At 38.5% G+C, this 115,343-nt stretch carries 111 protein-coding genes and 1 riboswitch (2 of these 112 running past the window's edge); of the genes, 68 read left to right on the forward strand and 43 right to left on the reverse strand.

What is annotated here, in order from left to right; genetic code table 11:
- From rplO to rplQ, 10 genes are all read left to right on the forward strand, one after another.
- A protein-coding gene (gene rplO / locus C1A06_RS01170) for a 50S ribosomal protein L15 (protein ID WP_101688385.1) crosses the window boundary here: on the forward strand, window positions 1-20 show its final stretch. The gene continues 430 nt to the left of window position 1, outside the view; only the last 20 of its 450 coding nucleotides appear in the window; the start codon falls outside the window, past its left edge; the stop codon is at window positions 18-20.
- 1 nt (window position 21) lies between these two features.
- Complete coding sequence (gene secY / locus C1A06_RS01175; protein ID WP_101688386.1) at window positions 22-1,356, forward strand: preprotein translocase subunit SecY; 1,335 nt, start codon at window positions 22-24, stop codon at window positions 1,354-1,356.
- Between the two features lie 9 nt (window positions 1,357-1,365).
- Window positions 1,366-2,148, forward strand: coding sequence for a type I methionyl aminopeptidase (map, locus tag C1A06_RS01180; RefSeq protein WP_101688387.1), 783 nt, complete (start codon window positions 1,366-1,368; stop codon window positions 2,146-2,148).
- Window positions 2,149-2,169: 21 nt separating this feature from the next.
- Complete coding sequence (gene infA / locus C1A06_RS01185; RefSeq protein ID WP_101688388.1) at window positions 2,170-2,388, forward strand: translation initiation factor IF-1; 219 nt, start codon at window positions 2,170-2,172, stop codon at window positions 2,386-2,388.
- A gap of 14 nt (window positions 2,389-2,402) precedes the next feature.
- Window positions 2,403-2,519: a type B 50S ribosomal protein L36 gene (ykgO, locus tag C1A06_RS01190; RefSeq protein ID WP_009779203.1), complete on the forward strand. Its 117-nt coding sequence runs from the start codon at window positions 2,403-2,405 to the stop codon at window positions 2,517-2,519.
- 34 nt (window positions 2,520-2,553) lie between these two features.
- Window positions 2,554-2,934, forward strand: coding sequence for a 30S ribosomal protein S13 (gene rpsM / locus C1A06_RS01195; RefSeq protein ID WP_101688389.1), 381 nt, complete (start codon window positions 2,554-2,556; stop codon window positions 2,932-2,934).
- Between the two features lie 10 nt (window positions 2,935-2,944).
- Entirely contained in the window at window positions 2,945-3,334 is a 390-nt protein-coding gene (rpsK, locus tag C1A06_RS01200; RefSeq protein ID WP_101688390.1) for a 30S ribosomal protein S11, read from the forward strand.
- Window positions 3,335-3,449: 115 nt separating this feature from the next.
- Window positions 3,450-4,058, forward strand: coding sequence for a 30S ribosomal protein S4 (gene rpsD, locus C1A06_RS01205; protein WP_101688391.1), 609 nt, complete (start codon window positions 3,450-3,452; stop codon window positions 4,056-4,058).
- A gap of 8 nt (window positions 4,059-4,066) precedes the next feature.
- On the forward strand, window positions 4,067-5,059 hold the full coding sequence (locus C1A06_RS01210) for a DNA-directed RNA polymerase subunit alpha (RefSeq protein WP_101688392.1): 993 nt from the start codon (window positions 4,067-4,069) through the stop codon (window positions 5,057-5,059).
- 9 nt (window positions 5,060-5,068) lie between these two features.
- The gene (gene rplQ / locus C1A06_RS01215; protein ID WP_101688393.1) at window positions 5,069-5,554 is read left to right on the forward strand and encodes a 50S ribosomal protein L17; all 486 of its coding nucleotides are present in this window, start codon (window positions 5,069-5,071) and stop codon (window positions 5,552-5,554) included.
- Window positions 5,555-5,732: 178 nt separating this feature from the next.
- Here the strand turns inward: rplQ and ahcY are convergent, their stop codons facing one another.
- Window positions 5,733-7,154, reverse strand: coding sequence for an adenosylhomocysteinase (gene ahcY / locus C1A06_RS01220; protein WP_101688394.1), 1,422 nt, complete (start codon window positions 7,152-7,154; stop codon window positions 5,733-5,735).
- Between the two features lie 288 nt (window positions 7,155-7,442).
- Between ahcY and C1A06_RS01225 the strand changes: the two genes are divergently transcribed.
- The 10 genes from C1A06_RS01225 (at window position 7,443) to C1A06_RS01270 (ending at window position 19,010) form a co-directional block, all read left to right on the forward strand.
- Window positions 7,443-8,348: a hypothetical protein gene (locus C1A06_RS01225; protein ID WP_145996314.1), complete on the forward strand. Its 906-nt coding sequence runs from the start codon at window positions 7,443-7,445 to the stop codon at window positions 8,346-8,348.
- A gap of 208 nt (window positions 8,349-8,556) precedes the next feature.
- Complete coding sequence (locus tag C1A06_RS01230; protein ID WP_101688396.1) at window positions 8,557-11,103, forward strand: FtsK/SpoIIIE family DNA translocase; 2,547 nt, start codon at window positions 8,557-8,559, stop codon at window positions 11,101-11,103.
- Between the two features lie 9 nt (window positions 11,104-11,112).
- Window positions 11,113-11,823, forward strand: a complete 711-nt coding sequence (locus C1A06_RS01235; RefSeq protein ID WP_101688397.1) for a hypothetical protein — start codon at window positions 11,113-11,115, stop codon at window positions 11,821-11,823.
- Window positions 11,824-11,845: 22 nt separating this feature from the next.
- Complete coding sequence (locus tag C1A06_RS01240; RefSeq protein WP_101688398.1) at window positions 11,846-12,052, forward strand: hypothetical protein; 207 nt, start codon at window positions 11,846-11,848, stop codon at window positions 12,050-12,052.
- A gap of 53 nt (window positions 12,053-12,105) precedes the next feature.
- Window positions 12,106-12,747: an outer membrane lipoprotein periplasmic chaperone LolA1 gene (gene lolA1, locus C1A06_RS01245; protein ID WP_101688399.1), complete on the forward strand. Its 642-nt coding sequence runs from the start codon at window positions 12,106-12,108 to the stop codon at window positions 12,745-12,747.
- A gap of 117 nt (window positions 12,748-12,864) precedes the next feature.
- Window positions 12,865-13,806 carry a thioredoxin-disulfide reductase gene (gene trxB / locus C1A06_RS01250; protein ID WP_101688400.1) on the forward strand — a complete coding sequence of 314 codons (942 nt, stop codon included), beginning with the start codon at window positions 12,865-12,867 and terminating at the stop codon, window positions 13,804-13,806.
- Between the two features lie 411 nt (window positions 13,807-14,217).
- Window positions 14,218-15,624, forward strand: a complete 1,407-nt coding sequence (gene uxaC / locus C1A06_RS01255) for a glucuronate isomerase (RefSeq protein ID WP_101688401.1) — start codon at window positions 14,218-14,220, stop codon at window positions 15,622-15,624.
- A gap of 15 nt (window positions 15,625-15,639) precedes the next feature.
- Window positions 15,640-17,082, forward strand: a complete 1,443-nt coding sequence (locus tag C1A06_RS01260) for a tagaturonate reductase (protein WP_101688402.1) — start codon at window positions 15,640-15,642, stop codon at window positions 17,080-17,082.
- 12 nt (window positions 17,083-17,094) lie between these two features.
- Window positions 17,095-17,526 (forward strand): HIT family protein, encoded by a 432-nt coding sequence (locus C1A06_RS01265; protein WP_370738357.1) that lies wholly within the window; start codon window positions 17,095-17,097, stop codon window positions 17,524-17,526.
- Window positions 17,523-19,010 (forward strand): UxaA family hydrolase, encoded by a 1,488-nt coding sequence (locus C1A06_RS01270; RefSeq protein WP_101688404.1) that lies wholly within the window; start codon window positions 17,523-17,525, stop codon window positions 19,008-19,010. The genes C1A06_RS01265 and C1A06_RS01270 overlap by 4 nt, the downstream gene beginning before the upstream one ends.
- A gap of 79 nt (window positions 19,011-19,089) precedes the next feature.
- On the opposite strand, the gene C1A06_RS01275 is transcribed toward C1A06_RS01270, so the two are convergent.
- Entirely contained in the window at window positions 19,090-20,676 is a 1,587-nt protein-coding gene (locus C1A06_RS01275) for a phage tail-like protein (protein ID WP_101688405.1), read from the reverse strand.
- 407 nt (window positions 20,677-21,083) lie between these two features.
- Between C1A06_RS01275 and C1A06_RS01280 the strand changes: the two genes are divergently transcribed.
- From C1A06_RS01280 to C1A06_RS01290, 3 genes are read left to right on the forward strand one after another with little or no spacing between them, the layout of a single operon-like run.
- Window positions 21,084-21,833: an MlaE family ABC transporter permease gene (locus tag C1A06_RS01280; RefSeq protein WP_101688406.1), complete on the forward strand. Its 750-nt coding sequence runs from the start codon at window positions 21,084-21,086 to the stop codon at window positions 21,831-21,833.
- The gene (locus tag C1A06_RS01285; protein WP_101688407.1) at window positions 21,830-22,606 is read left to right on the forward strand and encodes an ABC transporter ATP-binding protein; all 777 of its coding nucleotides are present in this window, start codon (window positions 21,830-21,832) and stop codon (window positions 22,604-22,606) included. Before C1A06_RS01280 ends, C1A06_RS01285 begins: the two co-directional genes overlap by 4 nt.
- A 13-nt stretch (window positions 22,607-22,619) precedes the next feature.
- Entirely contained in the window at window positions 22,620-23,384 is a 765-nt protein-coding gene (locus C1A06_RS01290; RefSeq protein WP_101688408.1) for an exodeoxyribonuclease III, read from the forward strand.
- 67 nt (window positions 23,385-23,451) lie between these two features.
- Here the strand turns inward: C1A06_RS01290 and C1A06_RS01295 are convergent, their stop codons facing one another.
- Window positions 23,452-24,489, reverse strand: a complete 1,038-nt coding sequence (locus C1A06_RS01295) for a hypothetical protein (RefSeq protein WP_101688409.1) — start codon at window positions 24,487-24,489, stop codon at window positions 23,452-23,454.
- Between the two features lie 358 nt (window positions 24,490-24,847).
- On the opposite strand from C1A06_RS01295, the gene sufC reads away from it, so the two are divergent.
- The 6 genes from sufC to C1A06_RS01325 all read left to right on the forward strand — a co-directional run bounded on the left by sufC (window position 24,848) and on the right by C1A06_RS01325 (window position 29,930).
- Window positions 24,848-25,606 carry a Fe-S cluster assembly ATPase SufC gene (sufC, locus tag C1A06_RS01300; RefSeq protein ID WP_101688410.1) on the forward strand — a complete coding sequence of 253 codons (759 nt, stop codon included), beginning with the start codon at window positions 24,848-24,850 and terminating at the stop codon, window positions 25,604-25,606.
- A gap of 1 nt (window position 25,607) precedes the next feature.
- On the forward strand, window positions 25,608-26,951 hold the full coding sequence (gene sufD, locus C1A06_RS01305; protein WP_101688411.1) for a Fe-S cluster assembly protein SufD: 1,344 nt from the start codon (window positions 25,608-25,610) through the stop codon (window positions 26,949-26,951).
- 3 nt (window positions 26,952-26,954) lie between these two features.
- A complete protein-coding gene (locus C1A06_RS01310; RefSeq protein WP_101688412.1) occupies window positions 26,955-28,169 on the forward strand; it encodes an aminotransferase class V-fold PLP-dependent enzyme in 1,215 nt (404 codons plus the stop codon).
- A gap of 88 nt (window positions 28,170-28,257) precedes the next feature.
- A complete protein-coding gene (locus tag C1A06_RS01315) occupies window positions 28,258-29,103 on the forward strand; it encodes an outer membrane protein assembly factor BamD (RefSeq protein WP_101688413.1) in 846 nt (281 codons plus the stop codon).
- Window positions 29,104-29,141: 38 nt separating this feature from the next.
- Complete coding sequence (locus C1A06_RS01320) at window positions 29,142-29,474, forward strand: DNA-directed RNA polymerase subunit omega (protein WP_101688414.1); 333 nt, start codon at window positions 29,142-29,144, stop codon at window positions 29,472-29,474.
- The gene (locus tag C1A06_RS01325; RefSeq protein WP_101688415.1) at window positions 29,475-29,930 is read left to right on the forward strand and encodes a DUF4293 domain-containing protein; all 456 of its coding nucleotides are present in this window, start codon (window positions 29,475-29,477) and stop codon (window positions 29,928-29,930) included. It begins immediately after the preceding gene.
- Between the two features lie 79 nt (window positions 29,931-30,009).
- Here the strand turns inward: C1A06_RS01325 and C1A06_RS01330 are convergent, their stop codons facing one another.
- The 6 genes from C1A06_RS01330 to C1A06_RS01355 form a co-directional block, all read right to left on the reverse strand.
- Window positions 30,010-30,564 carry a 2-oxoacid:ferredoxin oxidoreductase subunit gamma family protein gene (locus tag C1A06_RS01330; RefSeq protein WP_101688416.1) on the reverse strand — a complete coding sequence of 185 codons (555 nt, stop codon included), beginning with the start codon at window positions 30,562-30,564 and terminating at the stop codon, window positions 30,010-30,012.
- 14 nt (window positions 30,565-30,578) lie between these two features.
- Window positions 30,579-31,340, reverse strand: coding sequence for a thiamine pyrophosphate-dependent enzyme (locus tag C1A06_RS01335; protein WP_101688417.1), 762 nt, complete (start codon window positions 31,338-31,340; stop codon window positions 30,579-30,581).
- Window positions 31,341-31,373: 33 nt separating this feature from the next.
- Window positions 31,374-32,456 carry a 3-methyl-2-oxobutanoate dehydrogenase subunit VorB gene (locus C1A06_RS01340; protein ID WP_101688418.1) on the reverse strand — a complete coding sequence of 361 codons (1,083 nt, stop codon included), beginning with the start codon at window positions 32,454-32,456 and terminating at the stop codon, window positions 31,374-31,376.
- Between the two features lie 92 nt (window positions 32,457-32,548).
- Complete coding sequence (locus tag C1A06_RS01345) at window positions 32,549-32,776, reverse strand: 4Fe-4S binding protein (protein WP_101688419.1); 228 nt, start codon at window positions 32,774-32,776, stop codon at window positions 32,549-32,551.
- Window positions 32,777-32,986: 210 nt separating this feature from the next.
- Complete coding sequence (ybaK, locus tag C1A06_RS01350) at window positions 32,987-33,460, reverse strand: Cys-tRNA(Pro) deacylase (protein WP_101688420.1); 474 nt, start codon at window positions 33,458-33,460, stop codon at window positions 32,987-32,989.
- Window positions 33,461-33,518: 58 nt separating this feature from the next.
- On the reverse strand, window positions 33,519-35,933 hold the full coding sequence (locus tag C1A06_RS01355) for a S9 family peptidase (protein ID WP_101688421.1): 2,415 nt from the start codon (window positions 35,931-35,933) through the stop codon (window positions 33,519-33,521).
- Window positions 35,934-36,077: 144 nt separating this feature from the next.
- On the opposite strand from C1A06_RS01355, the gene C1A06_RS01360 reads away from it, so the two are divergent.
- The 5 genes from C1A06_RS01360 to C1A06_RS01380 all read left to right on the forward strand — a co-directional run bounded on the left by C1A06_RS01360 (window position 36,078) and on the right by C1A06_RS01380 (window position 42,537).
- Window positions 36,078-37,058 (forward strand): DUF4349 domain-containing protein, encoded by a 981-nt coding sequence (locus C1A06_RS01360; RefSeq protein WP_101688422.1) that lies wholly within the window; start codon window positions 36,078-36,080, stop codon window positions 37,056-37,058.
- Between the two features lie 302 nt (window positions 37,059-37,360).
- On the forward strand, window positions 37,361-38,512 hold the full coding sequence (locus C1A06_RS01365; RefSeq protein ID WP_101688423.1) for a BamA/TamA family outer membrane protein: 1,152 nt from the start codon (window positions 37,361-37,363) through the stop codon (window positions 38,510-38,512).
- A 6-nt stretch (window positions 38,513-38,518) separates the two neighbouring features.
- Entirely contained in the window at window positions 38,519-40,222 is a 1,704-nt protein-coding gene (locus tag C1A06_RS01370; protein WP_101688424.1) for a phosphoethanolamine transferase family protein, read from the forward strand.
- A 26-nt stretch (window positions 40,223-40,248) separates the two neighbouring features.
- The gene (locus C1A06_RS01375; RefSeq protein ID WP_101688425.1) at window positions 40,249-41,211 is read left to right on the forward strand and encodes a PCMD domain-containing protein; all 963 of its coding nucleotides are present in this window, start codon (window positions 40,249-40,251) and stop codon (window positions 41,209-41,211) included.
- Between the two features lie 57 nt (window positions 41,212-41,268).
- Entirely contained in the window at window positions 41,269-42,537 is a 1,269-nt protein-coding gene (locus C1A06_RS01380; protein WP_101688426.1) for a DUF2851 family protein, read from the forward strand.
- A 7-nt stretch (window positions 42,538-42,544) separates the two neighbouring features.
- On the opposite strand, the gene C1A06_RS01385 is transcribed toward C1A06_RS01380, so the two are convergent.
- The 6 genes from C1A06_RS01385 to C1A06_RS01410 all read right to left on the reverse strand — a co-directional run bounded on the left by C1A06_RS01385 (window position 42,545) and on the right by C1A06_RS01410 (window position 47,151).
- Complete coding sequence (locus C1A06_RS01385) at window positions 42,545-42,871, reverse strand: hypothetical protein (RefSeq protein WP_101688427.1); 327 nt, start codon at window positions 42,869-42,871, stop codon at window positions 42,545-42,547.
- Window positions 42,872-42,886: 15 nt separating this feature from the next.
- Window positions 42,887-44,023: a lipid-A-disaccharide synthase gene (gene lpxB / locus C1A06_RS01390; protein WP_101688428.1), complete on the reverse strand. Its 1,137-nt coding sequence runs from the start codon at window positions 44,021-44,023 to the stop codon at window positions 42,887-42,889.
- Window positions 44,024-44,043: 20 nt separating this feature from the next.
- Window positions 44,044-44,814 (reverse strand): 5'/3'-nucleotidase SurE, encoded by a 771-nt coding sequence (surE, locus tag C1A06_RS01395; RefSeq protein WP_101688429.1) that lies wholly within the window; start codon window positions 44,812-44,814, stop codon window positions 44,044-44,046.
- 365 nt (window positions 44,815-45,179) lie between these two features.
- Window positions 45,180-45,548 (reverse strand): GntR family transcriptional regulator, encoded by a 369-nt coding sequence (locus C1A06_RS01400; protein ID WP_101688430.1) that lies wholly within the window; start codon window positions 45,546-45,548, stop codon window positions 45,180-45,182.
- A 6-nt stretch (window positions 45,549-45,554) separates the two neighbouring features.
- Window positions 45,555-46,310, reverse strand: a complete 756-nt coding sequence (locus C1A06_RS01405; RefSeq protein WP_101688431.1) for a hypothetical protein — start codon at window positions 46,308-46,310, stop codon at window positions 45,555-45,557.
- A gap of 13 nt (window positions 46,311-46,323) precedes the next feature.
- The gene (locus C1A06_RS01410) at window positions 46,324-47,151 is read right to left on the reverse strand and encodes an ABC transporter ATP-binding protein (RefSeq protein WP_101688432.1); all 828 of its coding nucleotides are present in this window, start codon (window positions 47,149-47,151) and stop codon (window positions 46,324-46,326) included.
- Window positions 47,152-47,381: 230 nt separating this feature from the next.
- On the opposite strand from C1A06_RS01410, the gene C1A06_RS01415 reads away from it, so the two are divergent.
- The 6 genes from C1A06_RS01415 to rimM all read left to right on the forward strand — a co-directional run bounded on the left by C1A06_RS01415 (window position 47,382) and on the right by rimM (window position 54,059).
- Complete coding sequence (locus C1A06_RS01415; protein WP_101688433.1) at window positions 47,382-48,785, forward strand: DHA2 family efflux MFS transporter permease subunit; 1,404 nt, start codon at window positions 47,382-47,384, stop codon at window positions 48,783-48,785.
- A 50-nt stretch (window positions 48,786-48,835) separates the two neighbouring features.
- Window positions 48,836-49,408, forward strand: coding sequence for a porin family protein (locus tag C1A06_RS01420; protein ID WP_145996315.1), 573 nt, complete (start codon window positions 48,836-48,838; stop codon window positions 49,406-49,408).
- Between the two features lie 40 nt (window positions 49,409-49,448).
- Window positions 49,449-51,014 (forward strand): NAD(P)/FAD-dependent oxidoreductase, encoded by a 1,566-nt coding sequence (locus C1A06_RS01425; RefSeq protein ID WP_101688435.1) that lies wholly within the window; start codon window positions 49,449-49,451, stop codon window positions 51,012-51,014.
- A gap of 121 nt (window positions 51,015-51,135) precedes the next feature.
- Entirely contained in the window at window positions 51,136-52,899 is a 1,764-nt protein-coding gene (locus C1A06_RS01430) for a S41 family peptidase (RefSeq protein WP_101688436.1), read from the forward strand.
- Between the two features lie 23 nt (window positions 52,900-52,922).
- The gene (locus tag C1A06_RS01435; protein WP_101688577.1) at window positions 52,923-53,519 is read left to right on the forward strand and encodes a DUF4290 domain-containing protein; all 597 of its coding nucleotides are present in this window, start codon (window positions 52,923-52,925) and stop codon (window positions 53,517-53,519) included.
- A gap of 12 nt (window positions 53,520-53,531) precedes the next feature.
- A complete protein-coding gene (gene rimM / locus C1A06_RS01440) occupies window positions 53,532-54,059 on the forward strand; it encodes a ribosome maturation factor RimM (protein ID WP_101688437.1) in 528 nt (175 codons plus the stop codon).
- Between the two features lie 63 nt (window positions 54,060-54,122).
- Here rimM and C1A06_RS01445 read toward each other — a convergent pair whose 3' ends face one another.
- Window positions 54,123-55,019 carry a hypothetical protein gene (locus tag C1A06_RS01445; RefSeq protein WP_101688438.1) on the reverse strand — a complete coding sequence of 299 codons (897 nt, stop codon included), beginning with the start codon at window positions 55,017-55,019 and terminating at the stop codon, window positions 54,123-54,125.
- A gap of 275 nt (window positions 55,020-55,294) precedes the next feature.
- Here C1A06_RS01445 and proB point away from each other — a divergent pair, with 275 nt between their 5' ends.
- From proB to C1A06_RS01470, 5 genes are all read left to right on the forward strand, one after another.
- Window positions 55,295-56,371, forward strand: a complete 1,077-nt coding sequence (proB, locus tag C1A06_RS01450; RefSeq protein WP_101688439.1) for a glutamate 5-kinase — start codon at window positions 55,295-55,297, stop codon at window positions 56,369-56,371.
- Between the two features lie 9 nt (window positions 56,372-56,380).
- A complete protein-coding gene (locus C1A06_RS01455; protein ID WP_101688440.1) occupies window positions 56,381-57,634 on the forward strand; it encodes a glutamate-5-semialdehyde dehydrogenase in 1,254 nt (417 codons plus the stop codon).
- Window positions 57,631-57,819 carry a hypothetical protein gene (locus C1A06_RS01460; protein ID WP_101688441.1) on the forward strand — a complete coding sequence of 63 codons (189 nt, stop codon included), beginning with the start codon at window positions 57,631-57,633 and terminating at the stop codon, window positions 57,817-57,819. The genes C1A06_RS01455 and C1A06_RS01460 overlap by 4 nt, the downstream gene beginning before the upstream one ends.
- A gap of 115 nt (window positions 57,820-57,934) precedes the next feature.
- Window positions 57,935-58,888 carry an N-acetylornithine carbamoyltransferase gene (locus C1A06_RS01465; protein ID WP_101688442.1) on the forward strand — a complete coding sequence of 318 codons (954 nt, stop codon included), beginning with the start codon at window positions 57,935-57,937 and terminating at the stop codon, window positions 58,886-58,888.
- A gap of 179 nt (window positions 58,889-59,067) precedes the next feature.
- The gene (locus C1A06_RS01470; RefSeq protein WP_101688578.1) at window positions 59,068-60,141 is read left to right on the forward strand and encodes a DUF2891 domain-containing protein; all 1,074 of its coding nucleotides are present in this window, start codon (window positions 59,068-59,070) and stop codon (window positions 60,139-60,141) included.
- A gap of 77 nt (window positions 60,142-60,218) precedes the next feature.
- Here the strand turns inward: C1A06_RS01470 and C1A06_RS01475 are convergent, their stop codons facing one another.
- The 7 genes from C1A06_RS01475 to C1A06_RS01505 all read right to left on the reverse strand — a co-directional run bounded on the left by C1A06_RS01475 (window position 60,219) and on the right by C1A06_RS01505 (window position 71,263).
- On the reverse strand, window positions 60,219-61,820 hold the full coding sequence (locus C1A06_RS01475) for an OmpP1/FadL family transporter (protein ID WP_101688443.1): 1,602 nt from the start codon (window positions 61,818-61,820) through the stop codon (window positions 60,219-60,221).
- Between the two features lie 123 nt (window positions 61,821-61,943).
- Entirely contained in the window at window positions 61,944-63,491 is a 1,548-nt protein-coding gene (locus tag C1A06_RS01480; protein ID WP_101688444.1) for a hypothetical protein, read from the reverse strand.
- A 192-nt stretch (window positions 63,492-63,683) separates the two neighbouring features.
- Window positions 63,684-66,044 carry an ATP-dependent helicase gene (locus C1A06_RS01485; RefSeq protein ID WP_101688445.1) on the reverse strand — a complete coding sequence of 787 codons (2,361 nt, stop codon included), beginning with the start codon at window positions 66,042-66,044 and terminating at the stop codon, window positions 63,684-63,686.
- A gap of 255 nt (window positions 66,045-66,299) precedes the next feature.
- The gene (locus tag C1A06_RS01490) at window positions 66,300-67,142 is read right to left on the reverse strand and encodes a helix-turn-helix transcriptional regulator (RefSeq protein ID WP_101688446.1); all 843 of its coding nucleotides are present in this window, start codon (window positions 67,140-67,142) and stop codon (window positions 66,300-66,302) included.
- 175 nt (window positions 67,143-67,317) lie between these two features.
- Window positions 67,318-69,072: an aspartate--tRNA ligase gene (gene aspS / locus C1A06_RS01495; protein WP_101688447.1), complete on the reverse strand. Its 1,755-nt coding sequence runs from the start codon at window positions 69,070-69,072 to the stop codon at window positions 67,318-67,320.
- Window positions 69,073-69,445: 373 nt separating this feature from the next.
- Window positions 69,446-70,702: a peptidase U32 family protein gene (locus tag C1A06_RS01500; protein WP_101688448.1), complete on the reverse strand. Its 1,257-nt coding sequence runs from the start codon at window positions 70,700-70,702 to the stop codon at window positions 69,446-69,448.
- A 15-nt stretch (window positions 70,703-70,717) separates the two neighbouring features.
- Window positions 70,718-71,263, reverse strand: a complete 546-nt coding sequence (locus C1A06_RS01505) for a DUF4924 family protein (RefSeq protein WP_101688449.1) — start codon at window positions 71,261-71,263, stop codon at window positions 70,718-70,720.
- 354 nt (window positions 71,264-71,617) lie between these two features.
- Between C1A06_RS01505 and C1A06_RS01510 the strand changes: the two genes are divergently transcribed.
- Both C1A06_RS01510 and C1A06_RS01515 read left to right on the forward strand, forming a co-directional pair.
- Entirely contained in the window at window positions 71,618-72,454 is an 837-nt protein-coding gene (locus C1A06_RS01510; RefSeq protein WP_101688450.1) for an MBL fold metallo-hydrolase, read from the forward strand.
- Window positions 72,455-72,464: 10 nt separating this feature from the next.
- Entirely contained in the window at window positions 72,465-72,935 is a 471-nt protein-coding gene (locus C1A06_RS01515; RefSeq protein ID WP_101688451.1) for a hypothetical protein, read from the forward strand.
- 19 nt (window positions 72,936-72,954) lie between these two features.
- Here C1A06_RS01515 and kdsR read toward each other — a convergent pair whose 3' ends face one another.
- The 4 genes from kdsR to C1A06_RS01535 all read right to left on the reverse strand — a co-directional run bounded on the left by kdsR (window position 72,955) and on the right by C1A06_RS01535 (window position 75,385).
- Window positions 72,955-73,764, reverse strand: a complete 810-nt coding sequence (kdsR, locus tag C1A06_RS01520; protein ID WP_101688452.1) for a 3-ketodihydrosphingosine reductase — start codon at window positions 73,762-73,764, stop codon at window positions 72,955-72,957.
- A 55-nt stretch (window positions 73,765-73,819) separates the two neighbouring features.
- On the reverse strand, window positions 73,820-74,194 hold the full coding sequence (locus C1A06_RS01525; RefSeq protein WP_101688453.1) for a DMT family protein: 375 nt from the start codon (window positions 74,192-74,194) through the stop codon (window positions 73,820-73,822).
- A 93-nt stretch (window positions 74,195-74,287) separates the two neighbouring features.
- Complete coding sequence (locus tag C1A06_RS01530; RefSeq protein ID WP_245871978.1) at window positions 74,288-74,716, reverse strand: DoxX family protein; 429 nt, start codon at window positions 74,714-74,716, stop codon at window positions 74,288-74,290.
- A gap of 165 nt (window positions 74,717-74,881) precedes the next feature.
- Window positions 74,882-75,385 carry a YcxB family protein gene (locus tag C1A06_RS01535; RefSeq protein ID WP_101688454.1) on the reverse strand — a complete coding sequence of 168 codons (504 nt, stop codon included), beginning with the start codon at window positions 75,383-75,385 and terminating at the stop codon, window positions 74,882-74,884.
- 270 nt (window positions 75,386-75,655) lie between these two features.
- On the opposite strand from C1A06_RS01535, the gene C1A06_RS01540 reads away from it, so the two are divergent.
- Window positions 75,656-76,729, forward strand: coding sequence for a hypothetical protein (locus tag C1A06_RS01540; RefSeq protein ID WP_101688455.1), 1,074 nt, complete (start codon window positions 75,656-75,658; stop codon window positions 76,727-76,729).
- A 61-nt stretch (window positions 76,730-76,790) separates the two neighbouring features.
- On the opposite strand, the gene C1A06_RS01545 is transcribed toward C1A06_RS01540, so the two are convergent.
- Complete coding sequence (locus tag C1A06_RS01545; protein ID WP_101688456.1) at window positions 76,791-77,339, reverse strand: hypothetical protein; 549 nt, start codon at window positions 77,337-77,339, stop codon at window positions 76,791-76,793.
- A gap of 315 nt (window positions 77,340-77,654) precedes the next feature.
- Here C1A06_RS01545 and C1A06_RS01550 point away from each other — a divergent pair, with 315 nt between their 5' ends.
- Window positions 77,655-78,827, forward strand: coding sequence for a M20 aminoacylase family protein (locus C1A06_RS01550; RefSeq protein WP_101688457.1), 1,173 nt, complete (start codon window positions 77,655-77,657; stop codon window positions 78,825-78,827).
- 83 nt (window positions 78,828-78,910) lie between these two features.
- On the opposite strand, the gene C1A06_RS01555 is transcribed toward C1A06_RS01550, so the two are convergent.
- The 3 genes from C1A06_RS01555 to C1A06_RS01565 form a co-directional block, all read right to left on the reverse strand.
- Window positions 78,911-79,477, reverse strand: coding sequence for a tetratricopeptide repeat protein (locus C1A06_RS01555; protein WP_101688458.1), 567 nt, complete (start codon window positions 79,475-79,477; stop codon window positions 78,911-78,913).
- A gap of 86 nt (window positions 79,478-79,563) precedes the next feature.
- On the reverse strand, window positions 79,564-80,880 hold the full coding sequence (locus C1A06_RS01560; protein WP_101688459.1) for a tetratricopeptide repeat protein: 1,317 nt from the start codon (window positions 80,878-80,880) through the stop codon (window positions 79,564-79,566).
- A gap of 212 nt (window positions 80,881-81,092) precedes the next feature.
- Window positions 81,093-81,683 carry an RNA polymerase sigma factor gene (locus C1A06_RS01565; protein WP_101688460.1) on the reverse strand — a complete coding sequence of 197 codons (591 nt, stop codon included), beginning with the start codon at window positions 81,681-81,683 and terminating at the stop codon, window positions 81,093-81,095.
- Between the two features lie 247 nt (window positions 81,684-81,930).
- Here C1A06_RS01565 and C1A06_RS01570 point away from each other — a divergent pair, with 247 nt between their 5' ends.
- From C1A06_RS01570 to dgt, 3 genes are all read left to right on the forward strand, one after another.
- Complete coding sequence (locus C1A06_RS01570; protein ID WP_101688461.1) at window positions 81,931-82,491, forward strand: IS1096 element passenger TnpR family protein; 561 nt, start codon at window positions 81,931-81,933, stop codon at window positions 82,489-82,491.
- On the forward strand, window positions 82,488-83,399 hold the full coding sequence (gene miaA / locus C1A06_RS01575; protein ID WP_101688462.1) for a tRNA (adenosine(37)-N6)-dimethylallyltransferase MiaA: 912 nt from the start codon (window positions 82,488-82,490) through the stop codon (window positions 83,397-83,399). The genes C1A06_RS01570 and miaA overlap by 4 nt, the downstream gene beginning before the upstream one ends.
- Window positions 83,400-83,535: 136 nt before the next feature.
- Window positions 83,536-84,858 (forward strand): dGTP triphosphohydrolase, encoded by a 1,323-nt coding sequence (gene dgt, locus C1A06_RS01580; RefSeq protein WP_101688580.1) that lies wholly within the window; start codon window positions 83,536-83,538, stop codon window positions 84,856-84,858.
- A 79-nt stretch (window positions 84,859-84,937) separates the two neighbouring features.
- Here the strand turns inward: dgt and mgtE are convergent, their stop codons facing one another.
- Window positions 84,938-86,323, reverse strand: coding sequence for a magnesium transporter (gene mgtE / locus C1A06_RS01585; protein ID WP_101688463.1), 1,386 nt, complete (start codon window positions 86,321-86,323; stop codon window positions 84,938-84,940).
- 208 nt (window positions 86,324-86,531) lie between these two features.
- Window positions 86,532-86,733: riboswitch (cobalamin riboswitch) on the forward strand.
- A gap of 302 nt (window positions 86,734-87,035) precedes the next feature.
- Between mgtE and C1A06_RS01590 the strand changes: the two genes are divergently transcribed.
- From C1A06_RS01590 to C1A06_RS01610, 5 genes are all read left to right on the forward strand, one after another.
- Entirely contained in the window at window positions 87,036-87,695 is a 660-nt protein-coding gene (locus C1A06_RS01590; RefSeq protein WP_145996316.1) for a hypothetical protein, read from the forward strand.
- A 64-nt stretch (window positions 87,696-87,759) separates the two neighbouring features.
- Window positions 87,760-89,796: a TonB-dependent receptor gene (locus tag C1A06_RS01595; RefSeq protein ID WP_101688465.1), complete on the forward strand. Its 2,037-nt coding sequence runs from the start codon at window positions 87,760-87,762 to the stop codon at window positions 89,794-89,796.
- A 211-nt stretch (window positions 89,797-90,007) separates the two neighbouring features.
- Window positions 90,008-91,330, forward strand: coding sequence for a solute carrier family 23 protein (locus tag C1A06_RS01600; protein ID WP_101688466.1), 1,323 nt, complete (start codon window positions 90,008-90,010; stop codon window positions 91,328-91,330).
- Between the two features lie 260 nt (window positions 91,331-91,590).
- Window positions 91,591-93,663 (forward strand): FISUMP domain-containing protein, encoded by a 2,073-nt coding sequence (locus C1A06_RS01605; RefSeq protein ID WP_101688467.1) that lies wholly within the window; start codon window positions 91,591-91,593, stop codon window positions 93,661-93,663.
- A gap of 168 nt (window positions 93,664-93,831) precedes the next feature.
- Window positions 93,832-94,509 carry a TIGR02117 family protein gene (locus C1A06_RS01610; protein ID WP_185116801.1) on the forward strand — a complete coding sequence of 226 codons (678 nt, stop codon included), beginning with the start codon at window positions 93,832-93,834 and terminating at the stop codon, window positions 94,507-94,509.
- A gap of 54 nt (window positions 94,510-94,563) precedes the next feature.
- Here the strand turns inward: C1A06_RS01610 and C1A06_RS01615 are convergent, their stop codons facing one another.
- Complete coding sequence (locus C1A06_RS01615) at window positions 94,564-95,106, reverse strand: RNA polymerase sigma-70 factor (RefSeq protein ID WP_281253914.1); 543 nt, start codon at window positions 95,104-95,106, stop codon at window positions 94,564-94,566.
- Window positions 95,107-95,537: 431 nt separating this feature from the next.
- Here C1A06_RS01615 and C1A06_RS01620 point away from each other — a divergent pair, with 431 nt between their 5' ends.
- A complete protein-coding gene (locus tag C1A06_RS01620) occupies window positions 95,538-98,300 on the forward strand; it encodes a SusC/RagA family TonB-linked outer membrane protein (protein WP_101688468.1) in 2,763 nt (920 codons plus the stop codon).
- 11 nt (window positions 98,301-98,311) lie between these two features.
- Entirely contained in the window at window positions 98,312-99,955 is a 1,644-nt protein-coding gene (locus tag C1A06_RS01625) for a RagB/SusD family nutrient uptake outer membrane protein (protein WP_101688469.1), read from the forward strand.
- Window positions 99,956-100,131: 176 nt separating this feature from the next.
- Here C1A06_RS01625 and spxB read toward each other — a convergent pair whose 3' ends face one another.
- Window positions 100,132-101,853 carry a pyruvate oxidase gene (gene spxB, locus C1A06_RS01630; RefSeq protein ID WP_101688470.1) on the reverse strand — a complete coding sequence of 574 codons (1,722 nt, stop codon included), beginning with the start codon at window positions 101,851-101,853 and terminating at the stop codon, window positions 100,132-100,134.
- Window positions 101,854-102,139: 286 nt separating this feature from the next.
- Between spxB and C1A06_RS01635 the strand changes: the two genes are divergently transcribed.
- From C1A06_RS01635 to C1A06_RS01655, 5 genes are read left to right on the forward strand one after another with little or no spacing between them, the layout of a single operon-like run.
- The gene (locus C1A06_RS01635; protein WP_101688471.1) at window positions 102,140-104,146 is read left to right on the forward strand and encodes a thioredoxin domain-containing protein; all 2,007 of its coding nucleotides are present in this window, start codon (window positions 102,140-102,142) and stop codon (window positions 104,144-104,146) included.
- Between the two features lie 25 nt (window positions 104,147-104,171).
- Window positions 104,172-104,453 carry a GNAT family N-acetyltransferase gene (locus tag C1A06_RS01640; protein ID WP_101688472.1) on the forward strand — a complete coding sequence of 94 codons (282 nt, stop codon included), beginning with the start codon at window positions 104,172-104,174 and terminating at the stop codon, window positions 104,451-104,453.
- A 37-nt stretch (window positions 104,454-104,490) separates the two neighbouring features.
- The gene (locus tag C1A06_RS01645) at window positions 104,491-104,709 is read left to right on the forward strand and encodes a (4Fe-4S)-binding protein (RefSeq protein ID WP_101688473.1); all 219 of its coding nucleotides are present in this window, start codon (window positions 104,491-104,493) and stop codon (window positions 104,707-104,709) included.
- 8 nt (window positions 104,710-104,717) lie between these two features.
- Window positions 104,718-105,683, forward strand: coding sequence for an NADP-dependent oxidoreductase (locus C1A06_RS01650; RefSeq protein WP_101688474.1), 966 nt, complete (start codon window positions 104,718-104,720; stop codon window positions 105,681-105,683).
- A gap of 22 nt (window positions 105,684-105,705) precedes the next feature.
- Window positions 105,706-106,554: a pirin family protein gene (locus C1A06_RS01655; RefSeq protein ID WP_101688475.1), complete on the forward strand. Its 849-nt coding sequence runs from the start codon at window positions 105,706-105,708 to the stop codon at window positions 106,552-106,554.
- A 382-nt stretch (window positions 106,555-106,936) separates the two neighbouring features.
- Here C1A06_RS01655 and C1A06_RS01665 read toward each other — a convergent pair whose 3' ends face one another.
- From C1A06_RS01665 to C1A06_RS01705, 9 genes are all read right to left on the reverse strand, one after another.
- Complete coding sequence (locus tag C1A06_RS01665) at window positions 106,937-107,431, reverse strand: GNAT family N-acetyltransferase (RefSeq protein WP_101688476.1); 495 nt, start codon at window positions 107,429-107,431, stop codon at window positions 106,937-106,939.
- Between the two features lie 16 nt (window positions 107,432-107,447).
- A complete protein-coding gene (locus tag C1A06_RS01670) occupies window positions 107,448-108,203 on the reverse strand; it encodes a nuclear transport factor 2 family protein (RefSeq protein ID WP_101688477.1) in 756 nt (251 codons plus the stop codon).
- A 107-nt stretch (window positions 108,204-108,310) separates the two neighbouring features.
- The gene (locus tag C1A06_RS01675; protein ID WP_101688478.1) at window positions 108,311-108,751 is read right to left on the reverse strand and encodes a hypothetical protein; all 441 of its coding nucleotides are present in this window, start codon (window positions 108,749-108,751) and stop codon (window positions 108,311-108,313) included.
- Between the two features lie 54 nt (window positions 108,752-108,805).
- The gene (locus C1A06_RS01680) at window positions 108,806-109,264 is read right to left on the reverse strand and encodes a SecDF P1 head subdomain-containing protein (RefSeq protein ID WP_101688479.1); all 459 of its coding nucleotides are present in this window, start codon (window positions 109,262-109,264) and stop codon (window positions 108,806-108,808) included.
- A 308-nt stretch (window positions 109,265-109,572) separates the two neighbouring features.
- The gene (locus C1A06_RS01685) at window positions 109,573-110,004 is read right to left on the reverse strand and encodes a GNAT family N-acetyltransferase (protein ID WP_101688480.1); all 432 of its coding nucleotides are present in this window, start codon (window positions 110,002-110,004) and stop codon (window positions 109,573-109,575) included.
- Window positions 109,997-110,581, reverse strand: a complete 585-nt coding sequence (locus C1A06_RS01690; protein WP_101688481.1) for a HEAT-like fold family protein — start codon at window positions 110,579-110,581, stop codon at window positions 109,997-109,999. Before C1A06_RS01690 ends, C1A06_RS01685 begins: the two co-directional genes overlap by 8 nt.
- Window positions 110,581-111,975, reverse strand: a complete 1,395-nt coding sequence (gene mnmE / locus C1A06_RS01695) for a tRNA uridine-5-carboxymethylaminomethyl(34) synthesis GTPase MnmE (protein ID WP_101688482.1) — start codon at window positions 111,973-111,975, stop codon at window positions 110,581-110,583. Before mnmE ends, C1A06_RS01690 begins: the two co-directional genes overlap by 1 nt.
- A gap of 150 nt (window positions 111,976-112,125) precedes the next feature.
- Window positions 112,126-112,365, reverse strand: a complete 240-nt coding sequence (locus tag C1A06_RS01700; protein ID WP_101688483.1) for a hypothetical protein — start codon at window positions 112,363-112,365, stop codon at window positions 112,126-112,128.
- An 18-nt stretch (window positions 112,366-112,383) separates the two neighbouring features.
- A complete protein-coding gene (locus C1A06_RS01705) occupies window positions 112,384-112,647 on the reverse strand; it encodes a phBC6A51 family helix-turn-helix protein (RefSeq protein WP_101688484.1) in 264 nt (87 codons plus the stop codon).
- A 133-nt stretch (window positions 112,648-112,780) separates the two neighbouring features.
- Here C1A06_RS01705 and C1A06_RS01710 point away from each other — a divergent pair, with 133 nt between their 5' ends.
- The 4 genes from C1A06_RS01710 to C1A06_RS01720 all read left to right on the forward strand — a co-directional run.
- Window positions 112,781-113,557: an energy transducer TonB family protein gene (locus C1A06_RS01710; RefSeq protein ID WP_101688485.1), complete on the forward strand. Its 777-nt coding sequence runs from the start codon at window positions 112,781-112,783 to the stop codon at window positions 113,555-113,557.
- Between the two features lie 235 nt (window positions 113,558-113,792).
- Complete coding sequence (locus C1A06_RS01715) at window positions 113,793-114,194, forward strand: hypothetical protein (protein ID WP_145996318.1); 402 nt, start codon at window positions 113,793-113,795, stop codon at window positions 114,192-114,194.
- Between the two features lie 604 nt (window positions 114,195-114,798).
- Window positions 114,799-114,876 (forward strand): GH-E family nuclease, encoded by a 78-nt coding sequence (locus tag C1A06_RS15335; protein ID WP_370738358.1) that lies wholly within the window; start codon window positions 114,799-114,801, stop codon window positions 114,874-114,876.
- On the forward strand, window positions 114,860-115,343 hold the 5' portion of the coding sequence (locus C1A06_RS01720) for an ankyrin repeat domain-containing protein (protein ID WP_159461368.1). It continues 11 nt past the right edge of the window; the window shows 484 of its 495 coding nt (coding positions 1-484); it begins with the start codon at window positions 114,860-114,862; the stop codon falls past the right edge of the window. Before C1A06_RS15335 ends, C1A06_RS01720 begins: the two co-directional genes overlap by 17 nt.

Genomic DNA, 115,343 nt, shown 5'->3' on the forward strand with positions numbered 1-115,343 from the left:
CCGTAACAAAACTTCAATAAAATGGGATTTGTTAAAACTATAGAAAATATATGGAAGATTGAGGATCTTCGCAAGAGACTCCTCATTACTTTCTTTTTCGTAGTGATCTATCGCTTCGGAGCACATGTAATTCTTCCGGGAGTAGATCCAGCAGCACTTGACAGCCTTCAACAAAAGGCTTCAGGTGGTTTGTTGGGATTACTTGATATGTTCTCGGGAGGAGCTTTCGCCAATGCTTCAATTTTTGCGTTAGGTATCATGCCGTACATCTCAGCATCCATCGTGATTCAGCTGTTGGGTATGGCTATTCCTTATTTCCAAAAATTGCAACGCGAAGGAGAAAGTGGTCGTACGAAGATGAACCAATATACCCGTTACCTTACAATTGCGATACTATTAGTACAAGGACCAGCATACCTTATGGGTGCTGTAGGCGGTGCAACTGCCGAAGGATCTAACTTCTGGAACTTCTATCTTCCGTCAGCCGTAATATTGGCTGCAGGTAGTATGTTTGTTCTGTGGTTAGGAGAACGTATCACAGATAAAGGTATCGGAAATGGTGTATCTTTCATCATCTTGGTGGGTATTATTGCCCGATTGCCACATGCCCTGATAGGAGAGTTCGTAGCACGTCTAGGAAGCCAAGCCGGAGGTTTGGTTATGTTCCTACTCGAACTACTATTCTTACTATTGGTTATCTGCGGAGGTATCCTTCTAGTACAAGGAACACGCCGCATACCAGTACAGTATGCAAAACGTGTAGTAGGTAATAAACAATATGGCGGAGCACGTCAGTACATTCCTTTGAAAGTGAATGCAGCTAACGTGATGCCGATCATCTTTGCGCAAGCAATTATGTTTATTCCTATCACTCTAGCTAGTTTCAATACAGAAGGCAAAGGTGGATTCTTAACAGCATTCACTGATCACACTAGCTTCTGGTACAACTTTGTATTTGCGTTATTGATTATCGTATTTACTTGGTTCTATACAGCAGTTACGATCAACCCTGTGCAAATGGCAGACGAACTGAAAAGAAACAACGGATTCATACCGGGTATTAAACCAGGTAAAAAGACAGCAGAATACATCGACGGAATCATGTCGCGTATCACGCTTCCAGGATCATTGTTCCTTGCACTAGTTGCTATTATGCCAGCATTTGCCGAAGTATTTAATATTACAGCTACTTCTGCATTCGCCCAATTCTTTGGAGGAACATCACTGTTAATCCTTGTTGGGGTTGTGCTAGACACATTGCAGCAAATAGAAAGTCATTTGTTGATGAGACATTATGACGGTTTGTTAAAAACAGGTAGAATCAAAGGTCGCTCAGGATCTATTGCAGCATATTAAAGAGCTAAAATGATATTTCTGAAAACAGACGAAGAAATCGAATTGATGCGTATCGCAAACCGCCTCGTGGGTATGACTCTCGGGGAGGTTGCGAAGCATGTCAAACCAGGTGTAACAACACTTCATTTAAATACTATTGCCGAAGACTTCATCCGCAGTCATGGAGCCAAACCATCCTTTTTGGGATATAACGGCTTTCCTTACTCGTTGTGCATCTCGGTTAATGAAAATGTAGTGCATGGCTTCCCTTCTGAATACGTAATGAAAGAAGGAGATGTTATATCTGTAGATTGCGGAACAGAAATTAACGGCTTTTGTGGCGACTCGGCATATACATTTTGTGTAGGCGAAGTTGACGAACAAGTGAAAGCTTTGTTGCGTACAACTAAAGAAGCGCTTTATGAAGGAATTGCTAAGGCAACAGCAGGAAACCGTATAGGTGACATTGGTGATGCAGTGCAGACATATTGTGAAAAGAGAGGTTACTCGGTAGTTCGCGAACTTGTAGGACATGGAATTGGCCGCAAGATGCACGAATCGCCAGAAGTACCAAACTATGGTAAACGAGGAACAGGACCATTGCTTAAAAAAGGAATGTGTATTGCTATCGAGCCAATGATCAATATGGGAAGTAAAAATGTAGTATTCGAAAGTGATGGGTGGACAGTGCGTACTAAAGACCACAAACCATCGGCACACTTCGAACATACAGTAGCAATTCGTGATGGCAAAGCCGATATTCTTTCTACATTCGAATTTGTAGAAGAAGTATTAGGTAAAAATGCAATTTAATAAAAGAGTTATAAGAAATTTATGGCAAAACAAGCAGCAATTGAACAAGACGGAGTGATCATCGAAGCTCTTTCGAATGCTATGTTTCGCGTCGAGTTGGAAAACGGACACGAAATAACAGCACACATCTCGGGAAAAATGCGTATGCATTACATCAAAATACTTCCTGGAGACAGAGTAAGAGTAGAAATGTCGCCGTATGATTTGACCAAAGGTAGAATCTCATTTAGATATAAATAAAAACAAACAAACATATGAAAGTTAGAGCATCAGTAAAAAAACGTAGTGCAGACTGTAAAATCGTAAGAAGAAAAGGACGTTTGTACGTAATTAACAAAAAAAATCCTAAGTTTAAACAACGTCAGGGATAATTTATTAATTTTGCAAAAAAAATAATTAAGATATATGGCAATAAGAATAGTCGGTGTCGATTTACCGCAAAATAAAAGAGGCGAAGTTGCTCTTACTTACATTTTCGGAATCGGCCGTAGTACAGCGAACAAGATCTTAGAAGAAGCCGGAGTAGACCGCAATATCAAAGTAAAAGACTGGAACGACGAACAAGCAGGTAAAATCCGTGAAATCATCGCAGCAAATGTGAAAGTTGAAGGAGACTTGCGTTCAGAAATTCAATTAAATATCAAACGATTGATGGATATCGGTTGCTACCGTGGAATCCGTCACCGTATTGGATTGCCTGTGAGAGGACAATCAACTAAGAATAATGCCCGCACTAGAAAGGGAAGAAAGAAAACAGTTGCTAACAAGAAAAAAGCTACAAAATAATTAATTGACTATGGCAAAGAAAACAGTCGCAGCTAAAAAGAGAAAAGTAAAAGTAGATGCTATGGGACAAGCACATATCCATTCATCTTTCAATAACATTATTGTCTCGCTAGCAAATAGCGAAGGAGAGATTATCAGTTGGTCATCAGCTGGTAAAATGGGATTCAGAAGCTCAAAAAAGAACACTCCATATGCTGCTCAAATGGCAGCTTCAGATTGTGCAAAAGTTGCATATGATCTTGGATTGAGAAAGGTTAAAGTGTATGTTAAAGGACCAGGTAACGGACGTGAGTCTGCTATACGTACAATCCACGGTGCTGGAATCGAAGTAACTGAAATCGTAGACGTTACTCCATTACCACACAACGGATGTCGTCCTCCAAAACATCGTCGCGTTTAATCAATATTTATTTTGATAGAAATCTGAAAATTGTGAATAGATTACAAATACCCTCTCTGTAATCGCGGCTGCACAAAATTTAGCTTTCACTTAATTATTTAACTAGTAAAAAAAAATGGCAAGATATACTGGACCAAAATCAAGAATCGCCCGTAAATTCGGAGAGCCAATCTTTGGACCTGATAAAGTTCTTTCACGTAAGAACTACCCTCCGGGACAACACGGAAATGGTCGTAAGAAAAAATCGTCTGAGTACGGAATCCAATTGCGCGAAAAGCAAAAAGCAAAATATACATACGGAGTACTAGAAAAACAATTCCGTATTATGTTCGACAAAGCGCTTAGCTCTCGTGGTATTACCGGTGAGGTACTACTTCAATTACTTGAGTCAAGACTAGACAACGTAGTTTATCGTTTAGGTATTGCACCTACAAGAGCAGCAGCACGTCAGTTGGTTTCTCACCGTCACATCACAGTTGATGGACAGGTAGTAAACATCGCATCTTACTCGGTAAAACCAGGTCAGATCGTTGGAGTACGCGAGAAATCAAAATCGCTAGAAGTAGTGACTGATGCATTAGCTGGATTCAATCACAGCAAATACCCTTGGATCGAGTGGGATCAAGCAGCAGTAGCTGGTAAATTCCTACACCTCCCTGAAAGAGCAGATATTCCTGAGAATATCAAAGAACAGTTGATCGTCGAGTTGTACTCTAAAAACTAATTAAATTCATGGCTATATTAGCATTTCAAAAACCGGATAAAGTATTGATGTTGGAAGCGGACGATTTCTTCGGGAAATTCGAGTTTCGTCCATTAGAACCAGGCTATGGTATTACCGTAGGTAATGCTCTTCGCCGAATTCTACTTTCATCACTCGAAGGTTTTGCAATCACATCTATTAAGATCGATGGCGTTGAGCACGAATTTGCCACAGTGCCGGGAGTAGTAGAAGATGTTTCTAACATTATTCTAAATCTTAAGCAAGTGCGATTCAAGCAAATCGTCGAAGAAATTGAAACAGAAAAAGTAACCATTGCAGTGTCGGGTCGCGAGGTGTTCAAAGCTGGTGACATAGGCAAACAACTATCAGGTTTCGAAGTATTGAATCCTGAATTAGTTATCTGCCATTTGGATTCAAATGCAAGTTTCCAAATCGAATTGAACATTAATAAAGGTCGTGGATACGTTCCTGCCGATGAAAATCGTAACTTGTCCGACGAAATCAACGTTATAGCTATCGATTCGATTTATACACCAATTCGTAACGTGAAATACATGATAGAAAACTATCGTGTAGAACAAAAAACCGACTACGAAAAATTGGTATTAGAGATTGCTACTGATGGATCTATTCATCCGAAAGATGCATTGAAAGAGGCTGCTAAAATTCTTATTCATCACTTCATGCTATTCTCTGACGAGAAGATTCTTCTTGAACAAAGCGAAATGGATGGAAATGAGGAGTTTGACGAAGAAGTTTTACACATGCGTCAGTTGCTTAAGAGCAAGTTGAGCGATTTGAACCTATCGGTTCGCGCGTTGAACTGCTTGAAGTCGGCAGAAGTAGAATCATTGGGCGAACTTGTTCAGTTCAACAAAAACGATTTGCTTAAATTCAGAAACTTCGGTAAGAAATCTCTTTCCGAGCTTGATGAACTATTGGAAAATCTAAACCTATCTTTCGGTATGGATATTTCTAAGTATAAACTAGACAAAGAGTAATAAGCGAAAATGAGACATAATAAAAAAAATAATCATTTAGGTCGTACCGCGGCGCACAGAAACGCAATGCTTTCTAACATGTGTGTATCTTTGATCATGCACAAGCGCATCTTCACGACTGTGGCTAAGGCAAAAGCTTTGAGAAAAGTATTTGAGCCGTTAATCACAAAATCGAAAAACGATACAACTCACTCAAGACGTTTGGTATTCCAAGACCTACAGAGCAAAGAAGCTGTGACAGAATTGTTCCAGAATATTTCTCAAAAAGTAGGTGACCGTCCAGGTGGTTACACACGTATCATCAAAACAGGAAACCGTTTAGGAGACAACGCTTCAATGTGTTTTATCGAACTTGTTGATTACAACGAGAACATGTTGAAAGAAACTAAAGCTGCTCCTAAGAAAAGAACTCGTCGTTCTTCTGCAGCTAAAGCTACAGAAGCAGCAGCTCCGGCAGCACCAGCTGTTGAAGAAGCTCCTAAGACTGAAGAGTAATCTTGTTTATTCATACCGATCGGTCAAATGATTGGTTATAGATAATAAGAGAAAAAAAGCAGTGAGAATTATCTCACTGCTTTTTTGTTTTCTAAGCGATTCGAAATTTTAATACCCCTTACTACATAAAAAAAGACCGACTATTGTAGTCGATCTTTTCTGTTATATTATCAGATGATTAATATCTGTAATGTTCTGGCTTGAATGGACCATCAACATCTACTCCTATATAATCGGCCTGAGTTTTTGTTAACTTAGTCAACTTAACACCAATACGCTCAAGGTGCAAGCGTGCAACCTCTTCGTCAAGGTGTTTAGGCAGACGATATACTCCAACTTCATAATCTCTTTGCCACAATTCTATCTGAGCAAGAGTTTGGTTTGTGAACGAGTTGCTCATCACAAACGATGGATGGCCTGTTGCACATCCCAGATTTACCAGACGACCATCGGCTAGAAGGAAAATTGAACTTCCTGTAGGGAACGTATATTTGTCCACCTGAGGTTTTATGTTCAAATGTTGGATTCCTGGGAAGTTGACAAGTTTATCAACTTGGATTTCATTGTCGAAGTGACCGATGTTACATACGATAGCTTGATCTTTCATTGCAGCCATATGCTCGATAGTGATGATATCGCGGTTACCGGTTGTGGTAACGAAGATATTACCTTCTTTCACAGCTTCTTCCATTGTTGTAACTTCGAAACCTTCCATTGCTGCCTGCAATGCGCAGATTGGATCAATCTCAGTTACAATAACACGAGCACCGTACGAACGCATTGAGTGCGCACAGCCTTTACCCACATCACCGTATCCGGCAACTACTACAACTTTTCCTGCAATCATAACGTCAGTAGCACGCTTGATTCCGTCAGCCAATGATTCGCGGCAACCATAAAGGTTATCGAATTTCGATTTCGTTACCGAGTCGTTTACGTTGATAGCTGGGATAAGCAATTCGCCACGCTCCATCATTTGATACAAACGGTGAACACCAGTCGTTGTTTCTTCGGAAACACCTTTCCAGTCTTTCACTGTGTTGTGCCAACGTTGGTTGTCTTCTGCCAAGATACGATTCAGCGTGTCAAGTATAACTTGTTCTTCGTGACTCGAAGCAGTTTTATTTTTCAAGAAGTTCGGATCTTCTTCAGCTTTGTATCCCCAGTGGATAAGCAATGTTGCATCGCCACCATCGTCAACGATCAGGTTCGGACCTTTACCGCCAGGGAATTTCAATGCTTGTTCGGTGCACCACCAGTATTCTTCAAGCGTTTCGCCTTTCCATGCGAAGACCGGAATACCTGCAGCAGCAATAGCAGCAGCAGCATGGTCTTGAGTCGAGAATATATTACAGCTTACCCAACGGATATCAGCTCCTAGTTCTTTCAAAGTTTCGATCAATACGGCTGTTTGAACAGTCATGTGTAATGATCCCATGATGCGAGCACCTTTTAGTGGTTTAGATGCACCATATTTAGCGCGAAGAGCCATCAACCCTGGCATTTCGTGCTCTGCAATTTCTATTTCTTTACGACCAAAATCTGCCAGACTGATGTCGGCTACCAGATATGGAAGATCAGGTAATAGTTGTTTTGACATATTTTTCTTTGTGTTGTGTGATAAAATAAATTTGACTGCAAAGATAGCATGAATATCGGGAATAAGATAGTTTTATCAGCCTGTCTTTTAATTCAGTAATATGATTTAACCTCTTTGATATGAGAAAAATGTCAGCAATGTTTCTACATACAGTGGCAGGAGACTCGATTTTGGGATGAAAAAATAGTTTTATTTACAATTATTTATTTACTTTGACCAAGACCAAAGAATACATACGTACACAACTTTAACTAATATATTAATACTTAAAGAACTAAGATTATGAAAATGCAAAAATTATTATTGATGTGTGTTGTCCTTTTAGGAACAATATCGTTTATATCGTGTAGTGATGATGAACCAAACGATAATACTGGTGGTAACGGCAATGGAAGTGATGTCCTAATGTTGCCAGTTAAACTTTATAATACAGATAAGAGTGCTAATTCTGTTATCGAATTCGAGTATGATAGCGAAAACAGAGTGAAAGGAATTATTGAAAAAAGATTGATCAATAATGAGTTTTTTAAGTCTGAAACTAGTCAGAACATAACAATAACTTATGGAAATTCAGCTAACAGGGATGAAGCTATAACAGATATTTATTGCAAAAGAGTTATTAGTGGAACGAATGTCGTAGGTAAAATTACACAAGAGGAATTCTATGAAGTTGATTACGAAGGCAGTTCTGTTGGGATAAGATTAGTAAGAAGTACTAATGATAATAATACAGACGGAACAGGAACAGCATTAGGTATTATTGTTCTTGAATTGGATAAGAATAAACGAGTAATAGAACGAAAAGAAAGCTGGGAAGACGGATTAGTAGCCCTTCACAAATATACTTACGACACGAAAGGTAATATAACAGAGGATAGACATGGAAACAGTGCAAATGGAGGTGAAATTACAACAATGGTGAGAATCATGGAGTATGATGATAAATACAATATCTATCATGCAGTGAATGCACCAAGATGGATCGGTGATTTGCCACTTGGAGGGACAGTAAGCAAAGAAGTCAATAATGTTACAAAGCTAATAGCAAGTGATGCTAACATGGAAAATATTAATACAACGACTTCTGTATATGAGTATAATTCGGATGGTTATCCTGTGAAATATATAAATAAATCGAGTGATATAAATACTGTTGACTCAGAATGGATAATTGAATATAGGAAAATAAATTGAGATTTTTTTAATAACACGACAGGCCAGAATTTTTTTTCTGGCCTGTCGTGTTATTTGGATTAAGATGTGCTTGTTCTCGAATTCCAGATAACGAAAGCTGGAAGACAAAAAAGCTTTAGGTAATTGTAATTATTATTAAGGATATCAGAGAAAAAAAAGAAGTATATTTGTAAGTTAAATTCAAACGAAAAAGAGTACAACCCTATATATGGCAAAAAAAACTACAAAAAAGAAGAAAAATCAAGAAAGTGCAGTCAACCGCCTGCTCGAAATGTTTAAAAAAGATAGATCTCATTTCCTGGTTGGAGTGTGTATTGCTTTTTTAGGAGCATATACATTTTTGGCGCAGATATCTTTTTTCTTCACTGGTGCAGCAGATCAAAGTAAGGTAATTAATCGTTCGTTCTTCGAACTGATTTCTACTAAACAAGCAATTAGCAACTGGACTGGTGTTACCGGTGCTTTTCTGGCGCAGAAATTTATCAATGATTGGTTCGGAATCTTTTCGTTGGCTATCCCGATTTTCTTGGTATTCGCAGGACTTCGACTGATGAAGGTAATCCGTGTTTCTGTTTTGCGGGCATTTTTAGTATCGGCTTTCGTGATGATCTGGGGATCGATATTCAGTTCGTTCCTTATCTCGCGTATTCTTCCCGATACCCATATAATATGGGGTGGGGCGCACGGACAACAAATCGAAGGGATATTGGAAACTGCAATCGGAATACCCGGTCTGATTTTAGCATTGTTGCTATTGCTGATCATATTTATTGTTGTTGTAAAGAAAACTTCGGTAGATTATATGCGTGGTAAATTGGAAAAACCTTTCAACCGCAAGCATGATGATATCGAAGAATATGAAGATACATACGAACCCGAAGAAGAGGTTGTAGAAGAAGAACTTAAACCCGAAAAAGTTTCATGGCTGCAACGCTTTAAAGCTATGTTTAGCAAGAAAGCTGAAGAAGAGGCTGATAGCATAGAATCTGCAGATGATGATAAGGAAACTACTTCAGAAGCTGTGCAAAGTGAATATGAAATGGGAAATGTTCACGAATTTGAATTGGATCCAATCACTCCGCGCGAAACTCGAAAACAATCTCATGTCGTGGATGACAGTTTCGAAGTGGTAGTTGCAGAGGATGAAGAATATATTCCTCAAACAAAAAATACTCAACCGCAAGCCGAAATCGTAACACAAACTCAGGAGGGAGATGATAACTTCATCGAGGGAGAAGAAATGGAGGAATATGATCCAACGTTAGATTTATCTAATTTCTCATTTCCGTCAACCGAATTGCTGAAAGTTTACGATTCGACAGGAAAGGGTGTTGATATGGAAGAACAGAATGCTAATAAGAATAAGATTATCAATACACTATTGAATTATGGTATTGAGATTACTTCGATTCGAGCAACTGTAGGACCAACAATTACACTATACGAGATAGTACCGAAAGCAGGTGTTCGTATCTCTAAAATTCGTAATCTGGAAGATGATATTGCTCTCAGCTTATCGGCTTTGGGAATTCGTATCATTGCTCCGATGCCGGGTAAAGGTACGGTTGGTATTGAGGTTCCGAATAAAGACCCTCAGATAGTATCGATGCAATCGGTTATCATGTCTAAGAAGTTTCAGGAATGTACATACGATTTGCCCGTTGCGCTAGGTAAAACCATTACGAATGATGTATTTATATTCGACCTTTGCAAGATGCCTCACTTGCTTGTAGCAGGTGCTACGGGACAAGGTAAATCGGTAGGTTTGAATGCGATAATTACATCTTTGCTTTATAAAAAACATCCGGCTGAAATGAAGATGGTATTGGTTGACCCTAAAATGGTCGAGTTCAATATCTATTCGCGCATCGAGAAACATTATCTGGCTAAACTGCCAGATGCAGACAAAGCAATTATTACAGATGTATCGAAAGTTACTCAGACATTGAATTCGTTGACCAAAGAAATGGACGACCGTTACGAGTTACTGATGAATGCAGGAGTAAGAAATATTAAAGAATATAACGAAAAATTCCGCAAACGTCGTCTTAATCCCTTGAAAGGACATAAGTTCCTGCCATACATTGTGGTTGTAATTGACGAGTTTGGTGACCTGATAATGACTGCCGGAAAAGAAATCGAAATGCCGATTGCACGTATCGCTCAGAAAGCACGTGCCGTGGGGATGCATATGATTATTGCAACGCAACGTCCGACGACGAATATCATCACGGGTACTATCAAGGCCAACTTCCCCGCACGTATGGCATTCCGTGTGACCTCGCAGATCGACTCGCGTACGATTCTCGATATGTCGGGAGCCAATCAGTTGATTGGTCGTGGAGATATGCTTTTCTCGCAAGGTAGCGACTTAATTCGTATTCAGTGTGCATTTGTTGATACTCCCGAAGTGGAAGGAATTGCTCAATATATTGGTAATCAGCAAGGATATAGCAACGCATTCGAGCTACCTGAATATGTGCCCGAAGGTGGTGGCGACGATAGAGTAGGAGGTGTCGATCTGAGCGATCGCGATCCACTATTCGAAGAAGCTGCACGCCTGATCGTAGTACATCAACAAGGATCGACATCGTTGATTCAGCGTAAATTTGCAATCGGATACAACCGTGCCGGCCGTCTGATGGATCAGCTTGAAGCTGCCGGAATTGTCGGACAATCTCAAGGAAGCAAACCTCGCGAGGTGCTTATTATGGACGAATACAGTTTGGAACAGAAATTGAACCAATTGAATTAAACGACTGAAATGAAATTATTGGTATTTATAACAGAACTCATACTTTTTTGCGGGACGTCTTGTACTCAGAGTATAGAAGAACAAACAGCAAAAATACAAAGTGAAAAATGGATAATTAAAAATGTATTCCCATATTTCGAAGGAGCACGTTTTTTGACTCAAGAAGAATCTGATAAGCTTAAAATTCATGAGGAGAATAATTTGACTATCTTTGAGAAAATAGGAAATGATCCTATGTATTCTGAAGAATATTATTGCTATCACATAAAGAAAAATGATACTCTCTTGTTCGAACACAATATTTGTCAAGATGAGTTGTATGACTATGTGATGTCTGAATTTAGAGAAACAGGTATGTATGCAGATACTATTGTTGAGCAAATAGCTGAATATCTGGGACCTCTTAAAAATACAATACATTTTGGATCTCCACTAGAGAAAGTGCCAACTGAAGTTGAGCAAAAAATGAAAAGTCAGAAAAAGGCACTTTGTCTTATATCAAATCTAGGACAATTACCTTATTTAAGTGCTGAGTGCTTTTCTTCTAAAATTAGGAATAAAGATGTGTTGATGTTTTATGTATATCGTTCTTATTTTACTTTTGATAATGTATATACAACTGATTTATCACGAAAAAATATTTTAGCTGTAACAGTATTTCTTGATGAAAATTTGAAAATCCTGAATGACTCTAGAACGACGTTGACTATATGTGACTAGAAAAATTGAGTAAATAAATTTAATGAATGATAGAGGAGTGGTAACACCCAATAGTAAATTTGAAGTTTACGAAGCCGACCATCAGATACGCAAGCAGTGGTGGGGTGGCTATACTAGACATAATAAGATGTGGAAAAGGAAAATAAACCTTGTTGATGATAGTCAAGGGAATCAGTGTATTGCAGAGAATCATGCAATAATGATGTACAACCCATTATTGGAAAATTAAACCAAACCGGATTAAACGAGTCAAATATTATTATTGAAAATATTCAAATAAAAATGAAACTAAAACTTAAATTAATAATTTGTCTTTTCTGTGCATCGCTGTCTGTTGCTATTGCTCAGGATGCACGAAGTATATTAGATAAAGCAGCCGACAATTTCTACAAGTCGGGAGGCCTCACAGCGGGATTCATCATGAACAGCAAAGAGCTTAAGAGCAATACGATCTATAGCTACGATGGTCATGTATGGATGAAAGGCGAGAAGTTTAAGATCGATATGCCCGAAATGACTAACTGGTTCGATGGAAAAACTCAGTGGGTTTATATAAAGGAAACTGAAGAAGTAAATATTACGATACCATCCGACGACGAACTACAAAGCATGAGTCCTTCGGTATTGTTCAGTGTTTATAAAAAAGGATTTACACTGAGCTATAAAGGACAGGAAGCCGTAGATGGCAAGACAGCAATGGTTGTTGAATTGACGCCGCAATCGAAGAAAAGCAGCGTTAAAAAACTGGTTGTATATATTGATAAAACAACTAATTTTCCTTCAAAATTAGTAATGTATGACGACAATGGATACGAGAATACAATTATAATTCGTAATCTCAAGTCGCAACAAAACTTGGCTGATTCGCTGTTTGTATTCGATGCAAAGCAGTATCCAGAGGTGGAAATTATTGACTTACGCTAATTATAGATTCCGTTTATTAACTATAAAAAATAAGAAATGCTTATTCTTTGTTATCAGGAATCGAATGGCTAATTTTGTTGTAGAAAATACGAAGAAAACTAAACCTAAAAAATATATATGAACGAAAGAGTACGTTGCCTTATAATAGGCTCAGGACCTGCAGGATATACAGCTGCAATTTATGCATCGCGCGCAAACTTAAATCCAGTTCTTTACGAAGGAATACAACCAGGAGGACAGTTGACAACAACAACCGAAGTTGAAAACTTTCCCGGATATCCAGAAGGAATTACTGGTCCGGAGTTGATGATCGACCTAAACAAACAAGCAACACGTTTCGGCGCTGATATCCGTCAAGGAAATGTAACTAGCGTTGATCTGAATTCAAATCCAAAGAAAGTAACAATCGATGGAGATAAAGTAATTGAAGCTGATTCTGTGATCATCTCGACAGGAGCTAGCGCAAAATACCTAGGTCTTCCGGATGAAAATAAATATGCAGGTATGGGAGTTTCGGCATGTGCTACATGCGACGGATTCTTCTATCGCAAGAAAGTGGTAGCAGTTGTAGGTGGTGGAGATACTGCATGCGAAGAAGCTATCTATCTATCAGCTTTGGCTAGCAAAGTTTATCTGATCGTTCGTAAACCTTTCCTACGTGCATCAAAAGTAGTACAAGATCGTGTTATGGCAAACGAGAAAATCGAAATCTTGTTTGAATGTAATACAGTAGGTCTATTTGGAGATAATGGAGTAGAAGGAGCTCACCTTGTAAGACGTATGGGCGAAGCTGACGAAGAAAAATTCGATATAGCAATCGATGGATTCTTCTTGGCAATCGGTCACAAACCAAATACAGATATCTTCAAAGGACAATTGGAACTTGACGAAGTAGGTTACATCGTGAAGAAAGAAGGTCGTCCGATGACAAATATCGAAGGTGTATTTGCTGCAGGAGACGTAGCCGATCCACACTATCGCCAGGCTATTACAGCGGCCGGAAGCGGATGCCAGGCAGCTATAGAAGCAGAACGCTATCTATCTGAAAAAGGACTTTAATTTGAACTTTTAATTATATTATAAGAGGTATTTCCGCTATGGGGAATACCTCTTTTCTTTTGATATTACCTATCCTTCGAGTTTCATTTTATGATATTTAAATGTTAATTCGGTTACAAATTAAGTCTAAATATTCCTTTGATTGTTGCAAGAATTGAATATATTTGTTGTCGTGTAATATCCCGGATGATAACCAACTTGAAAATCACAATAAATATGCAATTCAAATCAAATTTTTCTACAAACTATCTGATGGCTTAACTTATTTATATGCGTTTGTGTGCGCAAACACGGCTTGTTCTGGATATGTGCAAAAAGAGATTATTACGATATAGATAAATCCGGTATCATAGCAGTGGATATTCATTTTACAGAAGAAATTTAAATATACAACAAAATAAAATATAGATTATGAGAAAATTTATGGGTAAAAACTTCGTGTTGGAGAATGCCACAGCAGAACGTCTTTATCACGAACATAGTGCAAAACTTCCTATTATCGATTATCACTGTCATCTTGATCCGAAACTGATTGCAGAAGATTATCAGTTCGACAATCTTGGCGAAATCTGGTTGGCAGGCGACCACTACAAATGGCGTGCAATGCGTACTAACGGCATTGACGAACGTTATTGTACGGGAAAAGATACTACCGACTGGGAAAAATTTGAAAAATGGGCTGAGACTGTTCCTTATACAATGCGCAACCCGCTTTATCACTGGACGCACTTGGAACTTCGTACAGCATTCGGTGTTGAAAAAATATTGAAACCCGAAACAGCCCGCGAAATTTATGACGAGTGTACAGCAAAACTTCGTACGAAAGAGTTTTCGGCTCGAGGATTGATGAAACATTACAATGTCGAAGCAGTTTGTACAACAGATGATCCTGCTGATTCATTGGAATATCATATTGCCCTGAAAAACGAAGGATTCGAAATAAAAGTGCTTCCTACATGGCGACCTGATAAAGCTATGGCTATTGAAGATGCTGCCAGCTATCGCAAATATGTTGAAAAACTATCAGAAGTTTCAGGAGTAACGATATCTAAATTCTCAGACCTATTGGCTGCATTGCGTAAACGTCACGATTTCTTTGCAGAAGTTGGATGTCGTTTGTCAGACCACGGAATCGAAGAATTCTATGCTGAAGATTATAGTGATGCCGAGATTGAAGCAATTTTCAACAAAGTGTATGGCGGAACAGAATTGAACAGAGAAGAAATCGTGAAATTCAAATCGGCAATGCTTTATGAAGGTGCTTTGATGGACTGGGAAAAAGGTTGGACACAACAATTCCATTATGGTGTAATCCGCAACAATAATACTCGTCTATTCAACAAGGTAGGAGCAGATACTGGCTTCGATTCGATAGGAGACTTTACAGTAGCAAAAGCTATGTCTAAATTCTTCAATCGCTTGGATCTGAACAACCAGCTGGCTAAAACAGTCATCTACAACTTGAATCCTCGCGACAATGATATGTTGGCAACTATGATTGGTAATTTCCAAGATGGATCAGTTGCAGGTAAAATGCAATTCGGATCGGGATGGTGGTTCCTTGATCAGAGAACAGGTATGGAAGCACAGATGAACTCGTTGTCGAATCTTGGCCTTTTGAGCCGATTTGTAGGTATGTTGACCGATTCGCGCAGCTTCTTGTCATATCCTCGTCACGAATATTTCCGTCGTATTCTTTGTAATCTGATTGGTAAAGATGTTGAAGGAGGATTGCTTCCTGCTTCAGAAATCGAATTTATCGAGAAGATTGTAGAGAATGTGTCGTATTACAATGCTAAGAATTTCTTCAAATTCTAATCTCTTGACGAGTAAATGCAAGAACTAAATAAAACAACAGCCAACAGACCCGAATTGCCGATCAAGATTCTGCAGTTCGGGACTGGCAATTTTCTGAGAGCTTTCTTCGATTGGATGATCGAAAAATCGAACGAAGCAGGATTGACGAATCATGGTATAGCTATTGTACAGTCGACTAGTCGCAACAATGAAGCTCAGAAGTTGTACGAGAAACAAGATTACATGTTTCATGTTTATCTTGAAGGAATAAAAGATAAGAAGCCTATTAAAGAAGTTACGCTTGTGAAAAACGTAATGACTTTGGTGAATGCGGCTAAAGAATATCAGAAATGTCAGGAACTCTTTTTGAGTGAAGAGCTTGAGATTATCGTTTCGAATACCACCGAAGCGGGTATCCGTTACGAAGAAGGCGACGATATTTTTGCCGAACCGCCTGCGTCGTTTCCTGCTAAAATTACAGCATTGCTATATCAGCGATTCCAGAAATTCGCAGGAGCATCGGATAAAGGTTTGTTGATCGTCTGTACCGAGTTGATCGAAAATAACGGCTCGACGCTCAAAGAATATGTATTGAAGCATGCAGCTCATTTCAAGCTCGAACAAGCTTTCGTAGATTGGGTGAATACATCATGCTCGTTCTACGATACTTTGGTCGATCGCATTGTTCCGGGATTCCCGAAAGAAAATATCGCTGAGGTTCAGGCCGAAATCGGTTTCAATGACAATTTAGTTGTCAAAGGCGAATTCTTCCACGTGTGGGCAATCGGTGGCGATGACAAAATAAAATCGAAACTTCCATTAGATAAAGTTCCGGGACTGAATGTACAGTTCATGGACGATATTACGGAATTCCGTGCTAAGAAAGTACGTGTTCTGAATGGCGCACATACGGCAATGGTTCCCGTAAGTTTGCAATTGGGATGCGTTACGGTAATGGATGCATTCAATACACCGGAGGTAGAAACTTTCATCAATCGCATGGTGGATACCGAAGTATTACCGGTGATAGACGGCGATCGTACCGAATTGAGCAGCTTTGCTGCTTCTATTGTCGAAAGATTTTATAATCCTTTCCTGAAACATTATCTGAAAGATATATCGCTCAACTCGTTGGCTAAATGGGAAGCACGCGACTATCCGACAGTGCTGGATAATTATGAAAAACTGGGGAAAAAAGCACATTTGGCAATTTTCTCGTTCGCAGCTCTTATGGTGCTGTATAGCGGACAATCGGAAGTTGAATTTACTCCGACCGATACGCCCGAGTTTGTCGAATTCATTCAAACGACATTCTGCCGTGCCGATATCAAAGGCTGGATAGAAGGCATAGTAAGTCATCCTACGATGTGGAACGTAAACATGAAAGCAATCCCTTTCTTTGCCGATGAGGTAGCAAAAGGTGTTGATTTGATTCTCCGAAATGGTATGCGTGAAGCATTACAACAAGTAATCAAATAATAAAACATACGAATCAAAGTTATGAATAACGATTGTCTGTATTGTAATAAAAACCAGACTCAGAAAGATCTGATGATCGAAGTCTGTGATCTGAACGTGTCGACTGTATTTTTGTTTAAAGAACAGTCATATCGCGGACGCTGCATCGTGGCATATAAAGATCATGCAGTTGAACTATACGAATTGCAGGGAGCTGAACTTTTGGCCTTCATGGAAGATGTAAACAAAGTAGCTCGTGCAATGAAAGAATTGTTTAATCCCATAAAGATCAATTACGGAGCATATTCCGATAAATTGCCGCACTTGCATATGCATTTGGCTCCGAAATATGTTGATGGTCCAGATTATGGTTCAACTTTCACGATGAATCCGCAAAAAACGTATCTTTCAGAGAGTGAATATGCCGATATGGTAGATCAGTTGAAGAAGAAGCTAGCGCAATGAATAAATATATCATCCTCAGTCCGGCCGACAATGTTGGCGTGGCTGTTGTCGATCTGAAAACGGGTGATCAGCTCGTAATAGAAGGTCAACCTGTAACAATAAAGTCGGATATCCCGACCGGACATAAGTTTGCATTGACAGATATAGCCGTGGACGAGAATATCGTCAAATACGGCTATCCTATAGGGCATGCCATTCAGTCAATCAGCCGGGGCGAGCATGTGCATACGCAGAATGTAAAAACAAATTTGCACGATAATCTAAAATATTCGTACGAACCGAAAAAGGTTTCGTTGGAAATTGCCAAAAGTGATAAGACTGTAAAAGGATATCTTCGTTATGACGGACAGATGGGTATCCGCAACGAATTGTGGATTGTGCCCACCGTAGGATGTGTCAACGGATTGGCTCAGGCGGTTATCGAGCGTGCTAAACGTGAGCTGGATTTATCGCATGTGGATGATATTCGTGTCTATACGCATAATTTCGGTTGCTCGCAGTTGGGCGATGATCATGTCAATACGCAGGAAGCATTGGCGGCTTTAGCGCGCCATCCCAATGCAGGCGGTGTGCTGGTTATGAGTCTGGGCTGTGAGAACAATCAGATCGAAGATTTCAAAAAAGTAATGGGCAAATGGGACGAAAAGCGCACTCGGTTTATTGTCTGTCAAATGGTTCGTGACGAGATTGAAGAAGGTTTCAATCTGGTGAAAGAGTTGGCAGAGAATATGAAGAACGATTGTCGCGAAGATCTACCATTATCGTTGCTGAAAGTAGGATTGAAGTGTGGCGGAAGCGATGGCTTTTCGGGTATCACGGCAAATCCGCTTGTAGGACGTTTTTCCGATTGGTTGATTGCTCAAGGTGGAACAACTATTCTGACCGAAGTTCCTGAAATGTTCGGAGCCGAAACTATTCTTATGAATCGTGCTAAAAACGAAAAGGTATTCAATGATACAGTATTGTTAGTAAATAATTTCAAGAACTATTTCCGCAAATATGATCAGCCCATTTACGAGAATCCGTCGCCGGGAAATAAAGCCGGAGGTATTACTACGCTCGAAGACAAGTCTTTGGGATGTACCCAGAAAGGTGGTCATGCCGAGGTTGTAGGCGTGTTGGATTATGCCGAACCGGTAAAAGAGCATGGTTTGAATCTGCTGAATGCTCCGGGTAATGACCTTGTTGCTGCATCGGCATTGGCTATGTCGGGCTGTCAGATTGTACTGTTCACTACCGGACGCGGAACGCCATTCGGATCGTTTGTACCCACGATGAAAATATCGACCAATACTCGTCTTTACGAATTTAAGCCTAATTGGATTGACTTCAATGCAGGTCAGTTGCTCGAAGGGCAATCGATGGATGAAGTGTTGGATAAATTTATAAACTTCACACTCGATGTATGCGATGGTAAACAATTGAATCACGAGAAAACGGGATTCAAAGAATTGGCCATCTTCAAAACGGGTGTGACCTTGTAATTTATTTAGAATTTTGGTTTTAAAAGAAAAGCAACCGTCTGTGAAGATGGTTGCTTTTGCTTTATAGATCTTTATGGTTTTATTCTGTCGGAGTATTGATTCCGTGGAATTCTGCTTGTTGGAATGCCCAACAGAATAGATTAGCTACGAGACGTGCATTTTTAACATATTGGCGATTGCTACTTTTTGCTCCATATAACTTATCAATAGGCCTGAATTCTGAATCGAGTGCTACCGGATAACTAGTATAGCTACTTCCTCCATCTCCAGAACCTATACCACCGTCTCCGCACCAGAACAAGTTGAAGTTTTTTGCTTTGAATCCAGAAATTTGATCTTCTCTACCTCCTTTTCCGGCTCCACCATGGTCGAATGATGAGAATGACCATTCAATCTCGGATGCAGGCAGATAGTCGAATCCATCACCACAACAACCATCTTCTCCAATATACATTCCTCTAACATCACCGAATGGGCCATTCAATATGATATCATCGTAATTAGGTAGTTTGTACAGACAACCTCCGTCTGTTATGTTTTCTTTACCCCATACGTTAGTGTCTCCTCCAAACAAGTCTTGTATGAATTTTCCAGGTGCACCACTATTGTGGCTGAACATATGTTCGTTGTTATAGATTACGACACCTCCTTTTCTGACGTATTCGGCCAATAGTTTACCAGCTGCATTGTTATCATCTTTTTCCAAGTCGGCATTATATGTTATAAATACAATGTCAACGGGCTTAGATCCATCAGTAGGAGCAATATATGGTTGGAGTGTATTGACCCTTACGTGAGATTCGTCGAATCCATATATAATAGGTGTTTCTACACGGAAAGTGCTTTCTTCTAAAGTTCCAAAGTTTAGAATATTATTAAAGATAGTTCCAGTACCACCTCCATTATCTTGATGTAAAGCTCTGTTTCCTGTTCCTAAGCTTAAAATTCGTTTTTGAGGAATAACTATGTATAATATAAAACTACAAGTAGGGTTGGCTGTACTATTGGTTGTGATAGTAAAGTATTTGTTTCTAGTATTTGTTGGAGTTCCTTCGGCTGGTATATAGACAGTTTGTTTACCGCTTTGGGTGATCAGTCCTTTTCCTTCAAAAGAGATACCGTCAACTGCATCTGTCTTGATGTGATAAAATTTGCCTACATCGTCGTCCTTTGTGATTAAATCCATTATGAGATAATGTTGATTTGGGTTGACAGTTTGTTCATTCCAGTATACACCTTTTGGCTTCACAGAGTTACAATCTATTGTGTAGCTACTCTTATTATTCAAACATTGCCATTCTGTACCATTCCATACGTTCATTCCTTTGCAAAGTATTTCTTCTGCATTGGCTTGCGTATTGTATACTAATAATCCAGTATGTTCTTTGTCGATAAGAGGCTTGTTAGTATTGTAATTTTCCAGATCGTCAGAAAACATAGGTAAAAGCTCGTACTTCTTGGTAAGAAGAACTCGGGGCATCATCAGCCCTTTTGTCGCATTTGTAAGGTTGTTGTCATCTGTTTGAGGTAGATTCTTGAGTTGAAGTAAAGCTCCTTCAATAGGTTTTTCTGTAGTGCCTAAAGTCACTTGTGCACTGATACTCGAGTTTATGGCAAATAAATAAAATGCCAATAAAGTGAAAATGGTAATAAATTTGGATTGCATAAGTCAGTTTTCTTGTGTTCGTATTTTATCTATAAAGATGCTTGTGTGAGTTTTGAAAGTTTTAACAAAGATACAAAATGATTCGAATTTTCATAGTTTAAGATCACATTTATAGTGATTTAATGTTTATTATCAGATGAAGATGTTTAACGTGTTATGAATTATTTCTAATAAAGTGTTTATACATATGTTTTTTCAGCCTTTACTATATTAAGTAGTATATATTCAGAATATATCCATTTTATACTGTGTGAAAGTGGACTGAATCAATAAATTGCCTTTAAAGAAGTATGATCGATTAATGTTTTCTGATTTTTATCGTATCTTTGCAGATTCAATAGGTAATAGAGCTTGATACAAATTTTATAATTAGTTCCGGGCTTCTTTTTTTAATTAAGTAGGAAAATATGTTCTTAACATCTATTCTCGAAAAAATAGGTAGATATGTTTTGCTGATGAGAAAGGTTTTTGCCAAACCTCAGAGGTGGAATGTATTCTTTCGGCAGTTCTTTGCCGAGATGAGTAAGTTAGGAGTGAACTCGATATGGATTGTGCTTATTATTTCGTTCTTTATCGGAGCAGTTATAGTAGTGCAGATCAAATTAAATATTGATTCACCTTTTATGCCTCGCTTTACGGTAGGTTATGTATCGCGCGAAATTATGTTGCTCGAGTTCTCATCCACCATTATGTGTCTGATACTGGCCGGTAAGATCGGTTCGAATATCGCATCCGAAATTGGCACAATGCAGATCACCGAGCAGATTGATGCAATGGAAATTATGGGAGTAAACTCTGCAAACTATATTATCCTTCCTAAGATTACTGCATTCATGACATTCGTTCCAGTATTGGTAGTTCTGAGTATCTTTTTCGGAATCATCGGAGGATACGCCGTCTGTGTTATTGGAGATATTATGCCAGTAGTTGACTATGAATATGGTATTCAGACTGATTTCAAACCATTCTACATTTGGTATGCCATCATGAAAAGTGTAATATTCGGATTCATCATAGCTTCCATAGCTGCATTTTACGGCTACTTTGTTCGCGGAGGATCGTTGGATGTTGGTAAAGCCAGTACCGATTCGGTAGTGATGAGTAGTATTCTTATCCTTGTTACCGACTTGTTATTCACTCAATTGTTGATGGGATGATAGAAGTAATTGATTTAAGAAAAAGCTTCGAGGAGCGCGAGATATTGAAAGGAATAAATATTCTTTTCGAAGAAGGTAAGACCAATCTGATTATCGGACGAAGCGGATCGGGTAAAACCGTTCTGCTGAAAAATCTGGTGGGATTGTTGCAACCTACTTCAGGATCGATACTTTACGATAAACGCGACTTACCTAAGATGTCGAAGCAGGAGCTGAATCTTCTTCGTCAGGAAATGGGTATGATTTTTCAGGGTTCAGCTTTATTTGACTCTATGACGGTTGCCGAAAATGTAGGTTTCCCGTTATTGATGTTTTCAAGTATGACAAAGATCGAGCAGGAAAAACGTGTTAAGTTTTGTCTCGATCGTGTGAAACTGAGCGATGCCGGGCATCTATACCCATCCGAGATAAGTGGAGGTATGATGAAGCGTGCAGCTATTGCACGTGCTATTGCATTGAATCCTAAATATTTGTTTTGTGATGAACCAAACTCGGGACTCGATCCTCAGACATCGCTTGTTATTGATGAGTTGATTCATTCCATTACCGAAGAGTATAAGATGACAACTGTAATCAATACGCACGATATGAACTCAGTAATGAATATCGGTGAGCGTATTTTCTTCATCAAAGAAGGAAATCTGGAATGGAGCGGATCGAAAGATAATATTATATTCTCGGAAAATGAGGCTCTGAACGAATTTGTATTTGCTTCCGACTTATTTAAGAAAGTGAAGAAGATTGAAATGTCGGGTCAAAACATCCTAAAATAATAAAAACGGTTTTATGAAAGTTATATCATATAATGTCAACGGTATTCGTGCTGCTGTGAGCAAAGGTCTGCACGATTGGCTCGAAAAAGAGTCGCCGGATGTACTTTGTTTGCAAGAAATAAAAGCGCAAGAAGACCAGATAGATCTCTTGTCTCTTCAGTCTTTGGGTTATCATTATTACTTCTATCCTGCAGTGAAAAAAGGATATAGCGGAGTAGGGATCTTATCGAAAGAAAAGCCCGACTTGGTTGTCAAAGGGATGAAAAATGAAACTTATGACAATGAAGGTCGTTTTATTCGTGCCGATTATGGCGATTTTTCGATTGCATCGGTTTATATACCATCGGGAACGATGGGAGATATCCGTCAGGATTTCAAAATGGAATTCTTGGATTATTTCACACAATTTATAAACGAACTTCGCGAAGAAAGACCACAACTCCTAGTGTGTGGCGATTACAATATTTGTCATAAACCGATTGATATCAATCATCCAGAACGTCATACCAAATCGTCGGGATTCTTACCCGAAGAACGTCAGTGGTTCGACGAGTTTGTAGCAACGGGTATGGTAGACACTTTTCGTGAATTTGATCAGAGCCCTGAGAAATACAGTTGGTGGAGTTACCGTGCCGGAGCCAAAGCGAAAAACCTTGGCTGGCGTATCGACTATCATATGCTGACCGAGGCTGCTAAGAATCGATTAAAAGGGGCTGCTATTCAGCCAGAAATATTATTCTCGGATCATTGCCCGATAGAGGTAAATCTGGATATCTAAGATATAAAAATAGGCTGTTCAACGAACAGCCTATTTTGTTTTTGTGCAATACCTCAAAAAAGGTAATTTATTCGATATCGTGTAAATCACTATCGTTGTGAATATAGCGCCATTTTATAAATATTGGTTGTCCAAAAGGTGTTCTTTTGGGATAATTAGTAGATAGTTGTTTTCCTAATTCGTCAATTGTAACTTCTTGGCAAAAGAGTTTATCAGAATTTCCCAAGGACATAACTGTAATAGCTGTTCGTTCAAATATTTTTGATAGGTAAGAATCTGCTTCGATTTTGATTGGATCAAAATTGTATTCTTCAGCTTTACTCATTGCGAAATTAAGTTCTTGGTTAGAATATTCGCTTTCGAGAATAGCCCAGACAAGTCTACCATAAGTAATATATTTAGCGTGTAGGGGAGATTCTCCTTTCTCGTAGTATTCCGGATGATTGTATTTGTCTTCTTTGAAGAGGGCTTCAGGAGTTGAGGTGTATATATTATAGAACTCTCTGATGCTACGTAAGAATTTACGTCCCTTTATTTTTCCTAGTTTACTTGTATTGTTATATGCTGTTTTAATGAACAATTTTCCGATGTCGCTTCTTCCGAAAAATTCATCTTTAATTTGTTCGTATTTTTCGATATGGTATGATCCGAATATATTTTTTATCCCTTTATTTTTTAATATAGGATCAAAATTATCTGATACAAGAAGTTTTTGATATTCGCTATTGTATTCGTTTATCCCAGCACCTTCCGGAAGAGTAGCTATATAGGGGATAGGAGTTGAGGCGATAAAATCGATAGGATTTTTTGTATATCTAAGTTCGTTCTCGAATTGAGCTGTGCGAATGTTAGATTCCGGGTAGACAGCACTAAGATGTACATTTTCTGGGTTGGTTACTAAAATTCCAAGAGAAAAAATTCCTCCTTCTGCATTGTATACTCCCCAATTGGAAGAAACTATATCTTCGTCTTCTTCCAGAAATTTGATCTGTCCTTTTAGATTACTACTGTTGTCGTTGTCATTGCTTTCGCATGATGCGAAAATAGTTAGGGTAGCTAAGACTAAAAATAAAATTTTTGTTTGATTAAATAAACTTTGTGTCATTAGGTTTTTTTCTTTATGTTATATAACGAACGCAAAAGTACTTAAATAGATTCTTGTATGTTCTGTGTATTGTGTTAAAAATGACACTTTGCATATCTTTTTGATTTTCCGAGTCGCTTGTCCCATTCTAATTTGGTATTGTTCTTTGCTGGTAGGAGTTGTTGTAATACAGAGATTCAGAGTGAAGCTGTATTGGTGTTTGGGGTAAAAATAACGTCACAAATAAATTATAGATTTAATTAATAGCTGATAGCTGGTGGCGGACTGCCTATTTTCTTTTTTATTTATTAAATTTGTATGCTAAAATAAATATACCTCACTTTGGAGAGGAGTTTGAAGAATAAAATAAACTATAAAAATGGCGAATTTATTAAATATAGAAAATCTACATGCGAATGTAGAAGGAAAAGAAATCCTGAAAGGTTTGAATCTGGTAGTAAATCCAGGCGAAATACATGCAATAATGGGTCCTAACGGTGCCGGTAAAAGTACTTTAGCTTCGGTGTTGGTAGGAAATCCTAACTACGAAGTGACAGACGGACAAGTCTTGTTCAATGGCAAAGATCTATTAGATATGGATCCTGAAGTACGTGCAAACGAAGGTCTGTTCCTAAGCTTCCAATATCCGGTAGAAATTCCGGGAGTGAGCATGACAAACTTCATGCGTGCAGCATTGAACGAAAAACGCAAATACCAAGGATTAGATCCTATCCCTGCTTCGGATTTCTTGAAATTGATGAAAGAAAAACGTGAGTTAGTTGAACTAGACAAAGATTTAGCAAGCCGTTCGGTAAACGAAGGATTCTCGGGAGGTGAGAAAAAACGTAACGAAATTTTCCAAATGGGTATGCTCGAGCCGAAATTGGCTATCCTTGATGAGACAGACTCAGGTCTGGATATCGACGCTTTGCGTATCGTTGCAGCAGGAGTAAACAAGCTTCGCACAAAAGAAAATGCAACGATTGTGATCACTCACTATCAACGCTTGTTGGATTATATCAAACCTGATTTCGTACACGTATTGTACAAAGGACGTATCGTGAAAAGCGGAGGAGCAGAATTGGCACTCGAACTGGAAGAAAAAGGATACGATTGGATTATAAAAGATTTTCAATAAAATGGTAGAACAACAATACAAAGAAATATTCGTTGAACACAGAGGATTGATCGATTCGAAATCGGCTCCCGTGTTGAACGCAATGCGCGATAAGGCTTTTGAGGTGTTCTCCGCAAAAGGCTTTCCGACAAAAAGAGAGGAAGACTATCTTTATACCGATATATCGGCTGCTTTCGAGCCCGATTATGGTATGAATATTAATAGATTGCCACTGAAAGGTAATCCTTATTTTGCATTCAAATGTAATGTGCCTAATCTAGGTACTAACCTATATTATATGCTGAACGATGTGTTCAGTGCAGACTATCTTCCGCAGATGGAATATCCGAAAGGAGTCTTCGTAGGAAGCTTGAAAGAGTTTGCTGAAAAACATCCTGAGGTATGTGCTAAATATTATGGTAAGGTAGCCAATTTGGATGACGATCACAGCATAGCAGCATTCAATACAATGTATGCTCAGGACGGATTTGTTGTATACGTTCCGAAAAATGTTGTAGTTGAAACACCTATTCAGGTAATGAATGTGCTAAAAAGCACCATGAACTCGATCGTTACAAGACGTTATCTTGTAATAGTTGAGGAGAATGCGCAAGCAAGAATACTCACTTGCGACCATGCTATGGATGATATGGAATATCTGGTAACACAGGTAAATGAAATATATGCAGGACGCAATGCTGTGGTTGACTTCTACGAATTGGAAGAGAACTCGGCATCAGTAACGCGCTTTGCATCTACATTTATCGATCAGGAAGAATCGTCGAACGTACTGGTTAATAATCTGACTTTGAAATCGGGAGTAACTCGCAATAACTATCGTGTGACGCTGAATGGCGAAAATGCTGAAGCTTATGTCTGCGGGTTGGTGATTTCAGATGAACAACAAAAAGTTGACAACTTCGTATACATGGATCATGCTAAACCGCATTGCCAAAGTACACAGTTGTTTAAATATGTGCTGCAAGAAGAATCAGTAGGAGCATTCTGCGGACGTATTGTTGTCGAAAAAGATGCTCAGAAAACAATGGCATATCAGACAAACAACAACCTTTGTACTTCGCCAAATGCACGTATGTATTCAAAACCACAGTTGGAGATTTATGCCGATGATGTGAAATGTTCGCATGGATTGACAACCGGTCAGCTGGATGAGGATGCGCTGTTCTATATGCGTTCGCGCGGTATAGCCGAAGAAGAAGCTAAATTGATGCTTACTCAGGCATTTACGGCAGATGTTTTGGATCATGTTCGTATTCCGGCACTGAAAGATAAATTGGAAGATTTAGTAGATAAAAGATTTAGAGGAGAAAAAGCTCGCTGCGGTAATTGTGCAGTTTGCAAATAGACAATGAACATAAAAACGATAAGAAACGAGTTTCCCATTCTTTCGACCGAAATATATGGGAAACCACTAGTTTACCTCGATAATGGCGCGACTTCTCAGAAGCCGCGCTGCGTCGTTGAAGCGATGGACGATGTGTATTACAAAACGAATGCAAATGTTCATCGGGGAGTGCATACACTGAGCCAGCGTGCTACCGATCTGATGGAAGCTGGGCGTGTGACAGTTAAAGAGTTTATAAACGCAGCATCGATCGAAGAAGTGATCTTCACGAAAGGTACTACCGAATCGATGAACCTTGTGGCTCACAGTTTTTGTCAGCAGTTTTGCAATGAAGGAGATGAGATTATCATTTCTGCTATGGAACATCATGCAAATATTGTTTCGTGGCAATTGCAGGAAGCCATTCGCGGTATTGTACTGAAAGTAGTTCCTATCAACGAACGCGGCGAATTGATGATCGATGAACTGGAGCGAATGATCACACCAAAGACACGTCTGGTATCGATAACTCATGTCTCGAACGTGCTGGGAACAATCAATCCGATAGAGAAAATTATCGAGATAGCGCATCAACACGATGTACCCGTATTGGTAGATGCTGCACAATCTGTTCAGCATATCGAAATTGATGTGCAAAAGATGGATTGCGATTTTCTTGTTTTTTCGGGACATAAAGTATATGGTCCGACCGGAATAGGTGTTCTATATGGCAAGAAAAAGTGGTTGGATGCTATGCCGCCATATCAGGGTGGGGGTGAGATGATTGGACATGTTTCGTTCAAAAAGACGACTTTCAACGAACTTCCGTTCAAATTCGAAGCAGGTACGCCCGATTATGTAGGAATCGTAGGATTGGCTGAGGCTTTGAAATATGTAAAATCGATAGGACTTCAGAAAATAAAAGAATACGAAGACGAACTTTTGCAATACTGCACCGAAGAATTGATGAAAATCGATGGTATGAAAATATACGGAACAGCTTTGCATAAATCGTCGGTTGTATCGTTTCTAGTGAAAAATATTCATCATTACGATATGGGCATGTTGCTAGATAAGATGGGCATTGCCGTTCGTACGGGACATCATTGTGCACAGCCTTTGATGGAAGAGATGGGTGTCGAAGGAACAGTGCGTGCATCGTTTGCTTTTTACAACACGAAGGAAGAAATCGATATACTCGTAGCCGGAATTAAGAGAGTTGTAACAATGTTTAGCTAATGTTTACATCTTGAGAATGAGATTAGAGGCAAGTTTATTTTCAAAATATAAAAGCTTTGTGTAAATTTGCAACCTAATTTGGTAAAGAATGAAGATAAAAATTCTGTGCATTTTTGTAGTAGCTATTCTTTTTGCCTCGTGCGGAGAGTACAATCGAGTACTTAAAAACCCTGATAGAGAGGTACGTTACGAGTACGCAAAGAGATATTTCGAAGAGAAGAAATACGGTAGAACAATTACACTTCTCGAAAGTGTGATGACTAGTTATGTTGGTTATGCACAGGAACAAGAAATATTGTTCCTTTTGGCTCAATCTTATCTCTACGATAAAGATTACGAGACTGCAACAGCATACTTCCGCCAATACTACAATAAATTTCCGAGAGGAGAATATGCCGAATTAGCGCGATTTAATGCACCTTACGCATTATATCTTGATTCGCCTGATGTGCGTTTAGATCAAACTAACACAATAAAAGCAATACAAGGATTTCAGGAATTTCTTGAAAACTTCCCTCAAAGCGATAAAGTACCTCAAGCTCAAGACTTGATGTTTGCCTTGCAGGAGAAACTAGCAGAAAAGGAGCTTTTAGCTGCTCGCTTGTATTACAATCTGGGAATGTATGCCGGAAATAATTACGAGGCTTGTGTAGTAACATCGCGTGAAGCATTGAAAAACTACTCATTCTCATCATTTGCCGAGGAATTTCAGATTCTGATTGTTCGTGCTAAAGCCGAAGAAGCCAATTATAGTGTGGCCGAGAAAAAACCGACTCGCTGGCGTGAGGTGATTGACGAACATTTCAACTATATGAATATGTTTCCCGAAGGTAAATATGTTTCAGAGAGTACAAAATTATACAATAAAGCTACAAAAGCTTTAGGACTAGATACTACAAATAGTACTGAAGAAACAGTAGAAGAGGTTAAATAAAATAGAAATAAATACTATAAATCAATTCAAAATAAAGTATGGATTACAGAAAATCGAATGCGCCTAGCAACACAGTAACACGCGATATTATGACCTTATCGGAAGATACTGGCAATATCTACGAAACTGTTCGCATCATTTCAAAACGTGCAAACCAAATCTCGGTTGAGATGAAACACGATTTGGATAAAAAATTACAAGAGTTTGCATCGTACTCAGACAATCTTGAAGAAGTATTCGAAAACAGAGAACAAATCGAAATCTCTCGTTATTACGAAAAACTTCCAAAACCGTCACTTATTGCCGTACAAGAGTACGAAGAAAGAAAGCTTTACTACAGAAATCCGAACAAAGACAAAGACAATTTCTAAATGTTACAACGCATACAAACAGTTTATTTACTACTCGTAGTATTATTGATGACTGCAGCGGCTTTCACGCCTCTGATAGTTCTATCAAATGCCGAGGGTAGTGTATTCGATATGTGCTCGAAAGGTATATTCGAAGGCGGTAAATTGCTGAAAGCTACATGGGGAATCCTATCGATGGCAGGCTTGGGTGCGTTAGTGGCTTTGATCGATATTTTCTTATTCAAGAAACGCAAACTTCAGGTTCGTGTAGCGATGTTCACAACATTTCTGATTCTCTTCTTTTATGTAACATTGTTTACATACTACTATGTATATAGCAATGGTCTGGGATTGAGTCTTGAAGGAGTGAATTACGGAGTATTTCTGCCTTTGGTTGCACTTGTATTAAATTTGTTGGCAATACAAAAAATTAAGGCCGACGAGAAGCTTGTAAAATCATTGGATCGTATCAGATAAGAAAGATCGATTTTAGAATCAGATATAAAAAAAGTTGCTGAAATTTCAGCAACTTTTTTTGTTGTACACCTATGCTTATTTATGCCGGGGCACTTATTTGTTCTACTATTTCTATTCCTGTCAAGATAGCCTTTTCGTTCATAGGTAATAGTTTATGATGACGTTCAGGTAGCGATTTTTTCAATCCTTCCATTACACCTTTTACTTCTACTATCGGATCAGCTTTCAGTAATCCTCCAAGAACGATCATATTGAATATCTTCGAATTCTGCATTTCGGTAGCTTTATTCATTGCGTCAACACGATATACGTAGATATCTTTACGTGTAGGCGGATGATTTACTCCATTCGGATCGTATAGTAAAATTCCTCCGGGTTTTACCATAGGTTCGAATTTATCTAATGATTGCTGATTCAAAATGATAGCTATATCATATTCGCTCACAATTGGCGAACTGATTGGTTTGTCGCTCAATATAACGGTTACGTTGGCTGTACCGCCGCGTTGCTCAGGACCATAAGACGGGAACCAAGATACTTCTCTACCTTCCATCAATCCCGAATATGCAAGGATTTTACCCATCGATAATACGCCTTGCCCTCCGAATCCGGCTATAATAATTTCTTTTATCATATCTTCTTCCTTTTTTAAATGTTTTTGAGATCACCTAGCGGATATGCAGGGAACATATTTTCTACCATCCAATCGTTAGATTGAGCAGGAGTCATTTTCCAGCCCGAGCTACAAGTAGATACTACTTCGACGATAGATGTTCCTTTGTTTTCCATCGAGTTTTCGAATGCTTTTTTGATCATGCGTTTTGTCTTTTTCACTGCAGCTGCTGTGTGCACGCTCTGACGTGTAGCAAGACAAACGCCCGGAAGTTGAGCAAGAAGATCGGTAATCTTCAACGGATACCCGTTCAAGTGTATATCACGTCCGTTAGGAGTGGTAGCCGTAACCATATGGTTGAGGGTTGTAGGAGCCATTTGTCCTCCGGTCATACCATAGATACCGTTGTTGATAAATACGATTGTGATATTTTCTCCACGATTGGCAGCATGTATTGTCTCGGCAGTACCGATTGCAGCCAAGTCGCCATCACCTTGGTATGTGAATACCAAATGATCGGGAAGTAAACGTTTCGTAGCCGTTGCTAACGCCGGAGCACGTCCGTGAGCAGCTTCCTGCCAGTCGATATCCAGATAGTTGTATGCAAATACGGCACATCCTACGGGTGCAATACCGATTGTCTTTTCGCGTAGACCCATCTCTTCGATCAGTTCGGCAATGATTTTATGAACCACACCGTGCGAACATCCCGGACAATAGTGCATTGTATTGTCGTTCATCAATTCTGGTTTAGCATAAATCAGATTTGCGGGATCAATTATATTTTTTGTACTCATTGTTGTTCTAGTTTTTAATGTGACTGATTGTTGTTAAGCGTTGAATTTTTCTTTCAATGCTGCTACAATTTCGTTTGGTGCAGGAACTATACCTCCCAAACGACCATAGTGTTCTACACGTACTTTTCCGTTCACAGCCAAACGAACATCTTCTACCATTTGTCCTGCGTTCATTTCTACGGTAAGAATACCTTTTACTTTATCAGAGTATTTGTCTATTTGCTTGTAAGGAAACGGCCAAAGTGTGATAGGGCGTATAATACCTACTTTGATACCTTGATTGCGTGCAATTTCCATTGCTTTCTGACAAATACGTGCTGCCGATCCGAATGCTACTAAGATGTAATCTGCATCCTCGCAGTTGATTTCTTCGTACATGCAAAGATCTTTTTCTATCTGTGCATATTTTGCTTGGAAACGAAGATTGTTCTGTTCCATGATATGCGAATCCAGCTCGAGAGAAGTTATTATGTTTGGTTTACGATTGGCTGGTTTGCCTAGCGTAGCCCAAGGACATTGCTGTGCAATCTCTTCGTTCGTACGTCTGCGTTTATACGGAGGAAGTACTACTTTTTCCATCATCTGACCGATAACACCATCGGTAAGAATCATAGCCGGATTACGGTATTTGAATGCTAAGTCGAAACCTAGCGATACGAAATCTACCATTTCTTGTACCGATGCCGGTGCCAGTGTAATCAGACGATAGTCGCCATGTCCGCCGCCTTTTACGGTTTGGAAATAGTCGGCTTGCGATGGTTGGATTGTTCCCAAGCCGGGACCTCCACGCATCACATTGACCAATAGTGCCGGTAGTTCTGCTCCGGCAAGGTATGAAATACCTTCGAGCATAAGGCTCACACCGGGGCTTGATGATGATGTCATCACAGCTTTTCCGCACGATGCTCCGCCATATACCATATTTATAGATGCTGTTTCACTCTCGGCCTGCAATACAACCATGCCTGTTGTAGTCCAAGGTGCTTCATCCATCAATGTCTCCATGATTTCGGACTGAGGGGTAATAGGATAACCAAAATATCCGTCGCAACCATAGCGGATGGCAGCGTGAGATATTGCCTCATTACCTTTCATTAGATATATTTCTTCTGACATAATTTTTGTGAATTTTAGATTTTTACTTGCTTAACGTGTTTTTCTTTGGGTATTTCGATGATAGGCTTATTTAATTTAAATATTTTATTTACTTAGCTTTTCATCCTGTAGACAGTCAGACATGCGTCGGGGCATACATATCCACAGTTTGCACATCCTATACAGTCGTCAGGATTTTTCATGTAGACATAGTGGTAGCCTTTTTGATTCATCATTTGAGGCTGTAATTCAAGAACATCTGCGGGGCATGATACTACGCACAGATTGCAACCTTTGCAGCGTTCTTCGTTTACAACTACTGCTCCTTTTACTTTAGCCATACTTATAACATTGTTTTATTAATAGTTATTAATCGATCATTCAATTGATGATTTCAGGCAGATTCGCTAACCTGCCTCTATGGTAAAGATAAAGAGTATTTATTTAAAAAGCCACAATTTGATACGAGTTTTTTTACTTAAAAGTATCTAAATGATAGTTGTTTGTGGGTTAATTATTGTTTGGGCAATTAATTTGGCTAACACTTTTGCTTAAATAATACTTGTTTGTGCAATATTTGTCACTCGAATTAAATCTGCGGGTGCAATTTGTATCTGAAGTCCTCGTTTTCCGGCACTTATGTATATTTTGTCGAAATTAAGACACGAATTGTCAATATAACTAGGAAAAACTTTTTTCATCCCTATAGGCGAGCAAGCTCCACGTATATAGCCTGTTACGGATAAAAGATCTTTCATTGGTATCATTTCGCATTTTTTGTTGCCCGATATTGCGGCAGCACGTTTCAGGTCTAATTCCTTTGCTCCGGGAATGATGCAGACGAAGTATCCGGTTTTGTCGCCATGAAGTACAAGAGTCTTGAAAACCTGATCGACGCATTCGTTCAGTTGTTCGGCAACATGCACTGCGCTGAGGTCGGACTCGTCAACCTCGTAAGCTATCAATTCGTATTGCACGCCGGCTTTATCCAGTAGCCGTGCGGCATTTGTCTTAGCGGTTTTCATAGTTCGAATATACAAAAAAGGGGAGTGCCAAAAGACTCCCCTAATAGATAAATATTATTTATTTTTTGTTTTTTACATATTTTTCTAGCCATTGATCTTGTTCCCACAATAAGTGTAGTACCGATTCTTTAGCTTGATAGCTATGACTTTCTTTTGGCAGAAGTACCAAACGTGCTGGAGCTCCAAACCCTTTCAGTGCATTGAAGTAGCGTTCGCTTTGCATTGTATGCGTGCCGGCATTGTTGTCATCAGCCCCGTGTATCAATAGTAACGGATGTTTCATTTGGTCGGCATGCATAAATGGCGACATGGAATTATATACTTGTGGTGCTTCCCAGTAATTTCTTTCTTCGGCCTGAAATCCGAATGGAGTCAAGGTGCGGTTGTATGCTCCACTGCGAGCAATTCCTGCAGCAAACAGATCGGAATGCGTCAGTAGGTTTGCTGTCATAAATGCTCCGTATGAATGCCCTCCGACAGCTACTCGGTTTCGGTCGATATAACCCATCGAGTCTACAGCATCAATGGCAGCTTTGGCATTGGCTACCAACTGTTCGATAAATGTATCATTCGGTTCTGTTTTACCTTCGCCCACGATAGGGAAGGCTGCATCGTCCAGAATGGCATATCCACGTGTTACCCAGTAGATAGGTGATCCGTAGGATGGATAAATAAATTCGTTCGGATTGGTTGTGTTTTGTCCGGCACTACTTTTGTCTTTATACTCGGTAGGGTATGCCCACATCACCATCGGTAGTTTTTCTTTTTTATCGTAACCTGCAGGCAGATAAAGTGTACCCGTAAGTTCTACTCCATCGGCACGCTTATATTTGATAACCTCTTTGTGAATATTAGCTATACTTTTGAATGGATTTTCGAAATGAGTTACTGCTATTGGCGCAATTCTTTTTTTTGTATTCAAAATATAATAGTTCGGATATTCTGTCGGCGACTGCAGTCTTATCAGTAATTCGCCTTTTTTGAGATCAATAATAGATGATATATTCAGTGCTTTGTCTGTATAGGCTGATTGGTAGATACGATTTTTCTTTTTCGTTTTCAGATCCAATTCGTCGATGAATGGAAACTGGCCATCTTTAGTAAAACCTTCACCAATTAAATAGGCTTTATTGCCCGATAGATTTAAAACGCTTCTACCATATTCATTTCGTTTCGAATCGAAGTATCCTGGATCGCTATATACATCTTGAAAGTTGCGATCCCACAAGATTTCCGGAGCTTGCTCCGGATTGGATGGATTGAACAGATAGGCTTTTGTGTTACGCGTGTTCCACCAATTATCATATATAATGGCTGTATTATCATTTCCCCATTCGATGCCTGCAAATCTATTTATGGTTTGGGTAAGGAACTGTGCTTCTCCGTTGAATGGTGCATCTAGTTGATATATTTTGTCGCGGAAAGGAACGTCTTTTTCCGGATCTCCACCATCCTGAGCTTCGACCCAATAAAGTGTAGCCGGCTTGTCCGATCGCCATGATATGTATCGTTTACCGGCATAAGTTGCCATAAAGCCTTTTGGCATAACTTCAAGCAGCGGTTTTTCGTTGAATTTGTTGACAAGGTTTCCGTCTTTGTCGTATATTGTTGTTGTTGAAGGAAATCTGTTCAATGTTACGGCGTAAGAATACGGTCTTCTAAGTGTTGTAATTATTATGTATTGGCCATCAGGCGAAAACGATTTTCCGGTATAAATATCCTTTTCTTTCCATAGCTTCATATTGCCCGATGGATCAACTTGATATAGTTCGGAAGTTACAAGAGCATCAAAGTTAGCTTCGTCAGTAGCATTTTGCAGTAAATCTTGATATGTTCTGTTTTGTGCTTTTACTCCCACTTCGCTCGTCGTAACTGTTGGTCCGGTAGGTATGGCACTTTTCGAATCTATTAGCTTAGGCTTACCCTGAGGCAAAACATTTACCAATATTGATTTGCTGTCTCTGAACCATGTATATGGGTTACCTACATTTGCGTTCAGTACGGCTTCGGTAAGACGTGTTGCATGACCACTTGCCCAATCGATGCACCATAATTCTACTCCCGTTTCGGTAATATTGACGAATGCTATTTTAGTCTCATCGGGAGACCAAGATAGATAAGTCATTTTTGCATTTTGGGGAAGTCCCGTAATTTGTTTGGCTTCGTTATCGTATAGGTTTTTATATTTCAGATTGTTGAAATATCTGGTATTGCTTGCGATATTGGTTACCGGATTGATGCGTAATCCGGCTAAGCGCATTTCTTGTTCGGAGAGATCTGCAAGTGTTTTATATGTATTTCTGAATTGAAATATCATTTTTGTGCGCTTACTATCCATCATAAGTGTTGGGGCACGTTCGAAGTCGGCTAATTCCAGAATTTCTTTTGGCGGTTTCTGATATACTAAATTTTCTTGAGGATAAATACTCAGCGAAAATAACAAGGCTAAGATTACGAATAACTGTTTCTTCATATTAGAGGTCTTTTTAGTTTTAACATATCAAATGTACACTTTTGTCTGTGTTTTTCCTAAGTGTGCAGTTAGATTCTTTTACATTTTTTATGGAGTTTGTGCTAAGAATACATCTATTATAATAAATCGATAAACGAAACTATTATGAAAAGATTATTAAGCGCACTCATTTTTGCAGTATTCGCTATTCTTCTCATCTATGCTTGTGGTAACAAAAACGAGTATAGTCATGAGGATAGTATGGTGATGGATAGCTATATTCCACAAGAAGAGGTGATTGGTGAAGATTGGGAGAAAAGTAAAAAGATGGTTGCTTTTGGGACTCCTATAGTTGACAATTTTCTTGTTACTCAGGCTGCGGCGCAAGATGTTACAGCCTTGAAACGACCTTTGATTAAAACAGCTAAACTCAAATTTAAGGTCCGTGATGTCGTGAATAGTAGCTATGCTATTGAGAAAAGTACACTTCAGAATAGTGGTTTTATACTTGAATCTAAAATTTCGAGTTCAGAATATTTTTCCACCGTTATGCGTACCTCGGCAGATTCGTCATTGATTATTCGTAAATACGATATTACTGGCGATTTGGTGGTACGTGTTCCACAAGAAAATCTTCACATATTTCTCGAAGAAATAGCTAAAGAAGCTACTTTGGTAGATTATCGTTTGCTGAATGCTAAAGATCTGACAATAGATTTGTTTGCGAATGGTCTGGATCAAGAGCGTTTGACGAAGAAATCGAAGCGTATGGGATCAGCAATTTCCAGCCGATCGGGCAAGTTGGAGGAAGCAATGGATGCTGAAGAAGCTTTAGATGCTGCCGAAAAGTATGCTAATGAAGTGAAGGTTTCAGAGTATAGGATGCAAGATGATATGAAGCTTAGTACTGTGACGATCGAAATTTATCAGGATAAAGTAGAATCTCGCGAAACTATAAAATATGTTGAGCAAATCGAAAGCTATGAGCCAGGTGTAGGTAGTCGTCTGATTGATGCATTGGTGTCGGGATGGAATGGATTATGTTCTTTTTTTGTATCCTTGATCAATATCTGGCCATTATTGTTGGTATTTGTTTTTGTTGGATATCTTATTTATAGAAAGTTCAGATCAAATAATAAGGAATGATTACCTCGAGGTAAGTGATATAATTGGTTCTGACTCTATGTCTATAATTTGTTATAAGCCATGGCTATCGGTGTATATTCGACTGGTAGCTATGGCTCTATTTTATATCGAATCTTTCTATCAGGATGTGACGTTTGGCCATATTTTGCATTTATTTTATTAATTTTGCAACGTAGACTCAAGTTAAAAATATTGCGAGAGCAATTATTTTAGATAAATAGTTAATAAGTGTACGTATATTATGAGTGCTTATTAAATTATGTCTATATTTGTATTAACATAAATTTTTAGAACCAAGACCTATGAATAAACTACGCACATTACCGTTGTTTATTTTCTTTTTTATAGCAGTATCCAGTTTGGCTCAGACCGAAGAAAATACTGGAGATACGACCATCGTGAAAAAAAGAAACATTATAGATAAAATAATTCAGTACTTTGACGATTCGAACAAGGTAAAGGAAGAAAAAGCATTCGATATCAGTTTTATCGGAGGACCTCACTATTCGAGTGAAACTCAGCTGGGATTAGGCCTTTTGGCTTCAGGGCTATATCGACTTGATAAATCTGACAAAACATTACCCCCATCTAATGTGGCTATATATGGCGATATTACTACTTCGGGTTTCTATAAAATAGGTATCGAAGGGAATACAATTTTTCCTGAGGATAAATTCCGACTTAATGCAGATATATCATTTTCGTCTTTTCCAAGCAAATATTGGGGGATAGGTTACGATGCCGGAAAACAAAAAGAATATTCGAAATATACAAGTCAGGAAATTAAAGTTTATGCCGATTTTTTAGTTCGTACAGCTGATAATTTTTATGTAGGATTGGGCGGGCGATTTAGAAATATACATGGCTATAAATTCAAAAAAGAAGGCTGGGGCGACGGACTGAAGCCCACAGTTACATCGGTTGGTATGGCCGGAATAATTTCTTATGATTCGCGCGATTTTATCCCCAATCCGAATAAAGGGATATATGTCAAATTCGATTATAGCTTTATGCCCGAATTTGCAGGGAGTACCGCTACGGTTCATCGTTACGAGATAGATGCCCGTTATTACAAATCGGTGTGGAAAGGCGGGAAACTGGCTTTCAATATTGGTGGAATATTCAACAGCGGAGATGTTCCATGGTCGTTGCTGGCTCAGATGGGAGGATCACAACAGATGCGAGGCTATTTCGAAGGGCGTTATCGCGATAAGAAATATGTGCAGACTCAAATCGAATTGCGCCAGCATATCTACGGACGAAGCGGAATTGTATTGTGGGCCGGAGCCGGAAATGTATTTCCGCATTTCGATGACTTCAAACTCAGCCAGACTTTGCCCAATTTCGGACTTGGTTATCGTTGGGAATTCAAGAAAGGCGTAAATGTCCGTCTGGATTACGGTATTGGACGTCGCGACTCCGGATTCTATTTTAGTATGAACGAAGCATTTTAAAGATATATGTTTAAGAAACTAACAGCAGGAATAGAAGCTTTATTGGAAAGACCAAAGCTGATATTTGTTATCTACATCATAGTAAACTTGGTTCCTAGCATTTTGCTTGTGACTAGCGAACCTTTGAACTTTGCAGGCAAACTTGTACTGCTTTTTGCGCCATTGGGGCTTTATCTGTGTATCTACTCCTTGTCACAAAAAACGGGTTTGATACAAGTTTTGCTAATCCCACTTCTTGTGTTGCACGCTTTTCAGCTTGTGCTGTTTTATATGTATGGAGAGAATGTGATTGCTGCCGATATGTTTCTGAACGTGGTGACAACCAATCCTAGCGAAGCCGGAGAACTGCTGGTTAGTATCTGGCCTTCGGTATTGGGTGTATGCGTGCTGTATATCCCTATTATTATATTGTCGATCATGCAGCTGAGACGGAAGATTTGCCTGAGCCGTAATTTCAGACGTTGTACGTTTATCATGGGCTTAGGAATATTCATTGCAGCTTATGGTATTTCGATATTTGCACACAATAAGAATACTCAGGTTTTTTCGTATCATCAGAATATCTATCCCAATAATGTACTTTACAATCTTGACTTTGCTATCAACAAGTGGAAACGTATCGATAGATATCACGCAACATCGAAAGATTTTACTTTCGAAGCTACTCGCACACCCAATACCGACAAACGCGAAATATATGTAATGGTTGTAGGTGAAACGGGTAGGGCAGACAACTGGAGCCTATACGGATATGAGCGTCAGACGAATCCGCGTCTCGAAAAAGATTCGAATCTGGTGTTTTATCGCGATGCTATAACGCAATCGAATACTACACACAAGAGCGTGCCGATTATTCTATCGGCAGCATCAGCCGAGAATTTCGATATCATTTACGAACAGAAAAGTATTATCCAGGCATTCAAGGAATGCGGATTTACGACTGTTTTCATATCCAATCAGTCGCCTAATCGCTCTTTTACAGAACTATTTTCGGAAGAGGCTGACATATACAAGACCTTCCGTGACGAATTGGCTACCAACAATGCACCCGATGGGGTAATGTTGCCGTATCTGAAAAACTGTATCGATTCGATAGATGGAAATCTGTTTATTGTACTGCATAGCTATGGTTCGCATTTCAATTACAGAGAACGTTACACTGATGAATTTTCGGTATTCAAGCCCGATGCCGTAAAAGGCATGACTCTGAAAGAACGTGATGTGCTGATCAATGCATACGATAATTCGATTCTTTACGCTGATTATTTCTTGGATGGAGTCATCCAATTACTTCGCGATGAAGATGCAAGTTCGGGTATGTTCTATTGTGCCGATCATGGCGAAGATATATTTGACGACGATCGTCATCGTTTCCTTCATGCATCTCCTATACCTACCTACTATCAGTTGAGGATTCCGATGCTGATGTGGTTTTCGGATTCGTATATTGATGCCAATCCACGAAAATTCGGTATGGCCAAGCGTAATATGACAATGCCTGTTTCTACAAACTCAGCATTTCATACAATGCTGGATATGGCTAATATAAAAACAAATTATTTCGAAGTCGATCTGTCATTGCTTCGAGCTGCATTCCGTCCTCAGGAAAGGATGTATCTGGACGATCACGATGATCCGGTATCTTTTTACGAGCTCAACTTGAAAGACGAGGACCGTGAGATGATAGAAAAGAACAATATTTATCATTAGTCGGAATTAGATAAAGGAAAATAAACATGAAAAGAATACTACACATATATATACTTACCTTTATATCGTTGATTATGACCATTGATGTATCGGCTCAGGCCGAACGTAAAGAGATGATCAGCTATGGTAATATGAATACATGGATGGTACGCGAAGTAAAAGAATCGGGTGTCATCGGTGGAAATACAAAGTATATCTATACCTTGGCTAAAGGCGATACGCTGAAAGATAATACGCCTTACAAGAAGAAGGATTCGCCTTGGGCTACATCATCGGTTTTGGCCAAAGTGAGCGGTGTAACGAAAGCTAGCGTAACTGTATTTCCCGAAAGACGGGGAAATGGTTTTGCAGCCCGATTGGAAACTCGTATCGAGAAAGTAAAAGTCTTGGGATTGATAAACATTAATGTATTGGCAAGCGGCACAATATTTCTTGGCGAAATGCTTGAGCCGATAACCGGAACAAGCGATCCGCAAAGTCGTTTAATTACCGGAGTGCCATTTAAGGGAAAGCCAAAAGCTCTGGAGTTTGACTATAAAGTAACTACCGGAGGACAAAGCATCAGATCGACGGGTTTCGGTAAACAGAAAACTTTGGATCAGAGAGATAATGCTCAAGCTTTTTTGCTTTTGCAACGTCGTTGGGAAGATAGTGAAGGAAATATTTATGCTCATCGTGTGGCTACGGGATGGGAGTATTTCTCGAAAACCGTATCGGCTTGGCAAAATGCACATCGTATTCCTTTGTGGTATGGGGATATAAGTGGCCAATCTTATTACAAATCGTATATGAAGCTGATTGATGGCGAAGAAGCTGTTTATGCCCGAAACAGTAAAGGCAAAATGGTGCCAGTGCACGAAGTGGGGTGGGCAAAGGCCGGTGAAGAAGCTACGCATATGATTCTACAATTCTCGTCGAGCAATGGCGGAGCATATATAGGTAGTACGGATAGTAAGTTTTGGGTAGATAATGTGACTCTGGTTTATTGATCTTTGTCGAACTTCATTATCTTTGATACCTTAACCTCTTGATCGAACAAACTACACATGGAAAGTATATTGCACTATGTTTGGCAAAATCGCCTTTTCGACGAAAATCTGACTACAGCCGACGGACTCAGTATCGAAGTAATTGATGTCGGCAGGCTTAATTCGGATGCTGGTCCCGATTTTTTCAATGCAAAAGTGAAGATCGACGGCAAGCTTTGGGCAGGAAATGTAGAGATACATACGGCTGCTTCAGACTGGGAACGACATCGCCATGCCGAAGACAGAGCCTACGACTCTACAATCTTGCATATTGTTGGTCGTGCCGATCGTAAGGATGTAACCAATAGTCAAGGTCGTCAGATACCACAGTGTGCAATCACTTATCCCGATTATATCGACAAAAATTACGAATATTTATTCCGATCGCAATCAGATATTCCATGCGGAAGTTTTATCTCGACTTTATCTCCTATACATATCACATCGTGGATGCAGAATCTGCTATTCGAGCGATTGCAGACCAAAACAGAACGTATTGAACATTTGCTAGAACTATTCAATAATTCGTGGGAAGACGTGTTTTATGTTCTGCTGACTCGCAATTTTGGTTTTGGCTTGAATTCCGATTCATTCGAACGTTTAGCACTAAGTTTACCTTATGCTTATCTACGTAAACATGGCGATAATCTGTTTCAGATCGAAGCTCTGCTTTTCGGACAAGCCGGATTGCTAGATGAGGTAAAACAATCGGACGAATATTTCAGCAGATTGAAACAAGAATACGACTTCTTCAAATCGAAGTTTACGCTTCGACCACTCGAATCGTCAATTTTCAAGACTATGCGATCGCGCCCGTCAGCATTTCCACAAATACGTGTTGCTCAGTTGGCTGCTTTGTTACACTTTACACAAGGTTTGTTCTCGAAAGTAATCAATTGTGAAGATATGGGTCGAATTCGTTTGATGTTTCATGTCAACGCTTCTGAGTATTGGCAAACGCATTATACCTTTGGCCAAGTGTCGGATAAAAAATCAAAGTATTTAGGCGATGCTTCGCTGGATATAATTCTGATCAATACGGTTGCACCGATTCTGTTCGCTTATGGTAAAAGTATCAACGACGATACGTATTGCGAACGAGCTATGCGTTTCTTGGAAACGATAAAAGCAGAGCGAAATACGATTACTCGTCAGTTTGCAGGATATGGCATCCCGATGAATACGGCTTTCGATTCGCAAGCGACCATTCAGCTGAAGAAAGAATATTGTATTCCTCGTAAATGTTTTCAATGCCGTATCGGACACCAGTTGTTGAAAAAGAAGTGAGATCGGATTAATGTCGTTTTCTAATATGTTTCAAAGTATCATTCTCAAATTTGATAGAAATAGAATATAGAGATATTGAGTCTGGATAATATTTGAAGAACTTATATTCATCGTACTCTTTAGTTAAGCTATCTATTCTATGTTTACTTAAATCCGTTCCTTTAAATATATCTGTAACTATATTTAGTTCTTTCTTTAAGAAAACAATTTGATCGTTAGTATAGCTTGCTTCAATGTTTCTCTTGACCTGAAATAGAATAATAAAAACAAGTAAAGCAGTTATAGTTATAGATATAGTAAGACAAATCCAAAATGCTATTTTCCAATTTTTCATATCAGGTATTATGTTTTATTCTCTCAATTTATCCAACATAATCCGTGCAGCCTTTGACGAAGCCCCCGGACTTCCCAGAATATCAATTATACAATCGTATTCAGCGAGCATCTGATTGCGATAAGCTGTATCATTCACTAGCTTGTCAGTTTCCTGAGCAATGGCTTCGACCGAAAAATATTTTGCAAACAGTTCTTGTACAACAGTCTTTCCAGCTATCAGATTAACCAACGAAATATATGGCGAGTTCATCATATTAGCGAAGTACCACGATACAATTTTTGGAATCGGAGTCTCGTAACAAACAACTTGCGGAACGCGAAATAAAGCCGTTTCGAGCGTAGCTGTTCCCGAAGTAACTAGTGCCACATCTGCAAAGGAAAGCAGGCGATATGTTTGTCCGAAGATAATTTTACAATCGTTCGAACCGATGTATTGTTTGTAATAATCAGGCTCGATACCCGGAGCACCGGCAATTACGGGTTGATAGTCTGTAAATCCTTTGATGGCATCAAGCATGTAAGGCAGATTATCTTTAATCTCTTGCTGGCGGCTACCGCATAGAATGGCCATGATTGGACGATCATCAAGATTATTTTCGGCGATCAGTTTCTCGCGTGTATCGCAGCTGTTGTCTTCGCGGAATTTGGCAACGGCGTCCACAGTCGGATTACCAACGTAGTGTACCTTGTATTTGTGTTTTTCGAAGAAAGGGACTTCGAAAGGCAGGATACAGAACATCTCGTCTACATATTTCTTGAACTGTTTGACGCGATATTCTTTCCAAGCCCACACTTTTGGCGAAATATAGTAGTAGACAGGTATCTCAGTTTTCTGATGAACATATTTGGCAATTTTCAGATTGAAGCCGGGATAGTCGATCAGAATGACTACATCGGGCTGATAGGCTACAATTTCTTCCTGACACATCTTCATGTTACGAAGAATTGTACGCAGATTGAGCAGTACGGGAACGAATCCCATGAAAGCCAGCTCGCGGTAATGTTTAATCAGTCTTCCGCCCTGAGCCTGCATCAGATCGCCTCCAAAGAATGCAAATTCTGCATTCGAATCTTCTTTCTTCAAAGCTGCCATCAAGTTCGATCCGTGTAGGTCGCCCGAAGCTTCACCTGCTACCAAAAAATATTTCATTCAATTATTATTGTCGTTGTTTATTTTTCTAGACTTTTCAGTCCATCTAGTGTACAATATGCCGTAGCATCCACATTGATAGGAACTACAGATATATAACCCTGAGCCAATGCATATTCGTCGGTTTTGGTATTATCTGGTTCGTCGTTACGGAAACGGCCGGTCAGCCAGTATATTTTCTGATCGTAACCATCGATTCCTTCTCTGAATTCTTCTACCCATTGGCCCATTGCTTGTTGACATACGCGAATACCTTTTAGGTCGTTCCCCATGGGAATATTCACGTTGAGGCAAACTCCGGCAGGAAGTTTCGTTTCATATACTTGTTTGCAGATGTCAAGAATGAATGGTTTTGCTGGATCGAAATCAGCATCGCTGTGATGATCGAGAAGCGAAAATCCGACAGACGGAATCTTGAAGATACAACCTTCGATTGCAGCTCCCATAGTTCCCGAGTAGTGTACGCAAATCGAAGCATTTGATCCGTGATTGATTCCCGTAACTACCATATCGGGCTGACGATCTTTCAGAATTTGGCTCAATCCCAATTTTACACAATCGACGGGAGTTCCCGTACACGAATATATTTTCAGTAATTCAGTATCTTTTACCTGACGCACTCTGATGGGATGCAATGATGTGATTGCGCTCGACATGCCCGAACGAGGTCCGTCGGGAGCCACTACTATAAGTTCTGCAAAATCCTTAAGGGCATCAATTAATTCATTGATACCCTTAGCCTGATAGCCATCATCGTTAGTGATGAATATTAGAGGTCTGTTTTCTGTCATTTTCTCAGTTTGTATGTTGAATGACAAAGATACATTTTTTTTAGCATTTCTGCAGCCTGCACATACCAACGATGATGAGCTGATTTACTTAGTGGGTACTAATATCAAAATATAATCAGAGGCTTCAGTTCTTGTCAAAAAAGGCTGTATATTGCATAAGCTAACAGTGCAATTACCGGTATTATAAAACCGCATAGCATGGGTGATACGAATCTTTCCATTCTTTAAGTGTTTTTTTGTTGTTGATTAAAACCCAAGAGTATTATATCTTTCTGCAATGCTGTATAATGAGAGGTATACCATTGATAGAATACAAACTAATGCAATTGTAAAAATAGATGCTAGCACTATGTTGGCATATTTTTTCATTTTTCTGTTTTTTTGAAGTTATTGTATTTTTCGGTTATCTCTTCGATAGATATTTCTAATGAATCCATCGTATGGAATGTTACGGGTAATATTTCTTCAAAGAACTCTTTCTTACGAATACTGCGGATTCGTTTCGATGCTAGTTCTTCAACGTAATAACCCATTCCGCGCTTAGGGTAAATAATCTCCTCGGTCTGCATATACTCATATGCGCGCATTACCGTATTAGGATTCACTTGAAGTTGTACTCCCAGTTCTCTTACCGAAGGTATTCGTTCGGCAGGCTTCCATTCATTCTCCAACACTCGATCGAAGCAAAAATCGACTATCTGCATGTATATTGGTTTGTTCGATTTGAAGTCCATAATTTGTTAAATTTCGGTTTCACGCATTTTTAACATGCATACTATCCATGGTCCCAGAGGGAAAAGAAGTGCTAGAATATATTGAGGTATTGTAGTAGCGTAGTCTAGATTACTAGCTGTAATATCTACACTCACATCCACAGCCTTGTAGGTGTCAAAATCTCCGAAAGTAAGAACTGATACAAGCAACGAAAGAGCAGTAACCACTAACATGCAGCCAATGATTGTTGCTGTCGATTTAATGAGTGTGTAACGTCTGAAATAGTAATAGCCAACCCAATAGAATGATTGGAATATTGCCACCATTAACAGTTCTTTGTATGTAAATATTTTTGTAACATCAAAAGCATTTATAATTGCATCTGCATTATTACTAGATAATAAAGCTGCGGTTTGTGATAGGATATATACTGTACCTAGTATCAATAAAGGAATGATCAATGTATAATTTAGGAGCCTGACTAGAAATTTTTCGAAATACGATACAGGTAAAATAAAGTCGAAAATACTATTATTCTTGCTGATTGTTTTCTCAAAAAAGCAAGGTGCTAACACAATTACTACAGTGCTTAAAGGAATAGCACCATAGATTATTGGAATAGTAATGTAAGGTATAAGCATTGGTACAAAAATAAATAATAACAGCCCTACCACTGTGTAACCGCCTACAATGAGCAAAGAATACAAGTATTGCTTTGAGTGTGTTGTTGCAAACGTTTTCGCATATTTCAAGAAACGATTTATATTGAATATTGAGTTCATGATATGTAGATTATTAGATGTTAAATAATTCTTTGAACTGGGCCTTGTCACGGACAGCTGCATTGAATAAAGCTTCGATATTAATCGTGCTTTCTTCGTTGTCGAAATTTGGTGTAACACTTATGTGTCCCTGCATTGTAGGCTCGCTGTACAAGGCGTTTGGTAGTGGCGCCGATGTGCAATTGAATTTGAGTTTAGCCGTAATCTCTTCGACCGAATTATTTACAAGTACTTCGTTGCGATCGAGAATAATGATCGGATCGATGATATTTTCGAGGTCGCGAACCTGATGTGTTGAAACGATAATACATTTTTCCTTGTCTGCAACCGAAGCCAGCAAGCGGCGGAAAATTGCTTTCGACGGAATATCCAATCCATTTGTAGGTTCGTCGAGTAGTGTAAGTGGCGTGTTTACTGCAAGCGTAAACGATATCATCGATTTTTTGCGCTGTCCGAGCGACATTTCAGTCATCTTTTGATTCGGATCTACGTTGAATTCTTTCAGATACGACTGAAATTGCTCGTCGCTAAAATTCGGATAGAAAACCGAATTTACTTTTGCGAATTTGTTTGGAGACATAGCTGGTGCGTCAAATTCTTCGGGTAAGAAGAATAGCTTTTCCAGCATTTGTGGTTGTCTTTTATACGAATCGTATTCGTGAACCTTGCAAGTTCCACTAGTTGCAAATCGCAGTCCGCTGATAATATGTAGTAGTGTAGATTTTCCTACGCCATTTTCGCCAAGAAGACCATATATTCCACTTTTCATCTCGAAAGAAACATTGTCGAAGATGAGGTTTTTTTTCTTGTAAGCAAAGCTTAGATTTTCAATTTTTACCATAATATATATGTTTATGTTTGGTGTATTAGTATTCTAGTACACCGCAAATGTAGCGTATGTTTTTTGATTACCAAATTTTTTGGGGAATAATTTTATCAATTTCTGATAAATATGACCTAAATAGTCTCAAACTAAAGAAATACAGATCTGATTATCGTAAAAATAGCTATGCAACATAAAATTTGTGCTAAATGTTGTACCTTTGTACTATTGGAAAAGGGTATAGGTAGATGAAGTTAAAACGTTCGACGACAATTGCTTTGACGGTGGCAGTTGCATTTTTTATGCAAAATCTGGATACGACAGCCGTCAATACGGCTATTCCGGCAATGGCACGTTCGTTCGATACCGATGTCATACACCTCAGTGCAGGTATAACTTCCTATATGATAGCTCTGGCTATATTCATTCCCGTCAGCGGATGGATTGCCGATCGCTTCGGGACACGTAAAGTATTTTGTACGGCCGTAGCTTTATTTATCATAGCATCCATTCTTTGTGGATCGTCGCAAACACTTCCTCAATTTGTATTGTTCCGTGTCTTTCAAGGGATAGCGGGAGCCATGATGACCCCCGTTGGTCGATTGGCCGTATTGAAGGCTACACCTAAAAGCGAATTGGTATCGGCTATGAATTATATAACGATGCCTGCTTTGGTAGCACCAATACTTGGTCCTTTGGTGGGTGGATATCTGGCTACTTACTGGACTTGGCATTGGATATTTTTGTTGAATGTACCGATCAGTATTATCTGTATCATTCTGGCTTGGCGATTGATGCCCAAAGACGATGAGGCGCACGAAGGTAAGAAGCATTTCGATATGGTTGGCTTTGTGCTGAGCGGATTGGGATTGGCAGGATTCATGATGGGAGTGCAGATGTTTAGTCAGGAAGGAGTAGCCTATTATGTTCCAGTTATTGTTATTCTGATCAGTGTATCGCTCATTTTGTTCAATATGCGATATGCACGTCATACATCGAACCCGATGATCGATTATTCGATCTTGAAAATATTGACTTATCGCATGACTGTAACAGTAGGAACTATCACACGTATGATGATTGGCGTAACGCCTTATCTCGTACCACTGATGTTTCAGATCGGCTTTGGTCTGTCGCCTTTCGAGTCGGGATTGTTGTTTGCGGCTACCATGTTGGGCAATTTGTCGATGAAGACGCTGACTGTTCAGACTATACGTCGTTTCCCGTTTAAGCGTATTCTTATCGTAAACGGCATTTTAATTGGTATCTTTACTGGCTGTATTGCTTTTCTGCAAGCCGATACGCCCGTTTGGATTATCGTAACGGTAATGTTTCTGACCGGAGCTGTCCGTTCTATGCAGTTTACAAGTATCACGACATTGGCTTTTGCCGATATTCCCGAAAAGAAAATGACTTCGGCCAATTCGTTTTACAGTACCATTCAGCAAATGTCGGCCGGAATGGGTATCGCCATGGGAGCGGTAGTACTTCGATTTTCTCATCAGATAAATGGAGGGCTTCCCGGTAATTATAATATGCCGGATTTTAAACTGGCTTTTATCGCAATAGCTATACTAAGTATTGTTCATTTAGTGGGATATCGAAAATTGCCGTCCGATGCAGGAGATATTCTTCGTCAAAAGACGAAATAACAAATAAGTGTCTTATTCGATAAGTACTCATTTAAAAAAAGAAGAAGATTATGAAGAAATGTCTGTTTTTATTTTTGCTTTTGGCAATGATAGTTCCTACTATGAATGCTCAATTTACAGTTGTAAGAAAGCAGAAAACCGGATTTGATCCTGATAAATTGATTTTTGGAGGTGGTATTAGTGCCGGTTTTTCGAGTGATTACTGGACTCTTGGTGTATCACCTCAGGTGGGATACCGATTGACCGACAGATTTGATGTCGGTGTAGGGCTAGGTTATAATTATGCTAAATGGGATAATAAGGTTTATCTTGCTGATGGTGATGGCTCGTGGACAACAGCGTCGAATAAATACTCGGAGAGCAGTGTGAGTCTGAATCTATTTGCACATTATTACCCATGGAAAGCTCTTGTACTGAGTGTGAAGCCCGAACTGATGCGTACGTGGTACAATCAGAAATTGAACGGAGTAAAATTTTCTACTGAAAAACTTGTACCTGCAGTGGTCGTAGGTGCCGGTGTATACTTAAGACCGATGATGCTGCTACTGAATTATGAACTTATACAAAATGATTATTCGCCATATAATGATAATGTGTTTTTTAGTGTTGGATTTTTTATCTAAGCTAAAGTGTGCGAATTACGATGGATTACAAAAATAATAAATGATAAAAGATATAGATTTCCGAGTAAGCCCCAAGCTGGCTTCTGATATGCAGTATCTGCATACATTATTCGCTAAAACAGCAGGCGTTTCTGTTGAAGATTTACACGCGATACGCATCATCCGCAGATCGATAGATGCTCGTCAGCGCAATATCATAATTAATCTGAAGTTGCGTGGCTATATCAATGAAGATCAGACCGAACCCGAGTTCGACGAGATTGTATATCCCAATGTTGCCGATTCCAAACATCAGGCTATCGTGGTGGGAGCAGGCCCTGCGGGATTGTTCGCCGCACTGAAGCTGATTGAGGAGGGTATTCGCCCGATAATCGTAGAACGTGGAAAAAATGTACGCGATCGGAAAAAAGATACAGCGATCTTGAATCGTACGCATGTGGTAGATCCCGAATCGAATTATTGTTTCGGCGAAGGAGGTGCAGGAGCGTATTCGGACGGAAAACTATATACTCGCAGTAAGAAACGTGGTAACGTAAACAAGATACTGAATGTATTTTGCCAATACGGAGCGAATACCGAAATTTTGATTGATGCACATCCGCATATAGGGACAGATAAATTGCCCGGAATCATCGAGCGTATGCGCGAACAGATTATCGAGTCGGGTGGGGAAGTGTATTTCCAGACCAAGATGACCCGATTGATAATAGAAGGAGATGAAGTGCGAGGAATAGAAACTAATACGGGACAGACTTTCATGGGACAAGTGATTCTGGCAACCGGACACTCGGCGCGTGATGTGTATTATATGTTGCATGATCAGAAAGTGAAGATCGAGGCAAAAGGTTTGGCAGTAGGTTTCCGTATCGAACACCGTGCCGAACTGATTGATCAGATTCAGTATCATTCGACCGAAGGACGTGGAAAATACTTGCCGGCTGCCGAATACAGTTTTGTAGCTCAGGCAGGGAATCGTGGCGTTTATTCGTTTTGTATGTGTCCCGGAGGTGTTATCGTTCCAGCGGCAAGTGGTCCTGAACAATTAGTTGTGAATGGTATGTCGGCTTCGGTACGAGGATCAAGCTGGTCAAACTCGGGTCTTGTGGTTGAGGTGCATCCCGTAGATTTTCCCGAGTATGCCAAATTTGGTGATCTGGCAATGCTCAAATTTCAGGAAGATTTGGAAAAACGCGCTTGGATAGAAGGTGGTCAAACACAAGTTGCACCTGCTCAGCGTGTTTATGACTTTATAAATAACCGAAAAAGCGCAACATTACCGAAAACTTCGTATCAACCGGGAGTTGTATCGTCGCCTATGCACGAATGGATGCCACGCTTTGTGACTGTTCGTATTCAAGAAGGGCTTCAAAAAGTAGGGAAACAAAGCAAAGGATACTTGACGAATGAGGCTATGTTGTTGGGTGTGGAAAGTCGTACATCGTCGCCAATACGCGTTTTACGCGATTCGGAAACTATGCAGCACGTTGTCTTGAAAGGATTGTATCCTTGTGGCGAAGGAGCCGGATATGCAGGAGGTATCGTTTCGGCCGGTATAGATGGTGAACGTTGTGCCGAAGCCGTTGCAAAATCGCTTAAAACTGTGTAATAATAGTTGCAATTTGTAATTTTAAACAATCAAAAGACTGTATATCACGATAAAAAATAGTTTCTTTGCTATTCGTAAAAAACTTGTTATATTATAATAGTTGAAACAACGATTTGACTAAATGAAAAATAAATTAATACTCGCCGTAACTCTACTCATTGCATCGACAAGCATATTTGCTCAGAACGATGCTAAAAAAGCTCAGGAACGTTATTTCGAAATCAACAAGAATATCGAAATATTCAATTCGTTGCTTCGTGAACTTGACTTGTTCTATGTCGATTCGCTCGATGTGAAAAAGACAGTCAAAACAGGTATAGTAAGCATGCTGAACAGCTTGGATCCGTATACCGAATATTATGACGAAGAAGAACTGAAAGAGTTTAAAACGATGACTACGGGCGAATATGCCGGAGTAGGTTCTACTATTGTACATAAAGACAGTATGGTTGTATTTTCTGAACCATTCGAAGGCAAACCTGCAGCTAAAGCAGGAATCAAAGCCGGAGATATTATTCTGGAAATTGATGGTGTGGATATGACCAAAACAGCAAAGAAAGAAGGCGAGCCCTATGCGCAGACTCTTAACTCGTTTGTAAGTGCTTCGCTAAAAGGTCAACCGGGAACTACTGCCGAAGTAAAAATTCAACGCCCTGGCGAGAAGAAACCTCGTGTGATAAAAATTACACGTGAAAAAATAGTAATGGATGCCGTATCATATTATGGAATGCTGAATTCTGAAATAGGATACATCAATCTGAATAGTTTTACGGATAAGAGTGCTGCTGAAACGAAAGAAGCTTTCTTGGCTCTGAAAAGCCAAGGCATGAAATCGTTGATTTTCGATCTTCGTGGAAATGGTGGAGGTATCTTGGAAGACGCTGTTCAGATAGTGAATATGTTTGTTCCGAAAGGAAAAGTTATCGTTTCCACAAAAGGAAAGTTGAAGCAATGGGATCGTACATATCGTACAACGCTGGAACCAATCGATACAGAGATGCCTATAGTTGTACTTGTCGATAAAGGATCTGCTTCGGCATCGGAGATTGTTGCCGGATCGTTGCAAGACCTCGATAGAGGTGTATTGGTAGGTGAACGTACTTTCGGTAAAGGATTGGTGCAATCGCCACGCGAATTGCCTTATGGAAGCAGTTTCAAGGTAACAACATCGAAATATTATATTCCTAGCGGACGTTGCGTGCAAGCAATCGACTATTCGCATCGCAATGCTGATGGAAGTGTGGGTGCAATTCCCGATAGCTTGACTACGGTATTTAAAACCGAAAAAGGACGCTTGGTTCGCGATGGAGGAGGCGTTTCGCCCGATGTGGTTCTTCCTGAAGAAAAAGTAGTTACCATTTCGTTTTATCTCGAACGTCAGTTTATCGTATTCGACTGGGTATCGGACTGGGTAAGTAAACATAAAAAAATAGCTCCGGCTAAAGAATTCTCGATCTCTGATGTAGATTATGAGAATTTCAAGGAGTTTGTGAAATCGAAAGACTTCGAATACGATCGTATGAGCGAAAAGAGTATGAAATCGTTGAAAGAAGTAATGGAATTCGAAGGTTATATGAAGACTGCTTCGGAAGAATTCAAAGCTTTGGAAGCTAAGTTAGTTCCAAATTTGGATCGTGACCTCGAAACGTTCAAAGACGAAATAATGGAACAAATCAATGCCGAAATTGCGAAGCGTTACTATTATCAGAAAGGAAGCTTCGAAGTGGTATTGAAGAATGATAAAGGAATAGAAAAAGCTGTCGGAATACTAAAAGACAGTAATACGTACAATGATCTTTTGACTGTGAAAGCGGATGAAGTGATCGGCGACAAAAAGGATAAAGATCAAAATACTGAAGATAATAATACAGAGGACAAAGAATGATAAACAGAGTAGAAACCATTGATATGGAATACAATACACAGTTAAAAAAACTCGCACTTCCCGAATACGGAAGAAACATACAAAATATGGTAGACTATTGTCTAACCATACAAGACAGAGATGAGCGTACACGCTGTGCTTATGCAATTATCGGTACAATGGGAAACCTTTTTCCTCATTTGCGTGACGTGAGTGATTTCAAACATATGCTGTGGGATCATCTGGCTATTATGGCCGATTTCCAGTTGGATATTGATTATCCATACGAAGTAGTAACGAAAGAAGAACTACACTCGAAACCGGGAAAGGTTGAATATAATCAGCATAAGATGCATTACCGTCATTATGGTAAAAATCTGGAAACACTGATCGATATTTTGGCAGAGGAAACATTTGATAATCCAGAAGAAAAAGAACAACTTACATGGCTTGTACTGACACATATGAAAAAGTCGTATATGCAGTGGAACAAAGAAGTTGACGATCAGAAAATCGTATTCGATCTTTATGAACTATCGAAAGGGAAAATCGATCTTCGCGAAGCAAATATAAAATTGCCCGATATGAAAGATGTGGTTAATCAGCCACAACGTAATCAGGGTAAAAAGAAGAAAAAATAAGCATATATACCGATGATCAAAGAAAGCGAAGTTTTCAAGATAGGTAAGTTTGTTAAGCCTCACGGTATCAAAGGGGAAATATCATTTGCATTCGATAATGATATTTTCGATCGTGTAGATTGCCCTTATTTGGTATGCAAAATAGATGGGATTTTTGTTCCATTTTTCATCGAAGAATACCGTTTTAAAGGATCGGAGACAGCTCTGATCATATTCGAAGACGTGGATGACGAGAAAAAAGCGCAGCGTTTTTCGGGTTTGGATGTCTATTTCCCGCGTACTTATCTGGAAGAAGCTCAGGAAGATGAAGATTTGGAGTATTCATGGCAGTTCTTTATGGGTTTCAAAGTAATCGATAAGAAATACGGCGAACTGGGTACAATAGAAGCGATTGATGAATCGACTATCAATACACTATTCGTGGTGGTAAATGGGGACAAAGAGCATCTTATCCCCGCAGTAGAAGAATTTATCGAAGAAATTGATGCTAAAAATAAAGTATTACGAACAAAACTGATCGAAGGATTGATAGAAGAATAAGAAAAGCCCCGAGTAAAGGGGCTTTTCTTATCATATTTTATGTCTAGATTAGGATAAAACCTCCTAATCTTTTATATCGATAGTTACCAGATCGGGTTCGAATGCCGACATATATGCTTCGATAGTACAAGTAGCCTCGCCCAGAAGTGGATAGCTGGGTTTATAGACATCCAAAAGATCCTCCTTAAAAATGGCTTTACCTATCTCAAACTCATAACAGATACCATTTCTAATTTCACCTTTCAGGAAATCAATAGCCTTGGAAAAAGTAGTTGTAGAGCTATTTCTCATTGTATATTTGTGAGTAACTGTTTTATCATCTTCTACTATGTTAAGACTGATGGAATAAATATCGTCCTCCTTTTCAATCTTATAAGTGCCTCGATGTAGAGTATTCCCTTCATCGGCATCCTGATACGACTCGAAAATATACATTTTATCATTTTCTTCCGATCCGACGTTCCCCATCAAGGCAAGGTAATAACCTGGCTGCAAAAGTGCATTGTCTAAAATATCTTTCATTATTTTAGAATCTGCATTCGGATCATCGTTAGATTCTACTATAATGACGTTTGAAAACATATTACTCATTTGAAGAAGCAGATATCTTGCTGTAACACGTATTTCCAGTTCTTTCGATTCTTTGCTTACATTGTCTACTACAGTCAATGCCGTAGTCCCCTTTTTAAGGCCATATAATCGGATTCCTCCGAAGCGATGATACTCAGTAGCATTTTCGTATTTCACATCCAAAATGCTTTTATCTTCAACAATAAAGGAGTAGTCCTTATTGCCACTTTCAATTTGAATATATCTATCCGCATCAATAGGAACATTGAAACGGTTTTCGGAGATGGATAATGGGAGTGAATCGGATTCTTTGTCATCATCACTACAAGATACCATTACGGTCATGATTAATGACAACAATAAAAGAAGTGTTTTAATCTTAGTTTTCATATTTATATTATTTAGGGTCTTATGTCTGCAAATATACTGATTAAAATTGTACGGTTTATGGTTTTCTATATAAACTATGGGCAGTAGTTAATTGGTTTTATTGTGTAAATTGTGGAAAATTACTATTTTAAAAATAGTTCGATTATCTCTTCGAAATAATTATTGTAACAGAAGTAATGAACTTGTAGCTCCTTATTACTGTTAGTTTAATATGTTTAAGTAGTATTGATTTGAAATAAATTATAACTTTGTTAGTCTACATATATAAATGCAAGATGAAAGAACGTTTAGTTATCAAAATAGGTAGCAATTTGCTTACCCGTAAAGACGGGATGCTGGATGTTACTCAAATGTCGGCACTGGTAGATCAGATTGCCGATCTTCACAAGCGTGGATACGAAATCATCGTTGTGTCGTCAGGAGCAGTTGCTGCAGGGCGCGCACAATTGAAAAATACGTCGAAGCTAGATACAGTATCGGCTCGCCAGTTATATTCGGCAGTTGGGCAAGCTAAGCTCATAAATCGCTATTATGACTTATTTAGCCAGCATCAGATTACCTGCGGGCAGGTGTTGACTACGAAAGAAGATTTTGCAACACGCCGTCATTATCTGAATCAGCGCAGCTGCATGGAGACGATGATCGAAAACGGAGTGATTCCTATCGTAAACGAAAACGATACAATTTCGGTCAATGAACTGATGTTTACCGATAACGATGAACTCTCGGGCTTGGTAGCCGCTATGACCGATAGCAGGAAATTAATTATCCTGAGTAATATTGACGGAATCTATAATGGAAATCCGAGCAATCCCGAATCGAAAGTAATTACCCGAATAGATGTTCGTAAAGATAATATCGAAGACTTTATACAAAGCTCGAAATCGTCGGTAGGACGGGGCGGAATGCAAACAAAGTATAACATTGCACGTAAAGTTGCCGAAGAAGGAATAGAAGTTGTTATAGCTAATGGAAGACGTACAAATATACTTGCTGATATTATTTCGAACTCGGAAACCGTATGTACGCGATTCCTCCCTTCGCCAAAGGATGTATCGAGTATCAAGAAATGGATTGCTCATTCGGATGGTTTTGCCAAAGGCGAAGTGCATATCAATGAAGGAGCGAAAGAAGCTTTGCTTGGCGAGAAAGCGGTCAGCCTTTTACCAATTGGAGTGACTCGTATAGAAGGTGCTTTCGAAGAAGACGATATCGTGCGCATTATCGATCCAGAAGGTCGATTTATGGGAGTAGGGCGCAGCTCGTACGATAACCAGACAGCGCAGCAAATGATAGGAAAAAGTAACCAAAGACCAATCGTACACTACGATTATTTATATATTGAATATTAACTAAATATTATGGACGACTATTTAAAGTGTAACTTTCAGACTGTAGCCGATGCGGCACGATCGCTGAGTTTACTTGACGACAAAACAATCAACACTGTTTTGGAGGCAATAGCCAAAGAAACCGAATCGAGCATGTTTCATATCCTATCAGAGAACGAGAAAGATCTGAAATTAATGGATATCAGTAACCCAAAATACGATCGCTTACTTCTGAATGGAGAACGGATTCGAAATATAGTAAGTGATATCAGAAACGTAATTTTATTAGAATCACCCGTTGGACGTACACTTGAGAAACGTACACTCGAAAATGGACTGAGATTATCTAAGGTGACAGTTCCTTTCGGTGTGGTAGGTATTATATACGAGGCGCGCCCGAATGTTACTTTCGACGTATTTTCTTTATGCTTTAAATCGCGAAATGCTTGTATTTTGAAAGGTGGTAGCGACGCTAAATATTCGAATACTGCCATCGTAGATATAATTAGAAACGTACTAGATGAATATAATATCAATCCGAATATTTGTACACTGCTACCTACAGGCTATGATGCTACGGAAGAATTGCTGAATGCCAGAAAGTATGTCGATCTTATTATCCCGCGCGGAGGAAAAGAATTGATAGAATTTGTACGTAATAATTCCAAAATACCGGTAATTGAAACCGGGGCGGGGGTGTGTCATACCTATTTTCATAAGTCGGGTGATCTGGACAAAGGCCGTCGGATCATAACCAATGCAAAGACTCGTAAAGTGAGTGTCTGCAACACGCTGGATTGTTTGATTGTCGATCGTGATCGTTTGAGTGACTTATCGACCTTGTGTAGCGATCTGTCGCAGAAAAATGTGATTATTTATGCCGATAAGCCGGCTTTCGAAAGCTTGAAAGGAAATTATCCATCCAACTTACTCGAACATGCAACTGATGAAAGTTTCGGTACAGAGTTCCTTGACTATAAAATGGCAATCAAGACCGTTAATTCGATGGACGAAGCATTGGATCATATTGCCGAATACAGCTCGAAACATAGCGAAGCTATTGTAAGTGAAGATCGCGAAGCCAGCCTTAAATTCGAGAAGATGGTAGATGCAGCTTGTGTATATGTCAATGTCTCTACAGCTTTCACTGATGGAGCACAATTCGGGATGGGAGCCGAAATAGGTATAAGTACACAAAAATTACACGCACGCGGCCCGATGGCTTTACCCGAATTATGTACCTATAAATGGATTGTTGAGGGAGACGGACAAGTGAGAGTATGACAAAGAAAAAGAAGAATAAAGTAAAGCTGAAAATATCAGTTAACGATTATATCAAAGCGGTGAAAAAAGCTGATCGCGAAGCACAATTGGAGCAGTCGGCAGGTTGGCAGCGTGTGACCAAAGTTCATAAGAGTAAAAAGGTATACGATCGAAAGAAGTATAAAAAGAATACGACCGATGAATAAATATACATTATTCGCTATTTTGTGTGAAAGATGTGTATAAATATAAGTTAAGTCTCATTGTTTGTTGAATTGATATTCTTATCTTTGTGTTTTATTGCATAAAAATACATTTTAAATGAAAACATATACAAACGTTAAAGATTTGGGCGACTTGAACGCAGCCGTTAAAGAAGCCTTAGAAATTAAGAAAAATCGTTTTGCTTATAAGCATCTTGGTGAAAATAAAACACTTTTGATGGTGTTCTTCAATTCGAGTCTTAGAACACGTCTTAGTACTCAGAAAGCAGGGATGAATCTTGGTATGAATACCATTGTTCTGGATATCAATCAGGGTGCATGGAAGTTAGAGACTGAGCGTGGAGTTATCATGGATGGCGACAAAACAGAACACTTGCTGGAAGCTATTCCGGTGATGGGTTGCTATTGCGATATTATTGGAGTACGTGCTTTTGCTCAGTTCGAAAACAAAGAAGACGATTATCAGGAAAAAATACTTAATCAGTTTATCAAATATTCCGGAAGACCAGTTTTCAGTATGGAAGCTGCTACTGGACATCCGCTTCAGGCTTTTGCCGACTTGATCACGATAGAAGAATATAAGAAGACCGAGCGTCCGAAAGTGGTATTGACATGGGCTCCGCATCCTAAAGCATTGCCTCAGGCTGTGCCTAACTCGTTTGCCGATTTCATGAACGAAGCGAATGTCGATTTCGTTATCACGCATCCCGAAGGCTATGAATTAGATCCTAAATTCGTACGTGGTGCGAAAGTAGAATACGATCAGGATAAGGCTTTGGCTGGAGCTGATTTTGTTTATGCTAAAAACTGGGCAGCATTTGCTGACGAGCATTACGGACAAATCCTTAGCAAAGACCGTTCGTGGACAGTTACTACCGAGAAAATGGCATTGACCAACAATGCGTATTTCATGCACTGTTTACCGGTAAGACGCAATATGATTGTAAGTGATGAGGTAATTGAAAGTCCACAATCAATCGTAATTCCCGAAGCTGCCAATCGTGAGATTTCGGCTCAGACTGTAATCAAACGTATGCTGGAAAGTTTGTAAGAATTTATATAGAGATCAATATTAGATAGTAGAGTATCTGTTAATCCATATTGGAGGCAGATACTCTTTTGTTTTTTTGCAATTATGTATTGAAGATAATTATCGGTTAAAGTATATGATGCTTTTACTCGGATTTAACTATGTTTGTATATCGAAATAAAGACCAAATCTGTATTTATATGAAAACTTTAAGACTGATTTTTTATCTTTTGCTTCTGTCTTTCCTGACAAGTGCAGTCTTCGGACAAAACACATCAATAAACGATATTTATCAAAAACTATCTGAGTTTCCTCTGAAATGCATTGAGCAGGAATATCCTAATAAGACAGGTCATATCATAGCCGACTCTGTGGATGCCAAGGCTACACCCCGAGAGTTGCATCCGTCTTTTTACGGATGTTTCGATTGGCATAGCAGTGTGCATGGTCATTGGTCGTTGGCACGTTTGCTGAAAAATAAGCCTAATCTGCAGAATGCAAATCTTATTGTCGAGATTCTCGACCGATCGTTCGACGAACAAAATATCATTGAAGAAGCTAACTATTTCGATAAGTATAAACTGAATTCGGTTTTCGAACGAACATATGGCTGGGCGTGGTTGCTGAAATTGGATGAAGAATTAGCTTCATTCAATCATCCCAAAGCCAAGATCTGGTATCACAATCTTCAACCGCTGACCCGAAAAGTAGTGAGTATGTGGAAAGCTTATCTGCCAAAGCAGACTTATCCCAACCGCACGGGTGTACATGGAAATAGTGCTTTTGCTTTGTCTTTTGCTATAGATTGGGCTAGAGCTATGAATGATAAAGAATTCGAAAATGTGCTGATAGAAAAAGCTAAGTTATTTTATCAGGATAATGTAAATACTCCGGCCTATCTGGAACCCGATGGCTCGGATTTCTTCTCTCCGAGTTTACAGATTGCTGATCTGATGAGCAGAATACTTTCAGAAAATGAGTTTTCGGCATGGATTACTCGTTTTTATGAGAAACCGAGTATAGAGAATATCTGCAAAGCTCCGATAATAAGTGACTTGAATGATTATCAGATTGTGCATCTTGTCGGTTTGTCTTTTTCAAAATCGTGGTGTATGAAGCATATATCGAATAGATTGCCGGATGATAATCCGTTGAAACAACTGTTTGGTGAGACTTCTAAGACTTTATTGAAAGAAGCTTTACCATCAGTATTCCAAGGAAATTACGGGGGAGACCATTGGCTTGCATCATTTGCTTTATTGGCTATGGATTAATTAATATAGTATTAAAATACAAAGCGGTTAGATATTCTTATATCTAACCGCTTTGTTATGTTTAGAGTTGATTCTGTTTAGAATTTTACACCCAGTGTCAATAAACCTTGGAATCCTGTAGTTTTCAATTTAGCTGGAATACTTTCTATCATCCGGGTACCGTTGTTATCGTAAGTATTTGTGAATGCGTACAGATCATCTTTTTGTTGTCTGTAAACAAATGCTATGTCTGTATAGAAGTTCTTAGTGAAACGATATCCCAATCCCCAAGTGATATACTGAGTATCACCTTCCATGATGAATGCTGATGATGTTCCGGCAGTATGGGCTTCTACTTTGTTAGCTTTAAAATTCTTTTCGAGTGGACTTTGTACCCAAGAATATCCCGCACGTGCTGAGAATTGTGGCGTGAAGCGATATTCAGCTCCGATACGTAGGGTTGAAGAAAGTTTAAAGTTTTGTTTGATGCGTCCGTTTACACCACTGTTTGCTATTGAGTAATCATCCCAGTAATAATCATGAAGTTTCATGTGCTTGTAGTCGATAAGATCGTAGTCTACACTAATGATAGCTTTCGAAGCAATTATACTGGCTAAACTGAATGTCCATTTTCCTGGCGATGTAAATTCGTATTCGTAGTTGTATCGACCATCAGGGGCAACGTATCCATTTATATATTTAGGGTCTATTTCTTGTCCCGAGGCATTCAATAGTGAAGTCAAGTCGTGATCAACTTTTGCATAATATACATCTTCCATTTTGTACCATGTAGGCGAATGGTAGGCAATACCTATTCGGATTTCGTCAATTGGTTTAAGTATAGCACCCACTGATACTTGATAGCCTGTACCATCTGTCGAAACTTCATCTTTGAGCGAAAAACCTCCATTATAGCTGCCTTCAGTAAAAACCTCTTGGTAATATGAATTCAAACTATAATCGATATCGGTAATCGAAGCTGTGAACCCGATACTGAGGATATCGGAAATAGTTGTACCTACAGTGAAATCGTAGCTATTGATATATCCTTTTTCTTTCAATCTCAAAGCATTATCCATAACCATGTTGTCGCCACCTATCGACGATACAAAGTTATGATCATCTATTTGATTTATCAGGAATGAATTATATCCTAATACACCCATCCAGTCGTGACTGCCCCATATGTGATCTCCTTGCTCAAGACCGAAAGATGTAATTCCAGAAGTGCCGGCACGATGTGCCATATAGTCAGTTAATGATCCTTTTCTGAACCCAGTTCCTTTGGTACTAACCAAACGATCGAAAGATTTCAGTTTGTTGTACGAAAAGCCGATATTCAATTTCGGAACCGCATCCGAGAAAAGGGGGAGGGTAGTAACGAATCCAAGATTGTCGAATGAGAATTTGAATCTGTCTTCGGTATTCGAATTACCAGTAAGCGTAGATTTGATTGAATTATTTCTGAAATTCATTGTTGTTACTATTTCAGATCCAGTATATACACCAATACCGGCAGGGTTGATTGCTACACCCGAAATGTCGCCACCCAGTGCCCCAAATGCTCCACCCATCGATACCGAGCGTGCTGTTCCTTTAAGGTCTGTTTTTGACATTTTGAATGCTTCAAATTCACCTTGGGCAAATGTTACTGCTGTTGAGCAGATGAAGGCAAGCGAAAGTAATAAACCTTTTTTCATATTCTTGTATTTTTAGATTGTACGTAGTTTTAAAAAGCTATTATCGGAACACTACTTAGTTTTGTGTCTTAGATAATAGCTTTAGTATGTTCATTTAAATCATTACTGATTTGTTTTCATATCTTATCGACGGCTTGTACGGCCGCCACCGCCACCACTGCTGCTACTTCTAGACGAGCTTCCCGATGATCCAGAGTAACTTGATCTGGATGATGAGCTAGAGCTTGACGAGTTATAGCTTGGTCTTGACGAACTGCTCGAACGCGACGATGAATTATAACTAGGTCTTGACGAGCTGCTAGAGCTAGATGAACTGCTCGAACGTGACGAGTTATATGTTGGTCTTGACGAACTAGAGCTTGACGATGAGTTATAACTTGGTCTTGTTGTTGGTCTGTTCGATGTTGACGAGTTGTAATTCGGTCTAGTCGATGGACGTGTTGTGGAAGACGAATTGTTATAGCTAGGTCTTGATGAGCTAGAGCTTGAAGACGAGTTATTGTTCGGTCTAGTTGACGGACGTGTTGTCGAAGACGAGTTGTTATAGCTAGGTCTAGTCGATGGACGTGTTGTCGAGGACGAGTTGTAGCTAGGTCTAGTCGATGGACGTGTTGTCGAGGACGAGTTATAGCTAGGTCTAGTCGATGGACGTGTTGTCGAAGACGAGTTATAGCTAGGTCTGGTCGATGGACGTGTTGACGAAGACGAGTTATAACTAGGTCTTGTTGTTGGACGAGATGACGAAGATGAGTTATAGCTAGGTCTTGTAGTTGGACGCGATGACGAAGATGAATTATAACTAGGTCTGCTCGTTGGACGAGACGTACTACTGTATCCAGGTCTTCCGTAGTTCCCTCCGGTTGCTCTTCCGGCTCCTGAATATCTGTAGTTGCCATAATAGCCTGGGCTACTCCATCCAGACCCCCATCCCCATCCGTGGTGATGATGGTGATGATGGTGATAATGGCTGTTCCAGCCCCATCCCCAGCTCCACGAAGGTGAGTAATACCAAGGGTCGTACCAACCCCATGATGAGTAGTAATATGGATTGTGCCAGCTATTCCAGCGCCAGTTCCAACCCCATCCCCATGATGAATAATACCATGGATCATCTCTGAAGTAGTAATAAGAACTTCTAGGCCATAGGCTCCAGTCCCAAGTCAGTCCGAAGTACCAATTGCGATCTCTGTAATAGTCGCGGTACATGTCGTCAAAAACGTATACATTGATATCATCATTACTTGTGATTGTTACACTATTCTGAGGTGTATGGAATTTTACGATACGATCAGTGTACTGATAGTCCTGATATTCATCGTAATTTTCAGACACAGCCATTTCTTCGTTATAAATTGTGTCATTTCCGTAATAGTATCCACCTCGGCGGTTGTATGCATCAACATCAATTTGTTTGCCATTATAGTTATAATTGACATTTCCTGCGGATTCCAGAGTTACTTCTCCATTATTTCGAACTACCAATGTTTTTGGTGTAGAAGAATTGCTTGTTGTTATGGTTTGCTTTTGAGGCGATTTTACCACAACCTCTTTCTTACTATTTTTATTTTTCGATTTCGAAGAAGAATAAATGTCGTCCCACTCTTCTTGAGCAAAGCCTGAGAAAGGTATTGCTGTAACCAAGAAAGCTAGAATAATACTTTTTAATTTCATAAACTTACTCTCCTATTATTTAGTTTGTCAATATTGTTGATCTTATGTTTAGACTCTTGTAGTCAAAAAAGGTTTAATGCTAGTGATCAACATAATCAAATATAGCATATATTTCTTATTTCTATATCATTAGACGCGTTTAAATTCATTTTGTTGCGTCCGTTTTTGTTAAATATTGTAATCTTTCGCTGTCTAAGATATTATCTCGAAGCGTGCAAATTTCAGCAATAATTGTTTGACACCCGCATTTTCAAATTCCACTGTTGCCTTTCTGCTATCAGCATCGCCGGTAATGGCTTTTACTGTTCCGATACCGAATCGGTCGTGCTTAATCATATTTCCTACGCTAACGCCTTCGACCAGACTTGGACTTGATTTGCTTGCCATAGCTTTATCGGCGCGAACTAGTTTCGACGGACCGTATGTCGGAGCTTGTTGACGAGGAGTTGAAGCCGGTGACATTGGTTTGCTCGCTGGTGATGTGTTCTGTGTGCGAGTTGGTTGTTCTCTATTCGAACTGGTCGAGAAGAACGATGGGGCAGAGTAGGAGCTACTTTGCATTCCCCCAAAACCGCCACTAAGAACACTTTTGTTTACATTCAGGTATGCAGTATCTATATCGCGTAAAAATCTGCTCGGATTGCATGCATTTACTTGTCCGTTTCGGAAACGACTCTTGGCAAATGTCAGCATACAGAAATCCTGAGCGCGGGTGATGGCTACGTAAAACAGACGACGTTCTTCTTCCAATCCGCGGCTTTCGTTCTTGGCCATAGCCGAAGGGAAAAGATCTTCTTCGAGTCCTACTACGAAAACATTTTTAAATTCCAATCCTTTCGAAGCATGGATTGTCATCATAGTTACTTTCTCTTCTTCCGACTCCTTGTCGGTATCCTGATCGGTCAGTAATGAAACGTCGGATAAGAAATCGATCAGTCCGATTCTAGTCTCGCCTTCTTCCTGACGCGTTTCACAAAACTCGTGTATACCTCCTAATAATTCCTGCAAGTTTTCTTGACGACTCAGCCCTTCAGGCGTCTGATCTTGGTAAGCATCGCTGGCTATACCACTTTGTTTGACGACTATAGATGCCAGATCATATGCCGATAATTTGTCAAGTTGGATAGCAAAGCTTTCAATGAGCTCTCTGAATCCGGCTAACTTCTTAGCCGTTCCCGAATTTACATCCAAATTGTATGCCAAAGGATTGCCTATTATCTGCCAAAGGCTTACGTTGTGCAGATTAGCGGCAGCGGCTATTTTGCCGACTGTCGTATTTCCGATTCCCCGTGCAGGGAAATTGATTATTCGTTTGAATGCTTCTTCGTCATCCGGATTTACTATCATGCGAAAATATGCGATGACATCTTTTACTTCTTTACGTTGATAGAAAGACAGTCCTCCATAAATTCGGTATGGTATGTTGCTTTTTCGAAGCGATTCTTCAAAAACACGTGACTGGGCATTTGTGCGATACAGAATTACAAAATCACTGTACGACACGTGTTTGCTGTTTCTTATATCTCTTATTTTGTTGGCTACAATACTGCCTTCTTCGTAGTCGGAGAAGGCACTGGCAACTTCCAGTTTCTCGCCTTCATCTTTTTCCGAAAATACAGTTTTGCGTATCTGTTCTTTGTTTTGAGCTATAAGACTGTTGGCTGCATTAACTATATTCTGAGTCGAGCGGTAATTTTGTTCCAATTTGAAGACTTTAGCCTCGGGATACATTTTCTGAAAATTCAGGATGTTATCGATGTTTGCACCTCGGAACGAGTATATACTCTGAGCATCGTCTCCAACCACGCACACACGATGATGCTTGGCTGCTAGTTGTTTGATGACAAGATATTGGGCAAAGTTGGTATCTTGATACTCATCTACCAATAGGAACTGAAAACGATCTTGATAGCTTTCTAGCACATCGGGATGATCGCGGAAAAGTACATTGGTGTAATACAATAGGTCATCGAAATCCATCGTATTCGATGCTTTCAGGCGTGCGCAATATGTTTTATAAATATCTTTTACCTGAGGAACTTTCGAGCGAATGTCGTATTCTATCATCTCGCGATTGGCTGCATATGCCATTGGCGAAACAAGTGCATTCTTAGCATTCGAAATGATTCCTTGAATCTTTGCAGGTTTATATACTTTGTCGTCCAACTGATATTCTTTGATGATCGTTTTTATCAGATTGCGCGAATCGGACGAGTCGAATATCGTAAACGTTGGCAAGAATCCAATTTTTTCGGCTTCGGTACGTAGAATTCTAGAAAATACCGAGTGAAATGTACCCATCCAAAGGTAACGTGCATATTGCCAGCCGATGAGCTGAGCTATACGCTCTTTCATCTCGCGGGCTGCTTTGTTGGTAAAGGTTAGAGCCAGAATACTTTGTGGCATAAGACCTTTTTGCAGAAGGTAAGCTATTTTATATGTTAGCACGCGTGTTTTTCCCGAACCGGCTCCGGCTATGATAAGCGAGGGCCCGTCGCTGTACTCAACAGCTGCTAGTTGTTGTTTATTCAGTAAGTCAGATAAATTGTCCATAGGATGTATAAATGATTCGGCAAAGATACGTAAATAAAATAAAAAAAGTCCGCGAACTCGCTTCGCAGACTTCTCAACTTTAACACAAACTTTACAAAACTACATAATAGAACTAATTGCAAAAATTCAAAATTGAGCATTTTAATAAGCTTCAACTTCTCTTTTGCGATATAGTACAAAGATATGCGAATTAGTTCAACTGTTAATTACGAAAAAATGTACACTTGTTCATATAATATGTACAATATGCTTTTTTTATTGTTTTTTTCGCAATTGACCAGGTGTTTGACCGAATTTTACTTTACAATAGTCATTAAAATAGGATAGGGACGAAAATTGATATTTGCTGCAAATTTCTTTTAATGGCATGTTGGGATTCGAAATATCCTGAAAAATTGCTTTCATGCGTTGTTCGGTCAGCCACTGATGTGCGGGCATATTGTAAACGCTTTTGAATTTTTTCTGAAACCCGGAAAGACTGTAATTCGACAAATCGGCAAGTTCTTTTACTGTTCTTACTTTTGTATAGTTTGACTGTATAAAGTCAGAGAAGCTCATGTCGTTCGATAGAAGCGGATAGAAAAAATGAAGTAAATCTGCTTTAGGATAATAAGCTCTGAAGATTAAGAAAAGTTCTTTGATCTTCATATCGAAAAATGAAATACATTTGATCCCGTCAGTAATGAAGTAGTCTAACGTAATCAAATAATTTTTAAGTATTTCATTTGCTGTTAACGAAGTGATTTTATTTTTAGGGTTGTACTTTTCTGTGTATAATAATTTTCTGAGTGAATAAGTATCGCACAATTGTGTTATTCCCGATATGCGAATTATCATTAGCCGTGCTCCTTTGTCAGACTCGATGCGTAGTTGCGTGTTGGCCAAAAATAATAAACACTTCGATTCCGACTCATTCTTTTCTGCATTATTGTTTGAGTAATAACGAATTTCACCCTTCAAGGTAAATATGATGAGATTGTACTTAGATGCATTCTCCCATGTCTCGTTTGGATGGATATCTATTAATTCGATTTTGCTACCAGCTTTTTTCTGGTAGTTAATGCATGAAAGATGTTCTATGCTATATAGTATGCTCACGGTTAGTTCTTATAAAAGTTGTATGTAAAAGTTATATGTAGTATCTATGATATCACAAATATAATAAATATATGCAAGATTCTGAAAAAATAATTAGCCCTAAAAATAATAATATATTTTCAGGGCTAATTTGTTGATAATATGTGTCTAAAAAACGTGTTTCCGCTTTTTGTTTTTACTCTTTGATATCTATTTTTAGATGTAGTTCGTCAAGTTGTTCCTGATCTATTTTCGATGGAGCATCAATCATCATATCGCGGCCTGAATTGTTTTTAGGGAATGCTATACAATCGCGAATTGAATCAAGTCCAGCAAATAGAGATACAAGTCTGTCTAATCCAAAAGCTAATCCGGCATGAGGTGGTGCACCATATTTGAATGCATTCATCAGGAATCCGAACTGAGCTTGAGCTTTTTCTTCAGTAAAGCCTAATACCGAGAATATTTTGTTCTGAAGTTGGCTATTGTGGATACGTACTGATCCGCCACCTACTTCAACGCCATTTATAACCATGTCGTAAGCATTAGCACGCACTGCTCCCGGATCGGTATCTAGAAGACCGAAGTCCTCTTCTTTCGGGCTGGTGAACGGGTGATGTTTTGCAAAGTAACGTCCCAACTCTTCGTCTTTTTCCAGTAGAGGGAAATCAACAACCCATAGGCAGCTGAATGTATTCTTATCGCGTAGTCCTAGTTGTTCTCCAACTTCAAGACGAAGTTCACATAATTGTTTTTGAGCTTTTTCAGTCTCTCCACAGATGATTAGAATCAAATCACCTGGTTCGGCCTGGCAACGATCAGCCCATTTTTTGAAATCCTCTTGGTTGTAGAATTTATCTACAGACGATTTTAATGTGCCATCTTGCTCGTAGCGAGCGTATATCAATCCGCTTGCGCCAATTTGAGGGCGTTTAACGAAGTTTGTCAAAGCATCCAACTGTTTACGAGTGTACGATGCTGCACCCTTAGCACAGATTGCACCTACATATTCAGCCGAATCGAATACTCCGAAGTCGCGGCCTACGGTAAGGTCTTTCAATTCTACGAACTCCATACCGAAGCGGGTATCTGGTTTGTCTGATCCGTAGTATTTCATTGCATGAGCGTATGACATGCGCGGAAAATCAGCAACATCAATACCTTTCATTTTCTTGAAAAGGTGTTTAACCAATCCTTCGAATATTTCCAATACATCTTCTTGTTCTACGAACGACATTTCGCAGTCGATCTGAGTAAACTCAGGCTGACGATCGGCACGAAGGTCTTCGTCGCGGAAACATTTTACGATTTGGAAATAGCGGTCGAATCCCGATACCATCAGCAATTGTTTGAATAGCTGAGGCGATTGAGGCAAGGCATAAAATTCGCCCGGATTCATACGCGAAGGCACTATAAAGTCGCGTGCTCCTTCGGGTGTAGAGCCGATAAGTACTGGTGTTTCTACTTCTAGGAAGTGACGCTCGTCTAGAAAACGACGTGTTTCGAATGCTATCTTGTGGCGTAGCTCCAGATTCTTACGAACCGAATTACGGCGCAAGTCAAGATAACGGTATTTCATACGCAGGTCGTCTCCTCCATCAGTTTCGTCTTCGATAGTGAAAGGAGGTACTTCCGATGCATTGAGTATTCTAAGCGATTCGACGATGATTTCTATTTCGCCGGTCGGTATATTCATATTCTTGCTCGAACGTTCTTGAACTGTACCTCCTATCTGAAGTACAAATTCGCGTCCCAGTTTGTTCGATTGCTCGTAAAGTTCAGAATTCACATCTTTGCTGAATGCCAACTGAGTCAGTCCGTATCTGTCGCGCAAATCGACGAACGTCATTCCACCTCCAAGTTTACGAACTTTTTGCACCCATCCGGCAAGCGTTACTTTCTGGTTAACATTTGCTATTGTTAACTCACCGCAAGTATGATTTCTATACATTTTATTTTTATTTGATATTGATCATTACAAAATTAGCATACAAAAGTAATATTTTAATTGCATACTATATAATGACACTGTGAAGATTATTTGGAAAAGTATTTAAAATACATGGGACGGACACATAGATTTGTTGTTATCCTGAGACGACCTTCACAGGCAAGCTAAGAATTAAAGACCCAAAGTTGAAAGAAAAATATCTATGCTTCAAAAGTTTCCAATTGATATCCGTCCCCGTATATTTTATATTTTATGATATTTTGATCTCTAAATTTTGTGCAAATATATAAATACGATTGTTATAAACAATGGTTAATTTGTTAAAAATATATATATCTGCACAAAGAATCAAAAGTATATAGTTTTTCCTTTTTTATTGCGTTTTAGCGTGTTTGGCATCCACTATTTTGAATAGTTTGTCGGATGGTCTAACTTTTTCTGTTACTTTGATAGAGAATTTTTCTCCTTTTACAGTTGTCTGAACGGGTTTCAGGTCGACACGTATTTCTTCTACTATCTGGCTTACGGCTCCAGTTGTTGGTCCGGTAATTAGTATCTCGTCGCCAACCGATAAAGATTGAGTTTCCATCAAGAACTCGGCAACACCTATGTTTGAGAAAAATTTCAGTCCTTTTCCTATATACACCTTACGCTTAGTAGCTCCGGAACCATAGTTGCTAGACCATTCGCCAAGGCGTTGTCCCAGATAATATCCATCCCAGAATCCACGATTGAAAACAGTAGCCAATTTTTCGCTCCATTGTTCTATCTTTTCTTCGGTGAATGTTCCGTCGCAATAGGCTTGAGCTGCTTGTTTGTAGCATTCTACTACTTTACGTACATATTCTGGTCCACGAGCGCGTCCTTCTATCTTGAATACGCGTACTCCGGCATCCAGCATTTTGTTCATGAAGTGGATAGTTTTCAAGTCCTTTGGCGACATGATGTATTCGTTGTCTATTTCAAGCTCTATTTCGCTATCCTTATCTTTTACGATGTAGCCGCGACGACAGATTTGGTTGCATGCTCCGCGATTGGCCGAAACATCTTTTTCGTGTAAGCTCAAATAACATTTACCCGAAACAGCCATACAAAGCGCTCCGTGTGCAAACATTTCGATGCGGATAAGTTCGCCGTTAGGTCCCTTGATCTGCTGATCAACTATATCTTTATAAATTGCTGATACCTGATCGAGGTTCAATTCACGCGCTAGAACAACCACATCGGCAAATTGTCCGTAAAATTTCAGAGCTTCGGTATTTGTGATGTTTAGCTGAGTAGATAAGTGTACTTCTACACCTATGCTGCGTGCATACATCATGACTGATACGTCCGATGCAATGATTGCCGATACCTGAGCTTCTTTGGCTGCATCGACGATCTGATGCATCAGATTGATGTCGTTGTCGTAGATAATAGTATTGACAGTCAGATAGCTTTTCATGCCATTCTCGCGGCAGATGTTGGCTATGTTTTTCATGTCGTCGAATGTGAAATTGTTCGACGAACGTGCGCGCATATTCAATCCCTCGATTCCGAAGTAAACCGAATCGGCACCTCCTTGTATGGCTGCAGCTAGTGAGTCGTATGAACCCACCGGAGCCATGATTTCAATATCAGATATATTCATTTCGTTTATTAAGTTTTATTCTAGTTCTAGTGTCCCTTCGCGGTCGGCTTTGTAGCGTTGCGATAAGATGCGGAGCAGCGAGCTGATTTGCGAAATAGCAGCTTGTGTTTCGCCCGAAATCGTTTTGCCTTCAAGTCGCATCAGCAGAAAACCATACAGAGCAGTAAAGCAGGTTTCTAACTCGGGGATGGTTTTGTCTTCGTACTTAGAGCGCAGCTCGACAATGAATGGGAGCGTTTTGTAGTAAGTAGGTGAATATTCAGTTTCTTTGTTCGATTGCAGAAGTTGCAGGTGCAATTCGGTCAGATCGCGAATGACATTTTCGTTGATTATGAGATGACCTTTTTCGGTTTTACCCTCCATTCGCATCATCTCGATCAGATTTGCATACCAATCTTCAATTTCTTTTTTCACATCATCCGTCTGGTCGTATTTGTCTACGATCTGACTCTTGATGCGGTCAATATCCAATCCGTTGGCACGTATCAAATCTTCTATTTGCCACATATACAGAAGATACTCGGCAATATTTTCTTGCTTTAACTTTTTTGCTAGCAGCATACTACGCGTATAATTTTATTTTGGGAGTACAAAATTAGTCATAAAAAATGAAGAGTCAATCACATTCTGCTTTCTATTGATAGAAAGTGTATATCTGATATAGATAAATGGTATAGCATATCTTCTTGTTTCTATGAATTTGTTGATACATTTGATCAAATTATAGACGAAAAATCAGGCTTTTGTTATTAAAAGTTAAAAATCAAAAGCCGATGAACTATTTCGATATAGTCGATGTTTATAATTGTGATTGACAGGTTAAGTTTTTATAATAGTATGAGTATTATTTAGGTATTTGGATTATTATTGGAAAGGGGTGATTGTGAAATTACCCCTTTTTTTTATATTCGTACTATGATTGAAATAAAGATAATTGAAAGCGGTTATATCATGGCCGATGGTGGAGCCATGTTCGGAGCTATTCCCAAAAGAGCTTGGAAACGCAAATACGATTCAGACGAAGACAATCTTTGTCGTTTGGCAATGCGATGTGTTTTGATAATAACGGACGATCGTAAAATTCTGGTTGATCTGGGTATGGGTATCCATGATGTTGAAAAAATGTCGTACTATCAACCTCAGGATATCGTAAATGTTGCCGATTCTCTCGATAACTTTGGATTTACAGCCAGTGATATTACAGATGTTGTGCTGACGCATCTGCATTTCGATCATTGTGGTTCGGCTACGCGTGCGACTGATGATGGTAGATTTGTTCCTACATTTCCAAATGCAAAGTATTGGCTAAGTAGAAAACAGTGGAAGAATTATGAGAACCCGAATCGATTGGAGCGTGATTCAATTTTTGCATCTACAATTCAGCCGATATACGATGCCGACTTATTAAATCTTATAGATGAGGATACCTATTTGTGCGAAGGGCTTGAGTTGCGACTTTTCGACGGACACTCTGATGGGCAGATTCTTGTTCAAATAAAAACTGAGGATGGTATCACAACCGTCCCTAGCGACTTGATTCCTACGGCAGCACATGTGCCTATCGATTGGATTTCGGCATACGATGTCAGTGCTATCCGTTCGGTGAGCGAAAAAGAACGTTTCTTGAATGAGGCTGCTGATAATAACTACACCTTAATATATTATCACGACGAACGCGTTGTAAGTAGTCGAGTTAAGCGTTTGAACGATAGCTTTATTGCTTACGATTTGAAGTATTCTGAACTTCATTAATGCGCAAATTATGAAAATCAGAGATAAAATAATTGAAACGTTGATCTGTATCGGAAAAGAATATAAAGAGATTACTTCCGATTCATATATAATAGGTGCTTCGGCTCTAATTTTATTGGGCGTTGATATTGATTATACTGAAGATGTCGATATCCTGACTTCAAAAGCTAGCTCCTCAAAATTGAAAGAATCGTTGTGTCGGTATGCAGAACCGAATCCCAAGACTAAGGAAGATGAGCTATTTAAATCAGATTTTTCGCGATATCATTTGCCATTGATGGATGTCGAGGTTATGGGCGATCTGCTAGTGATGAAAGATAATCAGTGGATTGAGGTGTCTGTGAATGATTATAAGGAAGTTAGTGTCGGAGAATTTGCGGTGAAAGTTCCAACTCTGGAGGAATTAAGAAGAATAATGCTTTTGTTTGGCCGCAATAAAGATATGCAGCGAATAGAATTGTTGGAACGATACATCAATTAAAGTTGGTTATCAAAGTATGTCAATGTACTTTATAATAACTTCTTAGAATTGCGCTGTACCATTTGGATGGTAACAATCGCTTAACATAGATAGACAGAACTTGCTCGAAGTTGCCGATAGGGTAGCGGAATGGTGGGTTCTTTTTGTTGATGATTTTATCAATAGCTTTGGCTATTTTTATTGGATGACTGCCGCCTAATTCTTCTTTTTCTACTAAACCGAGTGTTGTCTTGAAGCTCTCGCGATAATCATCACAAGCCAAAGTGGCTTCAGATAATTTGCGATTGCCCGTAAATCCGGTGTTGAAGTCTCCCGGTTCAATCAGCGTAACTTTCAATCCGAAGCGATGCAGTTCCAGCGAAAGTGCTTCGCTATAACCTTCGACAGCAAATTTCGAAGCCGAGTAGAATCCCTGGTAGGGCAATCCCATAACACCGCCTATGGAGCTGACATTGATAACGTGACCCGAACGGCGTTTGCGCATATATGGAACTACGGCCGAGCACACATTTACCACTCCGTGAAAATTAGCATCCATCTGCAAACGTACTTCTTCTTCGGTAGCGAGTTCCAATGAACCCATGATTCCCATACCGGCATTGTTCATCACTACATCTATATGTCCTTCTTTTTCAATGACCCGGGCAACGCCGTCAATCACGGATTGGCGATCGGTAACATCCATCTGTACGAAGTGCATATTTGGCAGATCGGAAGTCATAGCCTTGCGGCTTGTTCCGTATACTGTATGACCTTTCTGAACGAGGTATTCGCTGCAAGCTTTACCTATTCCCGACGATGCTCCTGTGATGAGAATTACTTTCGACATATTCTTGTTGTTGATTTTACATTGCAAAGGTACTAAAATCTGTTTTATCTGTTTTTTACTTTTTGAATACCAGATAAACGGCTATGATCAGCAGGATGAAGGCCAGTAGGTGATTCCAGCGGAACGATTCGGTTTTGAATGCCAAAGTGCTGAATACTACAAAGACCACCAGTGTGATAACTTCTTGAATAACCTTCAGCTGAATCAACGAAAACGGACCACCATTGCCGATAAATCCCATGCGATTGGCTGGAACCTGAAAGCAGTATTCGAAAAAAGCTACTGCCCAACTGATCATGATGACACCGAAGATGGACAAGCCCGCAAACCACGAGTATTCTTTCATCTTGAGATGACCATACCATGCAAATGTCATAAATACGTTGGATACTACCAACATAAGGATTGTAAGTAAACCTGTTAAATTCATTTCGAGTAGGTAATAAAAATCGCGCAAAGATATAATAAAAGTGCCGATTTCAGATTCGAAAACGGCACTTTTAAATTTATAGTTTTGTAAAGATTAATCCCATATATATTTGCGGCTCAGAGCATATTTTCCACCACCTGTAAATACAAGAGCCAATGCTCCGAAGAAGTATAAACCAAGTAGTTCAACTCCCCATCCGCCAGTAGTGTTGAGTGATATAATATCAGCGGCATGTGCTGTTAAAGCTGCAACAACGCAGTTGCCGGCAAGGACTAAAGCTGCTGCTCGTGTTCCGAATCCGAAGATGATGAACAATGGTGCAACTACTTCGCCCAGATATACTCCGTATGTAAGAAATGCTGGTAATCCGGCTGATGTAATAATACCTTCGATAGGGCCTACGCCATGCTGAAGTTTAGCAATACCGTGTAATAGCATTAGTACTCCGACTGAAAGTCTTAATATCAATAAACCGAGATCTTCTCTTTTTTTGAAAATGTCTAGCTCTAAAAATTTCATCATAATGTGTACTCCTTTGTTTTAGTTTGAATGCACAAATTTAATGAATAATGTAGATTATTATTATTTATAACGATTCTAATTTAATATAATTATTCTATCAGGATAAATGTATTGTCTATTAGACTTTCATAAGAGGCATATAATCAGATGTTAATAATGTGTTATTTAATCTTCTTTTATGCCTAGTCGTTTGAGCTTATCGGTAATATATTCTATCTGATCGAGCGATAATTGCTGTTTGTCGAGTATAAAGAATTGTGCTTTGCTAATGTATAACATCAAGAAACGGCCTTTATTGTAGAATGAATGCAGGTCGCTAAGATTAGTAGTGGATGTATTGTCACCTATAGTCCCTATTATTTTGTCATCATCAGTAATCTGATAATTGGTAGTTGCCGAAAATAGCTTCGATGATTTCATGTTCTTTGTCCAACTTCGAACTGTGAGATATGGGCTCAGTACAAAAAATAGCCCAATAACTATTGGTACTATTGCATTCAGGATAATATCTCCACCGATTGCTAATCCAACGATAATAGCAATAATGGCAAGTATTATGAAAAAGTATCCTAAAACAGGAGTCAAATATCTGTATTTAGCCTTGAAATAGTGCTTGAAGAATGCTTTGTTGTATTCTTTGTCGGTCAATGTCTGCTGAAATTGTATCATTGGTATTTATCTTATTTTGCGATGAAGTGTAAACTTAGTAAAATAAATGTGTCTGTAATATTTTTATCTATATGATAAAGATAATGAAATAGTAAACAAAAGGCTAAGTGAGCAAAAAATAAATAATGAAAATGTGTATACAAGTGTTACTTTTTAACATAATATAGATTGAGAATCAGAAGGATGTCAATTTTCGTGAAATGCTTGTCAAGTAACAAACTCTTTGCTATAAATTATTAACTTTGTACTGATAGCCCCAAAATGATAATTATGAGAAAGCTATTAACGATATCCGCATTTGTAATTATATCTGCATCAGTGTTTTCTCAGGTAGGAGAGACGCAAGATACGGTTCGTATTTCTACATCTGTATTGGACGATAACCCGAAAGTAGGCTTGCCTGATAATAAGATATTCGTTCCTCGAAGTATTCGTGATTTCAGATTATACAATTCGAATGGAACGAGGGCAGAAACTTCGCATAAAAAAACGGCTTTGCCGCGCAATATAAAGGATGTGGATGTATCGGTGTTTGATATTCAATTGCCGCACGATGTTTTCTATGATGGGCCACCTCTCGAATTGGAAAATACACGTTTTCCATTTGCCAATGACTATAATTATAGTGGAATTACACCTTTAGATAATAGATCGTGGGTTAGTGGAGGATCATACCATGCCACAATGCCTACCATTGGACATATTACTACGGCTACTGCCATGTACAACCGTATGTTGACTGATAAACTTCTTGTCTCAGGGGGAACGACTATCAGTAAATATAGACAGCACGGACGACAGCTAGGCGAAACGATTCTAAGTGCCAGAGCGGCATACCGTTTCAATGATCGGATGAATCTAAGCGTATTTGGAGATTACTCTGTTTATCGCAGAGATGCAGGATTGGGTAGTATGATTGATGCTTTGTATCCCGAAGTTCCGGGGCAGATAGGGTATGGATTCCGCCCGGTTGCTTCGGCCGGAATGCAGTTCGATTATCAGATAACAGATTGGCTAGAATTCAATCCGGGTTTATATACTGAGCGTTACGAGTTCTTTGGAAATCATTTTAACGATTATGGGCTGAATGGTCATATCGGTATACGCGCTCACGAACGTGTTAAGTTTCATATGCGCGGACGATACTCTTTACGTCATGGAAACGGAAGTAGTGTAGTTAACAGAAGTGTGATGATGAATCCGCAAAATATGTATGGCGGCGGTATCGAATTTAAGATTAATCAGACAATTAGTGTCGAAGCAGGTGTCAATCGAGAGCTGAACCCTTGGACGGGTAAGTGGGAAACCAAGCCTTATGTGATGCCAATATTTCATATAAAATAGTAAAAAACAAAAAGGTTGTCCATTTAGGACAACCTTTTTTATCTATAGTTTAAGAAGGATCTTATTGTTTAACCCAGTATGAAAATTGTCCTACAAGAATAATTTCAAGCTTAACATCTTCTGTAGTTGTTTCTGAAGGTGAAAAGGTTACCTTGCTTTCCATTTTTTTGCTTGACATTACTCTCTCAAATGCTTTATTTAGGAAGTCAGTGTTTTTACCAATATTTAGATCAGCATTACCAGCAGTAATATCACCGAATGAATGTTCAAGTCCATTAATATTAATCTTGAAGTTTTTTAGAGTAGTTGTTGTAGGTAAACCAACAATTTTTAATGTTGTTTTACTTAGTTGTATATCACCTTTACTAATAGTTGCCAATCCATCATAGATAGAACCATCAATAGCTTTAGCGCCCTTTAATAATTCATTTAATGTTGCTGATTTTAGCGGGGTTTCTACTGTATAGTCTTTATTGCCAACTAAGTCGATAATTTGTTCTACTGGAGCATCTGATAAGAGCTTTTCTACTTTTGGATCATCGTCGCTGCTACAAGCTGAAACAACGAATAAGATGCTTAATGTAAATAAAGAAAATAATAACTTTTTCATAAATGTTTAAAATGATTAGTTTGTATTATGTACTCAGGGTACTTGTGTGAAAATATTTTATTTGTCAATAATTCGATTATTCTTGCTTTGTGTTAAATAATCATTGCCTGCAAAAATAAGGTAATTTTTCATACAAATACACTTAATTATATAGAAATACATATGTGGTGTATGTAATTGGTTTATATACAGCTTGTTATTCTCGGGGCTGAGGCCGCTAGTAAAGTTTAATGAATACTCTGTTTTTTTAAGAATTCGGATAGTATATCTATTCTGTATTTTGTGTAACTTGTATAGAATAAAAAAAGACTCATTATGAATGAAATTTTGGAAGAGATAAGGAAAGATGTCAATCGCTTTATAGATATAAGACATCACTTACACGAAAATCCTGAGGTAGGATTCGAAGAGGTTAACACAAGTGATTTGGTGGCAAAACTTTTAACCGACTGGGGCTATGAGGTCAATCGGGGAATGGCAACTACGGGAATAGTAGCTACTCTGGAAGCCGGTAATGGCAAGAAAACTATTGGTCTGAGAGCTGATATGGATGCTTTGCCTATGACTGAGAATACGGGAAAGGCGTGGACAAGTAAAATAGCAAATCGTTTTCATGGTTGTGGGCACGATGGACATACTACAACATTGTTGTGTGCTGCTAAGTATCTGTCAGAACATAAAAATTTTAATGGGACAGTGCACCTTATATTCCAACCGGCTGAAGAGCTGTTGTATGGTGGTAGAGTTATGCTCGACGATGGGTTGTTTGACAAGTTTCCATGCGATGCAATTTTTGCTTATCACAATATGCCGGGATTCCCAATGGGGCATTTTGTATTTAAAGAAGGTCCGATGATGGCTTCATCAGATACGATACATATCGAAGTCAAAGGAAAGGGTGCGCATGGCGCTATGCCCGAAAATGGGATAGATGCTACGCTTGTTGCTTGTTATGTTGCCACAGCTTTGCAAACTATTGTGTCGAGAAATGTTTCTCCACTCAATCCGGCTGTGATTACTATTGGTTCCATACAAGCAGGCGATGCCCCTAATATAATAAATGAGAAAGCTTTGATGAAACTTACCGTTCGGTGCATGGATAATGCGACACGCGAATTGGTGTTGAGGAGAATAAATGAAATAGCCGACATGCAGGCAAAAAGTTTCGGAGCAAGTGTTACGATAGATCATGTGAATGCCAGTCCAGTACTTGTGAATGGCAAGGAAGCTACAGTTTATGCAAAGGATCTGGCGACAAAAATGTTTGGACAAGAAAAAGTCCATACTTTACAAAATGGAACAATGGGCAGCGAGGATTTTGCTTTTATGCTCGAAGCCAATCCTAATGGATGTTATTTTATGATTGGTGATGGCGATGAGCCGGATAGGACAGCACCGCACAATCCGGCATTCGATTTCAATGATGAAATTATTCCAATAGGAGCTACTTATTGGGTTACCTTGGTCGAATCTTATTTGAAAGAATAAGGAATGATATAGTCCTTTTAAGAGTAAAAGGAAGAGCGGTCAGGATTTTCCTGCCGCTCTTATTTAACTTTAAGTTGTTACTTTTAATTTGAAGATGGGATATGTTTTGCCGCTTCAGCAAATAGTTTTTCGGCTTCGGATCGCAATCCGCATTTATCCTTCTTGTCAAGGTTGAGGTATGTATCCAAATCGGTAGCCGCTTCGTTGTACTTTTGCATACGTAGATATGTATAACCTCTGTTGTAATAAGTCAGAGCATGTTTAGTGTTTAGTTCAATAATGCTGTCGCATGTTTTGATGATATTCTGGTGATCTTGCATCTTGTCGTACTCCATTACCATATATAGATATACTGTGATCAGCAGTCCACTTCTCCAAGCGAGATTCTTGCGATATTCATCGTTCGATTCTACGCGCTCCAGAGCGTAGTTCAAGGCATCAATCTTTTCTTGGGGAGTATCCAGTTTGTTTAGCGTGTTCTGTATTTTGCTGCTAAAAGTACGTATACTGGCATTTTCATTTGTTGCACGTTTTCTCCAATTATACAGAAACCATAGTACAGAGAGGAGTAAAATGATCAGAAAAACGAAAAGGATGGTAACCCAAACATTTGAAGTAATAAAGCAAAGGCTCGAACTATATATATTCATGATGCAATTTTTACACTTGTTATCAGTCGACAAATGTAATCATTATAACGGAAAAGCTGATAGTAATTATTGCAGTAGAACTTAAATTATAACGAAGCTTCTAATTTTTTAAGTCTTTCTTCGGCTATTGCTTTTACTCCGTATTTGTTATCATTGTCCAGCGAGATTGCTTTTTTATAGCCTTCGATAGCTTTTTTAAGCTCTTTGTTTTTTTCGTAAGCTAATGATAGGTTATAGTAAAGTTCGGGGTTCGATTTGTCTTGCTCCAAAGCTCTGTTGTATATGCTGATAGCATCTTTATACCGATCTAGCTCGATATAAATATTCCCTTTGTTAGAGTACGGTGCCAGATAAGTAGAGTCAATATCTATGGCTTGCGAATAGAAATCCAATGCTTTGGTGTATTTCTTCTGAGCCTGATAAATTAGCCCTTTGTTGAAATATGCTTCGGCATATGTTGAGTCAAGTCTGATGGCTTTGTCGAATAATTTAAGAGCACGATCGAAGTCCAGATTTTTTAGAAGTACAACGCCTTTGTTATTGTAAAGCATCGGAGATTCTGTATCGTATTGCAGTGCATAGTCAAAATCGGCAATCGCTTTGTTATAGTCGCCTATTTCGGTGTATATGATACCTCTGTTATTGTAAGTCCCTATCAGTAGTGAATCAAGACTGATTGCTTTATCAAAGTCTTTGAAAGCTTTCTTATAATCGCCTTCAATCTGAAAAACAAGACCTCTGTTGTAATAGATAATTGCATTCAGCGAGTCAATTCTAATTGCTTTATTGTATTGCTTTTTAGCTTCTTCAAGATTGTTGTTGTCTAAGTATAGCTCAGCCAGATTGATGTATACAGCTATGGTTTTCGAGCCAAGTCTGATCATCCTTTCATAGTCCGATATGGCTTTGGCCTTTTCTCCAGTCTGTGTGTATGCATAGGCTCTATTATTCAATACTTGCATAAGAGTACCATCTCTACCCAGTGCTTCGTCATACTGAGCTATCGCCTTCTTATAATCTCCATCTTTGTAATATACATTTCCTTTATTGAAATATGCTTGGACAATATTTGGGCTGATTTTTAGTATTTTATCGTTAAGTTCCAATACCTTATCTGTGCTATCTAGTACGAAGTAACATGAGCTAAGGTAAGTATAGCACATGACGAATGGACGATCTTTCAGTGTCACACTTTTGATAGTAGAATCTGTTTCTGCTAGAATGTTATTGAATAAGACGATCTTGTTTTCGGCAGAATCGTCTGAAGTGGCTATGTCTTGTATTCGTTTGTTGATAGCTTCCACTTTGTCTTCTTCTTTTTTTATCTCGTTGAATAGGTCACAAGATGAAAAAAAGAATAATGAAGTGAGTGAAAAAAAGAATAGTACTCTCAATGAATGCATCAGCAAAGTATCTTTAAATTAATATGTAAAATTTGTAAGGGCAAAGATATTGATAATTATTTAGATTGGTGTGAATTGAAAGAAAGAATACAAACTAATAAAAGTAATATTAAGTCTTGCGAATCAAGTAAAAACCGGTGCTTTTTCACAAAAGGACCGGTTCTCTAATGATAAGTTACTTTTTACTTTAAACTACTATTAGACTTCTATATTTAAATTGTTAATGATATCTGATTTTCTTCAGTCATGCGACGGATATTCAGAATGGCATATCGCATACGCCCCAAGGCTGTATTGATGCTGACACCTGTGATGTCGGAGATCTCTTTGAAGCTCATGTCTTTGTAATAACGCATCTCGAGTACCTCACGCTGATTGTCAGGCAGGAATGAAATGAGTTTCTGAATATCAGCTGTAATCTGACTTTGTATGATGTGGTCTTCGATCGTTGACTCACACAATGAAGGGTTGTTAAGCAGATCTACTGCCGACTCATCGTTTGATGTTGTATTTTCATTCTTGATTTGACGGAAGTGATCGATTATCAGATTGTGGGCTATACGCGTAATCCATGCCTTGAATTTGCCATTCTCGGTATAACGCCCTTGTTTGATATTGACAATAGCTTTAATAAAGGTATCTTGAAAGATATCTTCAGTCAGATCGCGATCACGAACAATAAAGTAAATGTAGTTATACAACGACTGTTTGTGACGTTCTAATAAAATATCAAACGATTTATTATTGCCATCAGAATATAGATGAACCAACATTTCGTCGGTCATTGATCTCAATGTTTCCATTATCTCTTATATGTTATTTTAGTCAAGAGTAATGTATATTCTATAGGCTATTGTTTTTTGAAGTTTTCGTTAGTGTTATTTCAGATAGCAAATAAGCAATGTTTTTCTGAGAAAAACAAATTAATCGATGCTTTTAACATCATTCGTATAAATATCGTATTTTGCTGTATCAAATGATTCAGATATTTATTATTTGCTACTATAAATTTACTATTTTTGAAGCGTAAATAATTAAACTTAGACAATAATGATATTTCGTTTCCTACTACTATCAGATGAAGTAGACGATTTCAGAAGAGAAATTCAAATTGATAGCGATGCCAGCTTCCTTGAACTGCATCATGCTATATCTGAGTCTGTTAATTATAAAGAAGATGATATGACATCATTCTTTATATGCAGCGATGATTGGGAAAAAGAACAGGAAATTACACTTGTAGAGATGGATACCAGCTCGGAAGAAGATTCGTATACAATGGAGGCTACTCGTTTGAGCGACTTGCTTGAGGATGAGCGTCAGAAATTGATGTATGTTTTCGATTATATGACCGAACGTGCTTTCTTTATGGAATTGCGTGAGATCATTACGGGTAAAACTCTTGACAAGGCTGTATGTACTAAATCGGTAGGTAATGCTCCGCAACAACATATCGAGTTCGACGAATTCGAGCCGTTAGTTGCAACATCTACTACTGTTATTGGTGAAGAATTCTACGGCGATGAAGGTTACGATCTTGACGAATTGGATGCTGACGGATTCGAAGGTCTTGACGAATTCGGCGAAGCCGGAGGTAAAGATTTGGAATGAAACAACTGATTGTTTTGCTGGGACCAACGGGCGTTGGCAAAACTGATATAAGCATCGATTTGGCAAAACATTTCGATGCTTCAATTATTTCGTCCGATTCGCGTCAGTTTTATCGTGGACTGGAGATCGGAACGGCGGCTCCTACAGCCGAGCAGATGAGTGTTGTGAAACACCATCTTGTAGGGATGCTGGATGTAGAAGATTACTACAATGCCAGCGAATTCGAACAAGAAGCCTTACGTATTATCGGCGAAGAGCATAAAGTCAAAGATAATGTTGTAGCTACGGGTGGATCGATGATGTACGTAGATGCATTATGCTATGGTATAGACGATGTTCCGACTATCGACGAAGAGTTGCGCAAGGAACTGTACGACCTATTCGAGAGAGAAGGACTCGATCCGATTCGTGAGCAGTTAAAAATGCTTGATCCTGAATTCTACGATCAGGTAGATCTAAAAAATCACAAACGAGTAATTCATGCTTTGGAAGTTTGTCTGATGACGGGCAAACCATACTCGAGTTTCCGTACACGTACGAAAAAAGAACGTCCTTTCGAAATAAAGCGTATTGGCTTGATGCGCAATCGTGAGGAATTGTACGATCGTATCAATCGCCGTGTCGATCAGATGATGGAAGATGGTCTACTGGACGAAGCGAAGCTTTTCTATCCGAAACGACAGCTAAACTCATTGAATACTGTTGGCTACAAAGAGATGTTCAAATACTTGGATGGCGAGTGGACTCTGGATTTTGCCATCGAAAAAATCAAACAAAATACACGTATCTATTCGCGCAAGCAGATGACTTGGTTCAAACGTGACCAAAATACGCTGTGGATAAATCTATCCGAAACTACAAATACCGAGGCACTCCAAACTATTATCGATTATTGTTCTAAAAAGTAACACTTGTGTACAGATTTATCGTTGTTCCTATCTATAAATAATTTACCTATAAAGATATCAAAGATCGCTTACTGTATAGATAAACATTCCGATTAAAAGTAAATAATTATCTTTGAAGTATAAAATTATCTCTATGATGAATTGGGAAAGACTTTTAACTTCGAAGCGCTTCGGTATGGAGCAATTTCACGATGATACACAAGAACGTAGCGACTTTCAGCGCGATTATGATCGCATGATTTTCTCGTCGCCGTTTCGCCGACTACAAAATAAAACACAGGTTTTCCCTTTGCCGGGAAGCATTTTCGTACACAATCGCTTGACACATAGTATCGAGGTGTCGAGTGTTGGTAGATCGTTGGGCGATATTGTCGGTAACGAACTTCGAGCAAGATACCCAGAGTCGAAAGCGCCCTTTGCGCATATTGGTTCAATCGTATCGGCAGGCTGTTTGGCACACGATTTGGGAAATCCTCCGTTCGGGCATTCGGGCGAAACAGCTATTTCGAGCTATTTCTCGGAAGGTAACGGAGCATATCTGAAAGAAAAAGTTGTGGACGAAGGAGGTCGCTGGGAAGATTTTATCAATTTCGAAGGAAATGCAAACTCAATCCGTTTGCTGATACATCAGTTCAAAGGACGTCGTCGAGGTGGCTTCGTATTGACATATTCTACATTGGCTTCTATTGCCAAATACCCATATTCAGCAGTCGGAGCAAAAGGTAAATTCGGATTTTTCCAAGCCGAAGAAGAAGACTTTAAAACCATTGCCGACGATTTGGGTATGATACGACTATGTGACGATCCTTTGCGCTATTGTCGTCATCCATTAGTTTATCTGGTTGAGGCAGCAGACGATATATGTTACAAAATAATGGATATAGAAGATGCTCACAAACTGGGTATTCTGTCGAAAGACGAGGTCTTTGATCTTTTCTTGAATTTTTTTACTGAAGAGAAACAGCAGAAAAAGCTATACTATATCGACAATTTCGTAAGCGACACAAATGAACAGATCGCTTATTTGCGTTCAAGTGTCATTGGAGTGCTGATCAATCAGTGTGTCAGAACTTTTATGGAGAATGAGCAAAAGATTCTAGCCGGAGAATTTGACGGAGCTTTGGTGAAGCATATTGCGCCGATGCAGAATGCAGCATACAAACGCTGTACCGAAGTTAGCGTGAAGCGTATCTACAAAGCGAAAGATGTAGTAGATATCGAATTGGCCGGACATCGCATTATCGGCTTTTTGCTTGATACACTCATCAAAGCTATCGAAACACCCAATGCACAATATTCTAAGCTCATTCTGAGTCGTATTCCTGAGCAATACGAATTTGATTCGCCATTGCTTTACGAACGAATTTTGGCTGTATTAGACTTTGTATCGGGTATGACCGATGTTTATGCGCTCGATCTCTATCGCAAAATTACGGGTATGAGCCTACCTACAGTTTGATAATCGTATGAATATAAAAAAGCGTAAATCATTAATGGTTTACGCTTTTCTCTTTTATACTTATTCTGTTTTCAGTTCTTTACATCATCGATCCGAATATTATACTAGCAATGCCTAGATAGATGATCAGCCCCGTAACATCGACTATCGTTGCAACGAAAGGCGCAGACGAAGTAGCCGGATCGGCTCCCAAGCGACGTAATATAAATGGCAACATCGATCCGATGAGCGATCCCCATAAGACGATTCCTACAAGCGACAACGATACAGTTGTAGCAACCATGATCCAATGCTCGCCATACAGATCGGGAAAAATCATATGCCAGATATAGATTCGTATCATACCTATAATTCCCAGAATAATCCCAAGACTGAGACCTGAAACAATTTCACGTTTGAATACGCGCCACCAATCTTTCAGTTTTACCTCACCGATTGCCATCGCCTGAATAATCAGAGTTGAAGCCTGCGAACCGCTGTTACCGCCGCTCGAAATCATCAGAGGTAGAAATAAGGCCAGTACAATGACTTGCGCCAGCTGTTCTTCGTAGTGTTGCATGACCGAAGCTGTCAGCAACTCGCCTAAAAATAGAACGATAAGCCATCCGGCACGTTTCTTTATTAGCTGATGAATAGGCATATCCAAATAAGGTTCTTCCAAAGCGGCAGTACCCCCGATACGTTGCATATCTTCCGAGAACTCTTCGTCAGCAACCCATAGTATATCGTCAATTGTAACAATGCCAAGTAGCACGCCACTCGAATCGATAACGGGTAGAGCTACACGATTATTCATTTTAAAGACCTGAATAGCCTCTTCGGCAGGCATCATTACATCCAACGAAATTAGATGCTTGTCCCGCAGGCTTGATATAACGGTGCTGGGTTCGTTGATCAGTAATTCTTTGATACGTAAGTCATCCAACAAAACACCATTTTCGTCCAGTGTATAAATCACATCTATCGTTTCCGATTCCTTTCCGTTTTTTCGGATATATTTCAGAGCCTGTTCTATCGTGAAATGTTCGGGAATTGCCAGAAAATCGGGAGTCATCAATCGTCCTACGCTGTCCTCGGGATAGGATAGGAGAGTGTATACTTCTTTTCGATCTTCGGGCGATAAAAGAGAAATCAAACGATGCTGCAATTCCGAATCTTTCAGTTCACCGAAAAATGACGTTCGGTCATCCGGAGGCAATTCGTTGATGATGTCGTAAATCTTGTGATTTGGTAGTTTCTTGATCACACGCTCTTGCGTTGGATTGTCAAGAATACGGAAAGCGTTGACTGCTCGGTGAATACTTAGCGAATCGATAATCAGCGGAGCATATTCGGGGATGCCATCGACCAAAAGTTCGATGTCCGAAATGTTCAACTCATCAAGATAAGATTTTAGCTGAAGTCTGTCGCCAGATTCGATGAGAGCCAGTACTTGCTCTTTCATAAGTTCTATGTCCATTGTCATCCATAAAAATATTTTTAGGTTAGTACTGCAAAACCATTTTTGTGTGGTTTCAGGGATGAGCGTTCCGATTGATTTGTCTTGTCTAAAGCCTGTGTTTCAGCAACTCAGGCATTATACAGCCCGTCAGACGCGGTGCAAAGATACACCAATCTTTTAAAAGTTGAATCATTTAACATAAAATGTGACCAAACTTCTCCGAAAAGTATTACTTTTGTCATACAAGTTTGGTGTCACAAATTTCCGTTTGCGAAGTGCGTGATGAAAAGGGAATCAGGTGCAAATCCTGGACAGACCCGCTGCTGTAAGCTCCAAATGAAGGTTTACATAAAACCCCGCCACTGAGATTAGCTCTTGGGAAGGCAATGTAAATCGGAGTAAGTCAGAATACCTGCCAGACGTTTGATTGGTTTGAAGCTTTCGTGGTAAGAAGCTGAAGGACATTGATTGGAAGAGTTCTCTTCAATGTAATTCAATTTTGTGGTATTAAATAAACTGTGTGCTGATTGAAGAGTCATTGTGTTCCCCCTCGACTCCGAAACAGCCGTATTCTGAATCTGTTAATAGGTTGATCTCTATTAATCTAAGCAAGGCTGTCCGTGAGGATAGCCTTGCTTCTGTTTTTAGATTAAATAACTTGGTTAAAGGAATTGTTCTGCTGTTTTTATTATCTTTGCAGATAATTATCCGATTTTCGAACTGATTGTACGATATAATGAAGAAGTGCATATTATCTTTTATTTCACTATTGATTCTGACTACGCTGTTTTTCTCTTGCAAAGACAATATAACAGGGAAGGATACTTTGCAACCTACTGTTGAGGCAATTAAGTTGAATTGGAATCGTCCTATCAGAATCAATTTTGATTCGGTACAAGTTGATACTATTTTCGATAAAGATGATCCTACTAAATATACTCTAGACACTATTGCCGAATTTGAAATAGATACAATTGTTTATACAAATATTGATATTGCAGACTTCGAATCGCAAGGGGGACACAAAGATACCTTGATTACTGGCGATACGGTTTTTTTCTCGGCATACATGGAAGATGATCATCAACTGTCGAGCTTTATACTCAGACTGTTTAAGAGCGGTTTTCCTACTGTAGCAGAAACGCAGACCGATACAGCTATCGTAATGCGAAAGGTTTGGCAAGAAGTATACGGATTGAAAGATACTCTTATCGAAAATATGCGTGCTTACCCTATAAAAGATTCTATTCCTAAGATAATTGATGGTAAGCAGGTGACTTTACCCGTTGCTTCGGGAGATTATATTTTCAGAGTAGTTCTTATTGATACATACGGTAAAGCGGACTCGGTAGATCATAATGTTTGGATGATGCATCGTAAATCTTTATTGAAATAAGTCGTCATTCTATTCTACTTTTTATACTTTCGTCTTGTTAAACTTTAATTTTAATTAAAAACAGATGAAAGAAAATCGAAAATTTAATGAGAAAAAGGCCTTCCGATTCAAACGATTCGTGAAGCGGTCTTACAGTGTGTTCAATAGTCTGAACAAGACAGTGAGCATAGGAGTTGTTGCAGCTACAGTACTGACATTTGCACATGCTACACCAACAGCAGCACAAACTCAGGCATCTGATCATCAGACGGCATTGATGGAAAAAGAACTGGACGAAGTGATGGTTACGGCCTCCCTTTCAGAGCTGCCATTGGAGCAAACAGCGAAGCCGGTTGCTATCATTACAAAGCAACAGATAGAGCAAGCTCCCGTCCGAAGTATCGAAGATCTGCTGATCTATGTAGCAGGAGTAAATGTTGCCCAGCGCGGAGGGCATGGCGTACAAGCCGATATTTCATTACGCGGAGGGTCGTCAGACCAAACAGCCATTTTGTTGAATGGCATCAATCTTACCAACGCACAAACAGGACACTACAGTTTCGATATACCTATCAACCTTTCGGATATCGAACGAATTGAAATCATCAAAGGATCATCATCACTAATTTACGGAGCAAGTGCTTTCTCGGGTGGTATAAATATCATCACAAAGAAAGATGCGAAATCGAATGCTTATCTTTCTCTCGGAGCAGGTATGCACGATTTATATAATGCCCAAGGGCGCGCAGCTTTAAAGAAAGGAATTGTATCATCAAGTCTTTCGATGAGCTATAAAACATCGGGAGGGTATATCGCAAATAGTGATTACGATATGTACAACGCGTTATGGCAAACTAACTTGCTGCTGAATGATGCTAATCAGATCAATCTGCAATTAGGTTACAACGACAAGCATTACGGAGCAAATACGTTTTATTCGGCAGCTTATCCCAATCAGTACGAGCGAACAGATACTTATCTGGGAACATTGAAAGGAGATTTTGCTTTGGGCGAAAAGAAGGCTTTCAAGATAGTACCTTCTTTGTATTGGACACGACATCACGACCAATTCGATTTGGTGAAAAATACAACGACCGGACGCAATTACCACAGAAGTGATACTTATGGTGGAGGCTTGAATCTGCGATACTCTTCAAAGTTGGGGATTACCACTTTGGGTAGTGAATTGCGTCGAGACGAAATTCTGAGTACAAATCTAGGAAAAGACAGCCGTCCGCACGGTGCTTATTATAAAAAATACGATAGTCGTACAAATACAAGTCTGGCAGCAGATCATTCGTTGACTATTGCTAAAGTAAACCTTTCTGCAGGGATCATGCTGAATCATAGTTCACACGAATCAGATTGGTATTATTTACCAACGTTTAGCGTTAGCTATAAGCCTCAAGAGAATTATAAAATATATGCATCGTGGAGTAAGGCTATGCGCGAGCCTACTTTTACCGATCTGTATTACAGTACGGTTACGCATTCGGGAAATGATATGTTAAAGACAGAACGCTCAGAAAATGTAGAGTTGGGATTCAACTTCCGTAATCGTTTTATGTCGGCATATGCAACTGCTTATATGGCTTGGGGCAAGAATATGATAGACTGGCTACGTCCTATGGGCGAAAAAGTCTGGGAATCAAATAATCTGACAAAAGTAGACAATATGGGTGTTGAATTGGGTGTTAAATTTCAGCTCTATGGATTATGGAATGCCCTTGGAAAACAATCAACTCTAGCTGTCGATTATGTGCGTATGCACCAACGACGAAACTCGGTAAAAGAAAACTTCGAATCGAAATATGCACTGAATTATCTGCGCGATAAAGTTAGCATCAATCTCAATCATCAGATTATTGATAATCTAACGATGAGTTGGTATTGGCGGTTTCAGACAAAAGAAGGGTCTTTCAAATACAAAATAGGGGATGAGGAGCGCATGCGTAATTATCCTTCGTATGGCGTACTTGATCTGAAGGTAAATTACAGAATAAAAAAACTTGACTTGAATCTGTCGATGAACAATCTCTTAGACCGCGATTATTTCGATATCGAGTTTGTTCCGCAGTCGGGCTTCTGGTTGATGGGAGGTATTTCGTATACCTTTGATTAGAATTTGAAAAAATACATACAAAAGTCGGGTAATTCTATATTGGAAAAGCCCGACTTTCTTCGATTAATAGAATGTACGTTTTATGTGATTTTATCTGGAAAAATGATGTATTAAAATTCTATAAAAAACGAATTATTATTATCTTTGAGACCCGAATAACCAAATTGCCGAATCGTGAGGTTACGGCTTTTTTTATGCTCAATTTTAAAATATGAATAGAAATCCTGAAGAAGAGAAAAAAGTAGTACTTGGTATCGATGAAAAACCCAAGTTTGCGCAATGGATGCTGTTGAGTATTCAGCACCTTTTTGCAATGTTTGGTGCCACAGTTTTAGTTCCTGCACTGACAGGAATGAGTCCTGCCGTAGCCTTGGTGTCGAGCGGAATTGGAACATTAGTTTTCATCCTGATTACACGCGGAAAAGTTCCATCTTATTTGGGATCGTCATTCGCATTCATCAACCCTATTATTGCTGTCAAAGCCTTGGAACTCGACCCTACATCGGGAGTAAGTACCGGTAGTTTTCTGGTTGGTAGTTTTCTGGTCGGAGTCACTTATGCAATCGTAGCGCTGATAATAGCAAAAGCAGGAACTAAATGGCTGATGAAGCTTCTACCTCCGGTAGTTGTTGGACCTGTTATTATGGTTATTGGTTTAGGTTTATCTGCCACCGCGGTAAATATGTCGACAAACAATCCCGCAGGAGATTATGATTTAACGTATGTATTGATCGGTCTTGTAACGCTGACAATAACAATTATGACAGCTATCTTCACCCGAGGATTCCTGAGTGTGATACCCGTTCTGGTAGGCATTGTAGGTGGATATGTCTTTTCAATCATAATGGGAGTCGTAGATCTTGGACCTGTAATTGCAGCCAATTGGGTTGAGTTGCCTCCATTTCAAGTACCTTTTGTACACTATACACCATCATTTACTTGGCGTGTATTGCTGATGATGGTTCCGGTAGCAATCGTTCCGATTGCCGAACACATTGGTCATCAGCTGGTACTAAGTAAAGTTGTAGGTAAGGACCTGATTGAAGATCCGGGATTAGACCGTTCGATGTTGGGAGATGGTGTTGCGACAATGATTGCTTCAGTGATCGGAGGACCGCCAAATACAACTTATGGCGAAAATATCGGAGTGTTGGCTATTACTCGTGCATTCAGTATTTATCTGTTTGTCGGTGCAGCTATATTTGCAATCATGTTCGGGTTCTGTGGTAAAATTGCAGCCTTGTTGGCAACTATACCAACTCCGGTAATGGGTGGTGTATCAATCCTTCTTTTTGGTATTATCGCTTCGAGTGGATTGAGAATGTTGGTCGAAAATAAAGTCGATTTCAGTCGTAAGCGTAATCTTATCATAGCATCGGTTATTCTTGTAATTGGTATCGGTGGAGCAGCAATACATATCGGAAAAGTATTTTCGTTAGAAGGTATGGCCTTGGCTTCTATCATCGGCGTTGTACTTAATCAGGTATTACCGGGTAAGCAAGTTGTAGATTTCAATGAAATGTTCAAAGACTAAGAGATATTAGTCAAAATATACTGAAAAGTCCTGCAATGTTATAATTTACATTGTAGGACTTCTTTTTGAGATCAATATAAAGTTTTTTGATACAGAGTATTAACCTTAACGCGAAATATTTGTATGAATCTCAAAAATTAGTTTACTTTGAAACCAATAAAAGCACATTCACAAATTTTCAAAGAAATTAGCAATATTCAGACTGAGATGAGATATAGTACTCTCAACAAAATTACACATACATTTAATAGGACCTAATTATGATATTAAAAGCTTTACAAAGAACAGCATTATTATTTTCATTATTTCTATCATATGCTTCATCGCAGGCACAAGTAACTATTGGAAGTGCTGAAGAAGCAAATAAAGGTAGTTTACTTGATCTAAAAGAGAAGAATACCCAGGGAGCAAATTCATCGAAAGGTTTACTGCTGCCACGAGTTAAACTTTTAGATCATGAAAAGTTGCAACCAATGTATTCTTATACCGAGGGTAATACACCTACGGAAGCCGAACTATCAGCGCACGAAGGACTTGTTGTTTATAATACGAATGGATGTGCTCCTTTCGGATTTGGTTCTTATGTATGGATTGGTAATAAATGGGTTAACATATCCGAAATAAATTCGATACCTCTTCCTTCAGAAACTATAAATATCGATACGTTGCATATTCTTAGTGGAATGGATGCAAGAGGATCATCACCTGCAGCATTAACATTTCAGTGGATAGGAGAATCTCCAATGTTTGGGATGCCTACTTCGGCTGCAACAGGAAGTATATCGGGACCAATTGAGTTTACATCACCTCGCGGTTTAACTCCGAGTTCGGGTAGTTGGGAATCATCTCCGGCTACATTATCAGTCTGGGCTAATGATATGACTACTTCGTTAGTTACGCCTTCGTCTCCATGGAAAACACGTCAATCCCTATTGAATTTAATTATCAAAGGAAATGATTGTGGCCCTACTTATTCGAAACAATTGTATCTGAATCAGACTAATTATGCGATGATAGCAGGTAGCGCAGCATCTCCGGTTACGGATGTGAAACTGAAGAATACGGATGGAGGGCAGATAAAGATATTATCGAATGTACCATGGATCGCATATACTGTAGCTAATAGTTCAGATTGGTCGGTAACAAAAGTATTGAGTAGTTACACAACAGAATTGAAAGACAAAACAAATAGTGACGGAACTACGGGTAGTGACGATGATTTTGTTTATAAAGCAGCCGCAGCCGGTATTGGGACAAGATTTACATCAGTAACTGTAACGTTTAAAGATCCGGAACAAAGAGCAAAGGATATAAAGATAAATATTGAGCAGTGTGATGGAACCCCTTTGATGAAAGATGTACTCACAGCTACTCCTACAGAAACGAGTTCGGGCAGCACATCTTGGGCGGGTAAGGTTGTTCGCCATGAGGCAAAGGCGAATGTATATGAAGAATTTTATTCAGCAGATTTCGGTACGGCAGGCAGATGGATGATCACAAATTTAGCAGCTAAAGCTTATGATGGAGTAAGTCACAGTGCTAGTCGTACATTATCAGGTCCTCAAGCCAATAGTAACTCGGCATACAATGCTGCATATTGGGCATATCCGAGTAAAACAAGCTTAATTGATGCAACGGAATTCAATAAAAATCCGCATTTAGGCTATTTGTATACATGGGATGCAGCTTCGGGAGGAAAAGGTGGTACTGATGGTAAACAAAATCAGGACAGAATATCATCTGGAACTAATAGCTGGGTAGGTGACCGAAGCGAGTCGGCTTTATCTGAATGGCTAGGAGAAGTGAATGCTTCTAATCGTCCTAAAGATTCTCAAAAACGTCGCCAAGGAATTTGTCCTAAAGGATGGCATTTACCGAGCGATTATGAATGGACTCTATTGGAACAAGAAATCGTAAGGAATACAAAAAAATATTCTAACGTATCAAATAATATCGATAGTGGTGATGGAGTCCAGTTGGCCGCCGTTCCTCAAGCTGCAATATTAAATGAAAAAGACACAAGTGGAAGTAGCGACAAATGGCGAGGTTCTACACATGGACAAGCTATGAAAGATGCTTGTGAGTTGGATTTCAAAGGAACAAGTAATCATGCAGCATCAAATGGATTTAGTTTACAACTACCGGGCTTTGGCGATAAATCAACAGCATACGGTTTCGGTCAGGAAGGCATGTATTGGACTAGTAGCATTGCTCATGGAGAAGCGGCTTATGGGCGAAAATTTGGTACTGATGGAGGTGTCTATCGCAATGATGTCTATCGTTATAGACCTTATCGCTATTATCAGTTTTCGGTAAGATGTAAAAAGGATTAATCTTGAAATATATATGAATCAAATAGCCAGGCCTTCATAACCTGGCTATTTTTGCTTATAAGAAAATCAAGGTTATAAGCTTAGAATTTGTAATATAGCTATATTGTTAACGAAGTTTTTTATCTTTGCGCCTATTTATTTTTAATAATTGGATTGAATTAACAAATTATGATAAAACGAATTCTGAGAATTCTTAAACGAATATTAATAGGTATTGGCATTTTCACAATTCTATATTTTGCAATTGGCCATATCTGTTCTCAGATAATTATGCCTGCCGAAGAGAATGTAGTAGGAGATATCTGCGTTTATATCAAAACAAATGGCAAGCATACCGATATCGTTGTTCCCGTATGCAATGCTGTGAAAGATTGGAGACAAGATATTCCATTCGCTAACAATATTACGCAAGATACAACTTATAATTATCTGGCTTTTGGATGGGGAGATAAGGGCTTTTTTCTAGATATGCCTACTTGGGACGATCTGACCTTTAGCCTGGCTTTTAAAGCAGCTTTTTGGCTTGGATCAACAGCTATGCACACAACTCATTACTACGATCTGGAAGAAGATAAGGATTGCCGTAAGATAATGGTCAGTCAGGATCAGTATAAGCGTTTAGTAGCATTTATCACACAGAAGTTTAAGACTGATGAGGAAGGTCGGTTTATAAATATAAAGACAGATGCAACTTACGGGACCGATGATGCTTTTTACGAAGCTCATGGGCGTTACAATCTCTTCTATTCTTGCAATACATGGGCAAACAATGCGCTTGCAGCTTGTGGACAAAAACATTGCTTATGGACTTTCTTTGATGATCCTATTTTCGATATTTATCAATAAGAGAGTTGCAAATAGAAAGACTCAACGTAGGTTGTGGTTATAATAATGAGTATTTTATGAAATGTAGTCTTTCAGCCTTTTGCGTAACAGTGTGAGAGCTTTCGTTATGTGAAACTCTACACCTTTAGTTGAAATCTCCAGTTTATCGGCTATCTCTTTATAAGTTTTATTTTGCATCCTGCTGAGAGTAAAAACTTCACTCGTTCGTGGGCCTAATTCTTCCAGAGTTTCATTAACAATCTTCTCAATTTCTTTCGAGAAGATTTCTGATGGATCGCAGGCTTCCAACGAAGAAATATTTGTCTGTATCTCCCAAAGAGCAATATCTTGAAGATTGCTGATCGTTTTTAGACGAGTCTCTTGTTGTCGAAGAAAGTCGAGACATTTATTTCTGACAATTGTTAAACAATAAGCTTCGATATTCGAATCTTCATTTAGCTCTGGTAGTTGATTTAATAGTATTATAAATGAATCACTTACTATGTCTTTAGCAACATCTTCATCTTTCACATAACTATATGCAAAATTAAAGAAGCGATGATTATTTTTTTTATAAAAAAAATCGAAAGAAATGTGTTTTGATTCAGAGATGTCCAACTATATATCTTTTTACTATTGCGAGCCGTAAGTTCTTTGTTTATTGAGCAAACAAAACTACTATAATTAATTTAGATAGCAAAAATATAGATTTTTAATGTTTTTTGATTTTCATATAATTTTCTACTTATTGTATTTCTAGTAGATATTTGTTTATGTGAAATGTAAATGGCTATTTTCGGTTATTTATGATTTTAAATACGCTATATTGTAGTGTTAATTATCTAATATGCTTCCTATTTATTTCTTTTTGTAAAATGATTGTTGTTTTTTTATCTTATATTTGTTATCTGTAAGTGAAAGCTTCGACCCATTGTAATGAATATTTATTTAATGACTTTAATTGCCTGATTTATCGACTGAATTAGGTGGAAATTTATTATTTTTATGAATATCGTATTTTTCTCTCAGATAACCTTAAATATAAAAACATGATAAAACACACATTCATAAGAAGCTGTACGATTCTTCTGTTATTACCTATTATTATTCTTGGAGCTAATGACGCTGCAGCGCAGGTTCAGACAAGTCCAAAAGATTCAATTGTTGATCTGGAAGAGGTCATGGTTATCGGCTATGCCACAGGTAGTCTGTCAAAAGTATCCGGAGCAATTGATCGTATAAGTGAAGTTGATATGAATAAAGGCTTGACTGTTTCTCCATTGGATGCTATCAGAGGTAGGATAGCAGGGGTAAACATTTCACCCGCCAATAACGGACCTGCAGTTATGTCATCAGTGAGAGTACGGGGTACTACTTCATTGACAGGAGGAAACGATCCGCTGATTATAGTGGATGGTATATTTGGTAATATGAATACATTGAGTAGTATATATCCGGCAGATATCGAGAGTTTTACAGTCCTTAAAGATGCATCCGAAACGGCACAGTATGGTTCGAGAGGAGCTTCGGGAGTAATCGAGATTATAACAAAGAAAGGAAGCGATAAACCGTTTAATATAAGTTATATGGGCAACATTAGTGTCGATGATGTTGCTAAAAATCTGAAGATGCTTTCAGGTAATGAATACAGACAAGTTGCTAAGAGTAATAATTTTGAAATTGCAGATCTTGGAGCTAATACTAATTTTTTGAAAGAAATGACTCGTCTTGGAATTATTCACAATCATCATTTGGCGCTGAGCAGTGGTACTCCAACATTTAATTACCGAATGTCGGCAGGATTTATAAATAGCGAAGGAGTCGTGAAAAATAATAATTCTAAAAATTATACAGCTAAACTCGATATCCATCAAAAGGCATTTAATAATAGATTGACTATCGATGCCGGAATGTTTGGTTCTGTTCTGAAACAGAATTATCTGTTCGATTTTCAAAAGACTTTCTATTCGGCAGCTGCATTCAATCCTACATATCCGAATCATAGAAATAAAACGACCGGAAAATGGGATCAAATCTCTTACGCCAGCCAAATTACAAATCCACTAGCATGGCTCGAGGTTGATGATGATGAAGAAAATTCGCTCATAAATGCACATGCTAATGTCAAATTTTTTATTACTGATGATCTGAAAGTAACAGCATTCGGATCATATACATATAATTCGATAGAAAATTCGCAATACCTACCTACCACAGTGTGGGGGCATGGGCAGGCATATAAAGGGCTTAAAAAGACAGAGCACTTGATGGGAAATATTGTTCTGAATTATAAAAAATACTTTGGTGATCATTATATTGATTTAGTGGGTATGACAGAGTATCAGCGAGAAAAACTCACGGGATTTTATACGACGGCAACAAACTTTTCGACCGACGAATTTGGTTATAATAATCTGCAGGCAGGAGCATTGAGGCTTTGGGAGGGAACAAATTCTTATTTCGAAGATCCACGACTTCTTTCTTTTATGGGACGTGTCAATTATGTTTATGACAATCGTTATATACTGACATTAAATGCGCGTGGTGATGGATCGTCAAAAGTAGGAAAAAACAATCGCTGGGGATTTTTCCCTTCTGGATCAGTAGCATGGGCCATTCATAAAGAAGAATTCATGAAAGCATATCCTATCTTCAATGAACTGAAGTTCAGAATGGGATATGGTTTGGCTGGTAATCAGAATGCAATAGACTCTTATGTTTCTCAGCAATTGATGAAACCTAACGGAGTAACGCCAGTTGGAGGATCTCCGACTGTAACATTGAGTACAATTCGAAATGCAAACCCAGACTTGAAATGGGAAGTAAAGAAAACTTTCGATGTAGGGATAGATCTTGCTTTGTTAGATAATCGAGTCTTTTTCAAAGCTGATTATTATAATTCTAAAACAACCGATATGTTGTATACCTATGCAGTCAGTGTACCGCCATTTGCCTATAATAGTTTGCTGGCAAACCTTGGTTCGATGCGCAATAGTGGATTAGAATTATCGTTAGGTATAGCCCCGATCAAACAGAAAGATATTGAGTTGAATATCAATGCAAATGTTACTTTTCAAAGCAATAAATTATTGTCATTAGATGGTGAGTATAATGGCGAACAAATGAATACTCCCAAGTATATCAACGTAGCAGAGTTGAATGGAGCTGGAATGCATGGAGGATATAATCAGATTGTTTATCATATAGTTGGGCAACCTTTAGGTGTATTTTATTTACCCAAAAGCACTGGACTGGTAGAAGGTACCGACGGAAAGAATAGATATGGAATAGAAGATCTTAATGGAGGAGGAGTGAGCCTGGATGATGGCGAGGACAGATATATCGCAGGACAAGTGACTCCAAAAGTATTAATGGGAACCAACATTGGATTCCGTTACAAAGATTTTGATATTACCATGCAAATCAATGGAGCATTTGGCCATAAAATATATAACGGAACGTCATTGACTTATATGAATATGAATGCTCTGCCCGATTATAATGTAATGAAGAAGGCTCCGAAAGCCAATATTCACGATCTGACGGCTACCGACTATTGGCTCGAAAAAGGTGATTATGTTAATATTGATTATCTGACATTGGGTTGGAATGTACCTCTAAAGAATCTTAATACAGATGGTAAAGCATTACGCTTGACTTTCTCGGTGCAAAATCTGGCAACTATAACCAGTTATTCGGGGTTAAGTCCGATGATTAATAATCAGGTTTTGGATCAGACTCTTGGTATTGATGACAAAAGAACTTATCCTGTATCAAGAACATTCTCTTTTGGGTTGAGCTTTAAATTTTAAATCGAACGACTATGAGAACACATAAATTATATTTTGCGATATTATCACTATTAATTTCAGTAGGTATTTTATTTTCGAGTTGCTTAGACGAAAATGCAAGAGATCAAATTCCAGAAGAAAAAACGCAGGAAAGCTTACAAAGTTTGTATCTCAATTATGTAGCTTCGCTTTATACTTATATCGGCGGCTACGAAAAAAGTCAGGGATTGCAGGGAACCGACCGTGGTGTTTATGACTTTAATACATTGACTAGTGATGAGGCGATAATGCCGGTGCGGGGCGGTGACTGGTATGATGGCGGTTTCTGGAAAAATCTTTACTTACATACATGGGGTGTGAATGATCGGTCGATAAAAGCAATGTGGGAATATCTTTACAAAGTTGTTATTCTGAGTAACAAGTCGATAGAAGTATTAGAGAAAAACAAAGCTAAATTTGATGAGCAGAAGCTTGATCAGTACATTGCCGAAGTCAGGGCATTTCGTGGAATCTACTACTATTATCTGCTCGACCTGTATGCTCGTATACCAATTACAACAAGTTCTACTATGCCTATCAAAGATCTGAAGCAGGCAGAACGTAGTGAAGTGTTCAATTTTATTATTAATGAACTCGGCGAAGCTCTTCCTCTCCTTAGCGAATCGCACAGCAATAAATTTGGAGATTATTATGGAAGAGTAACAAAGCCAGTAGTTTATTTTGTCTTGGCCAAGATGTATTTGAATGCTGAGGTTTATATGGATGATGATTGGACCGACTCGAATCGGCCGGAAGGCACTTCAATGAACTTTGAGATCGGTGATAAGACGTATAATGCATGGGAAGCTACAATTTACTATTGTGATCTGATAAGCCAATTGGGATACCGCTTGTCAGACAAATATGAAGATAATTTCGAAGTGTTTAATGAATCTTCTGTCGAAAATATTTTTATAATTCCGATGGACAAACGTAGCTATACCAATCAAATGATTTATTTGTTTCGCTCACTTCACTATAACCATGCCCAAGCTTATGGAATGTCGGGAGAGAATGGTACTTCAGCGACTATAGATGCTCTGAAAATATTCGGTTACGATACTGATATGGTAGATCCACGTTTTGATAAAAATTATTATTCAGGGATTGTCTATAATCTTGAAGGCGAAGTTGTCAAAACTGATTTAGGTAAAACTCTAGAGTATCTGCCATGGAAAGTTCAGCTAGATTTGTCCGATTTGGCACCATTGTATCAGAAAATGGCTGGTGCTCGTATGAAAAAATATGCGATTGATAAGACAAATATAAAAGATGGTAAGTTGATAGATAACGATATAGTCCTTTTCAGATATGCTGATGTATTGTTGATGAAGTCGGAAGCGAAAGTACGTAATGGTCAAGATGGCAGTAGCGAACTGAACCAAGTGAGGAGTCGTGTAGGTGCTCCAGAAAGAGTTGCTACACTAGAGACAATTTTGGATGAACGTTTGCTCGAACTTGCATGGGAAGCTTGGAGAAGGCAAGACTTAATTCGCTTCGATAAGTTTCATAAAGCTTACGATCAAAGACCTCAATTGATAGGTGAGGAGAGTAGATATACGATTGTATTTCCAATTCCAAAAAGTATTATTGAACTAAATTTGAATTTGACTCAGAATAATGGTTATGGTAAATAAAATTTATTATTTGCTATTTTAGAAATATGTTGTTATATAGGTCTATTAGAATGATACTATTTATAGAGATTTTTCGAATCTCATTTTTGGACGATAATAGTTAGGATATCCAGAGATTGCATTATTAAAAGAGAACCACCTTCAGTCTAAAGATGGTTCTCTTAAATAATAATGTGTTATTTTAGTAATTGGGCTAAAGCCGGCATACCTTTCACTTGATATTTTTCTTTAAAATCAGTTATTTCTTTCTGACTATATTTATCCGTATCTAGAATAAGTTGCTCCACTGGGAGAGGTCTGTCTCCATGTAACTTAATGTCAATAACAACTGGTTTCTTACTTGCTTTGGCTTCATCGAAGATACGAGGTAGTTCTTTCGGATCAGTAACTGTAAATCCTAATGCACCCATTGCTTCAGATGCTTTCCCGAAATCTGCTCCTTGAAGGAATACTCCAAATTTATTTTCTGCATCATCCTCTTGCTCAGCTTCAATAAATCCAAACGAATTGTTAGAAAATACGATATTGATAATAGGCAAATTGTATTTAACTTGAGTGATTATATCCTGCATTACCATGGCAAAACCTCCATCACCACTCAGTGTGAAAACCTGCTTCTCAGGGAATGACAACTTAGCTCCTATACCTCCGGGAACACCATATCCCATAGTTGCAAACCAACCGGATATTGTAAACTTTTGTTTTCCATTCAGATCTAAATGTCTCACCGAATTAATTGTAACATTACCCACATCTGAAATGAAAATAGCATCTTCTTCTGCTATGCGGTTAATTTCTCTAAATACGGGTTCCGGACGAAGAGGAGAATCAGTATTATCATAAAAACTCCTGATCCAATTTCTCCAATTTGTTTTGTTTTCTTGGTTTGCTGCCAGCCATTTGTCTTTCGGTCGGGGCTTACCTAACTCAATCATTTTTTGTAATGTCAATTTCCCATCTCCATATATGGCAACATCAGTTTTATGCCTCCGTCCAAATGTCGTTAAATCTGTATTGATATGAATAAATTTAGCATCCTTATTGAAAAAATATTCAGCAAAAGGGAAATCACTTCCGGCAAAAATTATCAAGTCTGCTACTGCTAGAGCTTCAACTCCGGGTTTTGTTGCTACTCTTCCGGCTTGTCCTACATAGTTCGGATATTGATCGGGAATAATTCCTTTACCCATTGCCGAAGAAGCAACAGGGACAGAAAAATATTCACAGAACTTTTCTATATCCTTCCAGCCACCTTCGAGTCCGCGACCAATATAAAGGATCGGTTGTTTTGCCCTTTCTATCAATGCAAGAGCTTCTTTTATATCTTTCTCGTCAGGTTGTATTGTCCCCGTTCTGTATGTCGGAGCTGTAGATGTATAGTTGTCATCTATTTCAATATTTCCAAAATCAACGGGAATCGTAACTACTGCCACCCCTTTATACTGATATGCGTGTTTGATCGCTTCGTCGATGACATGAGGAAGACTTTCCGGTGTCATCACTGTACGGTTGTATACACTGACATCCACAAACATTGGATTTTCATTAAGCTCCTGAAATGCATTGTAGTTCATCTTATTAGCGCCCACTTGCCCAATAAGTGCCAAGACTGGAGCATGATCCATTTGAGCATCATACAAGCCGTTAAACAGATGGGTAGCACCAGGACCCGCCGTACCAAAACATACGCCTATCTGTCCACTTAGTTTAGCATAGGCAGATGCTGCTATTGCTCCAACTTCTTCGTGTCTTACTTGAATATAATTAATGTCTTTTTGCTCTTTAAACAGAGCATACATTGTAGAGTTAAAAGAACCTCCAGGTATACCATATACATTCTTTACTCCCCATGATTTCAGTACATCAACCATGGCCACACTTGCTTGAGTCTTTCTCATACTGTTGCTTTTTAAAATTCTATACAAGTTAATAAAAAAAATAACAAGACTCTATTCCTTGAAATAATGACTATCGGATAACTCAATAGATAATATAGATGATGTGTATTGCACAGTCTATATTGATTGCAATGTGTCTAATATTTTTGTAACTTCGAAAGAGATTATTTACTGAACTAAACAATAACGACCCATTTTTATTTTAGACTTTTAACACGTAACGGCTTAGAATATCTCATTCTGTGCTTATTTAACTTTATTTGAAAATCTTACAAAATTATTTTTTATGAATGAACTTCAATACGAAAGTAGTCCTTATCTGCTACAACACGCACAAAATCCAGTAGACTGGAAAGCTTGGAATGAAAATAGTCTGAAATTGGCAAAAGAATCAGACAAACTCATTATTGTAAGTATTGGCTATTCAACTTGCCATTGGTGTCATGTTATGGAACATGAGAGCTTCGAAGACCAAGGTGTTGCAATGCTTATGAATGACTATTTTGTTTCGATAAAAGTCGACAGAGAGGAACGTCCCGATATCGATGCCCATTATATGAAAGCAGTACAAGCAATGAATCAAAGAGGAGGTTGGCCGCTTAATGTTGTCTGCTTACCTGATGGCAGGCCGATATGGGGAGGAACATATTTTAGGAAACATGACTGGACGGATGCCCTAACGAAACTACATCTGTTTTTTACAGAGAATCCGGAGGAGTTATATAATTATGCTGAAAAGTTGGATCAGAATATTGCTGATGCGGGTAAAGCACCTGTTAAGATAGAAGAAAAAAACGACTTTGATTTACCAAGTCTGATTGAGGATTGGTATCATTATTTCGATCGAGTATATGGAGGTTATGGACGAGCTCCTAAGTTTATGATTCCTAATAGCTTGAATTTTCTACAGAGGTACAGCTATCTTAAAAATGATAATACTGGTCTTGATTTTGTAGACTTGACACTAACTCGTATGGCTTGGGGTGGATTGTTCGATACTGTACAAGGTGGATTTTCAAGATATTCAGTCGATGAACAATGGCATATTCCTCATTTCGAGAAAATGCTTTATGATAACGCTCAACTGTTGTCGCTCTATGCCGATGGGTATAAACGGACAAAGAATCATTTGTACAAAGAAGTTATAGAGAAAACAATTGATTTTATAACGAGCGAATGGAGCAATGGCGAAGGCGGATTTTATTCCGCTTATGATGCCGACAGTTTGAATGAGTCAGGAAAATTAGAAGAAGGTGCTTATTATAGTTGGACAGAGGCAGAATTGGAGGAAATAATTGGAGCAGCAGACTTTCCTGTTTTTAAAGAAGTATTCAATATCTATCCTCAAAAGATGTGGGAACACAAATACGTTTTACTGCAAACAGAAACATTGGATAAAATAGCTGCTAAATATAATCTTTCTTATGAAGAACTTATACAAAAAAAGAAAGATTGGGAAGGTCGATTAAAGAGCGAGAGAGAAAAACGCTCTAAACCTCGATTGGATGATAAAACGTTGACAAGTTGGAATGCAATGCTTATTGTCGGACTCCTAGATGCTTACAGTGCTTTAGGAAATAAAGAATATCTAGTGTTAGCTGAAAATATTTATCAATTCATCAGTCAGAAACTTGTTGATGGAGAGCTAAATCTAAAGCATACTTATAAAGAAGGAAAAGCAACAATAGATGGATTCTTGGAAGATTATGCTTTTTATATATCTGCACTGGTTGCTTTGTACGAACATACTCTTAATACAGAGTATCTGAATCAGGCAAAGGCAATTACAGACAAGGTTATTGTCGATTTCTTTGATGAAGATAGCAGATTCTTCTTTTTTAATAAAAAGGAGAATAGTGAATTGATCCATAACACAATAGAAACCGATGATGGTGTTATTCCTTCTGCAAATTCACAGATGGTTAATAACTTATTAAAGATTGGATTAATATTCGAAGATGCAAACTATAATAACATCGCTGAATATATGCTTGATACGATGAAGCATAATATTGGATATGCTCCTTATTTTTCAAATTGGCTGTCAGCCGAATTATATTATTCTGAACCTGCCGAACTTTTAATCAGTGGAGAAAACGCTTTGGAAGAAGTTCTGAAAATCAGAAAGAATATCGTAACTAAAACTTTAATATTAGGCAGTAAAAATAATACAGAGATACCATATCTTAAAGGAAAGTTCAAAAAGGATAAGATACAATTTTTTTATTGTACTGACCGTGTGTGTATGCAGCCTCAAACATCGAATGAGTTTTTAAAAGAAAGCAAACTTTAATTTCAAATCCCAAAATATTAAAATTATGAGTGAAAGAAAATTTTTAAACAACAAAGAAGAGAATCAATACGAACTACATGTAGGAGAATACTTCTCTTTAGCAATGTATAAAATCAATAAAGAAGGAGTTGTTTATATGACACATACTGAAACACCCTCAGAGTTAAAAGGTCAGGGTGTAGCAACCGAATTGATTGAAAAGTCACTTCAAGACATAAAAGAGCAGGGGCGAAAAGTTTATCCGCTTTGCCCTTTCGTTATTGCTTATATACGAAAAAATCCTGAGTGGAAAGAAATTGTGAAATAGAGTTATTAATATTATCAAAGTTAAAAGGAAAACTATTATGGAAAAGAAAGTAATTGAATACAAGACCCAAGACCTTACTATATTTTGGAAACCCGATATCTGCAAGCATGCAGGAGTATGTACCAAGACATTGCCAAAAGTATATAATGTGAAAGAAAGACCTTGGGTGAAACCGGAGAATGCAACAACAGAAGAGCTGATAGCACAAATTGATGCATGTCCATCAGGTGCATTGTCCTACAAACGGAATAAGTAGAGAAAACTATGAAAGCAATAAGACTACACAATTATGGCTTTATTGAGGAATTGCGATACGAAGACATACCTATTCCTGAAATAAAAGAGAATCAGGTACTAGTAAAAATATATGCAACATCGATAAATCACTTGGAAATAAAAAAGGCTTCAGGAGCTTTTAGAGATAAATTTGAACTAAAGATGCCTTGGATTCCCGGACATGATTTTGCCGGTATTGTAGAAAAAGTAGGCAAGAATATTACTTCTTTTCAAGTAGGAGATAAAGTCTATGGAAATGCCAACGACGGATATGTACACTCTGATCAGGGATCCTATGCCGAATATATGGCTGCTGATATCGAAAAAATGGCTGTTATGCCAACGAATCTGACTTTTGTAGAAGCGGCTTCAGTTCCTCATGTGGGTGAAACAGCCTGGCAAGCCATTCATACCTATGGAAAGTTGAAAGCTGGAGAAAAGGTTCTTATTCATGGGGCAACAGGTGCAGTGGGAGCTTTCGCAACTCAATTTGCTCGGCAGATTGGTGCAGAAATATATGCAACGGCATCAGCTAAAAATAAAGAATTGGCTGAATCTTACGGAGCAGATGTTGTTCTTGATTACAGAACCACCGATTTTTCGGAGGTACTTCGTGATATGGATTTAGTCCTTGTATTCACGGGAGGTGATGTACAAGAAAAATCATATAAGGTTTTGAAGAAAGGAGGAAGATTAGTCAGCATAACTGGTCCAATCATTGAAAATCTGGCAAAAGAGTACGAAGTTTCAGGAGTGTTTATGGTTATCAAACAATCGGCAAAAGATCTTCAAGAAATCACTAAGTTGATTGAGAGCGGTGATGTGACAACAGATATTGGATTGACATATAAACTGGAAGAAGCAGCAACAGCTTGGAAAACTGTTTTAGGTACAAACCCGGAACTCCCCAAAGTAGCTCACGGTAAGGTTGTATTAGAAGTAAGCACAAAATAGAAAATCACAAACAAAATATCAAATGAGAAAAGAAGTAAAAGATACAGCAGTGGGAGCTTCGTCTATAGATGGGGCAGGAGTTCACCTGGTTCGCGTATTGGATTCACAAACGATGTATAAATTTGACCCATTTTTGATGCTCGATGCATTTGATTCGACTGATCCGGCTTTGTACATAAAAGGCTTTCCGATGCATCCACATCGAGGAATCGAAACATTTACATACCTGATGCAAGGACGCATGAATCATCGTGACAGTCTGAATAATAAAGGTACTATCCATAGTGGAGAAAGTCAATGGATGACAGCAGGTAGTGGAATTATACATGAAGAGATGCCTCAACCAGTTGATCATCTGCTTGGTTTGCAATTGTGGATAAATCTACCGAAAAAAGATAAGATGACAGAGCCCAAATACTTTGAGATTACAAATGATATGATTCAAGAGTTTGAAGAGGATGGAACTAAGGTCAGACTTGTTGCGGGAGAATACAAAGGTCATCAGGGAGCTAAAGGTCATCATTTACCGACTACAGTGCTGGATGTAACTCTAGATCCCAATAAAGAGTTTACGTTAAATGTAGACCCAAAGAATTCAGTACTAGTATACGTTGTAGAAGGAAAAGGAATATTTGGAGACAAACAGACTATCGTACCTCGTAAGACAGCAGTTATATTAGATGAAGGAGATGAACTTTTTATAAAAGGAGGAGAAGAGGGAATGCGATTCTTTATGGCCGCAGCACCTGCTCTGAAGGAACCAATAGCATGGGCTGGTCCAATCGTTATGAATACAGAAGCAGAACTTCAGCAGACTTTTAAAGAGTTGCAAGAAGGTACATTTATAAAACATAAACCAGAGGGTATTTGATATATTAACAGTATAGCAAAGAGAGATTGGTAATCTAGGGCAATCTCTCTTTTTACATCAATAAGCAAGTGCACGATAATACAGCTTATTTATTATTCCATGTAGGAAGATAATGTTTCAGAAACAGTAAAATATGGATGCTTTGCTTCTGTTATCTCTGGACTGATAATAAAACGAATGAGCCATATATTCTTTTTGTTGAAGGTAAACACCTTAACAATCCAGAATTAGAAGTAGGAAACCATTCACGGATGAAGATTTAAATATAGATCCTAATGAAGATTTACCTATAGAATTGATAAAATCTATACTGGACAATACATTAGATTTGTATCGGAATGGAACAATATTAATTAAATGATGGGCATTTTTCAGATGTTATTTAACGTAAATCCAATAGCATCAAATAATCCTCGTCATTTTCCCAAATAATCTTAAACCCCATTTTAAGGTAAAGCTTTACAGCGTAGTTTTCTTTCTGCACACTTAAAGAAGCTTGCTTATATCCTAATTTACACATATACTCTACCATCTTTTCCATTAAGCGAGTTCCTATGCTCCGCCCTCTGTACTCTTTAAATAAGGAGATTGCAAACTCAGGTGTTTGGTCATCGATATAACCGAATCCTTTTGTTTCACCCGAAATAATTCTGATCCATACAGCACCAATAATCTTTCCATTCATATCAGCTACCAAACAATGATCATCAGCTCTTTTCCCAAAATCTTTTATATAAGCAAACACCTCTGGTATTTTTAAAACACTTCTTGGAATAATGCTTTTCTCGTCAGACTGATAGATTGCTTGATACAGCATATCTTCGAGTAGGTATATCTCTGAAGATAGTATTTCTCTGATTAGTATGTTGGACTTCATTCAACCAATTTTATATTTAAAAGCCTAGCATACTGCGAATTTCTTCGTTATCAGTATATATATGCCATAGACTAACTTTCTCTTCTTTTACTTTAGCAAGCCAAATTGCTCGGATATTATTCAATCTTTCATCCGAAGAAATCGAATATCCTTGCATAATTACAGTAGAATCCCCTTGGGTAATTACATGCTCAAAAATATTCTGATAATTTGGAAACAGTTTAAAGAATGGTTTCCATGCCATTGATATACAGTCAGATTTCCCTTCTATTCTGTTATTCTCCATATCGATGAAGACATGATCTTCTGTCATAAGGTCCGCGAGTCCTTCAATGTCTGCATTGTTGATACAGCTATTAAACTGTAAGGCTATAGATTGAGTTCTTGTGGGGTACGTTTTTATTACTCTAAACCACTCACACACAAGTAGAGTGTCTTGACTTAACTCTTTTCCAATTTCAGAAAGAAGTTTCGAATAATAAGGGCGATGAATAGCCAGCCAGTTTTCCAAGCTAACATCACCTTCTTCTATAGCAAAGGTTTCTGTTATATCTCCAAATTTGATTACTTCAATTTTCTCAACTCTGACTATGGCAACTTCTTTGTCAGAGGAATTTTGTATCGAAAAATAATCTCCAACCTTACTAGCAGGTTTTAATCCTTGTAAATGGTAGTCAAGCAATGAAGATGTTGCTACCTTTTCTTCTCTCAAAACCTTATTTGCAAGATCATCTATTTCGTTAGAAGTACTGCCAAATTTTATTTTGTCCATAATAGACTTATAGTATTAGAGTGTGTTTATATCAGCTTCATTCGAATATTTAGATAGAACAAAGATGCTATTCTATGAGGTCGATATTATATTGTTGATATTTATTTTTACTCGGAATCATTTTTCTTTTGATTCATTAATTTCCAGATGCGTTTCTGCCAATGAAGGACGGCAAATTGCTCATCGTCCCTGTTGTCTGTCTTTTCTACATACTCCCTGATGGTCGGCGCTTGAGGATATTTGTTTTTTATAATATCGTCTATCAGATACCCATACAATCCTTTTGGGCTTTCGCTGAACAGGAAGCCTTGAAACATCAAATTGATATAATCGGGATTTTCGTAAATATAGTCTTTATAGTTCTGATATGCTGTTGATTTCATGTAGTCTTCAGAATGGCTACTCAAGTTTGGTCTCTGCAATTCTTCCCTCAGTGCTTCTTCAAGATTTTTATATTCAACAGTATTTAGTTCCCCATACCAGTAATAGTCAAGCGGATTCGTTACTATATCTTTCAACTCAGATGCTTCCCAATAATCAATTTCCATAATAATGGAATCTATTTCATTTTTAAGAAGAGAATAAGACTGAGAATTTCTATCTCAATCTTGGAATAAACTTTCAATGGAATCCACCTTTTCTTGCCGGATATTATAAAATAGCTTTCTTATATCATAAGCGCGATTCGATATAGAGAAATTAGCACTTTCCAATCGCATGTTTATCTGCGGACAGTTAACCACCTCGTTGTTATAAACAAAGCCTATTCGCTTGCCAATGGCTTTTTTCGTAGCATCATTCCATTTGATTAGTTTGTGTTTGCTTATTTTTCCGTCTATTTCGTAAAACGGTTTCCCGTCTATTTCGATAGAATCTAATTTTAGAGCTACAAAATCTTTTACGGTAACAATAGGCTCTATAGATATACTGTCTTTCTTATTGTCTTGAATGTTGTACCAGCCATTTTCTCTACTGTCATTTTGTGCTTGATTACACGAAGTGAACAATAGAACATTCAGCAAAATTGCTCCTAGTATTATTACAAAGTAGTCCTTTTTCATGAGCATTACTTTTATTTCATGAAATTATAATCAAAATATTATTAAACCCGTGTTGTATTAATATCACAGACAGGGTAAGCTGTTCATTGTCAAATGGGAGATCGTGTTTTTTGAGGTTGGTAATCAATTAGATATATGCACAGCTTCACTCGAAGTTACGGAAAAATACTAGAAAATTCACTAAAATTGTAAGTGAAATGAATCCTCGTAATCAAAAAAACAAGCCAAAATTCAAGATAGTACCTTTATAATCAAAGTTATCGAAGCTTTTTACTCATCTTGTAATTCCTCAAACATAGCTTGTTTGCCTATCTCATTTGCTTTTCATCCACTTTGAATCCTTGTTTCTCAAAAAAATATTTGGCTGTTATACTCACTTCTGAGGTAATTGATTGAATATTATTTCTGTAAGAGAAATCCTCAATATTCTGATAGAGCAATGAAGCTATTCCTTGCCTTTGATGATCTTTGTGAATAAACATTGAATGTAAATATCCATCATGGCTAATGGATGCAAATCCTACTATTTGCAATTCATCGTTTTCAGCAACGATAAAATACAATTGATTAATTAATTCTGCCCAATGTTTAAGATCGTTGCCGCACGAAGCCCAATCTTCAACCTCCTCGGTACTATAATCTTTTCGATTGATATGTAAAACAGTTCCTTGATATAGCTGGTTTAGCTCTGGAATATCAATCAATGTTGCTGTACGGATATTAAATCTAGCTTTACTCATTTTGGCAGTTTTTAGGTAGAAGATAACTATTGCAATAGATCATATTATTATTATTTATAAACTCTTTCTTTTTTATAGCTTTTAGTATATGCTTTTTAGTTACTTGTATTGCTGACGATAATTCACCTTCCATCATCTCGAGTGTAATCAGTAATTCTTGCTTCAGTTCAGGAATAGAACGGCAAAGTTCATATGCTAGTTTCATACAAAGCGTCCGTGTACCATATGGCTCTGCTTTCGAAATCATTCGCTTCAAACAAAAGTCTAGGAAATCGACTCGTGGAGGATTTGCTAAGGGCTGTTTATAAATAATAGCAAGTATTAGTCTGCGTTTCCCGATGTAATTGCAAGTCAAAACTTGGTCAATCAATTGAGTTTGCTTGCTATATAACCACTCGTTTTCTTTTTCAGAAAAATGTGTCAGAATCCAAGCAGCATTATACGATACTCTATCATTCGCATCAAAAAGCAAGCTATATAGTTCTTGTTCTCTTGCGGTATTTCCTTGAGTAAGATGTACTATCTCATAGATATCGTTTTTACTGATACGTTGGGATAATTTGATCTTTAGATCCATTATTTTCCGATACAAAACTTGCTGAATATATTTCCAAGAATTTCATCCGTAGAAATCTGTCCGGTAATTTCACCAAGATAATGTAAACACTCTCTGATATCTTGCGACAAGAAATCACCCGATATTTGAAGTTCTAATCCTTCCGAAACACGTTCGATAGCAGCTAATGCATTCTGCAAAGCTTCGTAATGACGTAAGTTCGTAATGATAACATCCTGCTCTCCGAATTTCGGGATATTAGCAGCTTCTATCAGTCTGTTTTGAAGTTCCGTTAAACCTTCGTCATATTTAGCCGAAATAAAAATACGATCAGGGAATATATCCTGAAGTATTGTTCGCTTATTGTTCATTACAACGCCACAGCCTACGATATCAACCTTATTGAAGACCAGTATAACCTTCTGATCTTTGATATGAGGAATGATCTTCTTCGAAAGATCTTCGATATGGCTATCTGAAACACTAGTGTCTATGATCCACAATACAATACTTGCCTGCTGAAGCTTTTTGAACGTTCGTTCGATACCAATGCTTTCGATCTCATCCATCGTATCGCGAATACCTGCCGTATCGATGAATCGGAAAGTAATTCCTTCGATATTGATGGTGTCTTCGATCACGTCACGAGTCGTACCGTGGATATCCGAGACAATAGCTTTCTCTTCATGGAGCAAGATGTTGAGTAGGGTAGACTTTCCCGCATTGGTCTCGCCAATGATAGCTACCGGAATACCCGTCTTGACGGCATTACCCAACTGAAAAGAATCGGACAGCTCACGAATATGTGCTTCGATTGTTTGTGCAAGCTCTTTCAAGTTATCGCGATTGGCAAATTCGACATCCTCTTCCGAAAAATCAAGCTCGAGTTCGATTAGCGATGTGAAGTTCAGAAGCTGAGTGCGAAGCTCGATCAGTTTATTTGATATGCCTCCGCGCATCTGATTGATGGCCAGGCGGTGTGTTGCAGCCGAGTCTGATGCAATAAGATCGGCAACCGATTCGGCTTGCGATAAGTCCATTTTACCATTGATGAATGCACGTTGGGTAAACTCTCCGGCACGAGCCAGCGTTGCACCCTGAGCAATCAGCACCTGCAAGATATTCTGCTGAATATACAGCGATCCGTGACAAGATATCTCGATGCTATCTTCGCCGGTGAAAGAGTGGGGAGCACGGAAGATTGATACAAGTACTTCGTCAAGTATCTCGTCGTCCTTCATGATACAGCCGAAATGTATTGTATTAGCTTTCTGAGCAGCAAGTATTTTGCCCGATGCCGATTTGAATACTTTGTCGACCAGTTCTATAGAGCCTTTTCCCGAAACACGGATTACGGCAATTCCTCCTACACCCGGAGCTGTTGATATGGCAGCAATAATGTTATTGTCTTGCATATTGGTAAATTTATATGAAATTATACATACAAATGTACGAATTATATGAGTGGCTGACAATATTTGTTTGGCCTATCGTTGTCCTTTGTGTACACTATTAACAGATGCTAGGTTATCGGTATGTTAAAAAGTAACACTTGTGTACAACTATTAGCTAGTCGCTTTTTTATCCGAAATCGTTGTTTGTTTTTCAAGTTGCTGATAGAATCGGAATAAGATAATGGCTTCTTCGCTATTTCGAGGATAGATCAGACCTTTTTTCTGTGTATTATCCAGATTCGGCAGATGTTGTTTTTCCTTTTTATCCCGAGTCTTCTCGATCAGCATATTCAGTTCTCTGACAGTTGCTTCCTTGCGTTTCTGCTTTACAACTTTTTTCTTCAGAATCATTTCGTTTTCGTCGTACGATCAGGGCTCGTAAGTATATGTCGTTTCTTCGACGGTATAACCTTCGATCCGATCGCGCAAGGTTCGTCTAGCCAATGTGATCAATTCGTCATAACATCTGTCCTGAGCTTCGTCGACCATTCGTGCAAACTCGGGTTTGTCGTTTTTCCATTCGTAGAAAGTTTTACGTGCTATTCCTACTGCATTGCAAACTTCTGTCACTGTCATGTCTTTTTCTATCAATTCGATGATTACATCTGCAAGTTTCTTACTAAATTTTGCCATAGCTTTTTTTGTATAGATAAACTTACTGTGTTTTGATTGACTCCGTTAAATCAGTGAAAGATGACAATGATTAAGTTGCTCTTTTATGGAATATTTATTACTTTTTCCTCTACTAAGAAAAATAACGAAAACTATGAAAAAAATACTTGTCACATGTTTGTTGACCTTATCATTTTCGTTGTCTTATGCAACTAAGCAAATGGGTGATTGGCTGATTTATAAAGGAGATACTCTTACGGTATATTATTTCATATTGGATGATTATTTGTGGGAATCACCAGCGAAAGATACCTTTTATGAAAAAAATAAAGATTTATTGATGGGCACAACAGCGTGCTGGCGCGGATATCGTGCTGTGATGGAAATAAGAAATGATAGTCTGTTTTTGAAGAAGGTGTGCGGGAGAGATAATCTGGAGATGGATATAAGTCCATTATTCGATCAGGAGAAGGATATATTTGTCTATTGGTACACTGGAAGTTTGACGAATCTACGGAATAATCAAATATATGTTCATGAGGACTGGGGAGGTTTCTATGAGTATGAAACAGATTTTATATTTAAGAAAGGAATATTGAAAAATATAGAGGAATATCATAATACGATTAAAACTTCGATATATGCAAATACAGATAATTGGAAAATATTGGTTGATTATGTCCAATCAAGCATAAATTATGATAATGTAAAACCAGTAGGTACGAAAATCCGTATTATCACAAGAATAAATGATGTTGACGAAAATGGAATAATAACGGATGTGTCTATACTTAAAGGTTATAATGATGAATACGATAGGGAAGCTATCAGAGTCATAAAATCAATTCCTCAATGGCAAGTTATAATTCGCCGAGGAAAGAAAGTTAATATCCCTTGGACGATTCCTGTGATATTCGAAGCAAAAGACTAGTCTTGGATGTTTAACTAATCAAATAATATTACTTTGTATCATCTATGTCTTTTTCGCCTCCAACACAGTAAAATGAAAGAATTGCAAATAAATTCTTTGGACAATATTAAATCGAAACATGCCGTTAAGCATAATGTTTGATAGTACTTTTTAATAAATAATATGTATTTTTAAAAGTCAATCTATTAATAACTAATATAATACGATTATGAAAAAGAAAGGTTTTTATTTGTTAATGCTGATTATTATCTTCTTTGTTTATCCAAACTCATATTCACAACAACCAAATTATTCAAATAGATCGTATATAGATGACATTTGGATTGTACAAGGGGATAGTTATATGTGGGAAGACGAATATGTTTATGAGTTGAAATGTGTTCTTAACTATGGAATGGGTCGAGATATTCATTGGTATGTTGAAAACGGAATTATAATACAAGAAAGACCAGGGGAAACGCACATGAATCTACCTCAGTATGCTTACATCGTAAGGATAGATGAAAATAAAGAGTTAAGAGTAGCTTGTTCAGCACAAGATTCTCGTGGAATTTATCTTATGGCACATTTGACAATACCTTCATATAAAGAAGGAGGTGGAGGAAAAGCCCCATTAGATCCCCATCAAATATGGTAGTGTCTTCTCAGCTGTCCCAGATTTTATATAAACTGATAAAACTACAAGTTTCATGACTTGTAGTTTTTTTTCAGCCTTTTCGCTTGCTTGTACTTACTGTTATATTTATATTATTTGAATGTTATAGTTGTAATCTTTATTAGCCTTAAATAGATAGCTGAAGTTTCGTAGCCATTTGTGCCGGAGACTACTATTCCGTTTAAGTCAGATTGTTTTATATCTTTTATAAATAAATCTTGTTCAGATACCTGATAGGTACACATTAAATTCTTTTTTGCTTTCATAATTGGATCCTCAGTACTACTGGTTATGATATGATAGCCTGATATAATGAAGTTGGATAATTACATCTGCAAGTTTCTTACTAAATTTTGCCATAGCTTTTCTAGTATAGATAAACTTGCTACGTTTTGATTGGCTCCGTTAAATCAATGAATAAAGACAATGAGCCTGTTTCTAATTTTATTGAATTAACATAGAATAAATTGGTTATCAGTCGTCTAAATTGTATTTTATTCGTAAATTTAAGGATATCAAAAACTTAAATTTATCCAACCGACTTAACAGGTAACCAATGGCAATATATAGAAAAAACTTTATTAAAATGGGAAATGATCCTAATTTGTATCAAATTGAATCAAGATCCTCAAATAGAAGTCATAAGTATGAAAAGAAAGATTAAAAACAATGAGCAATTTATAGAAGCTATTAGTTTCATTCGAAAAAATGATAATGAGAACCTGAAAAGATGCTTAGGTAGTCTCCTCAATGTTGATGAACAGGATGAAGATGGAAGAACTTTAATATATTATTCAATTAATGGGAATAATATTGAGGCATTAAAAATAATTCTTGATTTTGGAGGGGATGTTAATCTGAAAGACCATAATGGTCTAACTCCATTGCATTTTGCAACGATTGCCCATGATCCATTATCTATAGAGTTACTTCTTAAACATCATGCTGATGTAAATGCTCAAGATAATAATGGAAATACGGTTATATCTGAGGCAATATTTAATTCTAGAGGTCGTGGAGAGGTTATAAAGATTCTTATTGCTGCGAATGCTGATTTAGATATAAAAAATAATTATGGAATTAGTGCACGAGAATTAACTGAAACAATAGGTAACTATGACATTAAGCAAT

Origin of the sequence: Dysgonomonas massiliensis, from assembly GCF_900240225.1 — a bacterium.
Lineage (GTDB): Bacteria > Bacteroidota > Bacteroidia > Bacteroidales > Dysgonomonadaceae > Dysgonomonas > Dysgonomonas massiliensis.

Bases quoted from the DNA above. Each gene is read 5' to 3' on its own strand.
- secY (WP_101688386.1), top strand. From the start codon at position 22: ATGGGATTTGTTAAAACTATAGAAAATATATGGAAGATTGAGGATCTT.
- map (WP_101688387.1), top strand. From the start codon at position 1,366: ATGATATTTCTGAAAACAGACGAAGAAATCGAATTGATGCGTATCGCA.
- infA (WP_101688388.1), top strand. From the start codon at position 2,170: ATGGCAAAACAAGCAGCAATTGAACAAGACGGAGTGATCATCGAAGCT.
- ykgO (WP_009779203.1), top strand. From the start codon at position 2,403: ATGAAAGTTAGAGCATCAGTAAAAAAACGTAGTGCAGACTGTAAAATC.
- rpsM (WP_101688389.1), top strand. From the start codon at position 2,554: ATGGCAATAAGAATAGTCGGTGTCGATTTACCGCAAAATAAAAGAGGC.
- rpsK (WP_101688390.1), top strand. From the start codon at position 2,945: ATGGCAAAGAAAACAGTCGCAGCTAAAAAGAGAAAAGTAAAAGTAGAT.
- rpsD (WP_101688391.1), top strand. From the start codon at position 3,450: ATGGCAAGATATACTGGACCAAAATCAAGAATCGCCCGTAAATTCGGA.
- C1A06_RS01210 (WP_101688392.1), top strand. From the start codon at position 4,067: ATGGCTATATTAGCATTTCAAAAACCGGATAAAGTATTGATGTTGGAA.
- rplQ (WP_101688393.1), top strand. From the start codon at position 5,069: ATGAGACATAATAAAAAAAATAATCATTTAGGTCGTACCGCGGCGCAC.
- ahcY (WP_101688394.1), bottom strand. From the start codon at position 7,154: ATGTCAAAACAACTATTACCTGATCTTCCATATCTGGTAGCCGACATC.
- C1A06_RS01225 (WP_145996314.1), top strand. From the start codon at position 7,443: ATGCAAAAATTATTATTGATGTGTGTTGTCCTTTTAGGAACAATATCG.
- C1A06_RS01230 (WP_101688396.1), top strand. From the start codon at position 8,557: ATGGCAAAAAAAACTACAAAAAAGAAGAAAAATCAAGAAAGTGCAGTC.
- C1A06_RS01235 (WP_101688397.1), top strand. From the start codon at position 11,113: ATGAAATTATTGGTATTTATAACAGAACTCATACTTTTTTGCGGGACG.
- C1A06_RS01240 (WP_101688398.1), top strand. From the start codon at position 11,846: ATGAATGATAGAGGAGTGGTAACACCCAATAGTAAATTTGAAGTTTAC.
- lolA1 (WP_101688399.1), top strand. From the start codon at position 12,106: ATGAAACTAAAACTTAAATTAATAATTTGTCTTTTCTGTGCATCGCTG.
- trxB (WP_101688400.1), top strand. From the start codon at position 12,865: ATGAACGAAAGAGTACGTTGCCTTATAATAGGCTCAGGACCTGCAGGA.
- uxaC (WP_101688401.1), top strand. From the start codon at position 14,218: ATGAGAAAATTTATGGGTAAAAACTTCGTGTTGGAGAATGCCACAGCA.
- C1A06_RS01260 (WP_101688402.1), top strand. From the start codon at position 15,640: ATGCAAGAACTAAATAAAACAACAGCCAACAGACCCGAATTGCCGATC.
- C1A06_RS01270 (WP_101688404.1), top strand. From the start codon at position 17,523: ATGAATAAATATATCATCCTCAGTCCGGCCGACAATGTTGGCGTGGCT.
- C1A06_RS01275 (WP_101688405.1), bottom strand. From the start codon at position 20,676: ATGCAATCCAAATTTATTACCATTTTCACTTTATTGGCATTTTATTTA.
- C1A06_RS01280 (WP_101688406.1), top strand. From the start codon at position 21,084: ATGTTCTTAACATCTATTCTCGAAAAAATAGGTAGATATGTTTTGCTG.
- C1A06_RS01285 (WP_101688407.1), top strand. From the start codon at position 21,830: ATGATAGAAGTAATTGATTTAAGAAAAAGCTTCGAGGAGCGCGAGATA.
- C1A06_RS01290 (WP_101688408.1), top strand. From the start codon at position 22,620: ATGAAAGTTATATCATATAATGTCAACGGTATTCGTGCTGCTGTGAGC.
- C1A06_RS01295 (WP_101688409.1), bottom strand. From the start codon at position 24,489: ATGACACAAAGTTTATTTAATCAAACAAAAATTTTATTTTTAGTCTTA.
- sufC (WP_101688410.1), top strand. From the start codon at position 24,848: ATGGCGAATTTATTAAATATAGAAAATCTACATGCGAATGTAGAAGGA.
- sufD (WP_101688411.1), top strand. From the start codon at position 25,608: ATGGTAGAACAACAATACAAAGAAATATTCGTTGAACACAGAGGATTG.
- C1A06_RS01310 (WP_101688412.1), top strand. From the start codon at position 26,955: ATGAACATAAAAACGATAAGAAACGAGTTTCCCATTCTTTCGACCGAA.
- C1A06_RS01315 (WP_101688413.1), top strand. From the start codon at position 28,258: ATGAAGATAAAAATTCTGTGCATTTTTGTAGTAGCTATTCTTTTTGCC.
- C1A06_RS01320 (WP_101688414.1), top strand. From the start codon at position 29,142: ATGGATTACAGAAAATCGAATGCGCCTAGCAACACAGTAACACGCGAT.
- C1A06_RS01325 (WP_101688415.1), top strand. From the start codon at position 29,475: ATGTTACAACGCATACAAACAGTTTATTTACTACTCGTAGTATTATTG.
- C1A06_RS01330 (WP_101688416.1), bottom strand. From the start codon at position 30,564: ATGATAAAAGAAATTATTATAGCCGGATTCGGAGGGCAAGGCGTATTA.
- C1A06_RS01335 (WP_101688417.1), bottom strand. From the start codon at position 31,340: ATGAGTACAAAAAATATAATTGATCCCGCAAATCTGATTTATGCTAAA.
- C1A06_RS01340 (WP_101688418.1), bottom strand. From the start codon at position 32,456: ATGTCAGAAGAAATATATCTAATGAAAGGTAATGAGGCAATATCTCAC.
- C1A06_RS01345 (WP_101688419.1), bottom strand. From the start codon at position 32,776: ATGGCTAAAGTAAAAGGAGCAGTAGTTGTAAACGAAGAACGCTGCAAA.
- ybaK (WP_101688420.1), bottom strand. From the start codon at position 33,460: ATGAAAACCGCTAAGACAAATGCCGCACGGCTACTGGATAAAGCCGGC.
- C1A06_RS01355 (WP_101688421.1), bottom strand. From the start codon at position 35,933: ATGAAGAAACAGTTATTCGTAATCTTAGCCTTGTTATTTTCGCTGAGT.
- C1A06_RS01360 (WP_101688422.1), top strand. From the start codon at position 36,078: ATGAAAAGATTATTAAGCGCACTCATTTTTGCAGTATTCGCTATTCTT.
- C1A06_RS01365 (WP_101688423.1), top strand. From the start codon at position 37,361: ATGAATAAACTACGCACATTACCGTTGTTTATTTTCTTTTTTATAGCA.
- C1A06_RS01370 (WP_101688424.1), top strand. From the start codon at position 38,519: ATGTTTAAGAAACTAACAGCAGGAATAGAAGCTTTATTGGAAAGACCA.
- C1A06_RS01375 (WP_101688425.1), top strand. From the start codon at position 40,249: ATGAAAAGAATACTACACATATATATACTTACCTTTATATCGTTGATT.
- C1A06_RS01380 (WP_101688426.1), top strand. From the start codon at position 41,269: ATGGAAAGTATATTGCACTATGTTTGGCAAAATCGCCTTTTCGACGAA.
- C1A06_RS01385 (WP_101688427.1), bottom strand. From the start codon at position 42,871: ATGAAAAATTGGAAAATAGCATTTTGGATTTGTCTTACTATATCTATA.
- lpxB (WP_101688428.1), bottom strand. From the start codon at position 44,023: ATGAAATATTTTTTGGTAGCAGGTGAAGCTTCGGGCGACCTACACGGA.
- surE (WP_101688429.1), bottom strand. From the start codon at position 44,814: ATGACAGAAAACAGACCTCTAATATTCATCACTAACGATGATGGCTAT.
- C1A06_RS01400 (WP_101688430.1), bottom strand. From the start codon at position 45,548: ATGGACTTCAAATCGAACAAACCAATATACATGCAGATAGTCGATTTT.
- C1A06_RS01405 (WP_101688431.1), bottom strand. From the start codon at position 46,310: ATGAACTCAATATTCAATATAAATCGTTTCTTGAAATATGCGAAAACG.
- C1A06_RS01410 (WP_101688432.1), bottom strand. From the start codon at position 47,151: ATGGTAAAAATTGAAAATCTAAGCTTTGCTTACAAGAAAAAAAACCTC.
- C1A06_RS01415 (WP_101688433.1), top strand. From the start codon at position 47,382: ATGAAGTTAAAACGTTCGACGACAATTGCTTTGACGGTGGCAGTTGCA.
- C1A06_RS01420 (WP_145996315.1), top strand. From the start codon at position 48,836: ATGAAGAAATGTCTGTTTTTATTTTTGCTTTTGGCAATGATAGTTCCT.
- C1A06_RS01425 (WP_101688435.1), top strand. From the start codon at position 49,449: ATGATAAAAGATATAGATTTCCGAGTAAGCCCCAAGCTGGCTTCTGAT.
- C1A06_RS01430 (WP_101688436.1), top strand. From the start codon at position 51,136: ATGAAAAATAAATTAATACTCGCCGTAACTCTACTCATTGCATCGACA.
- C1A06_RS01435 (WP_101688577.1), top strand. From the start codon at position 52,923: ATGGAATACAATACACAGTTAAAAAAACTCGCACTTCCCGAATACGGA.
- rimM (WP_101688437.1), top strand. From the start codon at position 53,532: ATGATCAAAGAAAGCGAAGTTTTCAAGATAGGTAAGTTTGTTAAGCCT.
- C1A06_RS01445 (WP_101688438.1), bottom strand. From the start codon at position 55,019: ATGAAAACTAAGATTAAAACACTTCTTTTATTGTTGTCATTAATCATG.
- proB (WP_101688439.1), top strand. From the start codon at position 55,295: ATGAAAGAACGTTTAGTTATCAAAATAGGTAGCAATTTGCTTACCCGT.
- C1A06_RS01455 (WP_101688440.1), top strand. From the start codon at position 56,381: ATGGACGACTATTTAAAGTGTAACTTTCAGACTGTAGCCGATGCGGCA.
- C1A06_RS01460 (WP_101688441.1), top strand. From the start codon at position 57,631: ATGACAAAGAAAAAGAAGAATAAAGTAAAGCTGAAAATATCAGTTAAC.
- C1A06_RS01465 (WP_101688442.1), top strand. From the start codon at position 57,935: ATGAAAACATATACAAACGTTAAAGATTTGGGCGACTTGAACGCAGCC.
- C1A06_RS01470 (WP_101688578.1), top strand. From the start codon at position 59,068: ATGAAAACTTTAAGACTGATTTTTTATCTTTTGCTTCTGTCTTTCCTG.
- C1A06_RS01475 (WP_101688443.1), bottom strand. From the start codon at position 61,820: ATGAAAAAAGGTTTATTACTTTCGCTTGCCTTCATCTGCTCAACAGCA.
- C1A06_RS01480 (WP_101688444.1), bottom strand. From the start codon at position 63,491: ATGAAATTAAAAAGTATTATTCTAGCTTTCTTGGTTACAGCAATACCT.
- C1A06_RS01485 (WP_101688445.1), bottom strand. From the start codon at position 66,044: ATGGACAATTTATCTGACTTACTGAATAAACAACAACTAGCAGCTGTT.
- aspS (WP_101688447.1), bottom strand. From the start codon at position 69,072: ATGTATAGAAATCATACTTGCGGTGAGTTAACAATAGCAAATGTTAAC.
- C1A06_RS01500 (WP_101688448.1), bottom strand. From the start codon at position 70,702: ATGAATATATCTGATATTGAAATCATGGCTCCGGTGGGTTCATACGAC.
- C1A06_RS01505 (WP_101688449.1), bottom strand. From the start codon at position 71,263: ATGCTGCTAGCAAAAAAGTTAAAGCAAGAAAATATTGCCGAGTATCTT.
- C1A06_RS01510 (WP_101688450.1), top strand. From the start codon at position 71,618: ATGATTGAAATAAAGATAATTGAAAGCGGTTATATCATGGCCGATGGT.
- C1A06_RS01515 (WP_101688451.1), top strand. From the start codon at position 72,465: ATGAAAATCAGAGATAAAATAATTGAAACGTTGATCTGTATCGGAAAA.
- kdsR (WP_101688452.1), bottom strand. From the start codon at position 73,764: ATGTCGAAAGTAATTCTCATCACAGGAGCATCGTCGGGAATAGGTAAA.
- C1A06_RS01525 (WP_101688453.1), bottom strand. From the start codon at position 74,194: ATGAATTTAACAGGTTTACTTACAATCCTTATGTTGGTAGTATCCAAC.
- C1A06_RS01530 (WP_245871978.1), bottom strand. From the start codon at position 74,716: ATGATGAAATTTTTAGAGCTAGACATTTTCAAAAAAAGAGAAGATCTC.
- C1A06_RS01535 (WP_101688454.1), bottom strand. From the start codon at position 75,385: ATGATACAATTTCAGCAGACATTGACCGACAAAGAATACAACAAAGCA.
- C1A06_RS01540 (WP_101688455.1), top strand. From the start codon at position 75,656: ATGAGAAAGCTATTAACGATATCCGCATTTGTAATTATATCTGCATCA.
- C1A06_RS01545 (WP_101688456.1), bottom strand. From the start codon at position 77,339: ATGAAAAAGTTATTATTTTCTTTATTTACATTAAGCATCTTATTCGTT.
- C1A06_RS01550 (WP_101688457.1), top strand. From the start codon at position 77,655: ATGAATGAAATTTTGGAAGAGATAAGGAAAGATGTCAATCGCTTTATA.
- C1A06_RS01555 (WP_101688458.1), bottom strand. From the start codon at position 79,477: ATGAATATATATAGTTCGAGCCTTTGCTTTATTACTTCAAATGTTTGG.
- C1A06_RS01560 (WP_101688459.1), bottom strand. From the start codon at position 80,880: ATGCATTCATTGAGAGTACTATTCTTTTTTTCACTCACTTCATTATTC.
- C1A06_RS01565 (WP_101688460.1), bottom strand. From the start codon at position 81,683: ATGGAAACATTGAGATCAATGACCGACGAAATGTTGGTTCATCTATAT.
- C1A06_RS01570 (WP_101688461.1), top strand. From the start codon at position 81,931: ATGATATTTCGTTTCCTACTACTATCAGATGAAGTAGACGATTTCAGA.
- miaA (WP_101688462.1), top strand. From the start codon at position 82,488: ATGAAACAACTGATTGTTTTGCTGGGACCAACGGGCGTTGGCAAAACT.
- dgt (WP_101688580.1), top strand. From the start codon at position 83,536: ATGAATTGGGAAAGACTTTTAACTTCGAAGCGCTTCGGTATGGAGCAA.
- mgtE (WP_101688463.1), bottom strand. From the start codon at position 86,323: ATGACAATGGACATAGAACTTATGAAAGAGCAAGTACTGGCTCTCATC.
- C1A06_RS01590 (WP_145996316.1), top strand. From the start codon at position 87,036: ATGAAGAAGTGCATATTATCTTTTATTTCACTATTGATTCTGACTACG.
- C1A06_RS01595 (WP_101688465.1), top strand. From the start codon at position 87,760: ATGAAAGAAAATCGAAAATTTAATGAGAAAAAGGCCTTCCGATTCAAA.
- C1A06_RS01600 (WP_101688466.1), top strand. From the start codon at position 90,008: ATGAATAGAAATCCTGAAGAAGAGAAAAAAGTAGTACTTGGTATCGAT.
- C1A06_RS01605 (WP_101688467.1), top strand. From the start codon at position 91,591: ATGATATTAAAAGCTTTACAAAGAACAGCATTATTATTTTCATTATTT.
- C1A06_RS01610 (WP_185116801.1), top strand. From the start codon at position 93,832: ATGATAAAACGAATTCTGAGAATTCTTAAACGAATATTAATAGGTATT.
- C1A06_RS01620 (WP_101688468.1), top strand. From the start codon at position 95,538: ATGATAAAACACACATTCATAAGAAGCTGTACGATTCTTCTGTTATTA.
- C1A06_RS01625 (WP_101688469.1), top strand. From the start codon at position 98,312: ATGAGAACACATAAATTATATTTTGCGATATTATCACTATTAATTTCA.
- spxB (WP_101688470.1), bottom strand. From the start codon at position 101,853: ATGAGAAAGACTCAAGCAAGTGTGGCCATGGTTGATGTACTGAAATCA.
- C1A06_RS01635 (WP_101688471.1), top strand. From the start codon at position 102,140: ATGAATGAACTTCAATACGAAAGTAGTCCTTATCTGCTACAACACGCA.
- C1A06_RS01640 (WP_101688472.1), top strand. From the start codon at position 104,172: ATGAGTGAAAGAAAATTTTTAAACAACAAAGAAGAGAATCAATACGAA.
- C1A06_RS01645 (WP_101688473.1), top strand. From the start codon at position 104,491: ATGGAAAAGAAAGTAATTGAATACAAGACCCAAGACCTTACTATATTT.
- C1A06_RS01650 (WP_101688474.1), top strand. From the start codon at position 104,718: ATGAAAGCAATAAGACTACACAATTATGGCTTTATTGAGGAATTGCGA.
- C1A06_RS01655 (WP_101688475.1), top strand. From the start codon at position 105,706: ATGAGAAAAGAAGTAAAAGATACAGCAGTGGGAGCTTCGTCTATAGAT.
- C1A06_RS01665 (WP_101688476.1), bottom strand. From the start codon at position 107,431: ATGAAGTCCAACATACTAATCAGAGAAATACTATCTTCAGAGATATAC.
- C1A06_RS01670 (WP_101688477.1), bottom strand. From the start codon at position 108,203: ATGGACAAAATAAAATTTGGCAGTACTTCTAACGAAATAGATGATCTT.
- C1A06_RS01675 (WP_101688478.1), bottom strand. From the start codon at position 108,751: ATGGAAATTGATTATTGGGAAGCATCTGAGTTGAAAGATATAGTAACG.
- C1A06_RS01680 (WP_101688479.1), bottom strand. From the start codon at position 109,264: ATGAAAAAGGACTACTTTGTAATAATACTAGGAGCAATTTTGCTGAAT.
- C1A06_RS01685 (WP_101688480.1), bottom strand. From the start codon at position 110,004: ATGAGTAAAGCTAGATTTAATATCCGTACAGCAACATTGATTGATATT.
- C1A06_RS01690 (WP_101688481.1), bottom strand. From the start codon at position 110,581: ATGGATCTAAAGATCAAATTATCCCAACGTATCAGTAAAAACGATATC.
- mnmE (WP_101688482.1), bottom strand. From the start codon at position 111,975: ATGCAAGACAATAACATTATTGCTGCCATATCAACAGCTCCGGGTGTA.
- C1A06_RS01700 (WP_101688483.1), bottom strand. From the start codon at position 112,365: ATGATTCTGAAGAAAAAAGTTGTAAAGCAGAAACGCAAGGAAGCAACT.
- C1A06_RS01705 (WP_101688484.1), bottom strand. From the start codon at position 112,647: ATGGCAAAATTTAGTAAGAAACTTGCAGATGTAATCATCGAATTGATA.
- C1A06_RS01710 (WP_101688485.1), top strand. From the start codon at position 112,781: ATGAAAAAAATACTTGTCACATGTTTGTTGACCTTATCATTTTCGTTG.
- C1A06_RS01715 (WP_145996318.1), top strand. From the start codon at position 113,793: ATGCTGATTATTATCTTCTTTGTTTATCCAAACTCATATTCACAACAA.
- C1A06_RS15335 (WP_370738358.1), top strand. From the start codon at position 114,799: ATGGGAAATGATCCTAATTTGTATCAAATTGAATCAAGATCCTCAAAT.